Below are 115,343 nucleotides of genomic sequence, written 5' to 3'. Positions count from 1 at the left end.
GCTCCTCAAGGCGCTCCTGGTGCGCGTCCACCGGGAGCGGGCTTCCGTCGGAACGGGTGCGCTGGGCCGCTTCGAGCGCTCCTGGGACCTGCTCGAACGGGTCGAGCGGCGGCGTCCCGCCGTGGTCCGGGACGTCCTCGACTACCCGACGACCGGCGTCTGGCTGGCGGCCGCGCTCGCCGAGCCCGCCGGACCGGCCCTCGACCGCCTGCTGGCCCGTCTCGACATGATCGCGCTCACCGCCGCCCTGCGCTGCGGCGACCCGCTCGACCGGACGGTCGAGACCGCGGACGGCCTGATGTCCCTGCCGGGCGTGGGCCGGCTCCGACTGCCCTCCGACCGCGTCCGGATCGTCGCCGGCGACCGGACCGTGCGGTTCCATCCGGACGGTGCCCGGCATCCCGCGCCCGTCGTCCTCACCCTGGCCGACGGGCGCCGGGGCGTGCTCGCGGGACACGGGCCCGGTTGGAGCCCCGTACGCGCGCTGCCCCGCGGCATCGCGCGTCTGGACGACCTCGACCCGTACCGGGTGCCGGTCGGCGCGGCCGGCGGCTCCGTCGGCACCCCCGCCGCCCACACCGACACCGACCACGCCGCCTGGTCCGCCCGCTGGCGCGCGGCCCAGGAGCTGCTCGCGCGTACCGACCCGGACCGGGCCGTCGAGGTGACCCGCGCGGTCCGCGTCGTCGTCCCGCTCGTCCCGTGCGGGCCGGGACACCGAGGCGCCACCCTGAGCGCGGCTCCCGGAGCCGTGCTGACCTCGCTGCCCGACGAGGCGTGGGGGATGGCCGAGACGCTCGTGCACGAGCTGCACCACAGCAAGCTGGCGACGCTCCACGAACTCGTACCGCTGTACGGCCCCGGGCGGGACGCCGTGCACCAGGTCGGCTGGCGGCCCGACCCGCGGCCCATCGCCGGCGTGCTGCACGGCGCCTACGCGCACCTGGCACTCGCCGATCTCTGGCGCCGCGCCGCGTCCGCCGCGGAAGCGCCGAAGGCCTGGCGGTCCGACGCCGGGCAGCAGTTCGACGAGCTCCACGATCAGGTGGGCGAGGCGCTGGCGATCCTGCTTGAATCCGATGAACTGACTACTGAGGGACGGGAGTTCGCGCGTCAAATGCGGCGGCACCACGCGAGCCTCGGCGCGACCCCCCTCGCCGCTGGGTAACACTGTGCCCACGGCACATGACACTGCGTTGCGCGGGAGCGGGACGGGAGATGCGACACATGGCGGAACAGCGGTCGGGCGGTGCGGCGGACCACGGGGGCAGGAACGGGCCGGAACACGTCCTCGTGGTCTTCCCCGGCTACCACCGTCCCTGGGCGACCTGGGTCAACCAACGGCTCGACGCCCACGGCGTGCGCGCCAGCCTCCAGCGCTGGGACCCTCCGCGGGAGGTGCCGCTCGAAGACTCGCTGGGCGACCTCCTGCTCGCACGGGGCCAGGTGCTGCTCGTCCTGGACGACTGGTTCTTTCAGCTCGGCCCCCGTGCCGCCGGTGAGTGGAACGACGTGCTGCGCGGCTTCGTAGCCGCCCACTCCGAGCGGTTCGCGGCGGTCAACCTCACCAACCGCCCCCTGCTCCCGGCCACCGCCGTCCTCGAACCCGTCAGCCTGTGGGGCGTCGGCGAGGAGGAGGCCGAGGCGCGCCTGCTCAGCCGGCTCGGCATCGACCCGCGCCGGGCCACCGGCCGTCGGCTGCCCGCCGGATCCCTCGTCCGCTTCCCGGACACGCCTCCCGAGATCTGGGGCGAGATCCCGCGCCGCAACCCGCGCTTCACGGGCCGCGACGACCTGCTCACCGAGCTCCAGACGCGGCTCATGGACGCGGGCCGGGGCAACGCCGCGTGCACCCTGGTCGGCATGTCCGGGATCGGCAAGACCCAGATGGCCGCCGAGTACGCCCACCGCTTCAGCTCCGACTACGACGTCGTCTGGTGGGTCAGTTCCGACGACCGCAACGTGCAGCGCGACCGCTTCGGCGAACTCGCCGCCGAACTCGGCCTGACCACCGGAAACGAACCCGGCGAACGCATCCGCGCCGTCCGCGAGGCCCTGCGCCGCGGCGACCCGCACTCCCGCTGGCTCGTCGTCTTCGACGGCTGGGACGACACCGACGGCGCGAACGTGATGCTGCCGCAGGGCCCCGGCCACGTACTGATCACCTCACGCAACCGCGGCTGGGGCGAGTTCACGGACACCCTGAGCATCCGGGGCTTCGACCGGGCCGAGTCCACGGCCTACCTGCTGCGCCGCGCCCCGCACATCACCGGGCCCGAGGCCGACGAGGTCGCCGCCGAGTTCGGCGACGTGCCGTTGCAACTGGTCCAGGCCGCCGCCTGGCTCGGCGAGTCCCGGATGGAGGTCCCCGAGTACCTGCGCATGGTCCGCGAGGGACGCATCAACGCCATGGACGAGCCCGCCGGCGGCGACGGCATCCCCAACGCCTCCCTGACCTCCTGGTCGATACTGATCAACCGGCTCCGACGCACCCAGCCGCAGGCGATCGACGTGCTCAGCCTGTGCGCCTCCTTCGCCCCCGGCCGCATCCCGCTCGGTCTCGTCCGGGCCTATCCGCAGGCCGACCTCCCCGAGGACCTGCGCTGGATGGTCACCGACCTCGCCTCGTGGTCCCGCGCCCTCGACACCCTGGTCAACTACTCCGTCCTGAGCCGCGAGTCACGCAGCGCGGGCGGCGGCGAGATGGGCCCCCACCAGGAGTCCGTGCACATGCACCGGCTCGTCCACGACATCGTGGCCCGGCTCACCGACGGCGAACACCGCACCGCCCACCGCAAGGCCGTCCGCACCCTGCTGGCCGAGGCCGACCCCGGCAACCCCATGGACAGCCGGAACTGGCCCCGCTACGCCGAACTCCTGCCCCACCTGGAACCCTCCGGGGCACTGAACAGCCGGAACCCGCGCGTGCAGACCGCCGTGCTCAACTGCCTGCGCTACTGCTTCCGCAGCGGCGAGTACCGGGCCGGCATCCGGCTCGCGGAACGGATCCGGGAGAGCTGGTCCACCTTCATGGACCCGGTGAGCCCCGAGATGCAGGAGCTCACCAGCCAGGAGTGCTCCATCCTGCGCAACTACGGACGCTTCCGCGACGCGTACCAACTCGACCTCGCCCTGCGCACCCGCCTCGACGAGGCGCGGACCACCGACCCGCTCGGCTCGCTCCGTTCGGACATCTCCATCGCCAGCGACCTCCGCTTCCTCGGCCAGTACCAGGAGTCGGAGCGGATGCAGCGCGACGTCGTCGCCGAGTGCCGGCGGCTGCTCGGCGAGAACGAGTTCCTCACCCTCGTCGCCGGGAACAACCTCGGGGTCGCCCTGCGGGTGCTCGGGCGCTACAAGGAGGCGTACGAGCAGGACGTCGCCACCCTCGCGCGCTCGGAGAGCGCCCTCGGCGCCCTGCACTCCCAGACCCTCATCCTCGGCAACAACGTCGCCCAGGACCAGCGCCTGCTCGGCCAGTACCGCGAGGCACTGGCCCGGCAGGAGGCCAATGTCCGCGTGCACGTCCGGATCATGGGTCCCCAGCACCTGCAGACCCTGTACGCGCGGGCGCAGCTCGCCCTGTGCCGCCGGCGGGAGGGCAGCTTCCAGCAGGACCTCGGCGCCGCCATGGCGAGCCTGCTCGAACAGATGCAGCAGGTGCACGGGCGCGACCACTACATCACCCTGTCGTCGATCAACAACTACGCCAACTACCTCCGCGAGCACGGCGACCTCGACCAGGCCCGCGAACTCAGCCGTGAGGCCGAGGCCGGATACCGCGCCCTCCTCGGCCCCGCGCACCCCGTCGCCACCGGCGTCCTCGCCAACACCGCCCTCGTCCTCCAGGCGTCCGGCGAACGCGCGGACGCCCTGGCCATCCTGGAGGCCGCCCTCGCCGGCCTGACCTCCTCGCTCGGATCCGACCACCCCTGGGTGCTCGGCTGCGCGCTCAACACCGGAGCCGCCCGCAACTTCAACGGGCGGGTGCACGACGCCGCCGAGCTCAGCCGGGACACCCTCCGCCGGGCCCGGCACACCCTCGGCAACGAGCACCCGCTCACCCTGTCGTGCCAGGTCGCCCTCGCCACCGATCTGCGCGGGCTCCGGGAGACCGAGGAGGCCGGGAAGCTGGAGGAGGACGCCCTGCTCACCCTCACCCGCACGCTGGGCGCCCAGCACCCGCACACGCTGTCGGCGCGGCAGCGCAACCGGCCCTACTGGGACTTCGAGGCCAACCTGGGCTGACAGCCCGCCGGAACGCGGAAACGCCGAAGGCCCGGCGCCCCCTCCGGGGCGCCGGGCCTTCTCACGTGGTGCGACGGTCAGGCGTCGAAGACCTCGTTGACCAGCTGCTGCTGCTCCGCCTGGTGACGCTTGGCCGAGCCGACCGCCGGGGACGAGGAGTGCGGACGCGAGATCCGGCGCAGGCGCTCGCCCGCCGGGATGTCCGCGCCGACCGCCAGGTCCAGGTGGTCGATCAGGTTGAGCGCGATGAACGGCCACGCACCCTGGTTCGCCGGCTCCTCCTGCGCCCAGATGTACTTCGCGGCGTTCGGGTACTTGGCGATCTCGGCCTGGAGCTCGGCACCCGGCAGCGGGTACAGGCGCTCCAGACGGATGAGCGCGGTCTCCGTGTCGCCACGCTTCTGACGCTCGGCCTCCAGGTCGTAGTAGACCTTGCCGGCGCAGAAGACGACCTTGCGGACGCCGGCCGGGTCGGCCGCCGTGTCACCGATCACCGGGCGGAAGCCGCCGGTGGTGAACTCCTCCGCCTTGGACGCCGCGGCCTTCAGACGCAGCATCGACTTCGGGGTGAAGACGATGAGCGGCTTGTGGTGCGGGTTGTGGACCTGCCAGCGCAGGAGGTGGAAGTAGTTCGACGGCAGCGTCGGCATGGCGACCGTCATGTTGTCCTGGGCGCACATCTGGAGGAAGCGCTCCGGGCGCGCGGACGAGTGGTCCGGGCCCTGGCCCTCGTAGCCGTGAGGCAGGAGCAGTGTGACGCCGGAGGTCTGGCCCCACTTCTGCTCGGCCGAGGAGATGAACTCGTCGACGACGGTCTGCGCGCCGTTGACGAAGTCGCCGAACTGGGCCTCCCAGATGACCAGGGCGTCCGGGCGCTCCAGGGAGTAGCCGTACTCGAAGCCCATCGCCGCGTACTCGCTGAGCAGCGAGTCGTAGACGTTGTAGTGGGCCTGCTCCTCGGTCAGGTAGAGCAGCGGGGTGAAGTCCTCGCCGGTCTCCTGGTCGACCAGGACCGCGTGGCGCTGGCCGAAGGTGCCGCGGCGGGAGTCCTGGCCGGACAGCCGGACCGGGGTGCCCTCCATGAGCAGCGAGCCGATGGCGAGGGTCTCGCCCATGCCCCAGTCGATCGTGCCGTCCTCGACGGAGGCGGCGCGGCGCTGCATCTGCGGCATCAGACGCGGGTGGACCGTGATCCGCTCCGGGATGCTGACCTGCGACTCGGCGATCCGCTTCACGACCTCGGCGGAGACCGCGGTGGTGACGCCGACCGGGAAGGTGGCCTTGGCGTCCGGCACGACGGCCGAGGCCGGGGCGTTGGTGGCCTCGCGGACCTCCGCGAACACCTTCTCCAGCTGCCCCTGGAAGTCCTGGAGCGCCTGCTCCGCCTCTTCGAGGGTGATGTCGCCGCGACCGATGAGGGACTCGGTGTACAGCTTGCGCACCGAGCGCTTCTTGTCGATCAGGTTGTACATCTGCGGGTTGGTGAACTGCGGGTTGTCGCCCTCGTTGTGACCGCGGCGGCGGTAGCAGATGAGGTCGATCACGACGTCCTTGTTGAACGTCTGGCGGAACTCGAAGGCGAGCCGCGCGACGCGGACCACGGCCTCCGGGTCGTCGCCGTTCACGTGGAAGATCGGCGCCTCGATCATGCGGGCGACGTCGGTCGCGTACATCGAGGAGCGCGAGGACTCCGGGGCGGCGGTGAAGCCGACCTGGTTGTTGATGACGATGTGGACCGTGCCGCCGGTGCGGTAGCCGCGCAGCTGCGACATGTTCAGCGTCTCGGCGACGACGCCCTGGCCGGCGAAGGCCGCGTCGCCGTGCAGGGCGACGGGCAGGACGGTGAAGTCCGTGCCGCCCTTGTTGATGACGTCCTGCTTGGCGCGGACGATGCCTTCCAGGACCGGGTCGACCGCCTCCAGGTGCGAGGGGTTGGCGGCCAGGGAGACGCGGATCTCCTCGCCGTCGAGACCGACGAAGGTGCCCTCGGCGCCCAGGTGGTACTTGACGTCGCCGGAGCCGTGCATCGACTTCGGGTCGAGGTTGCCCTCGAACTCGCGGAAGATCTGCGCGTAGGACTTGCCGACGATGTTCGCGAGGACGTTCAGCCGGCCGCGGTGGGCCATGCCGATGACGACCTCGTCGAGGCGCGACTCGGCGGCCGAGTCGATGACCGCGTCGAGCAGCGGGATGACGGACTCGCCGCCCTCCAGGGAGAAGCGCTTCTGGCCGACGTACTTCGTCTGCAGGAAGGTCTCGAAGGCCTCGGCGGCGTTGAGCCGGCGCAGGATCCGCAGCTGCTCCTCGCGCTCCACACGGGAGTGCGGGCGCTCGACGCGGTCCTGGATCCACTTGCGCTGCTTCGGGTCCTGGATGTGCATGAACTCGACGCCGGTGGTGCGGCAGTACGAGTCGCGCAGCACGCCGAGGATGTCGCGGAGCTTCATCATCGACTTGCCGGCGAAGCCGCCGACCGCGAACTCCCGCTCCAGGTCCCACAGGGTGAGGCCGTGCTCGGTGATGTCCAGGTCGGGGTGCTTGCGCTGCTTGTACTCCAGCGGGTCGGTGTCGGCCATGACGTGGCCGCGGACCCGGTAGGAGTGGATGAGCTCGAAGACGCGCGCGGCCTTGGTGACGTCGTCGTCGTGCGAGGCGTCGATGTCCTTGAGCCAGCGGACCGGCTCGTAGGGGATCCGCAGGGCCTTGAAGATGTCGTCGTAGAAGCCCTGCTCGCCGAGCAGGAAGTTGGCGACGACGCGCAGGAACTCGCCGGAGGCGGCGCCCTGGATGACGCGGTGGTCGTACGTCGAGGTCAGGGTCATGACCTTCGAGATGCCCAGCTTGTTCAGGGTGTCCTGGGAGGTGCCCTGGAACTCGGCCGGGTAGTCCATGGAGCCGACGCCCATGATGACCGACTGACCGGGCATCAGACGCGGGACGGAGTGGACGGTGCCGAGGCCGCCGGGGTTGGTCAGGGAGACCGTGACGCCGCTGAAGTCCTCCATCGTCAGCTTGCCCACGCGGGCCCGCTTGACGATGTCCTCGTACGCCTGCCAGAACTCGAAGAAGTTGAGCGTCTCGGCCTTCTTGATGCCCGCGACGACGAGCTGGCGGTCGCCGTTGGGCTTCACCAGATCGATCGCGAGACCGAAGTTCACGTGCTCCGGCTTGACCAGGGTCGGCTTGCCGTCCTTCTCCGCGAAGGAGTAGTTCATCGACGGCATGGCCTTGATCGCCTGCACCATCGCGTAGCCGATGAGGTGGGTGAAGGAGATCTTCCCGCCCCGGGCGCGCTTCAGGTGGTTGTTGATCACGATCCGGTTGTCGAAGAGCAGCTTCACCGGGACGGCGCGGACGGACGTGGCCGTCGGCACCTCCAGCGAGGCGTTCATGTTCTTCGCGACCGCGGCGGCGGGGCCGCGCAGCGTGAGCAGCTCGGGTCCGGCCGGGGCCTCGGCCGCAGGCTTGGCGGCGGCGGGCGCGGCCTTCGTCGCGGCGGGGGCGGCGGCGGCCGGCTTCGCGGCAGGGGCCGCGGCGGGCTTCGCCGGCGCCGGGGCGGCCGGGGTCGCGGCCGGAGCGGGCGCGGGGGCCGGAACGGCCGCGGGAGCGGCAGGCGCGGCCTGTGCGGGGCCCGCCTGCGGCGCCGCGGGGGCGCTCGGGGTGGTGGCGGCCGGGGCGGTCGGGGTCTCCGACGCTCCCGGCTTGTAGTCGGCGAAGAAGTCCCACCAGGCACGATCGACCGAATTCGGGTCCTGGAGGTACTGCTGGTAGATCTCGTCGACGAGCCACTCGTTGGCACCGAAGGCGGCTGCGGGGCTCACGCCTCGCCCGTCTTGGTCGGCCGGGGAGCTCGGGGTACTGGGGGACTGAGACGACACGGCGGCAACCGCCCTCTTCCGCTTCGCAAGGTGATGGACAGCGGAAATAAAGGCTACGCCTGTCCGGCCGAGAGGTGCAGGCGGGGAGCGCCAACGTCGTGCAAGTCACACTTGACGGCGTGTTTCGGGGCAGTGAATGGCGGGAAACAAGCGGGGTTCCGGATGCGTGCGGGTACGGGAAAGCCCGGGAACGGCCCCCTTCGACCGCACCCCTGACCGCATCCCGCTCACGTGCGCGGAGGTCTCCCTCGCGCGCAGCCCGGTGGACCGGCTTCGCCGCAGGACCCGGCTGTTCCGGTTCGAACCCTACGTCAATCTCTCGGCGGAGGGCTGCCCGGAAGAGTGACCCTGATCCGGCAGCCGCGTGATGATTCGGCCACCCCGATCCCGCCGCCGTGCAGATCCACGGCCCAGCGGGCGATCGCGAGCCCGAGCCCCGTGCCGCCGTCGCTCTTGGGGCCCTGCCGGTGCGGCGCCGTGCCCCGGTTGAACCGCTCGAACACCCGGTGCCGCTCCGCCTCCGGGATGCCGGGACCCTCGTCCTCGACCTCCAGCTCCAGGGAGTCCGGGTAGGGCCCGCGCCGGGCCCGGACCGTGACGCGGCCGTGCGGCGGCGAGTGCTTCACCGCGTTGTCGATCAGGTTCGCCATGACCTGGTGCAGCCGCTCGGCGTCGGCGTGCGCCACCAGCTCGGGCGGCGACACGTCCAGGTGCAGGTGCACGTCCGTGCGGTTGTGCAGGCCCGAGGTGGAGGAGAGGCCGCGCTGCGAGGCGGCGAGGTTCGCTTCGCGCAGAACTCCGGAGAGATACGGCCAGACCTCGAAACGGCTCGCCCGGAGCGCCACGACACCGTTGTCAAGACGTGACAGGTCCAACAGCGTCTCCACCAGCCGGCCCAGCCGCTCGGTCTGCTTCAGCGCCGACCGCATCGTCTCCGGATCCGCCTCGGACACCCCGTCGACGACGTTCTCCAGTACGGCCCTGAGCGCGGCGATCGGGGTCCGCAGCTCGTGCGAGACGTTCGCGACCAGCTCCTTGCGGTGCCGGTCCACCGCCTCCAGGTCGTCGGCCATCCGGTTGATCGTCGACGCCAGGTCGCCCAGCTCGTCGCGCCGGTCCGCCCCCCGCACGCGCCGGGTGAAGTCCCCGCGGGAGATCGTCCCGGCCACGGTGGTCATCTCGTCCAGCGGCGCCGTCAGGGACTGCGCCACGAACTGGGTGATCAGCAGGGTCGCGATCATCGCGAAGATCGTGATGTAGCGGAACTCGGTGGACGTGCGGATCGCCACCAGCGCCAGCCCGGAGGTCAGCAGCACCGCCCCGACGACCAGCGTGCCCAGCTTGGTCTTGATCGAGATCGCGATCCGGCGCGGCCGTCCGGCCGCGCCGTCCGGTCCCCGCCGCCCCCGCGGCCCCCCGGGCCTCCGCCGGCTCACAGCGCCGGGGTCTCCAGCGCGTAGCCGACGCCGTGGACCGTGCGGATCCGCTCGGCCCCGATCTTCCGGCGCAGCGCCTTGATGTGGCTGTCCACGGTCCGGGTGCCCGAGGCGTCGGCCCAGTCCCACACCTCGGCGAGCAGCTGCTCGCGGGAGAGGACCGCCCGCGGCGTGCTCGCCAGGCAGACCAGCAGGTCGAACTCGGTCGGGGTCAGGTGCACGTCCTCGGACCGCACCCGCACCCGGCGCTGCGCGTGGTCGATCTCCAGCTCGCCGAGGCGCAGGATCCCGCTGCGCGGGGTCACCGCCGCCAGCGCGGCGCGCTCCACCCGGCGCAGCAGCACGTGCACGCGGGCGGCCAGCTCGCGCATCGAGAAGGGCTTCGTCATGTAGTCGTCCGCGCCCACGCCGAGGCCGACCAGCATGTCCGTCTCGTCGTCGCGGGCGGTCAGCATGAGGACCGGGACGGGACGGGCGGCCTGGACCCGGCGGCACACCTCAAGACCGTCGAACCCGGGCAGCATCACGTCGAGGACCATCAGGTCCGGCTGCCACGCCTCCGCGGCGTCGACGGCGGCGGGGCCGTCCGTCGCGGTCTGGACGAGGAAGCCCTCCGCGCGGAGCCGGGCGGCGATCGCCTCGACGATCGTGGTGTCGTCCTCGACCACGAGCACCCGGCGCTGGGCCCCCGGAGTGGCCGCCGCACCGTGGTGAGTGGTGTGTGTCTGCTCCATTGCCCCGCCTCGCGTCGCCGATGTCGGCTCAGCAGCCTAGAGGTACCGGTGGCGTCCCGGCTATCCAGGACTTACTCGGGACGGATGCCGAGGTGAACCGCGTCGGGGACGCCCCGGGCAACCGGGATCTCTTCCGTCCGTACCCCGCTGAATCCGGCATTCCGCAAGGACCCTTCGAAATCGACGGACGGTCGGGCGGACCACACGGCGAGCACTCCACCCGGGTTCAGACGGGCCGCGCAGGACGCCAATCCCTCGGCCCCGTAAAGGGATTCGTTGTCCTCGGTGACCGTCCAGTCCGGGCCGTTGTCGATGTCCAGACAGAGCGCGTCGTAGGTGTCGGAGGAGGTGCGCAGATGGGCCACGAGGTCCGTGTGCAGGATCACGGTCCGGGAATCCGCCAGCGCCGCCCCGGAGATCGCGGCGAGCGGGCCGTGCCGGTGCCAGTCGATGACGGCCTCCTCCCGCTCGACCGCGGTGATCCGGCCCCAGCGGGGGTCGGCCGCCGCGTGGGCCAGCGAGAAGCCGACCCCCAGGCCGCCGACGAGCACGGACGCCCCGGAGCGACGCCCCTCCGGGAGCGCGGCCTGCGCCGCGTCGACCAGCAGCCGCTCGGAGCGCCCGTCGGAGGTGTCCATCAGGAAGGTGCCGTTGGCGATGATCTCGAAGTGCGCGTCGCGCCGGCGGAGCACGACCTCCCCGTACGGTCCTTCTCGGCGGTCGAGGGTGACGGTTCCTGGCATGAATCGGTCGCTCCGCTCTCGGCTCGGCAGTGGGCCCCGGCCATCCTGGCGGGGCCGGGGCGGAGCGGACAAACCCGTTTCCCGCGCGGGTGGCCCGGATCGCACGTCCGTACGGCCGCCACGCCCCGTACACCGGCCGGTGACGCCCCGTCGCCGGCCGCGCCGGGCGGAGCCGCGCGGCGGCACGACGGCCGCGCCCGGAGACCCGCGCCCCACCCCGCCGGGAGTTCGTCAGGTCCGGACGCGAGGCGGGCGGGGACCGGCCGGGGGCGAGCCTCGGGCGCGGGCCGTTCCGGACCGGGGCCGGGCGGGGCCGACCGGGGCCGCGCGGGGTCCGGCTCTGGGTCGGGCCTCGGGCGCGGCCCGTTCCGGACCGGAGCCGACCGCGGGCCGGGCCTCAGGCGGCGCCCGTCGTCCGCCGCGCGCCGCGCCACGCGTACAGCCCGGTGCCCGTCACCAGGGCGGCGAGCGCCACCGTCCACGCCCCCCGCTGAGCGCCCGGCTGCATCACCCACGCCCACCACTGCGCCCCGCCGCCCGGCGCGGACGGAGCCGCGAGGTAGACCGCGCCCACCAGGAACGAGGGCGGCAGCCAGCTCAGACGACCGCCGACGACGACGGCCGCGCCCGCCGTCACCCCCACCAGCCCCAGGGTGTTGCGCACGGCGGCCGGCGCCCCGAACTGCTCCGCGTGACCCGGCACCGCGAGGGCCAGCAGGGCGACGGCGAGGGCGGTCGGGGCGAGGACGTGGACCAGCCGCCGCGGCCACCACGCCCGGACCGCCGTACGGTCCAGCTCGTCGCTCGGCGTGTGCAGGCTGGTGCCGACGGCGGCGGCCGCGAGCAGCGGGCCGAGCACGACGACCGGCAGCCGCGCCCGGTGGTCGAAGTCGGGCAGGGACTGGAGCCACCAGGCCGCCCAGGCGGCGGCCGCCGCCGTGCCGGCGAGCGCGCCCAGGGCGCCCGGCAGGGCGCGGGAGCGCAGGTAGAGCAGGGCCGCGGGCCTCACGGGATCGGCACCTCCTCCGGGCGGCAGGTGTTCGCCGCGAGGTAGCGGGCCAGGTAGTCGCGCTGGGCGGCGGCCGGCTTGGCCCGGAGCCGGTCGATGTACGGCCGGGCCGCGGTGGTGTCGGGGCCGTAGTCCTCGGGCGTCGGGGCCAGCCACTCGATGACGGCGAGGTTGACGACGCTCGTCCGCTCCGCGTCCGGACCGGTGCCGTCCCCCGGCCGGCAGGTGTCCGAGAGCAGCCAGGACACCGCCGCGTTCAGGTACAGGTCGGGCCGCGGGAGCCGGCCGCGCACCGCGTCCGCCGCGGCGTTCGGAAGCTCCACGTCCCCGGGGCGAGGCGGTCCGAAGGGTCCGCCGACCCAGCGGACCGGGGCGCCGGGGATTCCCTTGAGGCGCGCGTTGAGCGGGGCGAGCGCCGCCGAGACCTCGGGCAGCAGACGGGAGTCCACGGCCGTCAGGCAGACCTGCGGCACGCCGTCGTCGCAGAGCGGGCGGGCCAGGGCCGGGTCGGGGCGCCACGGGCCCTCGTCCGGCGGCAGGCGCAGGATCAGGCCGGCGGCGGCCACCGCCACCGCCAGCGGCACCAGGGCGAGCAGCCGCCGCCGGGCGGGGCGCAGCCCGGCGGCCAGGACGGCGCTCAGCGCGAGCCCGGCCGTCCACGCCATCGACACCGGGCCGAACCACCACACCGGCCGGTCCCAGAGGAACTGGTGCTCGGCGGCCGGCCCGAGCCAGCGGGCGGAGCCCTGGCCGTAGGCGCCGACGCCCAGGGCGACGTACCCGACGATCCCCAGCAGCGGGGCCGTCAGCCGCCAGCGGACCGCGCGTCCGACGACGTGGCCGAGGGCGCCGAGGGCGGCGACGGCGACCGCGTCGGCCGCGAGGAGTTCCAGGAAGGGGCGGCCGCCCGCGGCGTACGGCCACGTCGCGACGAGGCAGACGGCGTCGGCGAGGAGCACCCCGGCGGCGGGCCAGAGCGCGGACGGGGCGACCGCGACGAACAGCCTGCGGAGCGGCGGGCGGGCCGCGGACTCCCACAGGTCCAGCGTCCCGCGCCGCCGGTCCCGGCCGCCCTGCCAGCAGCCCGCGGCGAGCGCGAGCGGACCGGCGAGCAGTCCGGCGGCCACGTGCAGCGTGTTCGTGGCGTCGGCCCAGCGTCCCTGCCAGCCGGGCGCCTTGCCGTACATGGTCACGAGCAGGGTGAGGAGGACGGCGAGACCGGTCCACGGGCCGAGCCCGCGGCGGAGTTCGACGACGACGGGCCTGGTCGCCCGCCCGGCCCGCCGGGTGGCGCGCGGCGGGGGAGGGGTGAGGACGGCGGTCACCGGAGCGCCCCCTTCGCGGCGTCCGGGGCGGCCCGGTGGGCGCGCAGGGCGGCCGTGTAGCCGCGCTCGACGGCGTGCGTCGCGGAGTCGTCCCCGTCCGCGGACTCCCCGCCGAGGGCGGTGAGTTCGGCCGTCGAGCCCTGGAAGGCGAGGCGGCCCCCCTCGATGAGGGCGACGTCGGTGCAGGCCGCGGCGACGTCCTCCACCAGGTGCGTGGAGACCACCACCGTCGCCTCCGTGCCCAGCTCCCGCAGCAGCGAGCGGAAGTCGACCCGCTGTTCCGGGTCGAGTCCGGCGGTCGGCTCGTCGAGCAGCAGCAGTTCCGGTTCGTTCACGACGGCCTGGGCGATTCCGGCGCGCCGGACCATGCCCCCGGACAGCGTTCTCATCCGCGCGTCGATCCGGTCCCCGAGCCCGACCCGCGCCACCGCGCGCTCCACGGCCGCCGGGACGCGGTCGGCCGGCACCTCCTTGAGCCAGGCGACGTAGGCCACGAACTCCCGCACGGTGAAGGCCGGGTAGTAGCCGAAGTCCTGCGGGAGGTAGCCGAGCCGGCGGCGGATGCCGGTGCGCTCGCGGTGCCGGGTGGCGTCTCCGCCGAGGAGCTCCACCCGGCCGGAGGAGGGGGCGGCCACGGTCGCGAGGACCCGGATGAGGGAGGTCTTGCCGGCGCCGTTCGGGCCGAGCAGTCCGTGGACGCCGGGGCCCAGGGACAGGTCGAGCCGGTCGAGGGCGACGGTGCGGCGATGGCGGACGGTCAGTCCGCTCACCGCGACGGCGGGCGAGGGGGTCACCGGGGCTCCAGGTGGTCGAAGGAACGGCGCCGCACCGCGAGGAGGGTGGCGCAGGCCAGCGCCGCGCCGGCCCACCCCCCTTGGGCGGCGGGGCCGGAGAAGTACGGGGCGAGCGCGGCCGCCGGGGCGGCCGTGTCCACGGGGCCGAGCAGCGTGCCCGTGACGGCGAGCAGCCATCCGCCGCCCAGCGTCGCGGCCGCCGCCCGGCAGCCGACGAACGAGCCGAGCGCGAGCGTCGCCAGGGTCAGCGCCAGACCCGGAAGCAGCCAGGCGGCGGCCCCCGGGAGTCCGGCCACCGGCGGCAGCAGCGCGCCCCCGGCCGTCAGCAGCGGTACGCAGACGACGAGGACGGCGGCGGTCCGGGTGAGCAGCAGCCGCAGTCCGCCGGAGGGCGTGGCCGCGGTGATCTCGTGCATCGGGTCGGCGTGCCGCCCGTAGGAGACGGCGACGCCGGCGAGCGGGAGGACGGGGGAGAGGGCGAGCAGCAGACCGCCCGCGCCGCGGACCCCGGCCCCGTGGGCGAGCGCGAGGGCCCCGCCGACGACCAGCAGCACGGCCACCGCCCAGGAGCCGCGGACCGCGGGCCCGACCGCCCACCAGAGCCGGGCCCAGCGGCCGGTTCGGGTGGGGGTGGAGGGCGAGGGGGTGGCCTGGGTGGGGGTCGGCCCGATGGTGCCGTGTGCGGGCCGTCGTCGTGTGGTGCCGCGGACCGCGGGCCCGACCGCCCACCAGAGCCGGGCCCAGCGGCCGGTTCGGGTGGGGGTGGAGGGCGAGGGGGCGGCCGGAGCCGGGGTCGGCCGGATGCCGCCGGGTGCGGGTCGTCCTCCTGTGTCGCCCGCGAGCGGGGGCCGGGCGCCCGCCCGGGCCCCGGCGGCGGCGCCGATCGACGCCAGCAGGTCGGCGCGGACGGCCGCGAGCACGGGGCCGGCCGTTCCGGCGCGCACGGCGGCCGAGACGCGGCCCGCGCAGCCCGCGCAGGACTCGACGTGCTTCTCCAGGGACCAGGCGTCGGTCTCGGGCGCGGCACCGTCGGCGTACCGGCGCGCGAGGTCGTCCGTGACGTGCCAGGGCAGCCCGGGGCCGTCCGCGGGGCGGCGCTGTGTCGTCATGCGGTGCCTCCCAGGGCGTGGGGGCCGCCGGGGCGGGCCGCCCCGAGTGCGGCGCGCAGTTCGCGGCGGGCGCGCAGGGCGCGGGTCTTGACCGTGCCCTCGGGTATGCCGAGGAGCCGGGCGGTCTCCCGGGTCGTCAGACCGTCGACGACGGTGGCCCGCAGGACCTCGGCGAGCTCGGGGGAGATCCGGTCGAGGGCCGCGCCGACCTCCCCGTACTCCAGGCCGGCGAGCACCCGGTCCTCGGCGGAGGGCGCGGCGCCGGGCGGCTCCGCGGGCAGGGCGGCGTGCCGGGCGGCCTCGGTCACGACGCGTTCCGCGCGGGCCCGGGCCCGCTGCGCGTCGACCAGGCGCCGGGCCGCGATCACCCAGAGCCAGCCGCCTGCCTCGCCCCTGCCCCGGTGGCCGCCGGCCGAGCGCCAGACCGTGACGAAGGTGTCCTGGAGGACCTCCCGCACGGTCTCCTCGTCGGGGCAGCGCCGGGCGAGGCGCGCGTGCAGCCAGCCGGCGTGCCGGTCGTAGAGCACGGCGAGCGCCTCGGAGTCCCCCCGGGCGACCGCGCGCAGCAGCGCCGTGTCGTCGTCCTCGTCGCCCCCTGCGGGGCCTCCCCCTGGGGGGCGCACCAGTCTCACGCCCTCTCTATCGCGCGCGTGCCCCGGTCCGGTTCTCCGGGGCCCGGGGCCGTCGCGCCCGCCGGGCTCAGGGCCGCGTCGGAGGGCCGCCCTCCGGGAGGGCGGCGAAGACCCGCCGGAGCGCCGCCGGGCGCTCGTCCTCGCCGTCCTGCGCGACGACGAGGCGGTGCCGGTACGTCACGCGGTACTGGAAGCCGTCGGGGACCGGGCGGCCCGTGGGCCGCTCCGGGACCCGGGCGTAGGCGGGGTCGGCCAGGGCGGCCCGCAGCTCGGCGGCCTGGGCGGGGGTCTGCCGGCCGGTCCGGGGCGGCTCGGTGCGGGAGCGGATGCTCCAAGAGCCGTCGTGCCGGACGACCAGCGTGTTGCGGACCCCGGCGAGGCCGCCGTCGACGACGACCTCGACGAGGAGCCCGGCCGGCTGCGGGTCCGTGGTGGAGGTGCCGGGTGCCGGGGTGGTGCCGGCGGGCGGAGTGGCCGGGGGCTGTGGGGTGCCCGGGTCGGGCGATCCGCTCTCCCCGGGGGGCGGCGGGGCCGGTGCGCTCGTCGCCGAGGACGGTCCGCCCGCCTCGGTCGGGGTCGCGGGACCGCAGCCGCTCGCACCGCCGACCAGGGCCCCGACCAGGATCAGGGCCCCGCACCACGTCCCCCGCGCGCCTCTCGCCATGGTCCGAGCATGCCGGGTGCCGGGCCTCCCGCGCAGCCGTACGGCCGGGTTCGCGCCCGCGGGCCCAGCCGGGCGCGCCGCGGTCCCGGGCGATGCCGGGCGCGACGCGGTTCCGTGCGACGCCGGCGCGCCCGCGGTCCCGGGCGATGCCGGTGATCGGCTCAGCCGGCCGCGCCGCCGTCCCGGACGATGCCGGTGATCGGCCCCCGGTAGCGCCAGTCGAGGGAGTCGTACAGCGCGAGTCCGTCCGTGGTCGCGGCGAGCACCCCGGTCGCGGCTCCCGCCTGGGCGGCGGCGGCCTCCAGGGTGCGCATGACGTTGGCGCCGAGGCCGCGCCGCCGGTGCGCGGGATCGGTCTCGATCTGGTCGGCGACGGCGGTGGAGCCGGTCGGGGCGATCCGGCCGCTCGCGGCGAGGGTGCCGTCGGGCGCCAGGACGCGGACGCGGATGACCCCGTCCCGGACCTCGGTGGTCCGCGCGTACCCCTCGGGCGGGGCCGGGCGGGCGCCGGGGTCGAGCGGCTTGACCATCATGAATCCCGGGTCGTCGGGGACGGTCCACCCCTCCGTGATCCATGCCTGCGCGTCCTCGGGTCCCGCCATGACCTTGAGCCAGCTGTAGGGGGCGGTGAGGCGGGTGCAGAGCGCGCCGACCGTGGCGGCGTCGGGGGCGGGCAGCACGTGGCGCACGACGTGCCGGGGCAGTCCCACGTCGATCCGGTGGCCCCAGGGCTCGGGGACGGCGGCCGGGGTTCCCCGGGAGACGGTCCAGCCCGTCACCCAGGCCGATGTAAGAGCTGCAATATCCATGCAGGTATTACATCGGTCGTTCCCGGCCTGCGCGAGAGTGATCGCTCAGAGCGAACAGGCGTCCGGGAACATCCACGGGCTCACATGCATTGAGTCGACATAGCTCAACTTGACTGCCGAAGGGGAGATCATGGCTTCTGACTCCAAGCCGTCCGTGCCGCTCACTCTGCCCGTGCTGCCGCTCGACGACGAGGTCGTGCTGCCCGGCATGGTGGTGCCGCTCGACCTGTCCGACAACGAGGTGCGCGCCGCCGTGGAGGCCGCTCAGGCCGCCGCCCGGCCCGGCGCGGGCAAGCCGCGGGTGCTGCTCGTGCCCCGCGTCGACGGGACCTACGCCGGGACCGGCGTCCTGGGCACCGTGGAGCAGGTCGGACGGCTCTCCGACGGCGACCCCGGCGCCCTGATCCGCGGCATCGGCCGCGTGCGCATCGGCGCCGGCACGACCGGGCCCGGCGCGGCCCTCTGGGTCGAGGGCGGCACGGTCGAGGAGACCCTGCCCGACCCGCTTCCCGGCCAGGTCGCCGACCTCGTCAAGGAGTACAAGGCGCTCGCCACCACCTGGCTCAAGAAGCGCGGGGCCTGGCAGGTCGTCGACCGCGTCCAGCAGATCGACGGCGTCGGCGCCCTCGCCGACAACTCCGGGTACTCGCCCTTCCTCACCGTCGAGCAGAAGGTCGCGCTCCTGGAGACCGCGGACCCGGTCGCCCGCCTCCGGCTCGCCACCGCCCAGCTCCGCGAGCACCTCGCCGAGCAGGACGTCGCCGAGACCATCGCCAAGGACGTCCAGGAGGGCGTCGACAAGCAGCAGCGCGAGTTCCTGCTCCGGCGCCAGCTCGAAGCGGTCCGCAAGGAACTGCGCGACCTGAACGGCGAGTCCGAGGCGGACGAGTCCGACGACTACCGCGCCCGCGTGGAGGCCGCCGACCTGCCCGAGAAGGTCCGCGAGGCCGCCCTCAAGGAGGTCGAGAAGCTGGAGCGGTCCAGCGACCAGTCCCCCGAGGGCTCCTGGATCCGCACCTGGCTGGACACCGTCCTCGAACTGCCCTGGAACGAGCGCTCCGAGGACCGGTACGACATCCGCGGCGCCCGCGCCGTCCTCGACGCCGAGCACTTCGGCCTCGACGACGTGAAGGAGCGCATCACCGAGTACCTCGCCGTCCGCAAGCGCCGGGCCGAGCGCGGCCTGGGCGTCGTCGGCGGACGCCGCGGCGGGGCCGTCCTCGCCCTGGTCGGGCCGCCCGGCGTCGGCAAGACCTCCCTCGGCGAGTCCGTCGCGCACGCGATGGGACGCCGGTTCGTCCGGGTCGCCCTCGGCGGCGTACGGGACGAGGCGGAGATCCGCGGCCACCGCAGGACCTACGTCGGCGCCCTGCCCGGCCGGATCGTCCGCGCCATCAAGGAGGCCGGGTCCATGAACCCGGTGGTCCTCCTCGACGAGATCGACAAGGTCGGCTCCGACTTCCGCGGCGACCCCGCGGCGGCCCTCCTCGAAGTCCTCGACCCGGCGCAGAACCACACCTTCCGCGACCATTACCTGGAGGTCGAACTCGACCTCTCCGACGTGGTGTTCCTGGCCACGGCCAACGTCCTCGAAGCCATTCCCGAGGCCCTCCTCGACCGCATGGAGCTGGTCAGGCTCGACGGCTACACCGAGGACGAGAAGGTCGTCATCGCCCGCGACCACCTGCTGCCCCGGCAGCTGGAGCGGGCGGGCCTGGAGCCCGGCGAGGTCGTCCTGGAGGACGCGAGCCTGCGCAGGCTGGCCGGCGAGTACACCCGCGAGGCCGGCGTCCGCACCCTGGAGCGGGCCGTCTCCCGGCTGCTCCGCAAGGTCGCCGCGGAACACGAACTGGGCGACCGCGAACTGCCGTTCACGATCGGCCCCGACGACCTGCGCGCACTCATCGGGCGTCCGCACCACGTCCCCGAGTCCGCCCAGGACCCGGCGGAGCGCCGGACGGCCGTGCCGGGCGTCGCCACCGGCCTCGCCGTGACCGGCGCGGGCGGTGACGTCCTCTTCGTCGAGGCGTCCCTGGCCGACCCGGAGACCGGCGCCGCCGGGCTGACCCTCACCGGACAACTGGGCGACGTCATGAAGGAGTCGGCTCAGATCGCGCTCTCCTTCCTCCGCTCGCACGGGGCGGAACTGGAGCTTCCCGTCACCGGCCTGAAGGACCGGGGCGTGCACATCCACTTCCCCGCGGGCGCGGTCCCCAAGGACGGCCCGAGCGCGGGCGTCACCATGACGACCGCCCTCGCCTCCCTGCTGAGCGGGCGTCAGGTCCGCACGGACGTGGCCATGACCGGCGAGGTCTCCCTCACCGGCCGGGTGCTCCCGATCGGCGGCGTGAAGCAGAAGCTCCTCGCCGCCCACCGGGCGGGCATCACCACGGTCGTGATCCCCAAGCGGAACGAGGCCGACCTGGACGACGTCCCGGCCGAGATCCTGGAGAAGCTGGAGGTCCACCCGGTCACGGACGTCCGCCAGGTCCTGGAGATCGCGCTGACCCCGGCCGCGGTGCCGGTCGGCGCGGCCGCGGCCTGACGCCCCCCGTGGCGGAGCGGGGTGCCCCACGCGGGGGGCACCCCGCTCCGGCGTGCCCCGCGCGTGTACGCGGGCGCAGGTAATTCTTCACCCGGATGTCAGCCGGGAGTGTCATGCTCGTACGCATGAACGAAGACGCCTTCTGGGCCCTCATCGACGAGTTGAGCCGACGCACCGGTGACCTGGAGGAGCGGACGGAGTGGCTGCGCACGGAGCTGCTCCGGCGACCGGCCGAAGAGAGCGTGGACTTCCAGGTGCGCCTCGACGACGCGCTCGAGGTCGCCGGGACGCACGCCGTGTGGCGCGCGGCGAACCGGATCGAGGGCGGCGCCTGCACCGACGACGGCTTCCACTACTTCACCCTCTGGCTCGTCGGGCAGGGGCGGAAGGTCTACGAGTCGGTCGTCGCCGACCCGGACGCGCTGGCCGACGTGCCGGGCGTACGGGCCCTGGTGGGCCGGCACCGGGACGGGTGGGACGACGACGAGTGGCCGGAGTGGGAAGGCCTCGACTACGTCGCGCAGGACGCGTTCGACGAGCTCACCGGCCAGGAGGACGACTGCGGCGAGGAGTTCGACGACGCCGTCGACGAGCGCGCCGAGGAACTGGCGGACGAGCTCTCGGGGGACTTCGGGGAGGAGTGGGAAGAGGGCGGCGAGTCCCGGGGGTCTCGTCCGGAGGGAGTGGCGATACCCCGCCTCACCGCCCTCTTCCCGCTCGCCGCGTCCGGCGCATAGGGGGCGTCTTGCCGATCGGGCCCGCGAGCCCGACTGATCGGCGGGACACCTCCCGGCACGCTCGGGACGGAGCGCGGGCCGGACGGGTCTGGTGCGGCCCCGAGGGGGCCGCGTCGCCCGGGCCGGATGCGGTCGGCCGGCCCGAGCGAGGACCACGGCTACGAGGCCGAGGTCCTGCGGCGGCGGCCCAGGAGGAGGCTGCCCGCGCCGAAGACGGCGAGGGCGCCCGCGCCCGCGAGGGCCGTGGGCAGCGGCGAGGACGGGGTCGCGGCCGACTCGGCCGAGAGGGCCGGGGCCTGCTCGTCGCCGCCGTGGCCCGCGTGGCTCACGGTGGACAGCGACGCCCCTGCCGCGATCTTCGCCTCGCTCGGGGCCTGCGCCTTCGCGGCGGCCGGCTGGGCCGCCGCACCGCCGAAGGTGACGTCCGAGCAGCTGTAGAAGGCCTCGGGGCTGTCGTTGCGCTGCCACACCTTGTAGACGATGTGCCGGCCGGTGCGGGCGGGGAGGTTGCCCGTGAAGGTGTAGTAGCCGTCGGTCGCGGTGCGGGTGGTGTTGTAGACGGCGACGGGGGTCGCGTCCAGGTCCGACCACTTCAGCGGCTGCGTGGGGTCGAAGCCCTGCTTGGTGATGTAGACGGTCATCGTGCCGGCGTGGGCGGCGGTGACCCGGACCTTGAAGTCGAAGCCGCCCGCCGCGACCGCCGTCGCCGGCCAGTCGGTGCGCGCCCAGTCGAGCGCCCGGTACTTCGCGCGGTTCGCGGAGCAGAGCTTGCCGTCCGGGATGAGGGCCTGGTGCTGCCCCGCGGCGTTGGCGATGTTGACCTCGTTCCAGTCGTAGAGCGGCTGGGTGCCGGAGTCGGCGACGAGGTCCTTGCACACCTGCGACTTGGGGGTCTCGGGGCCCTCCGCGTAACAGGCCGCGACGCGGCTCACGGGGTTGAAGACGGCTCCGTGGGCGCTGGCGGTCGTCGGGGTGAGCGTGACGAGGGCTGCGGCGGCCGACAGGGCGGCGACGCCGGCTGCGGTGCGGCGGGTGGACGGCATGCGGGGGCTCTCTCTCGTGCGTGGGGGAGGACGGATGAGCAACGCGCGCTGAGCACACGGAAGTTGAATCCCGGGCGATCGCCGTAGAGCCTCGCATTGGTCCATACCAATAGGCAAGGGGGAGGGCCGGAAAAGCCGGAGCGGCCCCCGGGGCGCCGCGCACCCGGGGACCGCTGCCGTGCGGGTGGCCTCAGCCGTTGGCGAGCGCCTGCACCCGCGAGAGGTCGCCGTTGAAGTGGTTGTGGTCGCCGACCGTCGGGCCGGTGGAGGTGTACTGCCACATCGTGTAGTACTGCCAGCCGGCCGGGAGTTCGCCCACCGTCGAGGCGTACCGCGCGATCCACAGCGGGTTGACCGAGGAGAAGGCGGAGGAGTTGCCGGTGCACTGCGTCCACCAGCTGGTCGCGGTGTAGATGACGGGGTCCCGGCCGGTCCTGGCCTTGTAGCGGTTCACGAAGTCGCGGATCCAGGACACCATCCCGGCCTGGGTCTTGCCGTAGCAGGTCGCGCCGTACGGGTTCCACTCGATGTCGAGCGCGCCCGGCAGCGTCCGGCCGTCCTTCGACCAGCCCCCGCCGTTGTCGACGAAGTAGTCGGCCTGGGCCGTGCCCGATGCGGTGTCCGGGGTGGCGAAGTGGTACGAGCCCCTGATCATGCCGACGTTGTACGAGCCGGTGTACTGCTGGGTGAAGGAGGTGTTCTTGTAGAAGGTGCCCTCCGTCGCCTTGACGTAGGCCCACCTGACGCCGCTGTTCCACAGGGTGGACCAGGCGACGTTGCCCTGGTGGCTGGAGACGTCCACGCCCTCGGTCTGGACGGCCTGGGCCGAGACGCCGCCGGGGGCGGTGCCGCGCCCGTCGTGCGCGAGGACGCCCATGCCCATGCTGGCGGAGCCGCGCGGGGGCGTCCCGGCGGCGGCCGGGTCCTGGGCGGCTCCGGCCGAGGTGGCGAGGGGGGCGAGGAGGGCCAGGGCCGCGAGCGCGGCGCCGGCGAGGGTCGTTCCGGATCTGTGCACACGCATCGCGTGCCTCCGAAAGGATCGGTGGGGGGAGCGGGGTCGGCGGTCCTGGACACCCGTCGCATCATGGTGTGGACATGTCAGAACGGGTGTCGTGGACGACGCTACGCACGTAGACCCGGCCCATGGAAGGGGGCCCGGATACCGCCGTTGGTCTACTCCTGCGAAATACTGGAAGAGCTGCGGCGATGGCCTCGGCCGGAAGAAACTTTCAGCGGCTGGAAAGCCGTCGGCGGGTCGCCGGAGGACGCGTGAGAGGTGCTGACGTGCACGGAAGCGGTACGGAAGGCGAAGGCGGGTCGACGCCGACCGCCGGCGGGGCGCTCCCGGCGCCCCCCGTCGGGGCCCTCCCCGCGCCGCCCGGCGGGGTCGACCGGGAGTTCCTCGCGCTCGAACGCGAACTCGCGGTCTTCCTCCGCCGCGCCCGCGCCCAGTCCGGCGAGATGGCCCGCGAGGTCCACCCCGAACTGGAGCCCGCCGCCTACGGCCTGTTCGTACGCCTCGACGACGCCGGGCCCCAGCGGGCCACCGAGCTGGCCGGGTACTTCGGGGTCGGCAAGGCCACCATGAGCCGTCAGCTCCGGGCCCTCGAAGACCTCGGGCTGGTCGCCCGCGACCCCGATCCGGCGGACGGCCGGGCCTCGCTGGTCCGGCTCACCGAGGAGGGCCGGGACCGCTTCCGGAGCGTCCGGGACGCGCGGCGCGAGCGGTACGTCCGCAAGCTCGCCGACTGGGACCGCGCCGAGGTCGCCGAACTCGCCCGTCTCCTGAACCACTTCAACGTGCGGTCCGAGGGCTGAGAACGGCGGACGCCCACCCCGTCCGGTGCGGGCGCGCGCCTCGGCGTCCTGCCCGGCGGCGGGGCGCGGCGCGCGGGCACGGTGCGGCGGGCCCGGCACGTGCGGCGGGGCGCGACGGGCAGGAGCCGGGGGCGCGCTCCCCCCGGCCGGCTCCGCCCCGCCGATCAGCCCTCCCCGAGCTCCACCAGCGCCGCCGTCGCGTCGTCGTGCAGCTTCCAGCGCCGCGTCCCGCCGGCCGCCGCGTCCGCCGCTTCCAGGGCCCGCACCCGGTGCAGCAGCCCCAGGGCGCCCTCCTTGCGCAGGACGCCGAAGCAGTCCGCCCAGCCGCCCTCCGCGAACAGCTCCACCCAGCGGCCCGCCCCGTCCGTGAGCGCCGCCAGGGCCCGCACCTCCGCGCGCGGACTCGTGCCCGTCACGGCCCGCCCCGCCACCGCCGGGTCGGCCGCCGCCGTGAAGAAGCCGCCCTCCCTGTTCCGCAGCCGGTCCGTCGCCGCCAGGGACCTCAGGACCTCGTCGGGCACGTGGTCGAGCCGGTCGTCGACCACGGCGCGCACGGACCCGTCCGGCGCCTCCAGGAGGAGGACGGAGTCGGACAGGACCAGATACTCGACCCGGGCCTCGTCCCACCGGGCGAGCGCCACCGTCGCCTGAGGCGTCCGCACGTGAGAAAGGTCACAGGTGCCCCGATGGGCGTCCGCGGTGCGCCGGATTGCCCGGGAGAGGATCTCGGACAGGGGCATGTCCCGCCGGGAAGCGGACAGTTCGGTCAAAGCCCCGCCGAGACGCGCGGTGAACCACGGCACGGTGTGCACACAACCGTCATGACCCGCCGGCGGTGTGACACCGTCGAGGAGGACCACCGTCCCGCCGCCCCCCGAAGCGGGCAGCGCGGCGGCCACCCAGTCCTCGTTGGGGCGTTCGGGGCTGCCGGGGAGGGTGGCGACATCGCTGCGCATGACCCCAGTGTGCCCGGCGCGGCGGACGATCCCGGCGCGCGTCTTCACCAGACCTGCAAACCCGCGGAAATGGCCTGTACCAACCCCGTGGAGAGCGCCGGGGAGCGGAGCGGCCGACTCCGGGAAGCTGCGGGCGGGCATCCTGCCAAAGCACGCGCGGAAGATCCAACCGGGGACCCTCAGGGCGCCCTCCGGCCCACCCGCCGAAGTTGTTCGCCAACTCATGAGTGTTGTTCACTCGTTCGGGTGGCGGAGCGGCCGATGCGCGCCCCCTTACCAAAAGCGCTGGAATGGTCGGAAGCCATACCAGGGGGGTGGGGGCGCTCCATGTGACCGGCCGTCACCTCTGCTTTGTGGGCGGACGAGTCAAGAATGCGAGCACCGGTGCAGATGAAGCGGCCTCGGAGCAAGAACGGCACGCGGAGCCAGACCCCCGGTGCGGTGCCGACCGCGGACGGCACCCCGGCCACCCCCGGCAGCGCCCCCGCCGGCCGGCCCAAGCGCGTCCGCAACCGCCTCGTCGCCGGAGTCGCCCTCGTCGGCATCACCGTCCTCGCCGCCGGAGCGCCCGCGGTCCTCACCGCCTCCACCGGGCTCAACGACTCCCAGAGCCTGGTCACCCTCGCCGAACTCGACCGGCAGGCCGTCACCCTGGCCCACTCGCTCGCCGACGAGCGCGACGAGGTCGTCGCCTACATCGCCGCCGGCCGCGACGCCCAGAGCGGCGACGCCAAGGACAAGCGCCAGATCACCAGCACCCGGTCCACCCGCGTCGACCGGCAGATCGACGAGATCCGGCCCGCCGCCTCCGCCGAGCTCCGCCGCGACCTCGCCGGCGTCCCCTCCGTCCGCCGCACCGCCCTCACCGGCAAGGGCACCGCCCTGGAGGCCCACCGGGCCTACTCGGAGATCATCACCAAGCTCCAGGCACTCGCCGAGGAACTGGCCGACCGGACCCCGGACCGCGCCTCCGGCACCGCCCTCACCGAGGCCACCCGCGCCCCCGCCGCCCTCTCCCGCGCCGTCGAACAGGCCTCCGCCACCCGGGGCCTGCTCCTCGCCGCCCTGTCCGTCCCGCAGCCCGAGCCCACGGGCCAGGTCCGCTACGACACCGAGACCGGCACCTACGTCCCCGAGGAGCCCCCGGGCGCCGCCGAGGCCGACCGCGCCCGCGACACCCTCACCGCGGCGGCCCAGCAGGCCCGCGTCCGCGAACTCGCCGCCCTCGGCGACTTCGACCAGGCCGCCGGAACCGCCGCCCGCGACGCGCTCTCCACCACCGTCACCGGGCCCGACGTCAAGAGCGCCGAACGCTCCCTCGCCGCGCTCACCGACCAGCCCCGGCTGACCGAGGCCGAGCGCGGCACCGACGCGGCCGGCCTGGAGGCCGCCCTGTCCGCCCGCATCGAGCAGATGCGGGGCGTCGAGTCCCGCCTCGCCGCCGAGCGGGTCGAGCACTTCGCCGCCCTCCGCGACGACGACGTCACCGCCCTCGAACTGCGCATCGCCTTCCTCGGCGGCTGCCTGCTCGTCGCCATCGGCATCTCCACCTACGTCGCCCGCACCCTCACCCGGCCGCTCGCCGTCCTCCGGATCGGCGCCGCCCGCCTCGCCGCCGCCCCGGACCCCACCGCCGAGGAACCGGTCCGTTTCACCGGCCGCAACGACGAGTTCGCCCAGGTCGTCCGCTCGCTGAACACCGTGCACGGCAAGCTCGCCGGCCTCAGCGAGCACACCGAGCGGCTCACCGACGGACACGCCGACCTGGCCGCCGCCAAGGAGGCGCTCGGCGCCCAGCTCGCCGCCCAGCGAGCAGATCTGCAGGGCCAGGTCGCGCTCCTGACCGCCGAGCTCGAACGGCTCAGGGGCACCGTCCACCACACCTTCGTCAACCTCTCGCTGCGCAGCCTCGGACTCGTCGAACGACAGCTCGGCGTCATCGAGAAGCTGGAGGAGCGCGAGCAGGACCCGGACCGCCTCGCGACCCTCTTCAAGCTCGACCACATGGCGACCGTCATGCGCCGCCACAGCGAGAACCTCCTCGTCCTCGCCGGGCACGAGCACGTCCACGGCCACGCCGGCCCCGTCCCGCTGGTCGACGTGCTGCGCGCCGCCGTCAGCGAGATCGAGCGGTACGAGCGGGTCACCATCCAGTCCCTGCCGCCGCACGCCCAGATCGCCGGCTTCGCCGCGGACGACCTCAGCCACCTCGTCGCCGAGCTCCTGGAGAACGCCACCTCCTTCTCGCCGCCCGACGCGGAGGTCCAGCTCTCCGGCTGGCTCCTGGAGTCCGGCGAGGTCATGCTCTCCGTGCAGGACGCGGGCATCGGCATGACGCCCGCCCGCCTCGCCGAACTCAACGCGAGCCTGGCCGACGGCGAGCCCGCCGCCTTCGAGGGCGAGGGCCTCGGCATGCGGGTCATCGCCCTCCTCGCCGCCCGCCACGGAGTCCGCGTCGAGCTGCGCGAGCAGCAGTCGGGCGGCACCGCGGCCGTCGTCGTCCTGCCGGAGCCGCTGCTCCCCGCCGCCCTGCCGACCACCGTGACCGAGCCCGTACGGACGACGGGCGGGGCGCCCGCGATCCAGCTGCCCGGCTCGGCGGCCGAGGCCAACTCCAACACGCTGCCGTCCCGGAACCGCGACCCCCTCGTGGAGGCGGCCGAGCGGGCGTTCCTGGCGGCGGAGGCGACGGCGACGAGCGGGCGGACGGCCCCGGAGCCCGCCGAGGAGGCGACCCGTCGGCCCGAGGCGGAAGCCGCGTACGCCGAGCCCGGGACGGAAGCTCCGTACGCCGAGCCCGAGGCCGCGTACACCGACGCCCCGGCCGCGTACGCCGAGCCGGCGCCGTTCCCCGAGGCCGGGCCCGCGTCCTTCGACGAGCCCGCGCCCCTCGGCGAGAGCGTCTCCGAGACCACGCTCCAGGTCCGGCTGCCCGACCCGCCGCCGGAGCCGGACGCCCACGAGAGGTCGGCGGACGCCACCGCCCCCTCCCCGCACGAGGAGCCGCAGGCTCCCGCCGCCCCCGAGCCGGTCGTCGACCAGCCGGTTCCCGGGCAGCGGACCCCGCAGGCGGAGCGCGTCACCGACAAGGGGCTGCCCAAGCGGACCCCGCAGGTGGTCCGCCCCACCGGCCCCGCCGCCACCCCCCGCCAGGGCGGTGTGGACGCGGAGGCCCTGCGCCGCCGCCTCGGCGGCTTCCACCAGGGGGCCAAGGCCGGGCGCCGCGACGTCGAGGCGGAGATCGAGACGGCACGGATAGCCGACGAAGGGCCGGCGCGCACAGAGGAGAAGACGGGGGACACAGTCGAGGAGGCACGCAGTTGACTGCGACGGGAACGTACGGACTGAGCACGGAAGCCCGCAACCTGCAATGGCTGCTGGGGAACCTGGTGGAGGAGGTGCCCGGGGTCCACTCGGTCACCGTCGTCTCCTCCGACGGCCTGATGCTGCTCTCGTCCGACCCGGCCACCCAGCAAGGCACGACGGCCGCCGCCGAAGCCGGCCGTCCGCACGGGCCGCGCGGCTCCAGCGCCGACCTGGCCACCATCGTCTCCGGCATCGGCAGCCTGACCATCGGCGCCGCGCGCCTGATGGACGGCGGCGGGGTCAAGCAGACCATGGTGGCGATGGAGGAGGGCAGCGTCTTCGTCATGTCGATCAGCGACGGTTCGCTGCTCGGGGTGCACGCCGCACCCGACTGCGACATGAGCGTGGTGGCCTACCACATGGCGCTCTTCGTGGGCCGCGCCGGTCACGTACTCACCCCCGAAGTCCGCAGTGAGCTGCGCAAATCGATGGAGAGCACCCAGTGACGTCCGCGTCCTCGGCCTACCCGCTGCACCACGTCCACCGGCTGCCCGTCCGCGGGGACGGGCGCCGCCCCGCGCGCGTACGCCCGTACTCGCTGACCGGTGGACGGACCCGCTTCGGCCACGTCCTGCTCGTCGAGACCTTCGTGGCGGCGCTCGAAGCGCCCGCCGTGCGCAAGGTCCTGACGGACGGCGGGCCGGGCGCCCGGGGCCTGATGCCCGAGATGCGGGCCATCGTCGAGATCTGCCGCCGGATGAGGACGGTCGCGGAGATCTCGGCACTTCTGAAGATGCCGTTGGGGGTCGTCCGGGTGCTTCTCAGCGACCTGGCCGACCAGGGAAAGATCCGTGTGTACGGGACCGGTCACGGCACCGGACAGCCCGACCGCGCGCTCCTCGAAAGGGTGCTGAGTGGACTCCGTCGTCTCTGACGCCTCCGCCGTCTCCGATGCCGACACCGGATCGCCGGTGACGGGCATCCCCGCGCAGCCCCAGGCCCCCGCGGCCAACCTCTTCCAGCGAGATACGACCGCGTCGGCCGCGCCCGGAGCGGACCCGGCCGGACCGGACGCCGAGGACGGCGCGCAGGACTGGCAGCTGGACCACACCCGTGCCCCGATAGCGACGAAGATCGTCGTCGCGGGCGGCTTCGGCGTCGGCAAGACCACCTTCGTCCGCGCGGTCTCGGAGATCACCCCGCTCCAGACCGAGGCGCTGATGACCCGGGCGAGCGAGGACACCGACGACCTCACCGCCACGCCGGACAAGCTCACCACCACGGTGGCGATGGACTTCGGCCGGATCACCCTCGACAACGACCTGGTGCTGTACGTCTTCGGCACGCCGGGACAGCAGCGCTTCTGGTTCATGTGGGACGACCTGGTCCGCGGGGCGATCGGCGCGATCGTGCTGGCGGACACGCGGCGGCTCACGGACTGCTTCCCGGCCCTCGACTACTTCGAGAGCTGCGGACTGCCGTACATCGTGGCCGTCAACCACTTCGAGGGCACCGAGCTGTTCGCGGCGGAGGACGTCCGGGAGGCGCTGACCGTGCCCGCGGACGTCCCCGTGGTGATCATGGACGCGCGCAAGCGGTACAGCGTCGTCGAGAGCCTGCTCGCGATGGTCGCGCACGCGCTCGAGCACACCCCCGAATAGATCGCCCCGCTCTCCCCGTCACGCCAGGAGCACCACCCATGCGGAAGATACTCATAGTCGGCGCCGGCCAGTCCGGTCTGCAGCTCGCCCTCGGACTCCAGTCGTCGGGGTACGAGGTCACCCTCATGTCGAACCGGACGGCGGACGAGATCCGGGCCGGCCGGGTCATGTCCACCCAGTGCATGTTCCACACCGCGCTCCAGCACGAGCGGGACCTCGGCCTCGACTTCTGGGAGTCGCAGGCGCCCCGCATCGAGGGCCTCGGCGTCTCGGTCGCCGCGCCCGACTCGTCCCGCGCGATCGACTGGGTCGGCAGGCTCGACGGGTTCGCGCAGTCGGTCGACCAGCGGGTGAAGATGGCCGGCTGGATGGAGACCTTCGCCCAGCGCGGCGGCCAGCTGGTGATACACGGCGCGGCCGTCGGCGACCTGGACTACTTCTCGCGGAGCTACGACCTGGTGCTCGTCGCCGCGGGCAAGGGCGAGCTGGTCTCGATGTTCGGCCGGGACGAGTCGCGCTCGCCGTACAGCGAGCCGCAGCGCGCGCTGGCCGTCGCGTACGTCCACGGCCTCGGCCCGCGCCCGGAGCACCCGGACTTCGACGCGGTGCGGTGCAACGTGGTCCCCGGTGTCGGCGAGCTGTTCGTCATGCCGACGCTGACCACCGGCGGCCGCGCGGACATCCTCTTCTGGGAGGGCGTCCCCGGCGGACCGATCGACGCCTTCAAGGGCGTCAAGGACCCGGCCGAGCACCTTTCGCTCACGCTGGAGCTGATGGAGCGGTTCACGCCCTGGGAGTACGCGCGGGCGACGAAGGTCGAACTGACCGACGCGGGCGGCACCCTCGCCGGCCGGTACGCCCCGACCGTCCGCAACCCGATCGGCCGCCTCCCCGGCGGCGGACTCGTCCTCGGCGTGGCCGACGTGGTCGTGGCCAACGACCCGATCACCGGCCAGGGTTCGAACTCGGCGTCGAAGTGCGCGGCGGCCTACCTGGCGGCCATCGTCGAGCAGGGCGACCGGCCCTTCGACGAGGAGTGGATGCGGTCCGCGTTCGACCGCTACTGGCGGACGGCGCAGCACGTCACCAAGTGGACGAACGCCATGCTGGCGCCCCCGCCGGAGCACGTCCTGAACCTCCTGGGCGCCGCGGGCCAGCTCCAGCCGGTCGCCGACCGCTTCGCGAACGGCTTCAACGACCCGTCGGACTTCGAGAACTTCTTCTTCGACCCGGAGAAGACGAACGCGTACCTGGCCTCGGTCGCCGGAGCCTGACGGGTCCACCCGACCCGGACGCGGAGCCGGGCGTCCGGGCCGCGTCGCGAGCCGGGCGGGACCGAGTGTCCGGCCCGCGGTGGGTCGGGTGTGACCGGTGCGCCCGGCCCCTGCGGTGAGGCGGACGTGAGACCGGGGCTTCCGGTCCGTGCGGTGAGCCGGGTGTGAGCGGGGCGTCCGGCCCCTGCGATGGGTCGGACGTGACCGGTGCGCCCGGCCCGTGCGGGGCGTCGGGTGCGGCGAGGGCCGGTGCCGGCGGTCAGCCGTGGTCGTACCCCTCGTCCGCCCCGTCCCGCGCCCCGGCCGGCAGCGGCGGCGGCGCGTACGAGGCCAGGGCCTCCCCGTCCGGATCCGGGCGCACCGCCCCGAGCAGCGGGTTCGCCGCGATCGGGGAGACCTTCACCTTGCCGCCGGGCCGCGGCGCCTGCACCACGAGGCCCTCGCCGAGGTAGACCGCCACGTGCGTCGCGCCGGGGAAGTACACCACCAGGTCCCCGGGGCGGAGCTCGCCGAGGGACACCCGGGGGAGTGTCGCCCATTGCTCCTGACTGGTCCGCGGCACCGTCCGGCCCGCCGCCGCCCAGGCCTGCTGGGTCAGCCCCGAGCAGTCGTACGTCTCCGGGCCCTCCGCCCCCCACTCGTACGGCTTGCCGATCTGCTCCACCGCGAACCGCAGGGCCTCCGCGCCCGCCCCGGACGGGGTGCGACGGCCCGCCAGGACACCGGAGTCGAGCAGCTCCCGCTGCGCCCCGGCCGTCTGGACCCGCTCCAGCTCGGTGAGCCGGGCCAGCTGGTCGGGGGAGAGCGCGGCGAGCAGCTTCTCGACCTCCGTGAGCCGGGCCCGCACCTCGTCGCGCCGCGTCCGCTGGGCTGCGGCGAGGGTCTGCTGCCGGTCGAGGGCCTTGCGGGACGCGGAGGCCAGGCTGCCGGCCTGCCGCTCGGCCTTCTCCAGCCGGGCCACCGCCGTGGCCCGGTCGCGGGTGGCCCGCGCCATCAGATGGCCCTGGTCGAAGGCCGCCCGGGAGTCCGGCGCGAACAGCAGCCCCAGGTAGGAGGAGAACTCGGACCTGCCCTGGTACTGGTCCCGGGCGATCCGCCCGGCCGCGGCGCGCCCCTGCGCGAGTGCCGTGCGGGCCGCGGTGAGCCGGGCGGTGACCTTCCCGGTGTCGGCGGTCTGGAGCTTCAGCGCCTCCTCGGCGGCGTTGTACCGCTCGGTCGCCTCCTCGGCCTGCCGGTAGAGGGTCCGCATCCGGGTGAGGAGGGCGGTGACGGAGTCGCCGCCGGGGGGAGGGAGCGCGGCCGCGTCGTCGTCGGCGGGGGGAGCGGCGGGCGGGTCCGACGCGCTCGGGCCGGCCGGGTCGCCGGACTCGCCGGAGCCGGCTGGGTCGGCGGCGTCCGCCGGGTCGCGACCTCCGGGAGCCGTCCCCTCGGTCGCCTCGGGCAGCGCGCCGGTGGCCGCCGGCGTCGTCGGCGGTGCGGTCGGGTCGGTGTCGGGGACGGCACCCGGGTCCGTGTCCGCCCCGGCCTCGGTATCCGCCCCGGCGTCCGGGTCCACCGGTTCCACGGGTTCCGCGGACGGGTCCGCCCAGGCGATCGGGGCCTCCACCGGGGGGTCGGCCGGCGGGTCCGGCGCGGCGGCTCCCGCCGGGAGGACGCCCGTGAGGGCGGTCGCAGCGGCCAGCGCCGCCGTACAGACCGTGCGCAGCAGGCTCCGTGACACGTCACCACCTCCACGGGGATGATGACGCGTCACTTCATCCGATTACCGTACGAACAAGGGCGCGTCCGGCGGCCTCACTCCTTCGGCCCAGCGGTGTCCGGGGGAGCGGGCGTGCCGGCGCCCGGCTTCGACCACGGCCACTTCAGCTCGCGCCGCTCGCGGCCCTCGGGGGCGTACGCGTAGACCCAGCCGCGCTGGAGGCCCAGGCGCTTCGTGTAGCCCGCCGGCTCGCGCCGGTAGGTGACGAGGGTCGGGGGGTTCCCGTGGTGGGCCGGGACCGGGATCTCGTACCACTTCGGCGGATGGCCGGTCGGGCCGAGCAGGATCGGCAGGACCCGGCCGTCGAGGGGGCCGCCACGGAAGGGGGTGTTCTCGCTTCTCACCCCTCCAGTGTCCCCTCCGGTCCCCGTTCCGGCTCAGAGCAGGTGGGCCGCCTCGCCCACCACCGGGATCACCCGGCGGGCCAGTCGGGCCACGGGCCCCTCGGGCGTCTCCTGGGCGAGGAGGCGTGCGACCACCCGCGCCGTCTCCTCGTCGCTCGCCGTGCTCGCGGCGAGCAGGGCGACGAGGTGGTCCACCAGCCACTCCCGCAGGTCGAGGGCCGGGGGCCGCTTGTCCTCGTCGAGCCAGATCAGGGAGGCCGCCTCCACGGCCGCGATCCACGTGCGGACCAGCATGCGGAGGCGGGGGCCCGGCCGCTCCACCCCGAGGTGGACGAGGATCTGCTCGGCGGCGCCGCGGCGGACCTCGTCGACGATCGCCGTGGTGCGGGAGGTCTCCGCGACGCTGCCGCCGCGCAGAAGGGCGCTGAAACCCGCGTCGTGCTCGTCCACGAAGGCCAGGTAGCGGTCGAGCACCCGACCGAGCCGCTCCGTCGGGGGTCCGACGGCGGGTTCGGCGAAGCAGTGGGCGAGGGCGTCGGCGGAGGAACGGAGGGCGGCCTCGTACAGCTGCTGCTTGCCGCCGGGGAAGTAGCGGTAGACGAGGGGCCGTGAGACGCCGGCCGCCTCGGCCACGTCGTCGAGGGAGACGTCCTCCGGGGTGCGGTGGGCGAAGAGCTCCTGGGCGGCTTCGAGGAGCTGGCCGCGGCGTGCCTCGACGCTGAGCCTGCGGTACGCGGGGGTGGCGGCGGCAGTCATGCTGCGCAGCGTAGCGGGGCGCCCCGGCGCCGCCCCCGGGTACGCGGGCCGGCACCCGACACCGCCGCCCCCCGGTGCGCTCCCTCCGAACGACACCCGGCCGTCCCCCGCGCGGGCGCTCAGGCCAGCAGTCCCGAGGACTTCCACAGCCGTCGTCCGGGGCCCCGGAGCACCCCGATGTCGTCCAGGAAGTCCGTCAGGCGGCGTGCGCCGGACTGCATGACCTCGCGCCGGTGGCCGCTCGCCCGGACCTGCGCGACCGCCTCGCGCCGGTCCAGTCCGACCGCCTCGTACACCCGCGGGTTGACGAAGCACGTCGAGAAGACCCGCGCCGCCTCGCCGCAGCTGAGCCGGGTGAACTCCTGCTCCCACCGCGGCGCGGTCACCATCTGGCGGCGCAGCTCCTCGCGGGCGTACCGCACGTGCCGGGCTTCCTCGACCACGTGGATACGGGTCACCCCGCGCACCAGGGTCTGCACCCGCTCGTCCGGGAAGGTCAGCCGCTGCATCCAGTCGAGGATCTCCTCGCCGAGCAGCGTCGAGGCGAACGAGCCCGGGGTGGTGGAGACGGTCTTCAGCACGCGTGCGAGGTTGTGGTAGATCCTCGGCACCGGGTACGCCGGGGTCCCGCCCCGCTGGATCATCCGCGCGAACATCATCGAGTGCCGGCACTCGTCCGCTATCTCGGTCAGCGCGTACCGGACGTGATGGCTGGTCAGGGACTTGTCGTAGATGTGCCGGACGAGCAGCTGCATCAGGATGATCTCGAACCAGACCCCGAGGGACGCGAGCGAGGCCGCCTCGTGGCGCGAGAGCGCGATCCGCTGCTCCTCGGACATCCGGTGCCACAGCGGGGTGTCGTACAGGGAGAGCAGCTCGGGCGGCCAGAACCACTTGCCGTCCTCGAACGGCGCGTCCCAGTCGAGCTCGACGTCCGGGTCGTAGGAGTGCTTCCGGGACGACTCCAGGAGGCGCTGGGCGACCTGCTCGCGGTCGCGCAGCGGCCCCAGGGCGTCCCGGAGGAGGCTGAAGTCCGGCTCGGCGGACTCGGTGAAGGGGGTCATGGGTCCGAACCTCGCTGTGCTCGTCGCGACGGCGTGACGTATCACCGGTGGGCACCTCTTATCAGACTCCCCGTCAGTAGGACCGTCAATCCCCTGTGCGCGACTTGTTGACGATCCGTCTAGCACCGTGTGAGCCTGGGCCGCAGGACTCGCACCACGGGAAGGCCCGACCCCCCAAGGAGGCGTCAGTGTCGACGCGCGACCTCTACACCACGGCCCCGTCCGGATCGAGCTGGCAGGTCCCCGCCACCGGCGCCGCCCGCTTCAGCTGGGAATACGACATGGCGGACGCCGGCCGCGACCGCCTCCTCGCCCTCTACCAGAAGGGCAAGGACAAGCAGTGGGACGGCGCCACCCGGATCGACTGGGACCTGGAGGTCGACCCGTACGACCCCCTCGGCACGCCCGACGAGGTCCTGACCCTCCACGGCACCCGCCACTGGGCGAAGATGACCGAGAAGGACAAGGGCGACCTGCGCCGGCACTACTCCTCCTGGCAGTTCAGCCAGTTCCTCCACGGCGAGCAGGGCGCCATGGTCTGCGCCGCCCGGATCGTCGAGTCCGTGCCCGATCTGGACGCCAAGTTCTACTCGGCCACCCAGACCATGGACGAGGCCCGGCACGCGGAGATCTACGGCCGGTTCCTCCACGAGAAGATCGGCATGCTCTACCCGATCAACGACAACCTGCAGAGCCTCCTCGGCGACACCCTGCGCGACTCCCGCTGGGACATGCCCTACCTCGGCATGCAGGTCCTGATCGAGGGGCTCGCCCTCGCCGCCTTCGGCATGATCCGCGACACCACCGACAAGCCGCTGCCGAAGCAGATCCTCGCGTACGTGATGCAGGACGAGGCCCGGCACGTCGCCTTCGGCCGGATGGCGCTGCGCGACTACTACAAGCAGCTGTCCGACGCCGAGCTCCGCGAGCGCGAGGAGTTCGTCATCGAGGGCTGCTACTTGATGCGCGACCGGCTGCGCGGCGTCGAGGTCCTGGACGACTTCGGCATCCCGCGGAAGGAGGCGGAGGAGCTGACCGAGCAGAGCGAGTTCCTGCACCTCTTCCGCAAGCTGCTCTTCAGCCGGATCGTCCCCTGCGTCAAGGACATCGGACTCTGGGGCGAGCGCCTTCAGAAGGCCTATCTGGACATGGGCGTCTTCGACCTCGGCGACTCCAACCTCGACCTCCTCATGACCCAGGACGAGGAGATCGCGGAACAGCTCGACGCGGAGCGCTTCGCCAGGGAGGAGCAGGCCCGCGTCGAGGAGGTCGCGGACGCGATCGCCGCGGGCACGGCGGAGGAGCAGGTGCACGGCGGAGGAGTGGGGACACGGCGGAGGAGCAGGGCTGAGGCGGGGGAGTGAGGGGTGCGGCGGAGCGGTGACGCCGCGGCGGAGACGGGCGGTCCGAACCCGATCGCGCCGCGGCCCCGGCACCGCCCGGGCCGGGAGCCCGGCCGGGATCCGGGCCGGACGGTGCCGGGATCCGGGGCCGGTCCGGCCGCGCGGGGCCGTGCCCCGGCCCGGGGACACGCGTTGTCCGACGCCTGACGTAGCGTGACCGTCATGAGCATGCCGCCACCGCCGAGCCAGCCGCCGTCCCCGCAGCCGTACGGCGGACCCGTACCGCCCCCGCAGCAGCCCGGCGCGTTCGGCGCACCGCAGGGCTTCCCCCCGCACGGCCACCCCCCGCACGGCCACCCCCCGTACGGCGTTCCGCCGCAGTACGGCCCGGGGCCCGGGCCCGGCGGCTGGGGGCAGCCGCCGACGGGACCCCCGCCGAAGAAGAAGCTGTCGTCGGGCGCGATCGTCGCCATCGTCGTCGGCTCGCTGGTCGTGGTCGCGGGCCTCGGCTACGGCGTCAAGGCCGGACTCGACGGCGTCATGGGCGACTTCCCCGAGGCGACCCACAAGCTGGTCGTCCCCAAGACCCTTCTCGCCGGCGACTTCACCCTGGCCTCCGACCTGTCCGACAGCCAGGGCAAGGAGATCGAGGACACCCCCGACTTCACGGTGAAGGACGCCACGGCGGCGGTCGGGCAGTACACCGGAGAGGACGACTCGGTGCTCGTCCTCTCCGGGCTCTACGGCCGCATCAAGAGCGGCTCCTCCACCCGGAGTTCCATCCTCAGGGGCGCCGCCACGGAGAAGGACTCCAAGCTCGTCGTCGGGCCCCGGGACTTCACCCCCGCCGGATACGGGGTCACCGTCCGGTGCCAGGTCACCACGACGGGGAACGGACTCGACAGGACGAACCTCCCCATGTGCGCCTGGGGCGACGACAACACCGCGGCCGCCGTCGCCCTCGTCACCCTGGAGTCGGCCTCCGGCGACCCGAAGGACATCGACCTGGAGGACCTCGCCGAGAAGACGGCCAAGATCCGCGCGGAGGTCCGCAAGCCGATCGCCGGCTGAGGACGGGACGGACGGCGGGCGCCGCGGGCGCCGCGGGTGCGGGGCGGGGTGGAGAGCGCCGCGGGCGCGGACGGCGCCGAGGGCACGGGGCGGGGTGGAGAGCGCCGAGGGCGCGGACGGCGCCGAGGGCACGTGACGGGGTGGAGGGCACGGGACGGGGTGGAGAGCGCCGTGGCGCGGCCGCCGCCTCACCTCCGGGTCTCCGCCTCCAGGCGGAGCGCCTCCTCCATCACCGCCTTCGCGATCGGCGCCGCGCTGCCGCCCCCGCTGATGTCCGTACGGGACGCCTCCGCGTCCTCGACGACCACCGCCACCGCGACCGCCGGCTGGGCCGCGTCCTCCGCCTGCGCCCAGGCGATGAACCAGGCGTACGGGGTCCCGGTGTTGCCGAAGCCGTGCTGCGCCGTGCCGGTCTTGCCGCCCACCCGCGCCCCGGGGATGGCCGCGTTCGTGCCCGTCCCCTCCATCACCGCCTTCACCATCAGCCGCTGGAGCTGCATCGCCGTCGCGGGGTTCATCGCCTGCCGGTAGCTGCGCCGGCCCGTGCGGTCGACCGTGGTCCCGCCGGAGGTCGTCGTCCGGTCGACGAGGTACGGCTGGGCGATCTCCCCGTTGTTGGCGACGGCCGACGCCACGAGCGCCATCTGCAGCGGCGTCGCCGTCGTGTCGAACTGCCCGATCGACGACAGCGCGAGCTGGTCCGGGCTCATCTGCCGGTCGAAGTTCGACTTCGCCACCCAGGACGGCACCCGCAGCCCCGTGTCGTTGAAGCCGAACCGCTCCACGGAGTCGACCATCCCCTCCAGGCCCACCTTCACGCCCAGCCCCGCCATCACCGTGTTGCAGGACCACTGGATCGCGTAGGCGAGGGACGCGTCGGCGCAGCCCTCCGCCTCGTTCGGCAGCACCTGCCGGGTGCCGGGCAGCACGAACGGGTCCGGCGTGTCCGTCGGGGCGTCCACGTCCCGCACCACCCCCGCGTCGAGCGCCGCGGCGGCCGTCACGATCTTGAACGTGGAGCCCGGCGGGTACGTCTGCCGCAGCGCCCGGTTCAGCATCGGCTGGTTCGGCGAGGTGGTGAGCCGCCGCCAGGCGTCCTTGACCCCCGCCCCCGTACCGGAGAGGACGCCGGGGTCGTACGAGGGGGAGCTGACCAGCGCCAGGATGCGGCCGCTGTGCGGCTCGACGGCGACGACCGCGCCGCGCTTCCCCGCGAGGCCCCGGAAGGCGGCCTCCTGGAGGGGGGCGCGGATCGTCGTCACGACGTCGCCGCCGGGCTGCCGGCCCCGGGTGAGGTCGTTCCAGAGGGGCAGCGGTGCCAGCATCGGGGCGGTGCCGGACAGGACGGCGTCCTCGGCGTGCTCGACCAGGGTCGTGCCGTACGTCTGCGAGGCGTAGCCGGTGAGTGGGGCGTACAACGGGCCCTGGCGGTACGTCCGTTCCCAGCGCAGCTGCTGGCGGCTGTCCCGGGAGCCGGTGACCGGCCTCCCGTCGACGACGATCTCGCCGCGCGGCTGCGCGTAGCGGTTGATCGCGATGCGGCGGTTGGCCGGGTTGTCGTCGAGCGACTCGGCCTCGAAGACCATCACGCGTGCGGAGTTGACGAGGAGCGCGACGAGGAGGAGGAGGCAGAGGGCGGCGGCCCGCCGCGCGTACCGGATCACACCGCCCCCTCGGGGAGGGCGCGGAGCCGCCGCACGCCAGGACAGACCCGGTCGGACGGCGTGGCGGTCCGGCCCCTCCGGCCGCCCGGCGCGACGGCCCGGGTCCTCCCGGCGTGCGGCGCCACGGCCCGGCTCCTCCGGGCGGACGGGCGGGTCACGCGGCGCCCTCCGTCACCGGAGCGAGCGTCCCCGTGTCGGCGTCGTCCGGCTGCGGTGCCCGCGCCGAGTCGCTGACCCGGATGAGGAGCGCCACGATCACCCAGTTCGTGACCACCGACGAACCTCCCTGGGCGAGGAACGGCATCGCCATGCCGGTCAGCGGGATCAGGCCCATCACCCCGCCCGCGATGACGAAGACCTGGAGCGCCACGATCGAGGCCAGCCCGATCGCGAGGAGCCGCCCGAACGGGTCCCGCAGCGAGAGGCCGGCGCGGTAGCCGCGGGCGACCAGCAGCGCGTACAGCAGGAAGAGCGCGGTCAGGCCGACGAGTCCCAGCTCCTCGCCCGCGGTCGCCAGGATGAAGTCGGACTTGGTGGCGAAGCCGATGAGCACGGAATGGCCGAGGCCGAGGCCCGAGCCGAGCATCCCGCCCGCCGCGAACGAGAACAGCGACTGGGCGAGCTGCCCGGGTCCGTCCCCCGCGCGGATCGAGGCGAAGGGGTCGAGCCAGTCCTGCACCCGGCTGTGCACGTGCGGTTCGAGCGAGCCGACGAGGAAGGCCCCGGCCGCGGCGAGGACGAGCCCGACGGCGATCCAGCCGGTCCGGCCGGTCGCCACGTACAGCATGATCACGAAGAGGCCGAAGAAGAGCAGTGAGGTGCCGAGGTCCCGTTCCAGGACGAGCACGCCGACGCTCAGCAGCCAGATCGCCACGATCGGACCGAGCACCCGCCCGGTCGGGAACTGGAACCTCCAGATCCGGCGGCCCGTGTACGCGAGCGCGTTGCGGTTGGCGGCGAGGTACGCGGCGAAGAAGACCGCCAGCAGGATCTTGGCGAACTCGCCGGGCTGGAAGGAGAGGCCGCCCAGCCGGATCCAGATCTTGGCGCCGTTCACCGCGGGGAAGAAGATCGGCAGGATCATCAGGGCGAGCGCGGCGGCCACCGACACGTAGGCGTACCCCTGGAGCGCGCGATGGTCGCGCAGCAGCAGGACGACCACGATGAACAGCGCGACGCCCAGCGTGGACCAGATCAGCTGCGTCGCCGCCGCCTGGTCCTTCGGCGTCTCCAGGTCGAGCCGGTAGATCAGCACCAGGCCCAGGCCGTTGAGCAGGACCGCGATCGGCAGGAGCAGCGGATCGGCGAAGGGAGCGCGGAACCGGACCGCGAGATGGGCGACGAGCGCGAGCAGGCCGAGTCCGGTCCCGTAGCGCACGGCGTCCGGCGGTACCGCCCCGCTGCGGGCGAGGCCGACCTCGGCGTACCCGAAGACGCAGATGAGGACGGCGCAGACGAGGAGGGAGAGTTCCACGCCGCGGCGCTTCGGCGTGCGTACCCCGGGAGGGGGAGCGTCCGTGCGCGGTGCGGTCATGGCCGCAACGTAGCAAGCGGTGTGCCCTATGTCCCTTTTGCGTGACGGTGTGCCGTCCGTCGTCTGCCCGGGCCGCGCGCCTCCCCGGTCAGTCCTCCGCCGTCGGCTCCGCGAGGCTCACGTACTCCGGCAGTCGCAGCCGCGCCTCGGCGCCCCCGCCGTCGGCCGCGGAGGCGAAGACGAGCTCGGCGCCGATCACCTCCGCCTGCCCCACCGCGATCGTCAGCCCGAGACCGTGGCCCTTGCCGCCGCTCTCCGTGCGGAACCGCTGCGGCCCCGACTCCAGCAGGTACGCCGGGTAGCCGGGCCCGTGGTCCCGCACGGACACCACCGGACCGTCCACCGTCAGCACCACCGGCGGCGCCCCGTGCTTGTGGGCGTTGGCGATCAGATTGCCCAGCACCCGCTCCAGCCGCCGCCGGTCCGTCTCCACGGTCGCGTCCCGCAGGACCCGGACCTCGGTCCCGGTCCCCGAGGCGCGCACCACCCGCTCGGCGAGCGGGCCGAGTTCGTGCACGGCGAGGTCCACCGTCTCGTTGCGGGCGTCGAGCCGCGAGATCTCCAGCAGGTCCTCGGTCAGCCCGCGCATGGCCCGCACCCGGTCCCGTACCAGCTCCGAGGGCCGACCCTCCGGCAGCAACTCGGCCGCCGCCGACAGCCCGGTCAGCGGGGTGCGCAGCTCGTGCGCCACGTCCGCGGTGAACCGCTGCTCGCTCTGCAGCTTGCTCTGGAGCGAGGACGCCATCGTGTCGAGCGCCCCGGACACCGTGGCCACCTCGTCCTGGGGACGCGAGGAGTCCTGGGTGCGCGGGTCGTCGACGCGCGCGTCGAGGTCGCCCGCGCTGATCCGGCGGGCCACCTGGGCGGTGAGGTGCAGCCGCCGGGTGACCCGGGTGACGGCGAAGGCGCCGACGAGCAGCGTCGCCCCGATCGCGAGGACGGAGGAGCCGAGGATCGAGCGGTCGAGGGCGTCGATCGTCTCGGCGCTCTGCGTGTAGTCGACCCGGACGGCCAGGGCGCGGCCGTCCGCCGGGCCCGCCGCCCACATCGTCGGCCGGCCCCGGTCGTCGGCGACCAGCGTGCCGCGCTCGCCCCGGACGGCCAGCGCGCGGAGGGAGGCCGGAAGTCCGGGCGGATCGACCCCGGCGAACCGCGGCAGCGGCTCTCCGGCCTCGTAGAGCCGGGTGACGTCGGTGAGCCGGGCGAGCGCCTTCTCCCGGGAGTCGTCCACCGTCTGGCCGGTCACCGAGACGTGCACGAGGATGCCGAGGAGCGCGGCCAGGGCGCAGCACATCACCGCGATGAAGACGGCGGCCTTCCAGGTGAGGGTCGCGGTCCAGGCGGGCAGCCGGGGCGCCCTCACGGGCTCGGCTCGGCGGGCGGGGCCGCGTCGGGAGGGACCGGGAGCGGCGCCGGGGGCGAGGCCGGGGCGGGGACCGCCGGAGCCGGGCTGACCAGGCGGGGCTCCGGGACGGCCGGTGCCCCGGTGCGGCCCGGCTTCACCCGGACGATCTCGTCGCGGGTGGGCAGCATGCTGTGCTGCTGCTCGTCCCAGGACCAGGCGGTGCGGTACTCGTACCCGGGGATGCCCGCCGAGGCGACCCGCATGATCATGTCGCGGCCGGCCAGCTCCACGCTGATGACCTGGTCGACGGTGGACATGATGCGGGTGAGCCCGCCGTTCTCGGCGAGGTAGACGCGCACGCCGACCTGCTGGTCGGGCATCCGGACGCCGACGATCAGCTCGTCCCGGCCGTTGCCCGTGAGGTCGCGGTAGTACGGCCGCATCACCGGGCAGGCGGCCGGCGCGGTGCCGCAGGCCTTCACGGCGCGGGCGGTCTCCGCGTACATGCCGTCGGCGCCGCTGTGCGTGTCGGGGTGGGCGCGCACCTCGGCGGCGACCACCGCGGTCGCGTCGACGGAGTGGACGTCGTTGTCGGGGACCTCGACGCCGGGGACGCGCTCGGTGTCGGACTCGCCGTAGTCGATCGGCGGGTCCGTGGCGGGCGGCAGGTCGGGCCAGAGCCGTACGGGGCCGGCGGCCGGCGGGGTGGCCCCGGCGCTCTGGAGCCCGCCCTCGCTGCGCCCGCAGCCGACGGCGCCGCCGAGCACGAGGGCGCACAGGACACCGGCGGCGAACTGCGTTCCGCGCGGTTTCACACTGCTCCTCGTACGGGTCGATCGATGGGTGCGGCCGAGAGCCCGGCGGGGCCGACCGGGGGATCGGACGGCGGACCGGGTCCGGGCCTGCTTCCAGTAGACCTTATTCGGACGGAAGTCCTTTTTGTCTATTCGTGGACCGGCGGCCCACGACCCAGCCGGCGGTCACGGCTGCTGTTGGCCGGGGTTCACGGCGCGAGGTACCGGTCACGGCAGCTGCTGGTGCTACGTACCGCTCACCGCTCTTGTTCGCCGGGCTCATGGCGTCACGTACCGCTCACCGCCGCTGTTCGCCGGGCTCAGAGCCCCGGCGGTCGCCGTGCCGCCTGCGGGCCTGCCGCCGGTCGCCGTGCCGCCTGCCGCCGCGCACCCGTCGCGGTCGTCGTCCGCCGTCCCGTCGTCCGCCGCCCCCTCGTCCACGGGTCGCCTCCGACCCGTCGGTCGAGCCCTCCGCGGACCCGCCGTCCCGCCCGGGCTAGAAGCCGCCCCGCTCCATCCGCGCGAGCGCGGCCCGGCACACGGTCAGGAGCTTCTCGTCGACGTGGATGTCATGGCTGCCCGAGGCACCCTCGCGGGCGTTGTGGCGGCGCCGGCGCGTCAGCTCGGTGAGGATCAGCAGCTGCGCCTCCGCGGCGGCCGGCCCCATCTCCGCCAGGCACTCGGCCACGTCCACGCGCGCGTGCCGGTTCTCCTCCCAGGCCGCGACCAGCACCGGAAGCGCCGGCGCCGCGTCCCCGGACACCCGCCACAGGGCCGCGGCGCTCCGGACCCGCACCCACAGGTCCCGCGAGGCCAGGCCCGGTCTGAGGGCGGCGGCCGCCGAGGCGGCGGCCGGGCCGATGTCGCCGAGGGCCTGGGCGGCGGAACACCAGTCCGCGCCCGAGGCGCCGGGCCGCAGCCACCGCTCCAGGGCGGTCAGGACCTCGCCCAGATCGCCCTCGGCCGCCCACAGGGCCCGCGCGGCCGCCGTGGCGACCGTGGCCGAGTCGGCCCCCAGGAGCCCGCGCATGTCCGGGACGGCCTCCCGGGCCGCGGGTCCGAAGGCCGCGAGGGTCCGCAGCGCGGCCTCGCGGACCCAGTCGCGCCGGTTCGCCGGCGCTCCGCGCAGGACCCGCAGGACCTCCGGCACGGCCTGGGAGCCCCGTACCGCCGCGAGGGCGTACAGCAGGGGCGCGGCCCGGTCGTAGAGCCGCTCGTCGAGCTCCACCTCCGCGAGCCGGCGCCGCAGCAGCGGTGCCAGCATGGCGGCCGACGGCCCGAGCCCGTCCATGGCGTACAGCAGCTCGCGCCGCACCTCCCGCTCCTCCAGGGCGCGGGCGAGCAGCGGCACGGCGCGGGTGTCCCCGGCGCGGGCCAGCGCGAGCAGGGCGCCGTCGCGCCCGGACCGCCCGACGAAACCGCCGCCCTGGGCGCCGCCGCGGGTGCCCCGACCGCCGGGCCCGGCCGGCGCCGCTCCCGCAGGTCCCACGGCGAGACGGGCCGCGAGCGCGTCGGCGGCCGGGCCGCCCAGCTCGAAGAGCCGCTCCAGGAAGGAGGTCGCGGCCTCCCGCAGCCGCGGCTCGGGGTCGTCGAGCTGGGCGCCGACGAGCCGGACGACCTCCTCGTACCGCCCCCGCCAGACCCGTATCAGCCCGCCGCACAGCCAGATCGCGTCCGACCGCTGCCCCCAGTCGGGGCTCCGCAGCTGGGCCTCGATCAGCGCGATGCGGTCGTCGACCCGGTCGTCGAGCGCGGCGTGCAGCGTCCGGAGCAGCTCCTCCGTCCAGGGCGCGGGGCGCCCGGCGGCGTGCTCCTCCAGAAGCTCGCGGACCTGCCCGATGAGGGTCGGCGTCGCGGCCCGCTCGCCGCCGCCCCCGGCCGGCCCCGAGGCCGAGGTCCGGATCTCCTCGAGGAGCCCCGTCACCCACGGCACGATGTCCTCCGGGATGTCGCCGGGCGCGCAGCGCGCCCGCTGGGCGAGGGCCGCGAGCCGCAGCCCCGGATCCTGGGCGGCACGGGCGAGCCAGCCGAGCCAGTCGACGGTCTCGGCGCGCAGCGACGCGTGCCGCAGGGCGATCCGCCCGACGGCGGCGACCAGGGCGAGCCGCACCTCGGTGTCCCGCTCGACGGTGAGCCGCTCCCGCAGCAGGGTCAGCACCCGCGCGGGCTCGGGGTGCAGCGAGGCGAGCGCGCAGGGGGCGGCGAGCCGCACCTCGGGGTCGGGGTCGGAGATCAGCCCGAGGAAGACGTCGGCGCCGGCGGCGATCGCCGCGGCGGCCATCGCATAGTTGGCGGCGGGGATGAACTCCTCGCCCTCCGCGTCGAGTTCGTCGATCTCCTCGTCGTCGTCGAGCTCGATCCCGCCGATGCTGGTGAGCAGTTCGACGATGCAGCCGCGGTCCTCGACGGCCGGGTCGGCGACGAGTTCGAGGAGGAAGGGGATGCAGGCCAGGGTGGAGTCGTAGACGTCGCCCTGGTGGTGCACGGCCCCGTACATGCCGTCGAGGGCCGTCTCCCGCTCGGCGGGATCGGCGGAGGCGAGTCCGCGGAGCAGCTCCGGCACGTCGTCCGCGGGGCCGTACGCATGCCCCAGTGAGGCCCAGTCGACCTCCTCGATCCCCGTCAGCATCTGCAGGCCGCCTTCCCCGTGAGCCCTGTACCAGGCAGCAAGTGTGCACCACCGGAAGGGCGGCAAGGCCTTACCCGCGACACCGGGCGCGGACAGGGCCCCTGTTGCGTTCTGTTTGCGCCATGTGCGGTGCGCAGTGGGGCAGTTGCACTCCGTGCCGACCCCGGGAGGTGCCCCGGCGGCCGGCTGTCACTCGGACCGGACGCGCACGAAGGTCGCGTTCTCCTGCCGCTGCCGCACGGCGAGCTGCCGGAGCTCGACCGGGAGCGGCGGGTCGATCCACCGCACCGGACCGTGCTCCGGGTCCTGGACGAGCGGCCCGGCGCGGTCCCCGGCCAGGGCGCCCACATCGCGCGACTGCGCCGGGGTCAGCCGGGGCGAGGTGGAGACCGTACGGCCGTCCGCGAGCCGTACGACCAGGGCCCGGGGCCGGCCGGGCGGCCCGACGACGCCGAGCAGCAGGCCGTCGCTGGTCTCCGCGTGCCGGACCTTCCGCCAGGCCCAGGTGGGACCGGCCCGGTAGGGGGAGTCCAGGGACTTCGCGACGATCCCCTCGACCCCGGCGTCCCGCAGGTCGCGGAACCATCCGCGCGCGGTCTCCTCGTCCAGGGTGGCCAGCACCCGCTGGAGCGGCGGTCCGGTGTCGCGCAGCGCCGCCCCGAGCAGCTCCCACCGGTCGCGCAGGGGCAGCGGCCGGACGTCGCGCCCCGGGACGGCGAGCAGGTCGAAGGCGATGTACGAGACCGGGACACCGGCCCGCGCCCGGTCCGCGGGGGAGCGCAGCAGGTCGGTGAAGCTCAGCCGCCCGTCGCGGTAGGCGCACAGCTCGCCGTCGAGGACGATGCCGGGCGGCAGCTGGTCCCTCAGGTGCGCGGCGATCGCGGGGAACTCGGGGGCGAGGTCGCGCCGGGACCGCGACTGGAGCACGACCTTCCCGTCGCCCAGGACGAAGGCGAGCGCGCGGAACCCGTCGAGCTTGAGCGAGTACTGGACCTCCCGGGGCGGTGCTCCCTGCGCGGGGATCTCGTCGGCGGACCGGGGCCGCATGACGTCGACGGGCGGGGGAAGCGCCAGGTCACCGGGCCGCGGTCCGGACTGCTGCGGGGGCTCGGGCACGGTCACGGCCCGCCTGCGGGGGCCGGGGACGGGGCGGGGAACGGGGGTGCGGCGGGGGCGGAGGCGGTCGTCGACGGGCGAGGGGCGGCGGCGGTCCGGGGGGCGACGGAGGCGCCGGAGACCCGGGGCCGGGCGGGCGCGGGACCACGGGGTTCGGGGCTGCCGGGGGTACGGGCCCGGGCGCGGCTGCCGGGGGATGCGGCGGCCTCCGGCGTGCCGGTCCCGGGACGGGTTCCGGCGGCTTCGGGGGCCTGCGGCGTGCGGGTTCCGGGGTGGTCTTCGGCGGCTTCGGCGGCCTCCGGCGTGCGGGTTCCGGGGCGGTCTCCGGTGGCTTCGCGGGCCTCCCGCGCCCCGGTTCCGGAGGGGTCTGCGGAGGAGCCCGGCGCTCCGGCGGCGCGGCGCCCGGGGTGTCCCGCGCGGGTGAGGTCCTCGACGCGGCCCTGAGTGCCACCCGCCGCACCGGCGGCGGGTCCCGGCTGCCGGTGACGCCCGCCAGGAGCCCCGCCACCGGCGCTCGCGCGGCCGTCGTTCCCGCCCCGGGCGTGCGCCCCGGCCCCGTCCGCGCCGCCATGAGAGGCCGGTTCCGGGTGGGTCCCGGGCCGGTTCACGGCACCTCTCCCGCCCGTTCGGGCGCGAAAAGTGGCGCGAGGAGATCCCCGTAGCGCTCAAGACGTGGCGCGATGTCATCCATGAGGTGGACGAGGGAGCCGGGGTCCGCGGCCTCCTCGGCGCAGTCCTCGACCTCCTCCCACGTGACGGGCGCCGACACCATGGGGAGGGGCCGGGCCCGCAGGGTGTAGGGGGTGGCCGTGGTCTTGGCGGCGGCGTTCTGGCTGTGGTCGACGAAGACCTTCCCGGGCCGCAGGGCCCGGGCCATCCGGTGCACGACCAGCCCCGGCAGCGCCGCCTCCGCCTCGACGGCGAGCGTGCGCGCGTACGCCGAGACCAGTGCCGAGGGCGTGGGCACCACCGGGACGAGCAGGTGCAGCCCCTTGGAGCCGGAGGTCTTGGCGAAGGCCTCCAACCCGTCCTCGGCGAGCCGGGCGCGCAGATGGAGGGCGACCCGGCAGCACTCGACGACCGTCGCGGGCGCCCCGGGGTCGAGGTCGAACACGAGCCGGTCGGCGACGGCGGGGGAGGAGGCGGGCCACTGCGGCGTGTGGAACTCCACGACCAGGTTCGCGGCCCACATCAGCGAGGCGAGGTCCTCGACGACCACCTGCCGGGCCCGGGGGTCCTCGGAGCGCGGCACCGGAGTGGTCCTCACCCAGGAGGGTGTGCCGGGCGGCGGATTCTTCGTGAAGAAGAGCTGACCGTCGGGACCGTCCGGATAGCGCAGGAAGGACACCGGGCGGTCGCGCAGATGCGGCAGGATCGCGGGCCCGGCGGTCGCGTAGTAGTGGAGCAGCTCGCCCTTGGTGGTGCCGGTGACCGGGTGGATCACCTTCTCCAGGTTGCTGAGCGCCAGGCGCCGCCCCTCCACCTCCGTGACAGGCGTCATACGATGAGAATCCCACGATTCACGACAAAGCGGGCACGACGGAACGACCCGATCCGACGATCCGATCCGACCTGAAGGGAACGTCTGTGCGATCCATCTGGAACGGCGCCATATCCTTCGGCCTGGTCAGCATCCCGATCAAACTGGTGAACGCCACCGAGAGCCGGTCCGTCTCCTTCCGGCAGATCCACACCGCGGACGGCGGACGCGTCCGCTACAAGAAGGTGTGCGAGCTCGACGGCGAGGAGGTCACCCAGGCCGAGATCGGCAAGGCGTACGAGGACGCCGACGGGACCATGATCCCGATCACCGAGGAGGACCTGGCCTCACTGCCGCTCCCCACGGCGAAGACGATCGAGATCGTGGCCTTCGTGCCGGCCGGCGACATCGACCCGCTCCAGATGGACGCCGCGTACTACCTCTCGGCGAACGGCGTGCCCGCGGCCAAGCCGTACACCCTGCTCCGCGAGGCCCTGAAGCGCAGCGAGAAGGTCGCCGTGGCCAAGTACGCCCTCCGCGGCCGCGAACGCCTGGGGATGCTCCGCGTGGTGGACGACGTCATCGCGATGCACGGCCTGCTCTGGCCGGACGAGATCCGCGCACCCGAGGGCGTGGCCCCGGAGAACCCGGTGAGCGTCCGGGACGCCGAACTCGACCTCGCGGACGCCCTGATGGCCACCCTGGGCGAGGTCGACATGAGCACCCTGCACGACGACTACCGCACGGCGGTCGAGGAGATGATCGCGGCGAAGGCGGAGGGCGGCGAGGGCGTCGCACCCCCGGAGGCGGGCGAGGAGACCGGCGGCGGCCAGGTGATCGACCTGATGGCCGCGCTGGAGAACAGCGTGCGGGCGGCGAAGGAGGCCCGGGGCGAGGACGCGGTGGTCACCGAACTCAAGCCGCGGGCGACGCCCAAGGCCACGGACACCAAGAAGTCCACGTCGAAGACGGCGGCCAGGAAGACGGCGGCCCCGGCACGCAAGTCGACGGCGAAGACCGCGGCGGGCAGGAGCACGGCGAAGAGCGCCGAGACCAAGAAGACGACCGCGAAGAAGACGGCGGCGAAGAAGACGGCGAGCAAGAAGACGACGGCGAAGGCGACGACGGCGAAGGAGACGACCGCCAGGAAGACGACGGCGAAGAAGACGACCCAGGGCAAGCGCTCGGCGTGAGACGGGACGCGGCGGGCGAAGGAGCCCGCCGCCGAGGCCGAGGCCCGGACACCGGCAGCCGACGTACGAAGCCGGAAGCAGCCCCGAGGAACCGAAAGCCGACCCGGCTGATGGGAATCCGCCCCCTCCCCGCGCCGCAATCCACCCTCACGCACCGGAATCCGACCCGGCGAGCCGCAATCCACCCCCACGTACCGGGATCTGCTTCCCCCCTCACGTACGGGGATCTACTCCCGCCCACGTAAGGGATCTGCTCCGGCCCACGTACGGGTCTGCTCCCGCCCACGCACGGGGTTCCGCCCTCACCTCTCGGGCGGGCCGCCGGCGGAACGCAGTTCCTCGAACGCGGTGTTGACGTCGGCGACGCGCACGGTGACGAGGTCCTCCCGGCTGGGGGTCGCGTGCCCGCCGTGGGTGTCGTACAGCCGCAGATCGCGGCACGAGGCGGCCTTGCGGCACAGCTCGCGGGCGAGCCGCCCGTTGCCCAGCCGGTCGACGAGCCCGTCCCGGACGACGCTCCGGAAATGGGAGTGGAGGACCGCGGCGGCGTCCTCGTCCACGACGTCGCCCTGCGCCTCGAGCACACCGTGGGCGATCCGGAGGAGTTCCTCCGCCGAGTACGAGGGGAAGTCGATCCGCGTACTGAAGCGAGAGGTGAGACCCGGGTTCGTCGACAGGAGTGCGGCCATCTCGTCCGGATACCCGGCCAGGACGACGACGAGCCGGTCGCGGTCGTCCTCGGCCCGCTTGAGCAGCACCTGCAAGGCCTCCTTGCCGAAGGCGTCGCCCCCGGAGTAGCCCGTGTTGTGGAGCGCGTAGGCCTCGTCGACGAAGAGGACGCCGCCCAGGGCGGAGTCGATGACGGCCTTCGTCTTCACGGCAGACGACCCGAGGTGTTCGCCCACGAGGTCGACCCGCGAGGTCTCCACGAGCGCGCCCGACTCCAGCATGCCGAGCCCGGCGAAGACGTCGCCGATGATGCGGGCCACGGTCGTCTTCCCGGTGCCGGGAGGCCCGGCGAACACGAAGTGCTGGGGCCCGGCGGTCGTCGGCAGCCCCTGCTCGCGCCGGACCGTGGCCATCCGCAGCTGGGCGACGAGGGTCCTGACCTGCCGCTTGACCGGTTCGAGCCCGATCATCCCGTCGAGCCGGGCGAGCGCCTCGTCGAGCCGGGGATCGGCGGCGGCGTCGCCGGGGCGCTCCCCGGCGGGGGTGAGGGGGGCCGGGTCCGGGGCGGGTGCGCGGACCGGCGCCCGGGCCGGTTCCTGGACCTGGGCGCGCCGGGCGACGTCGGCGAGCCCGGGGAAGCAGCGGAAGGCGTACTGGAACTGCCGCAGCGCCTCCCGGTCGTCGCCGGTTCCCTCGTACGCGAGCCCGCGGAGGTAGGCGACCTCGCCGTCGAAGCGGCCGCCGCGCTCCAGCGCGTGGGGGAGCGGCGCCATCGTGCGGAGGACCTCGTGGAACACCCCTTGGCGGGCGAGCGCGTACCCGACGTACAACTGGGCCTCGTCCCGCAGGAAGGAGGCCTCGATGCCGCGGGAGAACTCCAGCACCAGCGGCCAGTTCTGCTTGAGGTAGGCGTACCGGGTGCAGAGGAAACGCGTCTCGTCGCAGTCGAGGACGGCGGTGAGCAGCGCGGGCTCGGCCTCGTCGACCTGCCCGGCGGAGAGCCGCTGCGCCATGCCGGCGAGCCAGAGGTCTCGCGAGGTCTCCAGCCGGAAGGAGACGTAGAGGCCGAGGTCGAAGCGCGAACGGACGGTCAGCGCACACCTGTTCCGCAGCTCTCCGAAGGTGTGGCGGTACCGTCCCATGGCTTCGACGGCCTCGGCCTGGGACCGCCCGGTGGCGTGCAGCCCCAACCAGGCGTCGGCGGCGGTGGGGTCGTACTCCAGCACCTCGGTGAACCGCACGGCGGCGGCGTCGTACTGGCCGAGCCGGAGCAGCGTGACTCCCTCCCGCCACAGCCGCTCGCACTTCTTGGCGGTACGCCTGGACACGGACTCTCCCGCCACAGTTCCCCCCGACTCAGGCCCCCGGCCGACCGACCGCCGAAGCTCCGGGACGTACGCGGCACCCCGTCGTGCCGGCACTCCGAAAGCGATCCGGGGAAAGCGTAGTACCGCCCGGTCCGCGCACCCGCAACGAACCGCCCCCGCTCCGGGGCGGCATACTCCGGGCGTGGACATCTCAGACGAGGGCCGGGAGCTCGACGCGCGGTGGCGGGACGCGGACGACAACGTGCACGGGGTGCTGCACGGTTGCCGTGACGCCTCGACGGTGGCCGCGCGCTTCGCCGCCGCGGGCTGGAGCTCCCGCTCCTCGTCCTGGCACGGCTACGCGCTGGAGACGGCCTGGTGCCTGCTGGAGATCGACCCGGTGGAGGGCCCCGACGTCCTGCTCAGCGGCGTCGTCGACCCCACCCGCCTCGACGACCTGGCCCGCCTCCTGGACTTCTTCGGTCTCCGGTACGAGCTGGAACTCCGGGACGAGGAGAACACGTTGGTACGCGAACTCACCGGCTGAGGGCCACGGCCCGACCTGGAACGCCGGCGGGAGTTGTCAGTGCCCCCGCCTACGCTGCGGATCCTTCGGAACGACCAGAGGGAGAAGAAGCGGCATGGGCGGCAACGCGTGGACGCAGACGGGCCCGTACCAGCCCGATCCGGCGGCGGCATTCCGGCAGGCGCAGGAGGCGAGCCTGGCGGCGAACGACCACGGCTTCGGGGGCCGCGCGATCGAGGAGCTGTGGCAGGACCCGGACTGGAACGAGTACGTCTACACGGTCGGCACGGCGTCGGTGCTGGACTTCCCCCGAACGACGGAGGCGACGGACCGCGGCGACCACCCGTACATGCGCCCGCTGACGGACGCCGAGATCCGCACCTGGTCCCCGACGGCCCGACCCACCGAAGAGGAATGGACCAGGGCCCTGGACACGGGAGCCCTCCCGTACCCGGACCGGGCCCAGGGCAACTGCACGGTCCTGTACAGGAACGGCACCCCGACGAACATCGCGTACTGGGGAGTGACAGCGGACTGACGCATGCTGGCCACCCCGGCTGAGCCACAGACCGCACCCGTCCGCAGATACAACAAGACCCCGCTCTCAGCGTTTCCGCTGATCACGGGGTCTGTGTGGCACTTCTGCGAAGTGCCCCCGGCAGGATTCGAACCTGCGCACACGGCTCCGGAGGGCGCGTGAGTCTCAGATGTTATGCCAGGTCAGAGGCCAGGTACGAGTGAGATGTCGAGGCCGCGTCCATGAATAGGCCACGCGCCCAGCGTCTACTCCGCCGCGTGCGCGAACCCCAACAAGCGCAGGGACATGAGCTGGCGGTACTGGTCCAGCTCGATGAGATCAGCTTCGAAGCTGAATCCGAAGTAGCCCTGCCACGCCTTCACCCCCATCTCCATTGAGGCCATAGCGGCCTGAAGGGCAGCCACCACCGTGGCCGCCTCGCCGACGAGGGTGCCTGCCTCCTCACCCAGACGTCGCGCCCGGTCCGTCATCCAGGGCCGGCCGTGTGCCGCCCCCGACAGCAGGCCGTAGGGCATCGGCATCCAGCCTGGCAGACGAGTTCTCGACCGATTGGTGATGTTGTAATCGAGCTTCGACGTCTGCCCGTCGACGACGTACCCCGTGATCTCTCCGTCGCCGTTCGTTCGCGCGATGATGTTGCACTCTTCCAACGTCTTCGTTACGTAGGCGTTCAGCGCGGCAGCCTCTTCGTCTTCCTCCAAGATCTTCGCCAGACTCATCGAGTAGTTCGTGTCCTTGCGCCAGAGCCCTGCGCCCCTGGCGAGCCGGAGACTTCCTGTGATCGACGGCTCAAATAGGTAGTCGAAGAGCAGGCAGCTCTCCAGCACCGCACGCGCCAAGACCAGTGGCGACCAGACCGGCGCGGGCTTTCGCGCTATGTCGTGCTCCAGCGCCCGCACGTGATCGAGGGCTGTGTCCCATGACATGGCCGCGATCTCGAGCAGCATCTTGTGGAACGATCCACGGGCCGCACCAAGCGGGTCCGGGATGGCGTTCACACTGCCCATCTCGACCCGGAGCGGCGAATCAGGGGAGGGCTCGGCGGCGCCGAGAAGGCACTTCTCAACCATCTCGCGGTAGCCCCGAAGCGTGTCGGCCGCTTCCCTCGCGAAGCCATCGTTGATGGGCACCGCGAACGGACGAACCTCTATGCCCTCCGGCATCTCGTCAGCTGTCATGACGGGAGGGTACGCGCGCCCTCTGCCTCCGAGAGGCGTGCGCGAGCCCGACGCGTCCATGTATCTACGCCTTCTCTGAGCCGCACCTCAGCTTGCTCCAGCCGGAGGAAGAGCGGAGTGTTATAGCTCTGATGCGGGTGAGGATCCGCACGGTACTCAAGGAACCGTTCGAGGAATGTGGTGGCGTGGTCAGTCAGATCCTCGGCCGAGTCAAGATCGTCTCCGCTGACGGAGAGCCGCATGGCCGCACGGGCAAGCAGCAGCTCCTTGTAGTGCTGCTTGGCCGCAACCACAGCGCCGTCGACCTCCTCCCCCGTGATGGTCTGCTGCTCAATGTGCTGCGTGATCAAACTCTCGGCATGGACGATCGATGCCTGGAAAAGATCAATGGCTGTAAGGAATCCGGCCAGCGCATCACGCTGGGCCAACCACACGGTGGCCTCTCGCTCGCCACGGAGTTGGAGCTTCACCCCTTCAACCACGCCGCGCGCTTGCGCCCGCCCCGCCGCGTAGGCGCAGAAGGCCCCGATCGCGCCGATGCAACCCGTGATTCCAGCAGCCCAGACGGCTGCGTCCCCCTGATCCATGAACGGATTCTGGCATGACGCACTCACACACGTCGGCCTCACTCACTGGTCGGTCACCCGTCACTACACACTCGAAGGGGGGAGCCGGCCATGGCTCACCCCTTCCTGGCGAATCCCCGCACGATCTGGCAAGGGGACCCCTTGGTCCGAAGTAACTCCGAGCGGCTGTTGTGCCTGGTCTACGGCGTCTGCCACCTGTGCTGATGGATCCGCTGACGTCCACGGTTGCTCGCGGGCGTACGTCGCGGTTGTTACGCAGCTAGATACTCAGGCGTCATGCGATTCCTCGCTTCTCGCCGGGCAGTTCAAGTAGTCGGGGGCGAGCCGAGGGCGAGGGCCATACCGGAAGTCGACCTTGCCGAGCTGGTGGGTACTGCCCAGGCGACTGCGAGGAAGGAGCCTCCCCTCATGCGGGGGCGCGTCGCTTGGGTTGGCCGCTCTGCCTGCGTCAGACGACGCCGGCCTGCCCCTGATGCGGCTGTTCCAATTGTTGTTCCCGCTTGCGTTGCTCCACTCGTAGCATTTCTACGTTCTCCGCGAACCTCTCCAGGTTGACCGCCGCATCCGCATCCGAGTATGGCGCAATGCCCAGATCGAAGGCCGTGGCGTGCTGCTCTACCTGATCTGCGGTCTGCTGAAGGTTATATGCCCGCTCACGAAATTTGAAATAGCCCGTCACCGCGGTCGCGAATGCCAGGAACGACCCCAATACGATCAGAATCGTCTTACCCGGCTGCGGGGTTTCCCAGAAAGCCGTAGTTGCCGTAGTCCCTACGGACGCGAAGAAAACCCCCCACTGGAACCAGTTGTGAATGCGTCGGTAGAACTTTGTATCCTGTCTCAGACGCTCTATCACTCGCGGTATGCGCTCCCGGTAGCCGTCCCTATGCTCCCTCGTGGGGCGCGCCTTGGAGGCGTTAAGGGTCCAAAGGTCGTGGATTATTTCCAGATCTCTTTGCAGCAGGGACACCGACTGGACAACACGTTTCTCGTCCTTCACCCGCAGAATGAAGCCGACCAGGAAAACCATCGCTAGGACCAGCGTCACCGCGATGGTCACGATGTTGAAGGTGCGCAGGTCCGGAACGTCGTCTGGCCACAGGTTTCCCCACCCGGCTATGGCCAGAACCAGCGGTATCGCTACAAGAGGTACCAGTCGGAGCCACCGCGACAAAATAGCCCTGCGTATGCGGCGCTCCGCTGTCGCGATGTTTCGCCGGTAGGTGATAACGCTGTTCGCGTACTCGTACTGTTGGGCAGGCTCGATGTTCCACCCGTAATCTTGTTTTGGGTCATCGAGAGACTCAATGACCTCCTGAACAAGGCTGCCCCAGGTGGAATCGGATTCCTTGATGAAAACTTCATCAAGGCGCATGTGCCGCTTGTATCGGTCAGGTGACCCATACTTTTGATGGAGGACGTATGCGCTGTCGCTGGCGTATCTGACCTGCCGGGCTATTTGGACAAATAAAGTCCATTTAAGTTCTTCTCTACCGGTCTTCCAGGCAGCGGAGAGGATGGCGTCTACACCCTCCCAGGTCAAGGCGAATTCCTCGGGGAGGGGGGTGAGTATGTCGGCCTCGGACAGCCGCTGGTCTTCGTGTGCGAGGTTACGCAGGACATCACCCACCCACGGTTTGTAACTGCCGGCAGTTTGGGGTTCACGTTCGCGCGGCACGTCAGTAAGGCGAGACATCGTGGAGTGGCTCCCGGTCAAGGGTTGTGGTGTGTCGTCGACGGCACGCTACCGCTGCCCTGCCTGCCACGTGCAGGTAACCCTCTTACCTGGTAACAGAGTTGCCTCCCTGTCTCTAAAGGGCCACCTCAGGCATCGCGCTTGCATGCTCGCTGAGCCCACCACTTACCCCGACTCCCATCCCGTCTGCCGTCGACCCACACACCGTGGAGCAGGCGCGGTGCCGGGCGTCCAGGTGGAGCGCGCCACTGTACGAACGACCTGGACGCCCGGTGCCGTGTCTGCTCGGCTCTGCCTGGGTCGACGGCAGACGGGATGGGAGTTCCCCACCGCTACACCCCACCGGCCGGCACCCGCCCGCGGGCCCCTCCCATCCCGGAGCCTGAGCGCCCCCGCCGGAGGCATGTCGGTGACCTTGGGGAATCGGCGGCCGTTGGGGCTCGGACTCATGCCTTTGGGCCTATCCGTCTTGTAGGGGCGGGCGTCGGCGCAGCGGGGGCGGAGCGGGCCGAAGGCAGGAGCGGCGCCCCGAGCGGAGCCGGGAAGCCCGCCCGGCGGAGCGGAGCGCAGCCGGGTGCTTGATGAGGTAGAGAAATCTGTAACAGCCCTACGGTCGGACGTAGGAGATCGTGGCGTCATCGTGCTGCTTGCTCCTGGGCCACCGGCTGAGGTCGGGGTCGGACTTCTCCGCTTCGCGGACTCTGCGGATGACGTGATCGGGGCCGTAGTCGCTGAGGAGATCGAGGTAGCCCGTCCAGTTGGTCTGGTGGAAGGTCGTGACGAGCCTTGCCGCGCCGTCTGTGAGGAGAGCCGCGCGTCGGGTGTGGGACGCCTTTTCCGTGCCCGTGAGTGCTTCGTGGGCCGCTGTCGGGTCGGCTGCCGCTACCCAGTACCCGCCTGGCGCGTTGCGACGTGTGCGTTCTTCGTGGACTAGGGCTTCGTGCGCCTGTTGGCGTTCCGGCGTCCCTGGGGTTCGTGTCGCGAGGAGCTGGCGGGCTTCGGGAGCCACGTGGGCCAGGCGGTCATCTGAGTGGGCTTGGACCGTTCCTCGAACGTCGATGAGGACCGTGCAGTCTCCGAGGACGAGCCATTCGAATGCGTCGCCTCGTACCCGTGTGATGGCCACCGTTGCCGAGGGCGAAAGGGGATCGTCGACTGCGCAGGTGTGGCGGTGGAGTCTGGCGGTCGACTCGATGGCTGCGGCAAGGCAGTCAGCTAGAGGGGAGTCCTGCCGGGCTGCCTCGGCATGCACGCGCGTGCCCAGCTGCTCGACGTACCAAGCCACGCCATGACGGCACCCGGACTCCATCCCGGGCGCCATGCCGGCGCCGTCCAGGACCACTGCTCCCGTGGGGCCGGAGATCGCGAAATCCTCGTTGACCCCATGGGGGCGCGCGACGCTCGATTCGGTAACGAGCACGCTAGGCCGGTTCGTGGTGCAGGACGTCGGTCACGGCTCGGCTGCCCACTATCGTCTTCGTACCCGGCTCGAAGTCGGCGGCGATGACCATCGAGAAGGGAGCGGTGCCCGCCTGCTTGTAGATGTCGGCGATGTTCTCGGACAGGAAGTGAGCCGCGCCGAGTGAACCGACTGCGTGCACGCCGGCGATGAGGAGGAAGGTGCCTCGCCCGTCGGGCCTGGGCAGTCTGCCGAAATAGGCGACGTCGGTCGGCATCGGGTCTTCGGGGTTGTCGCTGGGGGAGGTGTGGACGGTGCCGCTCTCCCGCTCGATGAGTGCCCAGCGTCCGTCAGGCAGGGTCTCGAAAGAGATTCGAGGGTCGTTGCCCAGCGCTTCGGCCGTCACCGGTGACGTCTTGGGGCCGCATACGACGATGAGCTCGTCGTGGTCCAGGTCGATTTCACCCGTGGTGGGGATGTAGCCGAGATCGCCGTCCAGTTGAAGCTGATGGGCCAGGGCCAAGAGCTTCTGCCCTGTGGAGCTGTCTTCGAGCGCCACGTACTCTCGCTCTCCCGCTCGCATGGGGACGAGCACCTGCACGTGCTGCGCGCCGAGAAATGCCCGCTCCGGCGGAGGGCCGGCGTCCCGCAACTGGGCTACCCGAGCCCGGCTGACGCCCATCAGTTTTGCCACGTCAGCCATCGAGTACCCGTGGTCGCGAAGCCAGGCGATGCTCTCCTTGCGCATCCGCGACGTCTCGACAACGGCGCCCTGTAGCTCAGTCATCAGATCCACGGCGGCCTTCACGCGGAGTGCGTGATCTTGCATGGCGGCGACACGTCGCACCTCTTCGATCACGGGTGGCACCTCGCGGACGCGGACGGGGAATCGGACTTCATAGCCACATGCTAAGGGGGGGTTGACACCTCGCACCAGTCGCGTGCATCTTGGACTGGCAACCCCCCCTTAACACCTGAGGGGGGTCACGCTCGGGCTGTTAAGCCCCCCTTACCGGGAGAGTGGACATGCCGTCCTTCAAGATCGACCTTTCGACCGCCGTCGTGTTCGTCGCGACCGCCCCCGCGCCGAAGCTCGTGAGCAAGCAGACCGGTGAGCGTGCCACGGACCGGGAGACCGGTGCCGGGCTGTCGACCGTGGGCCTGCTGATCTCGGACGAGGGTGAGGGCAACCTCTACCAGGTGACGGTCCCGGAGACGGGTATCCCCGCCGGGCTGGCGCCGGGTATGCCGGTGTCGGTGATCGGGCTCAAGGCGCGGGACTGGGAGAACACGTTCAACGGCCAGACCCGTCACGGCATCTCGTTCCGCGCTGTCGCGGTCACCCCGATGGGCGGCTGATCATGACCGACGTTGCGACTTTATGGGAGGTCGGTCTCCCGCTCGCCGGAGCCGCTGGCGGCCTCGGATACGCCAAGGTCCGTGCGCCCCAGGTGTTCTGGTCGCTGGTGGGTCTGCCGGTCACGCGGGTGCGGTTCGCGGTGACGTATCACGCGACGATGGACGTGTGCGGGCTGACGGTCCAGCCGTCTCGCCTGCGGGCGTTCATGGTTCGCAACATCGCCCGTCGCCCCGACGTCCAGCCCGTACCGCCCAAGGTCCGCCGGATCCGGGGCACGTCGACCGGCCTGCGGGTCACCCTGCGCCTCCCGGCCGGGCTGGAGCCCGCGGACGTGATGGCGGCCTCCGAGCGGCTGCGGCACGCCTGGGGTGTCCACTCGGTCAACGTGACTGAGACCAAGCCGGGTTTCGTGGAGTTGAGGATGACCGGCTACGACGTCCTGAACCGGGTGAGGATGCCGCGCTCGTGTTGGCGTCTGTCGGGGCCGATGACGGTTCCGGTCGCGCTGCGGGAAGACGGGACGGCGTTCGTCCGGGACTACCTGAAGGTCCCGCACGCGCTGACCCTCGGCGCGAACCAGACCGGCAAGTCGATGTATCAGCGCAACCTGGTTGCCGGGCTCGCCCGCCTTCCGGTCGCCCTGGTCGGCATCGACTGCAAGCGCGGAGTCGAGCACCGCGGCTACGCGCCCCGCCTGTCCGCCCTGGCTACCACCCCGGAGGAAGCGGACGGTCTGCTGGACGCGCTGGTGGGGGAGATGGAGGACCGGTTCGACCTCCTCAGTGACTACGGTGTCGCCGACATCTGGGCCCTGCACGAGGACGTCCGTCCGGCGCCGGTGGTGGTCCTGGTGGACGAGGTCGCGGAGCTCTTCCTGACCGCGACGAAGAAGGACGAGGAACGCCGGGACCGGATGGTCACCCAGTTGATCCGCCTCGGCCAACTCGCCCGCGCCGCCGGCATCTACCTCGAAGTTTGTGGCCAGCGCTTCGGCTCCGACCTCGGCAAGGGCGCCACCGCGCTGCGGGCCCAGCTCACCGGCCGGGTTGTCCACCGCGTCAACGACAAGCAGACCGCCGAGATGGGCGTCGGGGACATTGCCCCGGATGCGGTGGTCACGGTTCTGACGATCCCGCCGGACCGGCCCGGCATCGCGGTCGCCGGGGACACCTCCGGCGGCTGGTCCCGCATCCGTACTCCGCAGCTCTCCGCGGCTGAGGTGGCCGTGATCTGCCTCGCCCACGCCCACCTCACCCCGGACCTTCCCTCCCTCGCCGCCTATCGCCCGGTCCTGCCGGACGGCATCGGCGCCGACCCGGAGCCGGTCCCGCTGGTGAAGTCGAACCCGGCCACTGCGTAACACCCCTCCCCCCCCCGCCTCGGCGGCGTGACCGTCTCACGCCAGGTCCCTACCCGACCCATGCCCGAAAGGAGGTGACCCGTGCTCCGAACCCTCCGCCTCGACGCCGTCCTGATCCAGGCCGTCATCGCTGGTGCTCTGTCCTTCGCCCACCTGCACGACCTGGCCGAAGCGGCCGGACAGGACGGATGGAAGGCGTGGGCCTACCCGGTCTCCGTCGACCTGCTCCTCGTCGCCGCCTGGCGCCGGATGCGAACCGACGCCGGCAACCGAGACGCCTGGCTCTGGTTCGCCATCGCCCTCATCGCATCGCTCGGCGCCAACGTCGCCACCGCCGGACTCCTCGACCTCAACCACGTGCCGCCCTGGCTGCGGATCCTCGTCGCTGGATGGCCCGCCATCGCCTTCCTCGGCGGCACCCTCCTCGCCCACGCACCCCACACCACCCCCGAACCCGCCCACACCCCTGAGCCCGTACCGGCGCCGGAAACCCTCGCCGAGGTGACCGTCGAACGCGCCCCGGAACCGGCACCCGAACTCCCGCCGGCCGAACCCACCCCGGCAGAGATTCCGCCGGAACCCACCCCGCAGGAAGAACAGCCCGAACCCGAGCCTGCTCCCGTGGTGCCTGCTGTGGCGGTGCCGCCCGCGCTGATGGCTCACGCCCAGAAGATCGCCGACGCGCACCGGGCCCAGACCGGCCGACCGATCGACGCGGAAACCCTCCGCACCCGCCACGGCATGCCCCCGGCCCTCGCCGACTCCATCGCCCTCCAGCTCGCCTGACCCAGGAAGGAGCAAGACCCGTGCGACCCAACCGCTTCCACAACGTGGCCCGCATCGGCCCGGTGCAGGTCGGCACCCACCGCGACGGCCGCGGCCGGACCAAGCACACCGCCGTGTGCACGGCACCCCGCTGCGACTTCTCCGCCGACTACGACACCCGCGCCGCCGCCGAACTGGCCGCCCACACCCACCGCTGCAACCCCCGCTAGCAACTGAGGAGTTCGTGTCATGGACGTCCCGCTCTGGCTCGCCCTGATCGTCGTCGGCGGCCTCGGAATCAAGCTCATCCGCCCGCCCTGGTGGCTCGTCGCCGTCCTCCTCCTCGGCGGCTACCTCCTCGCCGACAGCCTCCTCACCCCGCTCATCGACCCCATCGCCAAGTAGGGAGACCCTGCCATGCTCCAGCCCCGCATCCCGGTCAACCCGCTCCCGACCGGCCACCCCATCCCCCTCCTCAAGCCCACCCCCGACGACATCGAGCCCACTCCGGCCCCGGCCCCGGCGCCCGCCGCCGTCCCGACCCCGGTCCCTTCCCGGAACTCGGTTCAGCTCACCCCGGGCAGCGCGGTCGCCCTCGCCGCCGGCGGCGGCGCCGTCGTCCTGGTCGTCGGCGCCGTCCTGGTTTCCATGCTCCTCGCCGTCGCCATCAGCGCCGCGTCCATCGCCGTCGTCGCCGTCGTGCTCCGCCTTCTGGTCCGCGACATGCAGAAGGGCCGGTAGCGCTCATGGACACACAGACGATCGCCGCCGCCGGGTTACCGGCCCTGGGCTGGGCCCTGCACGGCGGACTGCTCTGGCGCCGTCTGGCCACCGCCCGCCGCGACCCCCTGACCGGCCTGCACACCCGCGCCGGATGGACCACCCGCGCCGAACACCTCCTGTCCAAGCACGCCAACGCGCTCGTGGTCCTGGTCGACCTGGACGACTTCAAGGCCATCAACGACACCCACGGTCACGCCGCCGGAGACACGGTCCTGACCGCCACCGCCGACCGGCTCACCGCCTGGTGCGGCCGGCACGGCATCGCCGCCCGCCTCGGCGGAGACGAGTTCGCCGCCATCGTCACCGACCCCGCCCGCACCCCCGGCCTCGCCGCACTCCGGGCCGCGCTGGACGAGCCGGTCACCCACCGCGGGCACGTCCTGCGGGTCTCGGCATCGGTCGGCCACTGCCACCGCGACCAGCTGCCGGTCCCGGTCCTCACCGACGCCCTCTCGGCTGCCGACGCGTCGATGTACGCGGTCAAGGGCCACGGCAGGCGCAACACACGCTAAGCGGCCCCCGGGGCGGCCTCGGTCGCCAAACTTCCGCCGCCCCGGGCGCCTTCACCCCATTCCAGATCCACCGGACCCGAAAGGGAAACCTCATGATGCCCCAGACCCCGGCCGCCCGCGTTTGCTCCCACTGCGACGGCTTCCCCATCGTCCACATCACCACCGGCACCGCGCCGGACGGGAAGCGCCGCACCCTCGCCGCCACCTGCCCGGCCTGCAAGGGCACCGGCACCCGCGCCACCCCCACCGCCCTCGTCCGCGCCGGGAAGTGACCGTCTTGACCGCCTCCGCCCTCGCGGCGGGCCTGGACCCGGCCACTCTGAGCGACCTGCTTCGGGTGGCCGGGTCCCCCGGCTTCGACCGCCTCACCGAACAACTCCGCCGCACCGGCGGCTGCACCGCCCCCATCCGTCTCACCGGCGGGACCAAGCTCCTCGACCCCGCCACCCGCACTGTGATCCACGCGTACACCACCGACGCCGAGCCCGGCGGTGTCCTGCGCGTGGCGTGCGGCAACCGGCGGGCCTCCCGCTGCCCGGCCTGCGCCTGGACCTACGCCGGCGACACCTACCACCTCATCCGCGCTGGCCTCACCGGCGACCCCGACAAGGGCACCCCGGAGACGATCCGCGAACACCCCCGGGTCTTCGCCACCCTCACCGCCCCGTCCTTCGGCCCCGTCCACAACCGGCCCGGAACCCGCCCCTGCCGCTGCGGCACCCGCCACACCGAGGACGCCCCGGAGCTGGGCACCCCGCTCGACCCGGACACGTACGACTACGCGGGCGCGGTGCTGTGGAACAACCACGCCTCCGAGCTGTGGCGGTACTTCACGATCTACCTCCGCCGCGAGATCGCCGCCCGCGTCGGCCTCACTCAGAAAGCCGCCCGCGAACAGTCCCGCGTCTCCTTCGGCAAGGTCGCCGAGTACCAAAAGCGCGGCGCCGTCCACTTTCACGCCGTCATCCGCTTCGACGGCCCCGATGGTCCGCACACCCCGCCCCCGGCCTGGGCCACCCTCGACCTCCTCACCGACGCCATCCACGCGGCCGCCGCCCGCGTCCGCGTCACCGTCGACGCCGCCCCCGCCCACGGCATCGCCCAGGACCTCGTCCTCACCTGGGGCACCCAGCTCGACGTCCAGCCCATCGGCGCCTTCGGCCAGGGCGAGGAACTGACCGAACCGGCCGTCGCCGCCTACGTCGCGAAGTACGCCACCAAGGCCGCCGAGACCACGGGCACCGTCGACCACCCCGTCGGCAACAAGGAAGCCCTCATCCTCCTCGGCGTCCCCGACCACCCCCGGCGGCTCATGGAAGCCTGCATGAACCTCGACGCCGCCTACCCGGACCGGCGCCTGCGCGCCTGGGCCCACATGCTCGGCTTCCGCGGCCACTTCTCCACCAAGTCCCGCGCCTACTCCACCACCCTCGGCGCCCTCCGTCAGGTCCGCGCCGACTACCGCGCGCAGCAGCAACGCACCGCCCTCGGCCTGCCCGACCCCGACGAACACCCGGAGTCCACCCTCCTCGTCGTCGCCCACTGGGCCTACGCCGGCCACGGCCACACCCCCGGCGAATCCTGGCTCGCCGCCAACATCCGCCGCGACATCCAGCACAACCGCGAACACGCCAGAGAGATCCGAACCGAACTCGAAGCTCAGGGGGATGAGCTGCTGTGAAGGACGAACTGATGACTGTGCCGCAGATCCTTGCCGAGCTGGGCGGGGTGTCGCGACGGACCTTCTACCGGTGGCGTGAGTTGGGCCTGGGCCCGAACGCCTTCAAGCTGCCCAACGGCGAGCTGCGCGTCTGGCGCTCGGACTTCTCCGCCTGGCTCCGGGGCCTCGAAGGAGCCGCCGCGTGAAGTCGACCGATGTGCGGGTCTGGTCGATTCGCACCAAGCAAGGAGCGCGGCCGTCCTACGAGGTTCGGTGGAAGGTGGCCGGCGAACCGTTCTCTCAGACGCGAAAGACCAAAGCGCTCGCCGACAGCTTCCGCTCGAAGCTGCTCCGAGCCGCGCGCGACGGCGAGGAATTCGACACCGAGTCCGGGCTTCCCGATTCGATGGCAGAAAAGAAAGCCACGCTGAGCTGGTACGAATTCGCCTTGAAGTACCTGGCCATGAAGTGGCCGCACGCTGCCCCCAACACTCGTGACGGCATCAACGAATCGTTGGCCGCCGTGACGATCGCGCTCCTGGAGGACCGGCCCGGCCGACCTTCTGATGACGTCCTCCGTAAGACGCTTCGGACGTGGGCCTTCGTCCTCCCCGCGCCGGGAGAGAGGGAACTGCCCGTGGAGGTCGGCAACACGCTCCACTGGGTGCAGAAGGCGTCCCGCCCCATGGCCGTCCTCGCTGATCCCGTAGTCGGACGGGCCGTCCTCGACTCCTTGAAACTCAAGCTGGACGGCACAGCCGCAGCTGCCGAGACCGTACGCCGGAAGCGCCGCACGCTGGTCAACGCGCTGAATTACGCCGTCGATCTCGGAGAGTTCTCCGAGAATCCGCTGGCCTCTGTCCGCTGGCAGAAACCGAAAGTCTCCAACGAAGTAGACCCGCGAGTCGTCGCCAATCCCGAGCAGGCCCGGTCGCTCCTCCACGCCGTCTCGTACATCGGCGGCTATCGACGGGCTCGCGGCCGGCGCCTGGTCGGGCTCTTCGCCGGGATGTACTTCGGAGGCTTCCGGCCTGCCGAAGCGGTGGGCCTGACCGAGCAGGACCTCACCCTCCCCGAATCCGGCTGGGGGACCGCCCTTCTCCACCGGACCCGCCCCAGCGTCGGCAAGCAGTGGACCGACTCCGGGGAGAGCCACGACGATCGCGGCCTCAAGAACCGGCCCACCGAGGACGTCCGGCGGGTGCCAATCCCGCCCCAGCTCGTGCGGATCTTCCGGGAGCACGTCGAGACCTTCGGCACCGCGGACGACGGGCGGCTGTTCTTCAGCGAAAACGGGGGAGTGGTGTCCTCATCCACCTACTACCGGGCCTGGCAGGAAGCCCGGGAGCTCGCGCTCCCGCCGGCCGTCGTCACCTCGCCGCTCGCCCGGCGGCCGTACGACCTCCGACACTCCGCGCTCTCCACGTGGCTCAACGCGGGCGTGGACGCCACCGAGGTCGCCGAGCGTGCTGGCAACAGCGTGGAGGTCCTGCTGACCCGGTACGCGAAGTGCCTCGACGGCCGCCAGGAGGTGGCCAACCGGCGCATCGAGGATCTGCTGCGCGAGTACGAGTAGCACTGCGTGACAACCTGCGTGCCATGGCCCCTGGACCTGTCCGGGGGCCTTCCGCGTTCTCCTGCCCGCCTAGAACGGGGCAGTCCACCCGGCTGGCCAGTTCGTCGCGTATCGGGGATGGGGGTACATGTCCGAGCCCTCGTACACGTACCACTGACGGCCCAGCCACTCGCACTCGGGAATGGATCCCTCCCAGTCGTCGGTGCAGCGGTCCGCCCACTCGCGGCCCACAAGAACGGGCCGGGTCAGGATCCCGTCCTCGGTGTCCTGGACGCGCAGGACCATGCCGACGTCGTTGATCCCCGGGTTGCCTCGCGGACCGTACGACACGTGGTGAGTGCCCGAGGAATGAAGGTCCAGGACCCTCTCCTGGAGTGCGGCAGGCACGCGACCGGTCAGCTCCAGGCCGTCCAGAGTCACGCGCGGTCCGTGGGCGGCGTCGGCAGCCACGCAGAAGAGGCGGCCGGCGCCCTCGAAGTATGCGTAGACAGCCGGCACCGCTGGGTGGAAACCGAGCTGGAGGCCGTAGATCTCCGGGTAGGAGGGATCGGCGGAGAAGCGGCTCAACTCGACGGCTTCCGGAAGAGCGGCCCGGACCTCGTCGGCGGACATGCCGAAGCGCAGAGGGCCGACGCTCTCCAACGGGGTCAGTACCCACACCGGTCGAACCGGCTCCGCCGCGGTCTCCTCGGCTCCCGAACCCATCCGTTGCTCCCCCTCGTTCGTCACCCGAGTCCCCGCCCTGACCTGCGCCGACACCCCACGGCCCAGGCCGCGAATAGGCCGCGGCCCCCGTCATACGGCCGCCCACCCCGGCATACGCCTGCACATACAACAAGACCCCGCTCTCAGCGTTTCCGCTGATCACGGGGTCTGTGTGGCACTTCTGTGAAGTGCCCCCGGCAGGATTCGAACCTGCGCACACGGCTCCGGAGGCCGTTGCTCTATCCCCTGAGCTACGGGGGCGTCCGCCGCGTTCGGCGGCGACGGGTAGAACCCTACCAGCTCCGCGGGAGTGGCTGTGAACAGGTATTTCCGGGGTGTCACCAGGGGTGGGGTCCCCCGCACGGGTCAGAAGTGGGCAAAACCCGGACGCGGCCGTTGAGGGCGGCCTACTCTCGTTCGTGTGTCAGGCGCGTCCGGTCGGGTGCTCGTTGTCGACGACAACAAGGTGATCCGGCAGTTGATCAGGGTCAATCTCGAACTCGAGGGGTTCGAGGTCGTGACCGCGGCCGATGGTGCCGAGTGTCTGGATGTCGTGCATCAGGTCTGTCCTGATGTCGTCACCCTGGACGTCGTCATGCCCCGCTTGGACGGGATCAAGACCGCCGAGCGGCTCCGCGCCGACCCTCGGACCAGACACCTCCCCGTCGCGATCATCAGCGCCTGCGGCGAGGGCGAGGTCTCCGGCGGGGTCGCCTCGGGTGTCGACGCCTTCCTCGCCAAGCCCTTCGAGCCCTCCGAGCTCGTCCGCGTCGTCCGGCAGCTCATGCACCGCGAGCGGCGCGAGCGGCCCGACGGGGCCGGCACCGACGGAGGCGAGGATCCGGCCGCAGTCGACGGCTCCCAGGATCCCCGCCGCGCCGGAACGACCCCCCGCTCGCACTGATCCCCCCCGCTCACGCCGACCCCTCGCGCTCGCCGTGGCCCCCCTGCGCTCACACCATCTCTCGCGCTCGCCGTGGCCCCCCCGCGCTCACGCTGACCCCTCGCGCTTGCTCTGCCTCCTCGGGCCCCCTGGTCTCCTGCACTTGCTCGGATCCCCCCCCGCGCTCGCATTGATCTTTTGCTCGTGTCCACCCGACGCTCGCCACGCCCCCGCCGCCGTCGACCTTCGCCGGTATCCGTCTCTCCCCTCCCCGTCTCGCCTCTCCCTCTCCCTCCCTCGCCCGCGCAGCGGGACTCCTCCTTCACCCCTGCCGCGCCTCCCGGGTGACCGCATCGCGAAACCGGTTCGCGTTCCGACCCCCCTCCTCCCCTACGCTTGTCCCGTGACCCCCGCGGACCTCTCCCTCACCGTGCTGCACGCCGTGCGCCGCGCGGTCGACGACGGTGCGCTGCGGGTCGACGTCCCCCCGGTCGTCAAGGTCGAGCGGGCCCGGCCCGGTGGTGTCGGCGACTACGCCAGCAACGTGGCCCTCACCCTCGCCCGGTCCGCCGGGCGCAGTGCCCTCGACGTCGCCGGGATCCTCGAAGAGCGCCTCCGCGGTACCCCCGGGCTCCGCGACGTCGCCGTCACCGGGCCCGGCTTCCTGAACTTCACCCTCCGGTCCGACGCCGGCGGCGACCTCGTGCGGGCCGTCCGCGAGGCCGGGGACGCGTACGGGAGCGGCACCGCCCTCGCAGGCGTCACCGTCCGCTTCGCCGACCTGACGGAGTCGCGCGCCCTGCTCGTCACCGAGACCGTCGTCCGGCTCCTCCGGAGCCAGGGCGCCGACGCCGCCCTTCGCGGGCATCGGGCGGACGACGGGGGAGTCCCCGCCGACGAACGGATCCCCGCGCACCCGGGGGCCGATGAACTCCCCCTCCGCGGCGCCGACCCCACCCCCCGCAACGAGCGGATGCCCGCGCTCCCCGGGTCGAACGAACCCGCCCCCCGCGACGCCCACCCCGCCGACCCCGCCCCCCGCGACGAGCGCATCCACGTCCACCCCGGCCCCTACCAGCCGGGCCTCCTCGGTGTCGATGCCGCGCGGTGGGCCCTGCTGCGGGCCGCGCCGCAGGATCGGCCGCTCGACGGGGGGCCGCTGCTCGTGCAGCACGAGCGCAACCCTCTCTTCCGCGTGCGGTACGCCCACTCCCGCGTCCGGCGGCTGATCGCCAATGCCGCACAGCTCGGGTTCGGGCCCGCGTACGACACCCCCGTCGACGCACCCGAACTCCTCGGCGCCCTCGGCGACCACCCCGTCGTCCTCCTCGCCGCCGCCCGCCACCGCGCCCCCGACCGGGTCGCCCGGCACCTGGAAGTCACCGCCGACGCGCTGCTCGCGTTCCAGCACACCGTTCTGCCGCTCGGCGACGAGAAACCCTCGGCCGCCCACCGTTCCCGGCTCGCGCTCGCCGAAGCCGCCGGGACGGTGCTCGCCGGTGGCCTCTCCGTGCTCGGCATCAGCGCACCCGAACGGATTTGAAAGAGTTCAGACATGAGTCGTTCCGCCCACCCCGCAGGCCCTCGCCACGCCGACGTCCTTCCCGAGGGCCACTACACCGCTCCCCCCGCCGACCTCAACGTCCTCGACCCCAAGGTGTGGTCGCGGACCGTGGAGCGTGACGAGCGCGGTGTCGCCACCGTCGGCGGGCTGAGCGTGACCGACCTCGCCGAGGAGTTCGGGACCCCCGCCTACTTCCTCGACGAGGCCGACTTCCGCGCCCGCTGCCGCGCCTGGGCCGAGGCCTTCGGCCCGGACGCCGACGTCTTCTACGCCGGGAAGGCCTTCCTCTCCCGGGCGGTCGTGAAGTGGCTCAAGGAAGAGGGACTGAACCTCGACGTGTGCTCCGGGGGCGAGCTCACCACCGCGCTGTCCGCCGGGATGCCCGCCGAGCGCATCGCCTTCCACGGCAACAACAAGAGCGAGCACGAGATCCGTACGGCCGTCGAGGCCGGCGTGGGGCGGATCGTCCTCGACTCCTTCCAGGAGATCGTGCGCGTGGCGCACGTCGCGCAGTCCCTCGGGCGCCGCCAGCCCGTGCAGATCCGCGTCACCGTCGGCGTCGAGGCCCACACCCACGAGTTCATCGCCACCGCCCACGAGGACCAGAAGTTCGGCATCGCGCTCGCCGGCGGCCAGGCCGCCGAGGCCGTCCGCCGGGCGCTGAAGCTGGACGGCCTGGAGCTCATCGGCATCCACTCGCACATCGGCTCGCAGATCTTCGACATGGCCGGCTTCGAGGTCTCCGCGCGGCGCGTCGTCCAGCTGCTCGCCGAGGTCCGCGACGAGCACGGCGTCGAGCTGCCCGAGATCGACCTCGGCGGCGGCCTCGGCATCGCGTACACCTCCGAGGACGACCCGCGTGAGCCGCACGAGATCGCGAAGGCGCTGAACGAGATCGTGACGCGCGAGTGCGAGGCCGCCGGGCTCCGTACCCCCCGGATCTCCGTCGAGCCCGGGCGCGCCATCGTCGGCCCCACCGCCTTCACCCTGTACGAGGTCGGCACCGTCAAGCCGCTCGAAGGGCTGCGGACGTACGTGAGCGTCGACGGCGGCATGTCCGACAACATCCGCACCGCGCTGTACGACGCCGAGTACACCGTCAACCTCGTCTCGCGGACCAGCGACGCCGCGCCGATGCTCTCCCGGGTCGTCGGCAAGCACTGCGAGAGCGGGGACATCGTCGTACGGGACGCCTTCCTGCCCTCGGACCTGGCGCCCGGCGACCTCATCGCCGTGCCGGCCACCGGCGCGTACTGCCGCTCCATGGCCAGCAACTACAACCACGCGCTCCGGCCGCCCGTCGTCGCCGTCCGCGACGGCGAGGCGCGGGTCATCGTGCGCCGCGAGACGGAGGAAGATCTCCTGCGTCTCGACGTCGGGTGATGAAATAGTCGAGTGGTGAAATAGATGTCTCAGGATCCGGACGGGGGGCTGAAACCCCCGTCCGGTGAGTGAGACTGGTTCCACCGTTGAGAACCGCAGAGACTCGAACGTAGAGATACGAAGTAGGACGGGAAAGAGGTCGGATGATGCGTACGCGTCCGCTGAAGGTGGCGCTGCTGGGCTGTGGAGTGGTCGGCTCAGAGGTGGCGCGCATCATGACGACGCACGCCGACGACCTCGCCGCGCGCATCGGCGCCCCGGTCGAGCTCGCCGGCGTGGCGGTCCGCCGCGCGGACAAGGTCCGCGAGGGAATCGCCCCGGAGCTGATCACCACCGACGCCACCGCCCTCGTCAAACGCGGCGACATCGACGTGATCGTCGAGGTCATCGGCGGGGTCGAGCCGGCCCGCACCCTCATCACCACCGCGTTCGAGCACGGCGCCTCCGTCGTCTCGGCGAACAAGGCGCTGCTCGCCCAGGACGGCGCGAGCCTCTACGCCGCCGCCCAGGAGCACGGCCAGGACCTCTACTACGAGGCCGCCGTCGCCGGCGCCATCCCGCTGATCCGCCCGCTGCGCGAGTCCCTCGCCGGCGACAAGATCAACCGCGTGATGGGCATCGTCAACGGCACGACGAACTTCATCCTCGACAAGATGGACACCTCCGGCGCCGGCTACTCCGAGGCGCTCGACGAGGCCACCGCCCTCGGGTACGCCGAGGCCGACCCGACCGCCGACGTCGAGGGCTTCGACGCCGCGGCCAAGGCCGCCATCCTCGCCGGGATCGCCTTCCACACGCGCGTCCGCCTGGACGACGTCTACCGCGAGGGCATGACCGAGGTCACCGCGGCCGACTTCGCCTCCGCCAAGCAGATGGGCTGCACCATCAAGCTGCTCGCCATCTGCGAGCGGGCCGCCGACGGCGAGTCCGTCACCGCCCGCGTGCACCCGGCGATGATCCCGCTCAGCCACCCGCTGGCCTCCGTCCGCGAGGCGTACAACGCGGTCTTCGTGGAGGCGGAGGCCGCCGGGCGGCTCATGTTCTACGGCCCCGGGGCGGGCGGCTCGCCGACCGCCTCCGCCGTACTCGGCGACATCGTCGCCGTCTGCCGCAACCGTCTCAACGAGGCGACGGGCCCCGGCGAGTCCGCGTACACCCAGCTGCCCGTGAGCTCCATGGGCGAGGTCGTCACGCGGTACCACATCAGTCTCGACGTGGCCGACAAGCCGGGCGTGCTCGCCCAGGTCGCGACGGTCTTCGCCGAGCACGGCGTATCCATCGATACGGTGCGCCAGAAGGGCAAGGACGGCGAGGCCTCCCTCGTCGTCGTCACCCACCGCGCGCCCGACGCCGCCCTCTCCGGGACCGTCGAGGCGCTGCGCAAGCTCGACACCGTGCGCGGTGTCGCCAGCATCATGCGTGTTGAAGGGGAGTAAAGGACCCATGACCCACAAGGGCACCCACCAGTGGCGCGGCATCATCGAGGAGTACCGGGACCGCCTTCCGGTCACGGACACGACGCCGGTCGTCACGCTCCGTGAGGGTGGCACGCCGCTCGTACCCGCTCAGGTCCTCTCCGAGCGCACGGGCTGCGAGGTGCACCTCAAGGTCGAGGGCGCCAACCCCACCGGCTCCTTCAAGGACCGGGGCATGACCATGGCCATCACCCGGGCCAAGGAGGAGGGCGCGCAGGCCGTCATCTGCGCCTCCACCGGCAACACCTCCGCCTCCGCCGCGGCCTACGCGGTCCGCGCCGGCATGGTGTCGGCCGTCCTCGTGCCGCAGGGCAAGATCGCGCTCGGCAAGATGGGCCAGGCCCTCGTGCACGGCGCGAAGATCCTCCAGGTCGACGGCAACTTCGACGACTGCCTGACCCTGGCCCGCAGCCTCTCGGAGAACTACCCGGTGGCGCTGGTCAATTCGGTCAACCCGGTCCGCATCGAGGGCCAGAAGACCGCCGCCTTCGAGATCGTGGACATGCTGGGCGACGCGCCCGACATCCACGTCCTGCCCGTGGGCAACGCCGGCAACATCACGGCGTACTGGAAGGGGTACCGCGAGTACGCCGAGGACGGCCTCGCGACCCACCGCCCGCGCATGTGGGGCTTCCAGGCCTCCGGCTCCGCCCCGCTGGTGCGCGGCGAGGTCGTCAAGGACCCCTCGACGATCGCCACCGCGATCCGCATCGGCAACCCGGCCTCGTGGGACTACGCGCTCGCCGCGCGCGACGAGTCCGGGGGCTTCATCGACGAGGTGACGGACCGTGAGATCCTGCGCGCCTACCGCCTGTTGGCCGCTCAGGAGGGCGTCTTCGTCGAGCCCGCCTCGGCCGCCTCGGTCGCCGGTCTGCTGAAGGCGGCCGAGCAGGGCAAGGTCGACCCCGGGCAGCGGATCGTCTGCACGGTGACCGGAAACGGCCTCAAGGACCCCGACTGGGCCGTCGCCGGCGCACCCCAGCCGGTCACCGTCCCGGTCGACGCGGCGGCCGCGGCTGAGCGCCTCGGTCTGGCCTGATCCTCACCCCTCCGCGCGGGGAAACGTGCTGATCGAAACCCGATCAGGAACGTACATAGGCGCACAGGTTGGCTCGCGACACGCATCGTGCGCCTCCTGTGCGCCCTATGTCGCGGCAGAACCTTCCTTCGATAGGCTGTACCGAACCCGCCCCGCCGCATATGCGCGGTGTCGTTGCCGTCGTCGCCTCCGTGGCTGAAACGGCCCCCGGGTTCCCGGTACTTCTCGTGAAACACCCGCCGAAACACCTTCTGAAACACCCGCTGTTCCAGAACAACCCGTTGTCGCAATCAAGGAGAGTCATCGAGCGATGGCCGGTCCAGCGTTCCGCGCCGCCGCCGTACGGGTGCGCGTCCCCGCCACCAGCGCCAATCTCGGTCCGGGCTTCGACGCCTTCGGCCTGTCGCTGGGGCTCTACGACGACGTGGTCGTCCGTGTCGCCGACTCCGGGCTGCACGTCGACATCGCGGGCGAGGGCGCCGAGACGCTCCCGCGCGACGAGAGCCACCTCCTCGTACGCTCCCTGCGCACCGCCTTCGACCTGCTCGGCGGACAGCCGCGCGGCCTCGAGGTCGTCTGCGCCAACCGCATCCCGCACGGCCGCGGCCTCGGCTCCTCCTCCGCCGCCATCTGCGCCGGCATCGTCGCCGCCCGCGCGGTGACCATAGGCGGGGACGCCCGGCTCGACGAGGCCGCCCTGCTGGAGCTGGCCACCGAGATCGAGGGCCACCCCGACAACGTCGCCGCCTGCCTCCTCGGCGGATTCACGCTCGCCTGGACCGAGTCCGGCGCCGCGCGGGCCATCAGGATGGATCCCTCGGATTCCATCGTTCCGGTGGTTTTCGTCCCCGGGAAGCCGGTACTGACCGAGACCGCCCGCGGACTCCTGCCGCGGACCGTCCCGCACGTCGACGCCGCCGCCAACGCCGGGCGCGCCGCCCTCCTCGTCGAGGCCCTGACCAGGCGCCCCGAGCTGCTGCTCGCGGCCACCGAGGACCGGCTGCACCAGGACTACCGGGCTCCCGCGATGCCCGACAGCATCGCCCTGGTGAACCGGCTGCGGGCGGACGGCGTCCCCGCGGTCATCTCCGGCGCGGGCCCCACGGTCCTCGCGCTGGCCGAACACGGGACGGCCGACAAGGTCGCCCTCCTGGCGGGCGAGGGCTGGGCCGCGAACCGGCTCGACCTCGACGCCTCCGGAGCGAGCGTCCTTCCGCTGGCGCCCTAGGCGCACGGCGGCCGGACGCCGGGCAGCGTCCGGACAGGAGATTGCCGGTGAGGGAGAGGGGGAATGTTTGTTGGAGCCGGTAGTGTTAACCTCAAGTCAGCACCCGGCGCCTTTGTGGCGCGGTGCTGAGTGTCCCCATCAGGGACCACCGATTCTTCCGGGAGCCTCCCCAACTGCCTGAGCAGCCTGCCTGAGCAGTTTCGAGCACGCTCCGGAACCGGCACGACACCCCTCGCTCTTCAGCAGTGAGGGCCGAGCAGGGGGCGCTCGGGCCGGACCCAGCACGTTCTCTCTCCGCCGTACCCGGCGGGACCACCGCCCCGGACACGGTCCACCCACACGGGACCGCTGCCGGACAGCACAACCGGTCGCCGAGCCAGATGGCCGACGTCCGCTCCAGGGAAGGACCCTTCGTGAGCGACACCACCGATCTGATGGGCGTGACTGCCGACAGCAGTGTCGACGCCGCCGCGCCCGCCGCAGGTGCTGCCACCGGCGGCACCGCACGGCGCCGCCGCTCCGGCACCGGCCTCGAGGGCATGGTCCTGGCCGAGCTGCAGCAGGTCGCGTCCGGCCTCGGCATCAGGGGCACCGCGCGGATGCGCAAGAGCCAGCTGATCGAGGTCATCAAGGAGGCGCAGGCCGGTGGAGGCTCCGCCGCCCCCGCCAATGCCGCCGACGCCGCCGAGACCAAGCCGAAGCGCCGCACCACCGCCAAGGCCCGTACGGGTGAGACCGCTGCCGAGGGCGCCGAGCCCAAGGTCGACAAGGCCGAGAAGGCCGTCGCCCAGCAGCAGATCGACATCCCGGGCCAGCCGGCCTCCGACGACCAGCCCGCGGGCGAGCGTCGTCGCCGCCGTGCCACCGCCCCGGCCGGTTCGCCGGAGGGCGACACCAAGGCCGAGGCCGCGCAGGCGGTCAAGACCGAGACCCGTACCGAGGCCAAGGCCGACGCGGGCGCCGACGCCAAGGCCGAGGCCGCCGTCGACGGCGCCGAGGGCCGCGGCCGCCGTGACCGCGGCGAGCGCGGGGAGCGCGGCGACCGCCGTGACCGCCGTGACCGCCAGCGCGACCGCGGCAAGGGCGACGAGCAGCAGGGCGGCGGCCAGGGCGGCCAGCGCCAGCGCCAGGGCGGCCAGGGGCAGCAGTCCCAGGGCCAGCAGGGCGGCCAGCAGGCCGGTCCGCAGGACGACTACGACGACGCCGAGGGCGGGCGCCGGGGTCGCCGCGGCCGCTACCGCGACCGCCGTGGCCGCCGTGGCCGTGACGACTTCCAGGCCGGCGAGCCGCAGGTCGCCGACGACGACGTCCTGATCCCCGTCGCGGGCATCCTCGACATCCTCGACAACTACGCGTTCATCCGGACCTCGGGCTACCTGCCCGGTCCGAACGACGTGTACGTCTCCCTCGCCCAGGTCCGCAAGAACGGCCTGCGCAAGGGCGACCACGTCACCGGCGCCGTGCGGCAGCCGAAGGAGGGCGAGCGCCGCGAGAAGTTCAACGCGCTGGTCCGCCTGGACTCGGCGAACGGCATGGCCGCCGACTCCGGCCGCGGCCGTCCGGAGTTCAACAAGCTGACCCCGCTCTACCCGCAGGACCGGCTCCGCCTGGAGACCGACCCGGGCGTGCTGACCACGCGGATCATCGACCTCGTGTCGCCGATCGGCAAGGGCCAGCGCGGTCTGATCGTGGCCCCGCCGAAGACCGGCAAGACCATGATCATGCAGGCGATCGCCAACGCGATCACGCACAACAACCCCGAGTGCCACCTGATGGTCGTCCTGGTCGACGAGCGTCCGGAAGAGGTCACCGACATGCAGCGGTCGGTGAAGGGCGAGGTCATCTCCTCGACCTTCGACCGTCCGGCCGAGGACCACACCACCGTCGCCGAGCTGGCCATCGAGCGCGCCAAGCGCCTCGTGGAGCTGGGTCACGACGTGGTCGTCCTGCTCGACTCGATCACCCGTCTGGGCCGCGCGTACAACCTCGCGGCGCCGGCCTCCGGCCGCATCCTGTCCGGTGGTGTCGACTCGACCGCGCTCTACCCGCCGAAGCGCTTCTTCGGTGCCGCGCGCAACATCGAGGACGGCGGCTCGCTGACCATCCTGGCCACCGCGCTGGTCGACACCGGCTCGCGCATGGACGAGGTGATCTTCGAGGAGTTCAAGGGCACCGGCAACATGGAGCTCAAGCTCGACCGGAAGCTCGCCGACAAGCGCATCTTCCCGGCCGTCGACGTCGACGCCTCGGGTACGCGCAAGGAGGAGATCCTGCTCGGCAGCGACGAGCTCGCGGTCACCTGGAAGCTGCGTCGCGTGCTGCACGCGCTCGACCAGCAGCAGGCGATCGAGCTGCTGCTCGACAAGATGAAGCAGACGAAGTCGAACGGCGAGTTCCTGCTCCAGATCCAGAAGACCACGCCGGGCGGCAAGAACGACGACTGAGGCGCCCACGGTGTGACCTGCGTCACATTGTGGTCGCGCGACCCGAACGGGGCCTCGGCCTCGTGACCCGGTCGTGACCTGCGTGAACCACTGCGCCCACCGTGCCCCGCACGGTGGGCGCAGTGCTGTGCCGGCCCCGTGCTCATCCAAACCTCACAGGCCCGTATGCAACCCTTTTGGGCGCTTCACCGTCACATGTGGTGAACCTAGGGCCCGAGGGATGGCGATGACCGAGCAGAGCAAGAGCGGCCGAATACCCGGCGCCGGGAACGGCCGCCGCCGCAAGCAGCGCGCCAGGCGCAGCCGCAAGGCGGCCGTGCTCGTCTCCGGCGCCCTCGCGGTCCTCGTCCTCGGCGGCACCGGCCTCGGGTACGTGTACTTCAAGCTCGACGGCAACCTCGAGACCGTCGACATCAACGCCCAGCTGGGCACCGACCGGCCCGACGACGTCGACAACGGCTCCCTGGACATCCTCGTCCTCGGGTCCGACTCCCGCTCCGGCGACAACGGCGCCTACGGCAAGGACGAGGGCGGCGCCCGCTCCGACACCGCGATGGTCGTCCACGTCTACGAGGGCCACAAGAGGGCGAGTGTCGTCTCCGTCCCGCGCGACACCCTCGTCGACCGGCCGAAGTGCACCGACGCCCAGGGCGCCGCCGTCCCCGGCGAACAGCGCGCCATGTTCAACACGGCGTACGAGGTCGGCGGCCCCGCCTGCGCCGTCAAGACCGTCGAGTCGATGTCCGGCATCCGCATGGACCACTACATCGAGGTCGACTTCACCGGCTTCAAGAAGCTCATCGACAAGCTCGGCGGCGTGGAGATCACCACCACCGCCCCCATCAAGGACGGCAAGAGCCACCTCGACCTCGCACCCGGCACCCACACCCTCGACGGCGAGCAGTCCCTCGGCCTGGTGCGGACCCGCAAGAGCGTCGGCGACGGCAGCGACCTCGGCCGCATCCAGCTCCAGCAGGCCTTCATGAAGGCCTTCATGAACCAGGTCAAGGACGTCGGCGTCCTCACCAACCCGAAGAAGCTCCTCGACCTGGCCGACGCCGCCACCAAGGCCATCACCCCCGACTCCGAGCTCGACTCGGTCCAGGAGCTGATGGGCTTCGCCAAGGGCCTCTCCGGCATCGGCGCCCAGAACGTCCATATGGTCACGCTGCCCGTCGAGTACGACCCCCGCGACCCCAACCGCGTGGTTCCCCTGGAGGCCCAGTCGCGGCAGGTCTGGACGGCCCTGAAGAAGGACCTGCCGATCCCGGCCTCGGCGACCGAGGACGCGGCCACGGGCCAGGCCGACGGCATCGTGAAGTAGCCCGCCGGCCGCCGCCGGGGGTCCCAGGAATACTTTCGCCCTCACCCCGGTTTGGGGAGATGCGGCCGGTCCTGGCAGACTGGTACGTCGGCCCCGGTTCACGCTTGCCGCGACCTGCGGAAGCGACCCGGAGCCCTCCCGAAACTAGGAGACACCTTGAAGCGCGAGATCCACCCCGAGTACGTCGAGACCCAGGTCAGCTGCACCTGTGGCGCGTCGTTCACCACCCGGAGCACCCTGACCGAAGGCACCATCCGTGCCGAGGTCTGCTCCGAGTGCCACCCGTTCTACACGGGCAAGCAGAAGATCCTCGACACCGGCGGCCGCGTCGCCCGCTTCGAGGCCCGCTTCGGCAAGGCCGGCTCCGCCAAGTAGCGAGCCCCTGCGCCGGTCCACGGTCGCCCCGCGCGGGCGGCCGGGACCGGCGCTTTGCCGTCCCCGTAGCAACTGACGAAAAACCCAGGAGCCCCCGATGTTCGAGGCGGTCGAGGAACTGGTCGGCGAGCACGCCGGCCTCGAGACGAAGCTCGCAGACCCTTCGGTCCACGCCGACCAGGCGAACGCGCGCAAGCTGAACAAGCGCTACGCCGAGCTGACCCCGATCGTCGCCGCCTACCGGTCCTGGAAGCAGACCGGTGACGACATCGAGACCGCCCGCGAGCTCGCTCAGGACGACCCGGACTTCGCCGCCGAGGTCAAGCAGCTGGAGAAGGACCGCGAGGAGCTCACCGAGAAGCTCCGCCTGCTCCTCGTCCCGCGCGACCCGAGCGACGACAAGGACGTCATCCTGGAGATCAAGGCGGGCGCGGGCGGCGACGAGTCCGCCCTCTTCGCCGGCGACCTGCTCCGCATGTACCTCCGGTACGCCGAGCGCGTCGGCTGGAAGACCGAGATCATCGACGCCACCGAGTCCGAGCTGGGCGGCTACAAGGACGTCCAGGTCGCCGTGAAGACCAAGGGCGGCAACGGGGCCACCGAGCCCGGCCAGGGCGTCTGGGCGCGCCTGAAGTACGAGGGCGGGGTGCACCGCGTGCAGCGCGTGCCCGCCACCGAGTCCGCCGGCCGCATCCACACCTCCGCCGCCGGCGTGCTCGTCACGCCCGAGGCCGAGGACGTCGAGGTCGAGGTCCACGCCAACGACCTGCGCATCGACGTCTACCGCTCGTCGGGCCCCGGCGGCCAGTCGGTCAACACCACCGACTCCGCCGTCCGCATCACGCACCTGCCGACCGGCATCGTCGCCTCCTGCCAGAACGAGAAGAGCCAGCTCCAGAACAAGGAGCAGGCCATGCGCATCCTGCGTTCCCGGCTCCTCGCGGCCGCCCAGGAGAAGGCCGAGGCCGAGGCCGCCGACGCCCGCCGCAGCCAGGTCCGCACCGTCGACCGGTCCGAGAAGATCCGCACGTACAACTTCCCGGAGAACCGGATCTCGGACCACCGCGTCGGCTTCAAGGCGTACAACCTCGACCAGGTGCTCGACGGCGACCTGGACGCGATGATCCAGGCCTGCGTCGACGCCGACTCGGCCGCCAAGCTCGCCGCGGCGTAAGTGGCGTCCGTTCCGTAAGCCCCACCCCGCACCACGGAGGACCAGCGTGAACCTGCTGCTTGCCGAGGTGGCCCAGGCCACCCAGCGGCTGGCCGACGCCGGCGTTCCCTCACCGCGTTTCGACGCGGAGGAGCTCGCCGCGTTCGTGCACGGCGTCAAGCGGGGGGAGCTGCACAACGTCAAGGACGCGGACTTCGACGCCCGCTACTGGGAGACGGTCGCCCGCCGCGAGGCCCGCGAACCCCTCCAGCACATCACCGGGCGGGCCTTCTTCCGGTACCTGGAGCTCCAGGTCGGGCCGGGCGTCTTCGTGCCCCGCCCGGAGACCGAGTCGGTCGTCGGCTGGGCCATAGACGCCGTCCGCGCGATGGACGTGGTCGAGCCGCTCATCGTCGACCTCTGCACCGGCTCCGGGGCCATCGCCCTCGCGATGGCGCAGGAGGTGCCGCGCTCGCGCGTGCACGCGGTCGAGCTCTCCGACGACGCCCTCGTGTGGACGCGGAAGAACGCCGAGGGCTCCCGGGTCACCGTCCACCAGGGCGACGCGCTCAGCGCGCTCCCCGAGCTGGACGGACAGGTCGACCTGGTCATCTCGAACCCGCCGTACATCCCGCTCACCGAGTGGGAGTACGTGGCGCCCGAGGCCCGCGACCACGACCCCGAGATGGCCCTCTTCTCCGGCGAGGACGGCCTCGACACCATCCGCGGCATCGAGCGCACCGCCCACCGGCTGCTCCGTCCCGGCGGCCTCGTCGTCATCGAGCACGCGGACACCCAGGGCGGGCAGGTGCCCTGGATCTTCAACGAGGAGGCCGGCTGGGCGGACGCCGCCGACCACCCGGACCTGAACAACCGGCCGCGCTTCGCGACCGCCCGCAAGGCCATGCCATGAGCCGCACGACCGGCACCACTGCCACGACTGCCCTGACGAACCACGCGTACGAGGAGGCCGGGAACTGATGGCACGGCGATACGACTGCAACGAGGCGACCGACCGCGTGACCGGTCTGCGCGAGGCCGCGTCCGCCGTCCGCCGCGGCGAGCTCGTCGTGCTGCCCACCGACACCGTGTACGGGATCGGGGCGGACGCCTTCAGCAGCGAGGCCGTGGCGGACCTGCTCTCCGCCAAGGGCCGGGGCCGCACCATGCCCACGCCCGTGCTCATCGGCTCCCCGAACACCCTCCACGGCCTGGTCACCGACTTCTCCGAGCAGGCCTGGGAACTCGTCGACGCCTTCTGGCCCGGCGCCCTCACCCTCGTCGCCCGGCACCAGCCGTCCCTGCAGTGGGACCTCGGCGACACCCGGGGCACCGTCGCCATCCGCATGCCGCTGCACCCGGTCGCCATCGAGCTGCTCACCGAGGTCGGCCCGATGGCCGTCTCCTCGGCGAACCTCACCGGCCACCCGTCCCCCGAGGACTGCGACGCGGCCCAGCAGATGCTCGGCGACTCCGTCTCCGTCTACCTGGACGGCGGACCGACGCCCGGCATCGTGCCGTCCTCCATCGTCGACGTCACGGGGAAGGTCCCGGTGCTGCTGCGCGAGGGCGCGCTCTCGCCGGAGGAGCTCCGGAAGGTCGTACCCGACCTCGAGGTGGCGAATTGACCGCCCCTGAGGGGCGTGGCATAGCGGGGTTCGACGACAGCAGCACCTTCCGCATCCTCCACGTCAGCACCGGCAACGTCTGCCGCTCGCCGATCACCGAGCGGCTGACCCGCCATGCCCTGAGCGACCGCCTCGGCGATCCCCTGGGCGGCGGCCTGATCGTGGAGAGCGCGGGCACGTGGGGCCACGAGGGCGCCCCGATGGAGACGAACGCGGAACTGGTCCTCGCCGACTTCGGCGCGGACTACAGCGGTTTCGTCGGCCGCGAACTCCTCGACGAGCACGTCATCCGCGCCGACCTGGTCCTCACCGCGACCCGTGACCACCGCGCGCAGGTCATCTCGATGGGCCACTCCGCGGGGCTGCGCACCTTCACCCTGAAGGAGTTCACCCGGCTGGTCCGGGCGATCGACCCGGCGACGCTCCCGGACGCCCGCGACGAGGGCATGGTGGAACGCGCGCGTGCCCTGGTCCGCGCCGCGGCGGCTCTACGCGGGTGGCTCCTCGCCCCCTCGGTGGACGCCGACGAGGTCAACGACCCGTACGGCGCCCCGATCACCTTCTTCCGCTCAATCGGCGACGAGATCAACCAGGCGCTGGACCCGGTGGTGACGGCGCTGACGGGCGTGTCCGCGCGGGACTGACGCCGGGCGGGCGGCGGGGGTTTCCGCTCGCCGGGCGCGTGGGGGCCGTCCTGCCTACATTGGTGCTGACATCCCTCCACGCCCGGAGTCAGCCATGCCGGTCACCGCTCCCCCCGAAGAGGCTCTCGACGTCCTGCGCCGGCAGGATCCGGAGGTCGCCGACGTGCTGCTCGGCGAGGCGCGGAGGCAGGCCGACAGTCTGCAGCTGATCGCCGCCGAGAACTTCACCTCGCCCGCCGTCCTCGCCGCCCTCGGCTCGCCGCTCGCCAACAAGTACGCCGAGGGGTATCCCGGCGCACGTCACCACGGCGGCTGCGCGTACGCCGACGCCGCCGAGCGGATCGCCGTGGAACGGGCCACCGCGCTGTTCGGAGCCGAGCACGCGAACGTCCAGGCGCATTCGGGCTCCGCGGCCGTCCTGGCGGCGTACGCGGCCCTTCTCAGGCCCGGTGACACGGTCCTCGCCATGGGCCTGGGGCACGGCGGGCACCTCACCCACGGTTCGCCCGCGAACTTCTCCGGCCGCTGGTTCGACTTCGTCCCGTACGGGGTCGACGCCGAGACCGGGCTCGTCGACTACGAACAGGTCGCCGCGCTCGCCCGCCACCACCGCCCCAAGGCGATCGTGTGCGGCTCCATCTCGTACCCCCGGCACCTCGACTACGCGCTCTTCCGCGAGATCGCCGACGAGGCGGGCGCCTACCTCATCGCCGACGCCGCCCACCCCATCGGCCTGGTCGCCGGGGGAGCGGCGCCGAGCCCCGTCCCGTACGCCGACGTCGTCTGCGCGACCACCCACAAGGTGCTCCGCGGTCCGCGCGGCGGGATGGTCCTGTGCGGCGAGGAACTGGCGGAGCGGATCGACCGGGCCGTCTTCCCGTTCACCCAGGGCGGGGCCCAGATGCACACCATCGCCGCGAAGGCGGTGGCCTTCGGCGAGGCGTCCACGCCGGCCTTCACCGCCTACGCCCACCAGGTGGTCGAGCACGCGCGCGTGCTCGCGGCCGCGCTCGCCGCGGAGGGCTTCGCCCTGACGACCGGCGGCACCGACACCCATCTCATCACCGCCGATCCCGCACCCCTCGGCGTCGACGGCCGCACCGCCCGCGCCCGGCTCGCCGCCGCCGGCATGGTCCTCGACACCTGCGCCCTGCCGCACGGGGAGGGCCGGGGGATCCGGCTCGGCACCGCGGCCGTCACCACGCAGGGGATGGGCGCACCGGAGATGGCGCGGATCGCGGCGCTGTTCACCGCGGCGCTGCGGGACGATCCCGAGGAGACGGCCCGGGTACGCGCCGAGGTACGGGCGCTGACCGGCAGGTTTCCCCCGTATGGCGGCTGAGGAGCGGTCCGGGAAAGTCGCTGTGCAACCGTTCGGGCCCCCCGGGTGTCTCCAAGCACATGGACGGCACGGCTAGGGTGTGGGGCTGAGATGGCCAGCGAAACCTGTGGGGCAGCCCGTGCGTGATTACCTGCTGACGCTCTGTGTCACGGCCGCGGTGACCTATCTGCTCACCGGTCCGGTGCGGAAGTTCGCCATCGCGACCGGGGCGATGCCGGAGATCCGTGCCCGAGACGTACACCGAGAACCGACTCCGCGGCTCGGTGGCATCGCCATGTTCTTCGGGCTCTGCGCGGGACTCCTCGTCGCCGACCACCTGCAGAACCTGAACAGCGTCTTCGAGCTCTCCAACGAGCCGCGCGCGCTGCTCTCCGGTGCCGCCCTGATCTGGCTGATCGGCGTCCTGGACGACAAGTTCGAGCTGGACGCCCTGATCAAGCTGGGCGCGCAGATGATCTCGGCGGGCGTCATGGTGGCGCAGGGCCTGACGATCCTGTGGCTGCCGATCCCGGGTGTCGGCGTCGTCTCGCTGACCCCGTGGCAGGGCACGCTCCTGACCGTCGCGCTGGTCGTCCTCACCATCAACGCGGTCAACTTCGTGGACGGCCTGGACGGTCTCGCGGCCGGCATGGTCTGCATCGCCGCCGCCGCCTTCTTCCTGTACGCGTACCGCCTCTGGTACGGCTACACGATCGAGGCCGCCGCCCCCGCGACGCTCTTCACCGTCATCCTCATGGGCATGTGCCTGGGCTTCCTGCCGCACAACATGCACCCCGCGCGGATCTTCATGGGCGACTCCGGCTCGATGCTGATCGGCCTCATCCTGGCGGCCTCGGCGATCTCGATCACCGGTCAGGTCGACCCGGACGCGCTGAAGATCTTCGAGGGCTCGACCCGCCAGGCCACGCACGCCGCCCTGCCGGTCTTCATCCCGCTGGTGCTGCCGCTGACGATCATCGCGATCCCCATGGCGGACCTGGTCCTCGCGATCGTGCGCCGTACGTGGAAGGGCCAGTCGCCGTTCGCGGCGGACCGCGGACACCTGCACCACCGGCTCCTGGAGATCGGGCACTCGCACAGCCGCGCGGTCCTGATCATGTACTTCTGGTCCGCCCTCATCGCCTTCGGGACGCTGGCGTACTCGGTCCACTCGGCGTCGATGTGGATCGTCCTCTGCGTCGTCGCGCTCAGCGCGATCGGCCTGGTGCTGCTCCTGCTGCCGCGGTTCACCCCGCGCGCGCCCCGCTGGGCCGAGTCGGTCGTACCGCCCCGCTACCGCCGCCGCAAGCGGGTTCCCGTCGTGGAGGCCCCTCCGGCGCCGGCGCGGGTGGAGGAGGAGCGGATTCCGGTGCCCGCGGGCATCAACGGGTCCACCGCCATCGGCAACCGGGGGCGCTTCACCGACAGGCGTAAGGCCGGAACGCCGAGTTGACGAAAGCCGCATTCGCGGCCATTAGCAGACAACGTGCCGTGGTGTCGCGCACACACGCGCATGGTCACTCTCATGTGTGACTGTTGGCACACCTTATGGGTAAAGACCTATTCAAATAGTTTGTGATACGGTTCACGAGACCCGGCGACAGTGCCGAAAGACCGTAGTGCGACGGTCTGTTGGCCCCGAGACCCACCTCGGACCGGGCTTACGCTCGTCCTTGACGACACCATCGCCCCCTTCAGCAAGCGGAGACACCGCCATGCCGTCCAACGACGCACGCATCCTTCTGCACACCGTCATCCCCACCGCTGCCGTCGGCGCGATCGCCACGGTCGTCAGCGCTGTGGTCGCCGGTGGCAAGGGCGCGCTCGGCGCCGTCGTCGGCACCCTGGTCGTGCTCTTCTTCATGGGGATCGGGCAGGTCGTCCTGCAGCGGACGGCGAAGTCGCTGCCGCATCTGTTCCAGGCCATGGGGCTCATGCTCTACACGGCCCAGTTGCTGCTGCTCTTCATCTTCCTGGCGCTGCTCAAGGACACCACGCTGTTCAACTTCAAGGCCTTCGCCTTCACGCTGCTCGCGGCGACCGTGGTGTGGGTCGCCGCACAGGCGCGTGCCTACATGAAGGCCAAGATCACGTACATCGACCCCGGAAACACGGGGTCGAAGTCGTGAAGGGTAGGGCCGGGATAAAGCCGCGTTCGGCTTCCTGCTATCGTCCGGTGCCAACTGCGGCACTGCGGGCGCGGGCATCCGAGACGCCTGTCCCAGCGCGAGGCTCGATGCCTGACCGCCGCCCCCTAATCCGTAAGACCAGTCCAGTGCCGACCCGCGGCTGCGCGCCGCGCCGACACAACGAGGTTGCCGTACCTATGCGCCACGCTGAAGGAGCCCGCGGTGAGTGCTGACCAGACGCTTGCCTTCGACCCGGATTGCCACATCTTCAGTGGATGTGGCTTCCCGGCGCCGGGCCTGCACACGTTCATGTACGAGCCCATCGCGACGGTGGGAGGCATCGAGTTCACCAAGCCGATGCTGCTCGCCCTCCTGGGCTCCATCGTGGTCGTCGGGTTCTTCTGGGCCGCGTTCCGCAAGCCCAAGCTGGTCCCCGGCAAGCTGCAGATGGTTGGCGAGGCCGGCTACGACTTCGTGCGCCGCGGCATCGTCTACGAGATCATCGGCAAGAAGGACGGCGAGAAGTACGTCCCCTTCATGGTGTCGCTGTTCTTCTTCGTCTGGATCATGAACCTCTGGTCGATCATTCCGCTCGCCCAGTTCCCGGTCACCTCGCTGATCGCCTTCCCGGCCGGTCTCGCGCTGATCGTCTACGTCATGTGGATCTCGCTGACGTTCAAGAAGCACGGCTTCGTCGGCGGCTGGAAGAACATCGTCGGCTACGACAAGTCGCTCGGCGCGATCCTTCCGATGGTCGTCGTCCTCGAGTTCTTCTCGAACCTGCTGATCCGCCCCTTCACGCACGCGGTGCGACTGTTCGCGAACATGTTCGCCGGTCACCTGCTGATCGTGATGTTCTCGCTGGCCACCTGGTACCTCATGAACGGCCTGGGCTTCGTCTACGCCGGCGCCTCGTTCGTGATGGTCCTCGTGATGACCGCCTTCGAGCTCTTCATCCAGGCCGTCCAGGCGTACGTCTTCGTCCTCCTGGCCTGCAGCTACATCCAGGGCGCGCTCTCCGAGCACCACTGAGCCGATCCGTCCCGGATCGTGGCTTCACCCCCAATCCAACAGTCGTCCGGTGGCCAACCCCCACCGGGTCATTGAAAGAGAAGGAAGTAACGGCATGTCCGCTGCTCTCGAACTGGTCAACCTCGCCGCCCCCGGCGACTCCGCCAAGACCACCCTCGTCGGCAACGTCGCGTCCATCGGCTACGGCCTCGCCGCGATCGGCCCCGGCGTCGGCGTCGGCATCATCTTCGGTAACGGTACGCAGGCGCTCGCCCGTCAGCCCGAGGCCGCCGGTCTCATCCGTACCAACCAGATCATGGGCTTCGCCTTCTGTGAGGCGCTCGCCCTCATCGGCATCGTCATGGGCTTCGTCTACCAGTAAGCCGGACCGACTGCCCGATTCTTTTTACGGAAGGCACTGATGTGAACGCTCTGCTTCTTGCGGCGGCGGAGGAGCCCCAGCCTCCTCTGATCCCGCATCTCGACGAGCTCGTCATCGGCCTGATCGCCTTCGTCATCGTCTTCGGCTTCCTCGCCAAGAAGCTCCTCCCGAACATCAACAAGGTTCTGGAGCAGCGCCGCGAGGCCATCGAGGGCGGCATCGAGAAGGCCGAGTCGGCCCAGATCGAGGCTCAGAGTGTGCTGGAGCAGTACAAGGCCCAGCTCGCCGAGGCCCGCCACGAGGCCGCGCGTCTCCGCCAGGAGGCGACGGAGCAGGGCACCGCGATCATCCAGGAGATGAAGGCGGAAGGCCAGCGCCAGCGCGAGGAGATCATCGCGGCCGGCCACACGCAGATCGAGGCCGACCGCAAGGCCGCCTCCGCTTCGCTGCGACAGGACGTGGGCAAGCTCGCCACCGACCTGGCGGGCAAGCTGGTCGGCGAGTCCCTCGAGGACACCGCCCGCCAGAGCCGGACGATCGACCGCTTCCTCGACGAGCTCGAGGAGAAGGCGGAGGCCGTCCGATGAACGGAGCGAGCCGTGAGGCACTGGCCGCCGGCCGTGAGTCCCTCGACGCGCTGACCGACAACACGTCGGTCGACGCGACGAAGCTCGCGGACGAGCTGGCCGCAGTCACCACGCTGCTCGACCGCGAGGTGTCGCTGCGTCGGGTCCTGACCGACCCCGCGCAGTCGGGTGAGGCCAAGGCCGAGCTCGCGCAGCGACTCCTGAACGGTCAGGTGGGCGGCGAGACCGTCGACCTGGTGTCCGGCATGGTGCGTTCCCGCTGGTCGCGTTCGCGCGACCTGGTCGACGCGGCCGAGGAGCTGGCGAACACCGCCGACCTCACCGCGGCGCAGAAGGCGGGCGCCCTCGACGGTGTCGAGGACGAGCTGTTCCGCTTCGGCCGGATCGTGTCCTCCAGCCCCGAGCTCCGCTCGGCGCTGACGGACAAGGCCGCCACGGCCACCGCCAAGGGCCAGCTGCTCCGCAGCCTGCTCGGCGGCAAGGCCAACGTCGCCACCGAGCGTCTGGTCGTCCGTCTGGTGACCCAGCCCCGGGGACGTAGCCTGGAAGCGGGACTCGAGTCCCTCTCCAAGCTCGCCGCGGCGCGCCGGGACCGGATGGTCGCCGTCGTCACCTCGGCGGTGCCGCTGTCGGACCAGCAGAAGCAGCGCCTCGGAGCCGTACTCGCCAAGCTGTACGGCCGCGAGATGCACCTGAACCTGGACGTGGACCCCTCGGTCCTCGGCGGGATCACGGTGCAGGTCGGCGACGAGGTCATCAACGGCTCGATCGCGGAGCGCCTCGACGAGGCGACCCGTCGACTGGCCGGCTGACGACCGTCACCAGCAGCACAAGGCATCACAGCTACACAGCTACACCAGCGGCCCGGTTGGGCCGTGCAGAGATTGCAGAAGATTCCTGGGGGTCGGCCCCCAGACCCCTTAAGAAACTTCGGGCCCAACAAGGAGAGCAGGGAACCCAGATGGCGGAGCTCACGATCCGGCCGGAGGAGATCCGGGACGCACTGGAGAACTTCGTCCAGTCGTACCAGCCGGACGCGGCCTCGCGCGAGGAGGTCGGCACGGTCAGCCTGGCCGGTGACGGTATCGCGAAGGTCGAGGGTCTTCCCTCGGCCATGGCGAACGAGCTGCTGAAGTTCGAGGACGGGACCCTCGGTCTCGCGCTGAACCTCGAAGAGCGCGAGATCGGTGCGATCGTCCTCGGCGAGTTCAGCGGCATCGAGGAGGGGCAGTCGGTGCAGCGCACCGGCGAGGTCCTCTCCGTCGGCGTCGGTGAGGGATACCTGGGTCGCGTCGTCGACCCGCTCGGCAACCCGATCGACGGTCTCGGCGAGATCGCGACCGAGGGCCGCCGCGCCCTCGAGCTGCAGGCCCCGGGCGTTATGGCCCGTAAGTCGGTGCACGAGCCGATGGAGACCGGCTACAAGGCCGTCGACGCCATGACGCCGGTCGGCCGTGGTCAGCGTCAGCTGATCATCGGTGACCGTCAGACCGGCAAGACCGCTCTGTGTGTCGACACGATCATCAACCAGCGCGACAACTGGCGCTCGGGCGACGTGAACAAGCAGGTCCGCTGCATCTACGTCGCCGTCGGCCAGAAGGGCTCGACCATCGCGTCCGTGCGCGGCGCCCTGGAAGAGGCCGGTGCGCTCGAGTACACGACGATCGTCGCCGCCCCGGCGTCCGACCCGGCCGGCTTCAAGTACCTGGCGCCGTACACCGGCTCCGCCATCGGCCAGCACTGGATGTACCAGGGCAAGCACGTCCTGATCGTCTTCGACGACCTGTCGAAGCAGGCCGACGCCTACCGCGCCGTGTCGCTGCTGCTGCGCCGCCCGCCGGGCCGTGAGGCCTACCCGGGTGACGTCTTCTACCTGCACTCGCGTCTCCTCGAGCGCTGCGCGAAGCTCTCGGACGAGCTCGGTGCCGGTTCGATGACCGGTCTTCCGATCGTCGAGACCAAGGCGAACGACGTGTCGGCGTTCATCCCGACCAACGTCATCTCCATCACCGACGGCCAGTGCTTCCTGGAGTCCGACCTGTTCAACGCCGGCCAGCGTCCGGCCCTGAACGTCGGTATCTCGGTCTCGCGTGTCGGTGGCTCCGCCCAGCACAAGGCGATGAAGCAGATCTCCGGTCGCCTCCGCGTGGACCTGGCCCAGTTCCGTGAGCTGGAGGCGTTCGCCGCCTTCGGTTCGGACCTGGACGCCGCGTCCAAGGCGCAGCTGGAGCGTGGACAGCGCATGGTCGAGCTGCTCAAGCAGGCTCAGTACCAGCCGATGCCCACCGAGAACCAGGTCGTCTCCGTCTGGGCCGGCACCACCGGCAAGATGGACGACGTCCCGGTCGTCGACATCCGTCGCTTCGAGGCCGAGCTCCTGGCGTACCTGCGCCAGAGCCACTCCGGTCTCATGACCTCCATCCGTGAGGGCGGCAAGATGTCGGACGACACCCTGCAGGCCGTGGGCGACGCCATCGCGGAGTTCAAGAAGCAGTTCGAGACCTCTGACGGCAAGCTGCTGGGCGAGGACGCTCCTGCCGCCGTCAACGTCTCGAAGTGACGACGGAAGGGACCTGACTCATGGGAGCGCAGCTCCGGGTCTACAAGCGTCGCATCAAATCCGTCACCGCGACGAAGAAGATCACCAAGGCGATGGAGATGATCGCCGCCTCGCGTGTCGTCAAGGCGCAGCGCAAGGTGCAGGCGTCGACTCCGTACGCGACCGAGCTGACGCGCGCGGTCACGGCGGTGGCCACGGGTGCGAACGATAAGCACCCGCTGACCACCGAGGCGGAGAACCCGATCCGTGCCGCGGTCCTGCTCCTCTCGAGCGACCGCGGTCTGGCCGGCGCCTTCAACTCCAACGCCATCAAGGCCGCGGAGAGGCTGACGGCGAAGCTGGAGGGCGAGGGCCGCGAGGTCACGATCTACGTGGTCGGCCGTCGTGGCATCGCGCACTACAACTTCCGTGAGCGGAAGCTGGCCGGCTCGTGGACCGGGTTCACGGACCAGCCGTCGTACGGCGACGCCAAGACGATCGCGGCTCCGCTGATCGAGGCGATCGAGAAGGACACGGCGGAGGGTGGTGTGGACGAGCTCCACATCGTCTACACCGAGTTCGTCTCGATGATGACGCAGACGGCGGTCGAGGCCCGGCTGCTGCCCCTCAGCCTCGACGAGGTGGCGAAGGAGGCGGGCGACAAGGACACCCTTCGTCCGCTGTACGACTTCGAGCCGTCGGCGGAGGACGTCCTCGACGCCCTGCTGCCCCGGTACGTCGAGAGCCGGATCTACAACGCGCTGCTGCAGTCGGCTGCTTCCAAGCACGCCGCCACGCGACGCGCGATGAAGTCGGCGACCGACAACGCGGGAGACTTGATCAACAACCTCTCCCGACTTGCCAACGCGGCCCGCCAGGCCGAAATCACCCAGGAAATCAGCGAGATCGTCGGTGGCACCGCAGCCCTGGCCGACGCGACCGCGGGGAGTGACAAGTAATGACGACCACTGTTGAGACGGCCGCCGCCACGGGCCGCGTCGCCCGGGTCATCGGCCCGGTCGTCGACGTGGAGTTCCCCGTCGACGCGATGCCGGAGATCTACAACGCGCTGAACGTCGAGGTTCCGGACCCGGCCGTCGAGGGCGGGACCAAGACCCTGACCCTCGAGGTCGCCCAGCACCTCGGTGACGGCGTCGTCCGCACCATCTCGATGCAGCCCACCGACGGTCTGGTCCGCCAGGCCCCCGTGGTCGACACCGGCGACGGCATCACGGTGCCCGTCGGCGACGTCACCAAGGGCCGCGTGTTCAACACGCTGGGTCAGGTGCTGAACGCGGACGAGTCCACCGTGGCCGACGCGCCGCGCTGGACCATCCACCGCAAGGCCCCGGCCTTCGACCAGCTCGAGTCCAAGACCGAGATGTTCGAGACCGGCCTGAAGGTCGTCGACCTTCTCACCCCGTACGTCAAGGGTGGAAAGATCGGTCTGTTCGGTGGTGCCGGTGTCGGCAAGACCGTTCTGATCCAGGAAATGATCGTCCGTGTGGCCAAGCTGCACGACGGTGTGTCGGTCTTCGCGGGCGTCGGCGAGCGCACCCGTGAGGGCAACGACCTCATGGTGGAGATGGAGGAGGCCGGCGTTCTGGACAAGACCGCCCTGGTCTTCGGCCAGATGGACGAGCCCCCGGGCACCCGTCTCCGCGTGGCCCTCGCCGGTCTGACCATGGCGGAGTACTTCCGCGATGTGCAGAAGCAGGACGTGCTGTTCTTCATCGACAACATCTTCCGCTTCACGCAGGCCGGTTCCGAGGTGTCGACCCTGCTCGGCCGTATGCCCTCCGCGGTGGGTTACCAGCCGAACCTGGCCGACGAGATGGGTCTCCTCCAGGAGCGCATCACCTCGACCCGTGGTCACTCGATCACCTCCATGCAGGCGATCTACGTCCCCGCCGACGACCTCACCGACCCGGCGCCGGCGACCACCTTCGCCCACCTCGACGCGACGACGGTTCTCTCCCGTCCGATCTCCGAGAAGGGCATCTACCCGGCCGTGGACCCGCTGGACTCCACGTCCCGGATCCTGGACCCGCGCTACATCGCGCAGGACCACTACGACGCCGCCACGCGCGTCAAGGGAATCCTGCAGAAGTACAAGGACCTCCAGGACATCATCGCGATCCTCGGTATCGACGAGCTGAGCGAGGAGGACAAGCTCGTTGTCCACCGCGCCCGCCGTGTCGAGCGCTTCCTGTCCCAGAACACCCACGCGGCGAAGCAGTTCACCGGTGTGGACGGTTCGGACGTTCCGCTCGACGAGTCGATCGCCGCGTTCAACGCGATCTGCGACGGTGAGTACGACCACTTCCCCGAGCAGGCGTTCTTCATGTGCGGTGGCCTCGAGGACCTCAAGGCCAACGCCAAGGAGCTCGGCGTCTCCTGAGCCCCGTGCTCTCCCGAGGGGGGCGGGATTCCGGTCCCGCCCCCCTCACCACGCCCCTTAGAATTGACCCCAACACCCGGCACTACCGCCGGGTGGTGACCCGAGGAGCCACCCTTGGCTGCTGAGCTGCACGTCGAGCTGGTCGCCGCGGACCGGAGTGTCTGGTCCGGCGAGGCCACCCTGGTCATCGCGCGTACCACCTCCGGCGACATCGGCGTCATGCCCGGCCACCAGCCGCTGCTCGGTGTGCTGGAGTCGGGCCCGGTGACCATCCGTACCAGCGAGGGCGCGACCGTCGTCGCCGCCGTCCACGGTGGATTCATCTCGTTCGCCGACGACAAGCTGTCGCTGCTCGCGGAGGTCTGCGAGCTGGCGGACGAGATCGACGCCCAGCGCGCCGAGCGCGCGCTGGAGCGTGCGAAGTCGGACTCCGACGCGGCCGCCGAGCGGCGCGCCGACGTCCGGCTGCGCGCGGTAGCGGTCCGCTGACGGTCCGCGCAGAGTAGTGCCCTCAGCCGCGGCACGGTCTGGAGCCATCCAGACCGTGCCGCGGCTGAGGCGATGCAGATGCAGGTCGTATTCGGTTCTGCCGGCGGTGTCGGCTACGGGACGCAGCGAGGAGGTCGGTGAAGATGTTCCTCGCTCTGCTCGTGTGCGGCCTGGTCGTCGCACTGGTGGTGATCGGACTCTTCGTCTTCGGTTTGCGCCGAAGGCTGATCCAGCGCGCCGGCGGCACCTTCGACTGCTCGCTGCACTGGAACGTCCCGGACGATCCGGATCCGAGCGGCAAGGGCTGGACCTACGGTGTCGCCCGCTACAGCGGTGACGAGATCGCCTGGTTCCGGGTCTTCTCGTACGCGCCCCGTCCGCGCCGTGTCCTGGAGCGCTCGTCCATCGTGGCCCTGGAGCGCCGGATGCCGGAGGGCGAGGAGGAACTCGCGCTCCTCTCCGACATGGTGATCCAGCCCTGCATGTACGAGGGCGTCCGCCTGGAGCTCGCTATGAGCGAGGACGCCCGGACGGGCTTCATGGCCTGGCTGGAGGCCGCACCCCCCGGACAACGGGTGAATGTGGCTTGAGTTCCTTGCCCGTTGGATGGGGGTCCCCCCGGACGAAGTCTGGGGGAGGGTGAATGTGGCCTGAGTGGCCGGACAGCGAGGAAGCGGGGGTCGGCGTGCTGCGCCGGCCCCCGCTTCTTCGTGTCCCCGGTCGGGCTTAGTTCAGACCGGTGTTGATGGCGCCGACGAGCTCGCCGTTGCTGGTGTCACCGCTGAACTCCCAGAAGAACGCTCCGCCGAGGCCCTGGTTCTTGGCCCAGCTCATCTTCGAGTTCACGGTGGCGGGGGTGTCGTAGCTCCACCAGTTGCTGCCGCAGTGGGCGTAGGCCGTGCCCGCGACGGTGCCGTTGGCGGGGCAGGTGTTCTTGAGGACCTTGTAGTCCTCGATGCCCGGCTCGTAGGTGCCCGTGGCGGGGCCGGTCGCCGTGCCGCCGGGGGCGGCCTGGGTGACGCCGGTCCAGCCGCGCCCGTAGAAGCCGATGCCGAGCAGCAGCTTGTTGGCGGGGACGCCCTTCGCCTTGAACTTGGCGATCGCCTCGGCGGAGTTGAAGCCCTGCTGCGGGATGCCGGCGTACGAGGTGAGCGGGGAGTGCGGGGCCGTCGGACCCTGCGCCGCCCAGCCGCCGAAGAAGTCGTACGTCATCACGTTGAACCAGTTCATGTACGGCGCGGCGCCCGCGTAGTCGGCGGCGTCGATCTTGCCGCCGGTGGAGGCGTCGGCCGTGACGGCCGCGGTGACCAGGTAGTTGGCGCCGAACTTGGCCCGCATGGCCTGCATCATGTTCTTGAAGGAGGCGGCGCCGCTGGTGTCGCAGGAGAGACCGCAGGCGTTCGGGTACTCCCAGTCCAGGTCGATGCCGTCGAAGACGTCGGCCCAGCGCGGGTCCTCGACCAGGTCGTAGCAGGACTGCGCGAAGGCCGCCGGGTTCTGGACGGCCTGGCCGAAGCCGCCCGACCAGGTCCAGCCGCCGAAGGACCAGAGGATCTTGATGTTCGGGTAGGCCTTCTTCAGCTTGCGCAGCTGGTTGAAGTTGCCGCGCAGCGGCTGGTCCCAGGTGTCGGCGACGCCGTCGACGGACTGGTCGGCGGTGTAGGCCTTGTCGTAGTCGGCGTAGGCGTCACCGATGGTGCACTTGCCGCCCTGGACGTTGCCGAACGCGTAGTTGATGTGGGTGATCTTGGACGCGGAGCCCGAGGTCACGATGTTCTTCACGTGGTAGTTGCGCCCGTAGACGCCCCAGTTGGTGAAGTAGCCCATCTTCACCGCGTTGGGGTTCGGCTGGCCGCCGCCGCCCCCGGTGGTGCGGACCGGGGTCGCGCCGGAGGCGGGGCCCGTCTGGTCGACGGTGTCGCGGGCGACGACGGTGTAGCTGTAGTCGGTGCCCGCGGTCAGGCCCGTGTTGGTGTACGTGAGGCCGGTGACGGTCGCGACGGTGGTGCCGTCCCGCTTGACGTCGTAGTTCTTGACGCCCTTGTCGTCGGTGGCCGCGGTCCAGGTGAGTTTCACCGAGGTGTCGGTGATGTCGGAGGCCACGGGGGTGCCGGGGGCGGAGGGGGCGTTGTCGCCGGGCTGGCTGGTGCCGTCACAGGCGGCGCCGTTGATCTTGCAGCCGCTGGGGGCGCCGGGGCCCGCGCCGTTGTAGCCGAAGGAGACCGAGGCGCCGGGGGCGAGGGTCCCGTTCCAGCCGACGTTCTTGGCGGTCCAGTGGTTGCCGGAGCTGGTGACGGAGGCGTCCCAGGCGGAGGTGACGGACGTACCGGCGGGGTAGTCCCACTCGACGGTCCAGGAGCTGATGGTGGTGGTGCCGGTGTTCTTGACGGTCCAGCTGGCACCGAATCCGGTGCCCCAGTCCTGGGTCTTGGTGTACGTGGCGGTGGCCGAGGTGGCCGCTTCCGCGGGCGTGGCGAGGCCGACCATGGCGGCCAGGGGCAGGATCAGGGCGGTGAGGCCGGCGGCGGCCCGGTGTCTGAACCCTGTTCTGCGCGTCGGTGCTTGAGTGCTCAACGGTGCTCCTCAAGTTGCGGACGGACATGGGTGGGGGTGGTCCGGTGGTCCGTGAAGATGCGCGCGCCCCGCGAGCGTAGAAAGGTCTGGACCAACCGTCAAGAGGTCCAGACCAACGTCGGTGAGGTCCGCTACACCCCCAACTCCTGCGCCAGGACGGCCGCTTGGACCCTGCTCCGCAGCGCCAGCTTCCCGAGCACCTTGCTGACGTGCGTCTTCACCGTCGCCTCCGCCATGTCGAGCCGTACCGCGATCTCCGCGTTCGACAGCCCCTGGCCCAGCGTCGAGAGCACCTCCCGCTCCCGGGGCGTCAGGGCGTCGAGCACCGAGGGGTCCGTCCCCGACGGCTCCCGGACCGGACGGCCCGTCGCCGCGAACTCCGCGATCAGCCGCCGGGTCACCGCCGGGGAGATCAGCCCCTCGCCGCGCGCCACCGTCCGGACCGCCTCGATCAGCTCCCGCGCCTCCGCGTTCTTCAGCAGGAAGCCCGACGCCCCCGCCCGCAGCGCCCCGAAGACATAGGCGTCGAGGTCGAAGGTCGTCAGCACCAGCACGTCGGCCAGTCCCTCCGACACCACGATCCCGGTCGCCGTCACCCCGTCCATCCGGGGCATCTGCACGTCCATCAGGACCAGGTCGGGGCGGAGGGCGCGGGCCAGCTCCACCGCCCGCTCGCCGTCCGCAGCCTCCCCGACGACCTCGATGTCCGGCGCGCTGCCCAGGATGAGCACCAGGCCCGCCCGTACCGCGGACTGGTCCTCGGCGACCACCACCCGCACTGTCATGCCTGCTCCTCGTCCCTCACGTCCATGGGCAGTTCCGCCCTGACCTGCCACAGCTTGCGACCGTCGTGGTCCGTCACCGGACCCGCCTCGAAGGCGCCGCCGAGCAGCTCCACCCGCTCCCGCATCCCCACCAGGCCGGCCCCCGAGCCGGGCGCCGTCGGGCCGGGACGCTCCCCGTAGCGGCTCGTCACCTCGACCGTGAGGGCCTCGGGTTCCCGGGCGAGCACCACCAGGACCTCGCCCGGCGCCGCGTGCTTGAGCGCGTTCGTCAGGGACTCCTGCACGATCCGGTACGCGGCCAGCTCCACCGGCGCCGGAAGCCCCGCCGCGCTCTCCCTGGTGTCCTCCAGGACGAGGTCGAGACCGCTCGGCCGGGCGTTCGCCCGTGCCTGGTCGACGAGCGCGTCCAGGCCGGCGAGCGTGGGCGCGGCGGCCGGCTCCGTGTCCCCGCTGCTGTCCCGGAGGATGCCGATGAGCCGACGCATCTCGGACAGGCCCGCCACGCTGTTCTCGCGGATCACGGTGAGCGCCTGCCGGGTGGTGGCCGGTTCGTCGAGCGACAACGCGGCCGTGGAGTGGATCGCGATCGCCGAGAGGTGGTTCGCCACCATGTCGTGCAGCTCGCGCGCCATCCGGGCCCGCTCGGTGACGACCGCCTGCGCGCGGTCCATCTCGGCGAGCAGCGCCGTCTGCTCGGCCCGCAACCGGGCCGCGTCGGCCGCCTCCCGGTGGTTGCGCACGACGGCGCCGGTCATCGCGGGCATGAAGGAGATCATGCCGGTGAGTGCCCCGACGAGCAGCGCGATCGCGTCCTGCCACCAGACCAGGAAGCCGACGGTGACCGCCACCGTGACCAGGCCGGTCGTGTAGGGGACCCGGCGGGCGGTGGCGGGGGGACCGTAGACGACGGCCGCGTAGACCAGGTCCGTGAACATCAGGATCGTGATCAGGTTCCCGTAGGTGATCTGGTCGGCGACGATCGCGAGGGTGCCGACGGCCAGCGCGGTCCGCGGCAGCGTCCTGCGCAGCGCCTCCATCACGGCCATCACGGCGAGCGGGATCAGCGGAGCCCACCGCTGGTCGAGGAGGCGGTCGCCCGTCGTGTAGAGCCCGAAGGACCACAGGAGGAGTCCGCAGGAGAACCCGAGGAGGCCCATGAGCAGGTCGAAGCGGAGCGGGCGGGGGAGCGTCACGTACTCATCCAACACGTCCGCACCGGCCCCGGCCTCCTCGTCCGGGCCGATCCGTGCCTCCGCCGAAGGATGTAGGCGGACTTCGTCACCGGCGACGACGAGGACGGCCGGATCGCGCGGGACGCTGAGGGGGTACCGAAAGGGGAACCGCCGTGATCGTCACGCTGATCGTCGTCTGCGAGGTCGGCTTCTGGGTCCTGCTGGCCGCCGGCCTCGCCGCCCGCTACCTCCTGAAGATGCCCCGGACGGGTATCGCCCTGCTGCTCTGCGAGCCGCTCCTGGAGGTCCTGCTTCTGGTCGTCACCGCGATCGACCTCAAGAACGGGGCCGACCCCAGCTGGAAGCACGGCCTCGCCGCCCTGTACATCGGGTACACCGTCGGCCACGGCCACCGCACCGTGAAGTGGCTCGACGGCCACGCCGCCCACCGCTTCGGCGGTGCGCCGCGGCCCCCGAAGCCCCCGCAGTACGGGATGGCCCGGGCCCGCCACGAGGGCAGGGTCTGGCTCGGCTCGGTGACGGCGGCGGCCGTCGCCTCCGGACTGCTGCTGCTGGCCGCCCTGTACGTCGGCGAGGACGGGAACACCGACGGCCTCTACGGCTGGATCTTCGTCGCCTGGCGGGCGGCGGGCATCCACGGCCTGATCGCGCTCAGCTACGCGGTCTTCCCGCGGAAGGCCCCGCGGGAAGAGGCCTCAGCGGTCCCCGCCCGGGACCCAGAGCACGTCCCCGACCTCCTTGTTCGCCGTACGAGCAAGGATGAAGAGCAGGTCTGAGAGGCGGTTGAGGTAGGTGGCGGTCAGGGCGTTCATCGTCTCGCCGTGCACCTCCAGGGCCGCCCAGGTGGAGCGCTCCGCCCGCCGGACCACCGTGCACGCCTGGTGCAGCAGCGCCGCCCCGGGCGTGCCGCCCGGCAGGATGAAGGAGCGCAGCTTGTCGAGCGACTCCAGGAAGAGGTCGCAGTCGGCCTCCAGCTTGTCGACGTACGACTGCTCGACGCGCAGCGGGGGGTACTCGGGGTCCTCGACCACCGGGGTGCAGAGGTCCGCGCCCACGTCGAAGAGGTCGTTCTGCACCCGGACGAGGACCTTCACGAGCTCCGCGTCGAGCTGTCCCAGGGCGATGGCCGTACCGATGGCGGCGTTGGCCTCGTTGGCGTCGGCGTAGGCCGAGATCCGCAGATCCGTCTTGGCGGTCCTGCTCATGTCGCCGAGGGCCGTGGTGCCCTGGTCGCCGGTGCGGGTGTAGATGCGCGTCAGATTGACCATGGGTCCAGCCTAGTTAGACGACGGCCTTCTGGAACGTCCGTGTGCCGACCGTCACGGCGAGCGCCGCGCCGACCAGGGCCACGAGCACCCCGTACAGCAGCGTCGGTGTCGCGTAGTGCCCGAGGTACGCCTCGCGGACCGCGTCCACCAGGTGCCGGAACGGCATCAGCCGGGAGAGCGCGTCGAGCCAGGTCCAGCAGCAGGTCCACGAGGCCGTCGTCGCCACCCTCCGCGAGGAGACCGGCGCCCCCGCCGACGACCCGCTGCCGCTGCTCGTCGGCGGGCAGCTCGCCTGGATCGAGTCCACCGTCGTCGGCTACATCACCCGCGCCATGACCGCCGGCGGCCGGGCGACCACCGTCTCCCGCGAGGCGCTCGTGCTGCTCGACGAGATCGAGGAGCTGCTCGGCGACAAGGTGCTGACGTACGCCGTACGGGAGGACTGACCCCCCGAACGGGGTGCTGCGAGTGTGACGTCCGTCAAACAGGGCGTGACGCGCATTACTTCACGGTCACATGACGCCTCCCGACCGCTAATCTCCGCCGGAGAGCCAGAAGTGAACAGGCGTTAAGGGGTGGAACATCGTGGCCAGGAAGCTCGCCGTCATCGGGGCCGGACTCATGGGATCCGGCATCGCGCAGGTCTCGGCACAGGCGGGCTGGGACGTCGTCCTGCGTGACGTCACCGACGCCGCGCTCACCCGGGGCACCGACGGCATCAAGGCGTCGTACGACCGGTTCGTCGCCAAGGGCAAGCTGGACGCCGCCGACGCCGAGGCCGCGCTCGGCCGCATCACCGCCACCACCGAGCTGGAGGCCGTCGCCGACGCCGACATCGTCGTCGAGGCCGTCTTCGAGAACCTCGACGTCAAGCACGAGATCTTCCGCTCGCTCGACAAGGTCGCCAAGGACGGCGCCGTCCTCGCCTCCAACACCTCCGCTATCCCGATCACCAAGATCGCCGCGGTGACCGCCCGGCCCGAGGCCGTCGTCGGCACCCACTTCTTCTCCCCGGTCCCGATGATGCAGCTCTGCGAGCTCGTCCGCGGCTACAAGACCAGCGACGAGACCCTCGCCACCGCGCGGGAGTTCGCCGAGTCGGTCGGCAAGACCTGCATCGTCGTCAACCGCGACGTCGCCGGCTTCGTCACCACCCGGCTCATCGCCGCCCTCGTCGTCGAGGCCGCCAAGCTCCAGGAGTCCGGCGTCGCCACGGCCGAGGACATCGACATCGCCTGCAAGCTCGGCTTCGGCCACGCCATGGGCCCGCTCGCCACCGCCGACCTCACCGGCATCGACATCCTGGTGAACGCGGCCACCAACATCTACACCGAGTCCCAGGACGAGAAGTTCGCGGCGCCGGAACTGATGCGCCGGATGGTGGACGCGGGTGACATCGGCCGCAAGAGCGGGCAGGGCTTCTACAAGTACTGAGCACGGCCCGCCACCCCGCCTCACCCCGTGGGGTGAATTTCGGTATCGGTTCGCTGACAAGGCGCAACGTATCTGCCGGTGCGGCAGTCAGTTGTTGCGAAGACGGAGCACTCTCGGGGAGCGCATATGCACATCAGGGGCGACCAAGTCGAGCTGGTCGTCGGGGGCCGCCTCGACGTCCGCAGCGCGGCGGACGCCCGTACGGTCCTGCACTCGGCCGTCGACGACGGCGTCGGCGACCTGGTGCTCGACCTGACCGGCCTCGACTCCTGGGACGCGACCGGACTCGGCGTCATCATGGGCGCCCACCGGCGCGCGGGCCGCTGCGGCCGACGACTCGTCCTGCGCGGGGTGCCGCCCCAGATGCAGCGACTGCTCGTCGCCACCAAGCTGCACCGCATCCTCGCCATCGAGGGCGGCCTCGCGCTGGAGTCCCTGCCCCGGGTGTGACCACCCGGAGCCGGGCCGGCCCGGTGCGGGACGACCCGCCGGTGACACCCGTGTGAAGCAGCCGTGCGAACCCGGCGTCACGCGCAATCCTCACAAGACCGTGACGACTGGGTCTCGTGGGCACCCCACCTGTTCCCGAGCGCCTGACCACGGTCTAGGGTTCGGTCGCCTGCACATTGACGGACCCACCCGGCGGGCACCGGACACCGCTTCTTGGGGGCTTGGACCATGGACCCGATCAACCGCGGGCCGGAGGAGTACGGACACGACGGCGAGGGCGACGACGCCCGCCAGGGTCGCGGCGCCCCCGCCCCGGCCCCCGCACCCGCGCGTGCCCGCGTCGTCCGGCTCGTCTCCGGCGACCTGCTCGTCACCGTCAACCCGGTCGACGGCAGCGAGATCGAACCCTGCCCGCCCGGCCAGGAACCCGAGGCCCCCCGCCCCCGCACCCCCGAGGAGCGCGCCGAGGCCGCCCGCGCCGCCGCCCCGCCCGTACCGCCGGGCCCGGCCGCGCCCGCGCTGCCCCTGCTCGAACGCCAGGAGGAGCGCGAGCGGCTCGCCGGCATCCTCGGCCGCGGCCGCTCCGCCCGCCTGAGCGGCCCCGCCGGATCCGGCCGCACCGCCCTCCTCGACGCCGTCGCCGCCGACTGCGCCGACCTCGCCCCCGACGGGGTCGTCCGGCTCTCCGGCCACCACCGCACGCCCGCCGAACTCCTCCACGAACTGTTCGCCGCCGTCCGGCACGCCCCCGACCACCGGCCCGGCCAGGACGTGCTCCACGAACGGCTCCGCGAGATCGGCGCCGTCGTGCTCGTCGACGACCTGGAGTTCGGCGGCGCCGCCCTCGACGAGTTCCTCGCCGCCGCCCCCGAGTGCGCCTTCCTGCTCGCCGCCGGACCCGACACCCCCGCGCCGTCCCCCGACGCCCACGTCGAGGACATCCACCTCGCCGGCCTCGGCCGCGGCGCCGCGATCGAACTCCTGGAGAGCGCCGTCGGCCGCACCCTCAGCGACGACGAGGCCAACTGGGCCGGAGACCTCTGGTTCGAGTCCGAGGGGCTGCCGCTCCGCTTCGTCCAGGCCGGCGCCCTGCTCCGCCAGCGCGACCGGCTCCGCGTCACCCCCGCCGAGTTCGACGCCTTCGGCGCCCTGGAGGAGGCCTTCGGGCCCCTCGACCCGGAAGCCGCCGCGGCCGCCGCCGCCGCGGCCTTCGACGGAGTCGAGGACCCCGACGTCGAACTCCGCGAGATACCCCTGCCCAGCCTCGGCGAGGGCGCCGCCCCCGCCGCCCTGCTCGCCTCCCGCCTCAGCCGCTCCGCCCAGACGGCCCTCCGCTTCGCCGTCGCCCTCGGCGGCGAGGTCCCGCACCAGGCCCACCTGCCGGCCCTCGTCGGCGACACCCACGCCGACGCCGCCCTCGGCGAACTGCGGGCCTGCGGCCTGCTCTCCCCGGTCGGCCCCCGCTACCGGCTCGCCGCCGGCGTCCTCACCCAGCTCCTCGCCCAGGGGTACGAGCCCGCCCACGCCGCCGCCGACCGCGCCCACACCGCCGCCCAGCACTACGCCTGGTGGGCCGCGCACCCCTCCGTCACCCCCGAGCGGGCGGCCGCCGAGTCCGACGCCCTGCTCGCCGCCCTCTCCGTCCTCGTCGCCGGCAACGGGAGCACCCCCGACACGGAGGCCGAGCACCGCGCCACCGCCGTCCTGCTCGCCCGCGCCGCCGCCCCCGCCTTCGCCGCCGGACTGCACTGGGGCGCCTGGGAGCGGGCGCTGCGCGCCGGACAGGAGGCCGCCCGGCTCACCGGCGAGGTCGCCGAGGAGGCCTACTTCCACCACGAGCTCGGTGTCCTCGCCCTGTGCGCCGGAAACCTGGAGCGGGCCCGCGCCGAGCTGGAGGCCTCCATCGGCATGCGCGGGGTGCTCGCCGACAAGCGCGGCACCGTCGCGGGCCGCCGCGCCCTCGCCCTGGTCGCCGACCTCTCCGGCGAGCACGCCGCCCCGGCCCCCCGCGCCGAGGAGCCCGTCTCACCGCCCCGCGGCGTGCCCTCCCTGCGGGGCCCCGGCCGCAGACCGGCGGCCGAGCCCTTCCCGGCGCTGTCGGCGCCCTCGCCGGCCACGACCCCGCCCGTCGCCTTCCCGGCCAAGGCGCCGGCCCCCGGCGGTCCCCCCGGGGGCACGGCCCGGGCCGCGATGCCCGCGTTCCCCGACTTCGCCGACGAGGGCCCGACGCTCATCACCCGCCCCGACACCGACAAGGGCGCCGGCCGCCCGAGCCTCCGGGGCGGCATCATCAGCGGCGCGCGCCGCAACCTCGCCGCCGTCGGTGCCGGCGCGCTGCTCGTCGCGGTCCTCGGCACCGTCGTCACGCTCGGCGCGACCTCCGGGAACGGCGAGGACCCGGCCACCAACCACGTCACCTCCGACAGCACGGCCACCGACGACCCCCTCGACGACGGCACCGACGGCGAGGAGCCCGCCGAGGGCGAGGAGGGCGGACCCGGCGAGACCGGCGGCCCCAGCAGCTCCGGCTCCCCGAGCCCCTCCGCCTCCGGGAGCGCCTCGTCCACGGACCCGGCGGACCCGTCGAACTCGGGGACCCCCGACGGCTCCGGCACCCCGTCGACCTCGGACAGCCCGTCGACGACCCCGCCGCCCACCACGACGACCGCTCCCACCGGTCCGACCACCGGGCCGTCCGGGCCCACGACGACGCCCCCGAAGCCCCCGACCACGACGTCGAAGCCCCCGACCACGACGACGCCGCCGGTGACGACGACCGCGCCGGAGCCGACCACCGACCCGCCGACCACCTCCCCGACGACGGAGGAGGAGAACAGCCCCAGCATCTCCGCCTCCTCGACCCTGGGCGACACCCGCCCCGCCCCCGGCGACGTCACCTCTTCCGGGACGCCCGCCTGACGGACCCCGGGTACGGGGAAGGCCCCGGGCGCGTCCACCGCACCCGGGGCCTTCCCCGTACCGCCCGCCGTCCTCAGAACAGCCGCAGCTTGTCGTCCTCGATGCCCCGCATCGCGTCGTAGTCCAGGACCACGCAGCCGATGCCGCGGTCCGTCGCCAGGACCCGGGCCTGCGGCTTGATCTCCTGCGCCGCGAAGACGCCCCGGACCGGCGCGAGGTGCGGATCGCGGTTGAGCAGCTCCAGGTAGCGGGTCAGCTGCTCGACGCCGTCGATCTCACCGCGCCGCTTGATCTCGACCGCGACCGTCGCCCCGTCGGAGTCCCGGCAGAGGATGTCCACCGGTCCGATCGCGGTCGGGTACTCGCGGCGGATCAGGGAGTAGCCCTCGCCGAGGATCTCGATGCGGTCGGCGAGCAGCTCCTGGAGGTGGGCCTCGACGCCGTCCTTGATGAGGCCGGGATCCACCCCGAGCTCGTGCGAGGAGTCGTGGAGGATCTCCTCCATCGTGATGATCAGTTTCTCGCCCGCTTTGTTGATCACGGTCCAGACGCCCGCCTCGTCGCCGGCGCCCTCCTTGAGCGTGCAGGGCGGGGACATCCAGTTGAGCGGTTTGTACGCCCTGTCGTCCGCGTGGATGGAGACGCTGCCGTCTGCCTTGACGAGGATCAGACGGGGCGCGGAGGGCAGGTGGGCCGTGAGCCGGCCCGCGTAGTCCACGGAGCAACGGGCGATGACGAGACGCATGGTCGGCAACGCTACAAGACGGGCGCTCTTCCGCGCGATTCGGGCATCGCCCCGGCCTCCCGCGGGCATGATCCTGAGCCGAACACCCGTCGGTTATCAGCCGGTTGTACTCCCCATCTCCTGGTGCGTGCAGGACTGCGCGCTTACCGTGGAAGCTGGAGGTCGTCGTCCGTGCACGCTGCGTGGCGGGCGGCCCGGCCTTCGCCCTGCCCGCAAGACCCCGTGCGCGGGGTCGCGAGAGGAGAACCCATGTCGCTCGACGTCTCACCGGCACTGTTGGAACAGGCCGAGCGAGGCGAGGTCGACGAAGCCGACTTCGTCGACTGCGTCCGGACCTCCCTGCCCTACGCATGGGAGATGATCAGTTCTCTGGTGGCCCAGCTGAAGGTCGACGGCGGAGAGTTCGCCGACAACCAGACGCCGCCGCCGAATGAGCAGGCACGTGGTCAGCTGCTGCGCGCGCTCGCGAGCGACGCCATTCGTGGTGCGCTGCAGCGGCATTTCGGGGTGCGTCTCGCCTTCCAGAACTGCCACCGGGTGGCGGTCTTCCCGCTGGACCCGTCGGTGGACGAGCGGCTCGCCCGCTTCACGTCCGTACGGGGGCAGCTGCTGAACCAGTCGCCGGAACTGCGCGACTGCTGAGACATGGTGCTGTCGCTCCGCATCGCGGGAGACACGGTCGATGCGTGCCGACGCGCATCGCCGCGCGGAGGTGCCGGAGCGGCAGCACAGCCCCGAACGACCGTGCGCCGCCCGCACGGACGGCCCGCCCCCGCCCGTACGGATCGCACGTCCGTCCCAGGGGTCAGACGAGCAGCGGCAGGACCTCCGTGCCGAGCCGCCGCACGTTCTCCTCGGTCGCAGCGAGGTCGCCCGTGCCCTCGGCGAGCAGGGCGTAGCGGGTGATGCCCGTGCGCTCCGCCGTCGCCGCGAGCCGGTCCGCCGCGCTCCGGGGGGTGCCCACCGGGTGCAGCCCGCAGAGCAGCTCGGTGTACGCCACGGGGTCCCGCATCGCCCGGTGCCGGCCGTCGACGGTGACATGGGCGTCCAGCCCCTGCTTCAACCAGCCCGGCATCGCCTTCACCAGGGCCTCGGCCGCGTCCGCGGCCCGGTCCGCGAGCTGGGCCACCCCCGCCGAGACGTGCTGCGCCCCGATCCGGGCGATCTCGTCCGGGTCCCGGCCGGCCTCCCGCGCGCAGCGCCGCCAGGCCGCGACCATCTCCGCCTTCTCCTCGTCCCCGCAGTGCATGCCGAGCAGCATCGGCAGTCCGCGCTCGGCGGCCAGCCGCACGCTCCGCGGGGAGGTGCAGGCGACGACGACCTCGGGCGCCGGGTCCCCGCCGATCAGCTCGTCGGCGCGGGGGACCACCGGCACCTCGCGGAAGGCGAATCGTTCTCCCTCGGCTCCCACCCGGGGCTCGGAGAGCCAGCGCAGCAGCAGGTCGAGCGCTTCGGGGAAGCCCTCCTCGTACGCGCCGAGGCCCGCGCCGAAGACCTCCAGGTCGACCCAGGGGCCGCCCCGGCCCACCCCGAGGGTGAACCTGCCGCCCGAGGTGAGGTGCAGCAGCGCCGCCTGCTCGCCCAGCGCGACAGGGTGGACGTTCGGCAGGACGCTCACCGCCGTGCCCACCCGCAGCCTTCTGGTACGGCCCAGGAGCAGCGCGGCCAGCGTCACCGCCGAGGGGCAGACCCCGTACGGCACGAAGTGGTGCTCCGCGAGCCAGGCCGAGTCGAGGCCCGCCTCCTCGGCCACCTCGGCCGTCCGCACCGCCCGGTGCAGGGCCTCACCCTGCCCCTGGCCCGGGAACTGCGCTGCCAGAACGAACGTACCCACGCGCATCGCCTTGTGCCTCCTCTGCGGCCGACGCGTAACTCGCCTCGCACTGGCACCAACGTCTGACACGTGCCAAAGGCAACGGCCGTTCATGAAGTTCTTGCGATTTTCGGCTAAGCCGCCGCCGGCGGGGCCCGGGGCACCGCATCGCGGCCCGTAGGCTGGAGGGAACCGTCCGTGTTCCCCGACCCCGTGAGGTGTGCCCGTGTCCCCGCGCCACAACCGTTCCCGAGGCGGCGAGAAGCCCGAGTCGCGGCAGGGCGACCACGGCGACCGGTACGGCGGCGCCCAGCGCACCGAGACCTGGCAGGGGGAGGAGTGGTACGTCCGCCTGGTCGCCGGAGCCAGCGCGCCCGGCAAGCGCTACCGCTGCCCCGGCTGCGACCAGGAGATCCCGCCCGGCGCCCCGCACGTCGTCGCCTGGCCCGAGTGGGGCGGCGTGGACGACCGCCGCCACTGGCACAAGGCCTGCTGGAACGCGAAGGACCGCCGCACCAGCAGGGTGCAGCGGTCCAGGAACGCGCCGAAGTACTGAGGCCGGAGCCGGGCCCTACACGTCCCGGCTGTTCAGCAGGGCGTAGGCGCCGGCCAGCGCCACCCCCGCCACCCCGGCCATGATCAGCAGCGGTTCCCAGCCCGACGGGCCGGCGTCGCCGAACGGCGGCTGCGCGGCGTACAGCGCGATCATCTGCGAGGGGATCGCGTACGTGAAGAGCCACTCCTGCACCGACTTCAGCGTCGGGGAGAACATGAACAGGGCCGCCACGAGCGGCAGCAGCAGCAGACCGATCATCACCGTGATCGCACCGGCCGAGTGGCGGATGAGCGTGCCGAGCGCCAGCGAGAGCAGCCCGAGCAGGGCCAGGTAGGCACCCGCGCCGACCGTCGCCCGCAGCCAGTCCGACGCCGACGGCGCGGCCGCCGAGTCCACCAGGGCGACCTGCCCGAGTCCCACCAGGGTGGCGACCACCGTCGTCACCGTGAAGACCAGCAGGAAGAAGACGATCGCCTTCGCCGTCAGCACCCGGGCCCGGCTCGGGCAGGCCGTCAGGGTCGTGCGGATCATGCCGGTGCCGTACTCGGAGGCGATGGTCAGCACCCCGAGCGTGATCACGCAGATCGAGGCCGGGAGCATCCCGAAGAAGCCGAAGCCGAGCGCGGACTCGTCGCCCATCGGCGCCTCGGAGCTCGCCGCGATCGCCGCCACGCCCAGGCCGATGGCCAGCATCAGCAGGACCATCACCCCGAGCGTCCACAGCGTCGAGCGCACCGAGCGGATCTTCGTCCACTCGGAGGCCAGCGCGTCACCGAGGTGCGCCCTGCGGACCGGGATCGGGGAGACGTAGGAGTGCGGTGCCGGGGCGTGGTGCGGGGCGGGGGCGGTCATCGGGCGTCCTTGGTGGTGTCGCTCGGCCGGGGGGTGGCCGGCTGCGGAGGGGCCGGGGGGACCGGAGGGGCGTACGGAGCGGCCGCGGGCGGCTGTCCGGGCGCTCCCGCGTACGGGTTCTGCCCGGGCGGCGGCGGGGCGTACCAGCCCTGCTGCGGCACGTCCTGCACCACCGGCTGCGGCGGCACGCCGTACCCCTGCTGCCCGGGCTGCTGCGGCGGCTGGAGGTGCGCGAGCCGGTCGTCCGTGGAGCGGTAGTCCACGGCGCCCTGCGTCAGGCGCATGTACGCCTCCTCCAGGGAGGCCTGGTGCGGGGACAGCTCCCAGAGCCGTACGTCCGCGCCGTGCGCGAGGTCGCTGATCCGCGGCAGCGGCAGACCCGTCACCCGCAGCGCGCCGTCCGGCTCCGACAGCACCTGGCCGCCGGCCTCCATGAGCGCCGCCGTCAGCTTCTCCCGCTGACCCGGCTCGGTCGCGGGGGTCCGCACCCGGGCGAAGTCGGCGGAGTTCGCCGAGATGAAGTCCTTGACGCTCATGTCCGAGAGCAGCTGCCCCCGGCCGATCACGATCAGATGGTCGGCGGTGAGCGCCATCTCGCTCATGAGGTGGCTGGAGACGAAGACCGTCCGCCCCTCGGCGGCGAGCTTCTTCATCAGGTTCCGGACCCAGAGGATGCCCTCCGGGTCCAGGCCGTTCACCGGCTCGTCGAAGAGGAGCACCTGCGGGTCGCCGAGCAGCGCCGCGGCGATGCCCAGCCGCTGGCCCATGCCGAGCGAGAAGCCCTTGGAGCGCCGCTTGGCCACGTCCTGGAGACCGACGACCCCGAGGACCTCGTCCACGCGCTGCGCCGGGATGCCCGCGAGCTGCGCGAGAGACAGCAGGTGGCTGCGCGCGCTCCGCCCGCCGTGCACGGCCTTCGCGTCGAGGAGCGCGCCGACCTGGCGGGGCGCGTTCGGCAGCTGCCGGAAGGGGTGGCCGCCGATCGTGACGTGCCCGGCGGACGGCTGGTCGAGCCCCAGGATCATCCGCATCGTGGTCGACTTGCCCGACCCGTTCGGTCCCAGGAAGCCGGTGACGACACCGGGCCTCACCTGGAAGGAAAGGTTGTACACGGCCGTCTTGGCGCCGTAGCGCTTCGTCAGGCCGACTGCCTCGATCATTCTCCAGCCCCATCGCCAGGTCGGTCGCACCATGGTCGGGGCGTGGCGGCCGTCGGCCGGAGCCCCCCGTATGAGCTAGGAGCTTATCCAGCCGTTGACGGTTCCGGCGAAGCGGAGAAGACCTCCGGGCCCGCTCCGGGGGAAACCTCAGGGTTGTCCCGCAAGGGGCCCCGGCGCGATCCCGCGGGACCTGCGCCGGGCCCCCGGAGGTCCCTCGGGGTCAGGCGTCCCGCTTCTTCATCACCAGGTAACCGCCGGCCAGCGCCGCCACCACCCAGAGCACCATGATCCCCAGCCCGGCCCACGGGCCGTAGGGAGCCTCCTCCGTGTTCATGGCGTCCGGGACGACCTGCATGATCTTCGAGCCGGCCTGGTCGGGGAAGTAGCGGGCCACCTCCTTGGCCTTCGGCACGGCCGCCAGGATCTGCGAGACCAGGAAGAAGAACGGCATCAGGATGCCGAGCGACAGCATCGACGAGCGCAGCATCGCCGCCACGCCCATGGAGAACAGCGCGATGAGGCCCATGTACAGCCCGCCGCCGATCACCGCCCGCAGCACGTTGTCGTCGCCGATCGAGGCGCTGTGCTCGCCGAGCAGCGCCTGCCCGAGGAAGAAGGCGAGGAAGCTCGTCGCGAGGCCCACGGCGAAGGCCAGCCCGCCGGCCACCGCGATCTTCGAGAAGAGGAAGGTCGCCCGCTGGGGCACGGCCGCCAGCGAGGTGCGGATCATCCCCGAGGAGTACTCGGTCCCCACCACCAGGACGCCGAAGACGACCATCGCCAGCTGCCCCAGGGTCATCCCGAAGAAGCTCACCAGGGTCGGGTCGAAGGTCGCCCGCTCGACCTCGCTGAGGTCGTCGAAGGTGGAGTTGAAGACGGCGGACAGCGCCGCGCCGATCGCCACCGTGACGATCAGGGCGCTCGCCAGGGTCCAGACGGTCGAGGACACCGTCCGGATCTTGGTCCACTCGGACTGCAGGACCGCGGATACCGCTGCCATGGCTCAGGCTCCCTGGGAGGTCGTGCCCCACTGGGGGCCGGGCGCCGGGGCGCCACCGTGTACATCGGTGCCGTGCGCGTGGTACTCCACCGCACCGGCGGTCATCTGCATGAAGGCCTCTTCGAGCGAGGCGCGCTGGGCGCTCAGCTCGTGCAGCACGAGCCCGTTCTCGGCGGCGAGTTCACCCAGCTTCTCGGTCGTCGCCCCGTCGACCTCCAGGTTGCCGCTGCCCGCCTCCACGGCGACGAACCCGTGGGCGTGCAGCACGTCCCGGAGCCGCTCCTGCTGCGGGGAACGCAGCCGCACATAACTCCGGGAATTCTCCTGGATGAAATCCGCCATCGACGTGTCGGCCAGCAGCTTTCCCTGCCCGATCACGATCAGATGATCGGCCGTCAGCGCCATTTCACTCATGAGATGGCTGGAAACGAAGATCGTCCGGCCTTCGGCCGCCAACGCCTTCATCAGATTGCGGATCCAGTGAATTCCCTCGGGGTCCAGACCATTGACGGGTTCGTCGAACATGAGGATCTCGGGATCGCCGAGCAGCGCCGACGCGATCCCGAGGCGCTGCCCCATGCCGAGGGAGAAACCCTTCGACTTCTTCCGGGCGACCGGCGTCAGACCCACCAGGTCCAGCACCTCGCCCACCCGGCGCTCCGGGATGCGGTTCGACTGCGCGAGGCACAGCAGGTTGTTGTACGCGGAGCGGCCGCCGTTCATGGCCTTGGCGTCGAGCAGCGCGCCGATGTACTTCAGCGGCTCCTCCAGCTCCCGGTAGTGCTTGCCGTCGATCCGGACCGTCCCGCTCGTCGGGTTGTCCAGATCCAGCATCATCCTCATCGTCGTCGACTTGCCCGCCCCGTTGGGCCCGAGGAAGCCCGTGATCACCCCAGGACGCACCTGGAAGGACAGGTGGTCGACCGCGGTCTTCGCCCCGTATCGCTTGGTCAGGCCCTCAAGCTCGATCATGAGATCCAACCTACGGGCGCGCAAAACCCCCCGCCACCGGAATGACAGGGGGTTCTGGGGAACGCTACGAACTCGTTACCGGTTGTCCGTCAGGTCGACGGCGCTCACCCGGACGGCCGTACGGGGGGCGGCCGTACGCGGCGGGCGCGTCAGCGGGACTGCTGGGCCGGGACGCCGGCCGGACGCTCGTCGTCGATCGGGGATCCGGCCGCCGCCACCGCGGCACCGGTCAGCGTCGCCAGCATCTCGCGGACGTTGGTCAGCTGCGCGTTGATCGAGTCCCGGCGGTTCGTCAGCGCCGCGAGCTCGCGCTCCGATTCGCTGCGGATCCGGTCGGCCTTGGCGTTCGCGTCGGCCACGATGTCCTCGGCCTGGCGCTGCGCGGTCTCCACCGTCTGACGGGCCCGGCGCTCCGCGTCCGTACGCAGCTTCTCGGCCTCCAGGCGGAGCTGCTCGGCGCGGTGCTCGATCTCGGCGAGGCGCTTCTCGGCCTTGGCCTGACGCGAGGCCAGGTCGCGCTCCGACTGTTCGCGGCGCTTGGCCAGGTTGGTCTCGAAGTCCGCGGCGGCCTGGGCGGCCTTGGCGCGGGTCTCCTCGAAGAGGGCGTCCGCCTCCTCGCGCTTCGACTGCGCGTCCTTCTGCGCCTCGGCGCGCAGCGTGTTGGCCTCGCCCTGCGCCTTCTCGACGATCCGGACGCCCTCGTCCTCGGCCTTCGACTTGCGCTCGGCCGCGAAGGACTCCGCGTCGTTGCGCACCTGCTGGGCGGCCGACTCGGCCAGCTCACGGTGCTGCTCGGCGGCGCGACGGGCCTCCTCACGCAGGTCCTTCGCCTCCTCCTCGGCGAGCCGGAGGATCTTCTCGACCCGGGCGCCGAGCCCCGCGTACGACGGCTCGGCGTCGGTGACCTGAGCCTGGGCGTTCTGCGTCTCGAGGTGGAGTTCCTCGATGCGCTTCTCCAGGGAGGTGATGCGGGACAGCGCACTGTCGCGGTCGGAAACGAGCTTGGTAATGCGGTCGTCCACCTGACCGCGGTCGTAACCGCGCCGCACGAGCTCGAAGCCGAAGGGGGAGGATGTGTCGCTCATGGGTTTCCTGTCGAATGAGACCGGTGAGGTGTTAGAGGGAATCCTAGGGGCCGAAGCGGCGTGTCATCGAGCGTATGCCCGTTTGATCTGGAGAATGTCCAGCCTTTTGAGTGGCTAGCCGTCCTGGGACTTGCCACTCGAACGAGTGGAACCCGCCGAAGCGCCCGCCTTGACACCCGCTGTCCCGGCGGACTTCGCGCCGGCGGAGGGGGTCTCGAAAGACTCCAACGCCTCCAGCACGTCCTGGACACGGGAGATCTCGGCATTGATGTCCTTGCGGCGCCGCACGAGCACCTCCAGCTCGCGCTGGCCCTCCTCGACCGTCTGCTCGGCCTCGGCCCGCGCCTCCGCCAGCGCCCGCTCCGCCTCGGCCTTGATGGCCTCGGCCTCCGCGACGAGCGAGGCCTTCTTCTGCTCGGCCTCCTTCAGGAGCGCCTCGGCCTTGCGGACGGCGGCGATCCGGACCTTGCTCGCCTCGGAACTCGCCTCGGAGACCAGCTCCTTGGCCTTCTCCTCGGCCTCGGCCCGCTGCTCGGTGGCGGCCTTCACCAGGTTGTCGACCCGCTCGCCCGCCGTCTTCATCTGCTCGGCGCTCTCGCGGCGCGCCCGCTCGTGCAGTTCCTCGATCTCGCCCTCGATCCGGCCCCGCAGCTCCTCGGCCCGCTCCCTTATCGCCGTCGCGTCGCCGCGGGCCCCGACGAGCAGCTCGTCCGCGTCCGTACGGGCCTTCTCGACCAGGGAGTTGCCCTCGACCGTCGCCTCGGCGACGATCCGCTCGGCCTCCTTGCGGGCCGCGCCGACCATCAGGTCGGCCTGCGACTCGGCTTCGGTGGTGGCGCGCAGCGCCTCCTCCTGCGCCTTGCCGATGAGCTGGTCGGCCTGCTCGGCCGCGTCGGAACGCTTCCGCGCGCCGGCCTCCCGCGCCTCGTCCAGGGTCCGGTCGGCCTCCGTGCGGGCCTCCGAGCGCATCTGCTCGGCGGCCGCCTCGGCCTCCGCCCCGAGCCGCTCGGACTCGGTGCGGATCCGCTCGGCGTCCTGCCGGGCGGAGCCCACGGTCGCCTCGGCCGCGGCGCGGGCCTCCGCCGTGACGGAATCGGCGAGTTCGGCGGCCTCGCGGGTGAGCCGCTCGGCCTCCGCGACCGCCTCGGCGGTGAGCCGTTCGGCCTCGGCGTTCGTCTCGCGGGTGAGCCGCTCCGCCTCGGAGGTCGCCTCGGCGATGAGGGCGTCGGCCTGCTCGGCGGCGTCGGCGCGGCGCTTGTCGGCGGCCTTGCGGGCCTCGTCGAGGACCTTCTCGCCGTCGGCCAGGGCCGCGTTCCGCAGGGCCTGCGCGTGCGCCTCCCCGTCGATCTTGACCTGTTCGGCCTCGGTACGGAGGCGCCGGGCGTCCTGCTCGGTGGTCTCCATGAGCTCGACCGCCTCGGCGGTGAGCCGCTCGGCCTCGGCGTTCGTCTCCCGGGTGAGCCGCTCCGCCTCCGAGGTCGCCTCGGCGATGAGGGCGTCGGCCTGCTCGGCGGCGTCGGCGCGGCGCTTGTCGGCGGCCTTGCGGGCCTCGTCGAGGACCTGCTCGCCGTCCGCGACCGCGGCCGCCCGCAGCGCCTCCGCGTGCGCCTCCCCGTCGGCCTTGACCTGTTCGGCCTCGGTACGGAGGCGCCGGGCGTCCTGCTCGGCGGTCTCCATGAGCTCGACCGCCTCGGCGGTGAGCCGCTCGGCCTCGGCGTTCGTCTCCCGGGTGAGCCGCTCCGCCTCCGAGGTCGCCTCCGCGAGGAGGGCGTCCGCCTGCTCGGCGGCGTCGCCGCGGCGCTTGTCCGCCGCCTGACGGGCCTCGTCCAGGATCTGCTCCGCCTCGGCGGCGATCCGCTCCGCCTCGGTGCGGGCCTCGCCGACGACCGACTCGGCGCGCTCGGCCGCCTCCGAACGGATCCGGTTCGCGTCGTCGCGGGCGTCGGCGCGGGTGCGGGCCGCGTCCTGCTCGGACGCGGCGAGCGCGTCCGTCGCCTCGGTGCGCACCCGCTGCGCGTACTCGGCGGTGTCCGTCCGCAGCTTCTCCGACTCGGCGATCGCCTCGGCGACCGTCCGCTCGGCCAGCGCCTTCGCGGCGTCCGTCTCCTCCTGCGCACGCGTCCGGGTGCGGGTGGCGTCCTCGGCGGCCCGCTCCCGCTCCTCGTAGGCGTCGGCGCGGACCCGGTCCGCCTCCTCCTGCGCCTCGGAACGCGTCCGCTCGGCCGCGTGCTCGGCGGCGCTGCGCAGCCCGGCGATCTCCTCCTCGGCCTGCTCGCGCAGACCGGCCACCGAGTCCCGCACCTCCTGGGCGGTCTGCTCGGCCGTGGTGAGCATCTCGGTCGCCCGCGCCTCGGCCTCGTCGACCAGCCGCTGCGCCTCGACCTGCGCGTCCTCGACGCGCTTGCGGGCGGCGGCGAGGAGTTCCTCGGACTGCTCGCGGGCGTGCTCGCGCTCCCGGCCGGCCTCGGAACGGGCCGACTCCAGGGTCTCCTCGGCCTCCCGGCGGCGCCGCACGGCCTCGTCCTGGGCGGCGGCCAGCGCCTCGGCGGCCTCCGCGGCCACCCGCTCGGCCGCGGCCGCGGCCTCGGCGCGCACCCGGTCGGCGGTCTCCTGGGCCTCCGACCGCAGCCGCTCGGCCTCCCCGGCCGCCTCGGTGCGCAACCGTCCCGCCGCGCTCTCCGCCTCGGTCCGGGTGGCGGAGGCGTCCGACGCGGCCTCGGCCCGCAGTCGCTCGGCCTCCTGCTCGGCCTGCTCCTGGAGCGTACGGATGCGCTCGGCGGCCTCGGTCCGCAGCCGCTCCGTCTCCTCGGCGGCCTCGCGCCGGATCAGCTCGCCCTCGGTGCGCGCGTCGGTGAGCTCCTCCCCGGCCGCCGCGACCTTCGCCTCGGCGTCGGTGTGCAGCCGGGTCAGCTCCTCGGCGGCCTCCGCGCGGCGGGCCTCGGCGGCCCGCTCGGCGTCCGCGCGCAGCCCGGCCGCGGCCTCCTCGGCCGCCGCCTTGACCGACTCGGCCTGCTCCTCGGCCTCGGCGCGCAGCCGCTCGGCCTCGGCGCGGGTGCGCTCCAGGGTCTCCTCGGCCTGCGCCCGGAGCGTCTGGGCGCGCTCCACGGCCTCCGACTTGACCCGCTCGCTCTCGGCGCCGGCCTTCGTCCGCAGCTCGTCGGCGTCGGTACGGGCCTTGGTGAGGAGTTCCTCGGCGGTGCTGGCCGCCTCCTCGATCTGCTGGACGGCCTCGCGGCGCGCCTCGCCGCGGATCCGCTCGCCCTCCGCGATGGCCTCGGCGCGCAGCTGCTCGGCCTCGCCGCGCAGCCGGCGGGCCTCCTCCTGCAGCTCGACCGTCTTGGCGCGGTACTCCTTGGTGTCGTCCTTCGCCGACCCGAGCAGTTCGTCGGCCTGCTCCTCGGCCTCGGAGCGCAGCCGGTCGATCTCCGCCTCGGTCTCGCGGCGGATCCGCTCGGCCTCCTCGGAGGCCTTGCGGGTGGTCTCGCGGGCGTCGTCGGACGCCTTGGTGAGGATCTCCTCGGCGTTCCGGGCGGCCTTGGCGAGCGCCGCGGCGGAGTCCTCGGCGGCGACCGTACGGGCCTTCTCGGAGGCCTCGGAGACGAGCTTCTCGGCCTCGGCGGTCGCCTCGCGGAGCTTCTCCGCGGCCTCGGCCTTGAGCGCCTCGGCGTCCTTGGTGGCCTCACCGACCAGCCGGGCGATCTCGGTCTTGGCGGTGCGGGTGCGCTGCTCGTTGACCGACTCGGCGGTGGAGAGCTGCTTGGCGGCGGCGTCCTTGGCCTCGGCGAGGGCCTTCTCGGCCTCGGCGCGGGCGGCGCGCAGCCGCTCCTCGGCCTCCTGCATGCGCTGCTCGGCGGCGCGGGAGAGCTCGGTGGCCTGTCGGCGGGCCTGGTCGGTCTCGGCGGCGGTGCTGGAGCGGAGCTGCTCGGCGTGGCTGGTGGCCTCCTGCGCCTGGCTGGAGGCGGCGCCGAGGAGGCGCTCGGCGTCCTTGCGGGCGCGCAGCAGAATCGCTTCGGCCTCGGCGCGGGCGGCCTCGGCCTCGGAGCCGACGCGGCGGCTGGTCTCCTCGGCGAGCCGGGTGGCCTCGGCGCGCGCGGTGGCGAGCGACTGCTCGGCCTCGGCGCGGGACTCCTCCAGCAGGCGGCGGGCCTGGGACTCGGTGCGGGCGCGGAGCTGCTCGGCCCAGGCGACGTTCTCGTTGACGTGCGCCTCGACGGTCTGGCGGCGCTCGCTGAGTTCCTGGTCCAGCTGCTGGCGCCGCTGCACCGCCTCGTTGTGCAGTTCGGCCTGGAGCCGGGACTGGTGCTCGGCGTGCTCCTGGAGGATGCGCTGCGTCTGCGCGCGGGCGTCGCGGAGTTCGCGCTCGGCGTCCTGACGGAGCTGCTCGGCCTGCGCCTGCGCGTTCCGCAGGAGCTGCTCGGCCTGGTAGCCGATGTCCGCGCTGTCGTAGGCGGGCCGGGACGCGATGGTGCGCCGCGCCTCGTGGAGCTTGGCGCGCAAGACCTCGACCTGGTATCCGAGATCCTCGGCGTGCTGAACGGCCTTCTCGCGCTCGGTCTTCAGCCGGTCCATCTCGGCTTCGAACCTGGCGAGATGGTCGTCTTCAGCTCGGTGGCTCTCCTGGCGTTCGTAGCCCCGCACTGCGCGGTCCATCCTTCCCCGAGCTCTTCGAGCAGGGGAGACCCCAACCCTGTTCGCAACTCCGACGAGTCCGACCTCACGGCTGAGGACGGACCCCCGGGGAATCGTGGCAGATCGGACGACCCCGACATCCCGACTACGGTGCCGCACGGAGCGGCCCCGACCGGCCCCGGCCCGGAGCCGCCCACTCTACCGGGCCAGGAATCCGGAGGTCAGTGCTCCGCTGAGGAGTGGTCAGCCGACGGCTCCGCCGAGGTGACCAGTTCCGTGAGGACGCCGTGGCAGTCCTTGGGGTGCAGGAAGGTGATCCGGGAGCCCATCGAGCCGATCCGCGGCTGGTCGTAGAGGACCCGGACGCCCTTGGAGCGGATGTCCTCGGCGTCGCCGTCGACGTCGGCCGTCCCGAAGGCGATGTGGTGCACGCCCTCGCCGTTCTTGGCCAGCCACTTGCCCACGGCCGAGTCCT

Annotated in this window: 102 protein-coding genes, 1 tRNA gene and 1 pseudogene (2 of these 104 cut by a window edge); 57 read left to right on the top strand and 47 right to left on the bottom strand. The window is 72.4% G+C overall.

Annotated elements, in window-relative coordinates:
- A protein-coding gene (locus tag ACY0MR_RS12635) for an aKG-HExxH-type peptide beta-hydroxylase (protein WP_473560762.1) crosses the window boundary here: on the top strand, positions 1–1,168 show its 3' portion. The gene continues 110 nt to the left of window position 1, outside the view; only the last 1,168 of its 1,278 coding nucleotides appear in the window; the start codon falls outside the window, past its left edge; its stop codon occupies positions 1,166–1,168.
- A gap of 59 nt (positions 1,169–1,227) precedes the next feature.
- Positions 1,228–4,248 carry an FxSxx-COOH system tetratricopeptide repeat protein gene (gene fxsT, locus ACY0MR_RS12630; RefSeq protein WP_392862174.1) on the top strand — a complete coding sequence of 1,007 codons (3,021 nt, stop codon included), beginning with the start codon at positions 1,228–1,230 and terminating at the stop codon, positions 4,246–4,248.
- 77 nt (positions 4,249–4,325) lie between these two features.
- Here fxsT and ACY0MR_RS12625 read toward each other — a convergent pair whose 3' ends face one another.
- From ACY0MR_RS12625 to ACY0MR_RS12575, 11 genes are all read right to left on the bottom strand, one after another.
- Positions 4,326–8,126: a multifunctional oxoglutarate decarboxylase/oxoglutarate dehydrogenase thiamine pyrophosphate-binding subunit/dihydrolipoyllysine-residue succinyltransferase subunit gene (locus ACY0MR_RS12625; protein WP_473560759.1), complete on the bottom strand. Its 3,801-nt coding sequence runs from the start codon at positions 8,124–8,126 to the stop codon at positions 4,326–4,328.
- 311 nt (positions 8,127–8,437) lie between these two features.
- Complete coding sequence (locus ACY0MR_RS12620; protein ID WP_388794104.1) at positions 8,438–9,490, bottom strand: HAMP domain-containing sensor histidine kinase; 1,053 nt, start codon at positions 9,488–9,490, stop codon at positions 8,438–8,440.
- Positions 9,491–9,558: 68 nt separating this feature from the next.
- Positions 9,559–10,296 (bottom strand): response regulator transcription factor, encoded by a 738-nt coding sequence (locus ACY0MR_RS12615; protein WP_361862987.1) that lies wholly within the window; start codon positions 10,294–10,296, stop codon positions 9,559–9,561.
- 71 nt (positions 10,297–10,367) lie between these two features.
- Positions 10,368–11,039 carry a spermidine synthase family protein gene (locus ACY0MR_RS12610; protein ID WP_392862178.1) on the bottom strand — a complete coding sequence of 224 codons (672 nt, stop codon included), beginning with the start codon at positions 11,037–11,039 and terminating at the stop codon, positions 10,368–10,370.
- Positions 11,040–11,436: 397 nt separating this feature from the next.
- On the bottom strand, positions 11,437–12,048 hold the full coding sequence (locus ACY0MR_RS12605; protein ID WP_388793424.1) for a hypothetical protein: 612 nt from the start codon (positions 12,046–12,048) through the stop codon (positions 11,437–11,439).
- Positions 12,045–13,373 carry a hypothetical protein gene (locus ACY0MR_RS12600; protein ID WP_473560756.1) on the bottom strand — a complete coding sequence of 443 codons (1,329 nt, stop codon included), beginning with the start codon at positions 13,371–13,373 and terminating at the stop codon, positions 12,045–12,047. The genes ACY0MR_RS12605 and ACY0MR_RS12600 overlap by 4 nt, the downstream gene beginning before the upstream one ends.
- Positions 13,370–14,167, bottom strand: a complete 798-nt coding sequence (locus tag ACY0MR_RS12595) for an ABC transporter ATP-binding protein (RefSeq protein WP_388793428.1) — start codon at positions 14,165–14,167, stop codon at positions 13,370–13,372. The genes ACY0MR_RS12600 and ACY0MR_RS12595 overlap by 4 nt, the downstream gene beginning before the upstream one ends.
- Positions 14,164–15,276: a zf-HC2 domain-containing protein gene (locus tag ACY0MR_RS12590; RefSeq protein WP_473560754.1), complete on the bottom strand. Its 1,113-nt coding sequence runs from the start codon at positions 15,274–15,276 to the stop codon at positions 14,164–14,166. The genes ACY0MR_RS12595 and ACY0MR_RS12590 overlap by 4 nt, the downstream gene beginning before the upstream one ends.
- Positions 15,273–15,908 carry an RNA polymerase sigma factor gene (locus ACY0MR_RS12585; protein ID WP_388793432.1) on the bottom strand — a complete coding sequence of 212 codons (636 nt, stop codon included), beginning with the start codon at positions 15,906–15,908 and terminating at the stop codon, positions 15,273–15,275. Before ACY0MR_RS12585 ends, ACY0MR_RS12590 begins: the two co-directional genes overlap by 4 nt.
- Before the next feature lie 67 nt (positions 15,909–15,975).
- A complete protein-coding gene (locus ACY0MR_RS12580) occupies positions 15,976–16,572 on the bottom strand; it encodes a hypothetical protein (RefSeq protein ID WP_473560752.1) in 597 nt (198 codons plus the stop codon).
- A 161-nt stretch (positions 16,573–16,733) separates the two neighbouring features.
- The gene (locus ACY0MR_RS12575) at positions 16,734–17,381 is read right to left on the bottom strand and encodes a GNAT family N-acetyltransferase (protein ID WP_388793436.1); all 648 of its coding nucleotides are present in this window, start codon (positions 17,379–17,381) and stop codon (positions 16,734–16,736) included.
- Positions 17,382–17,511: 130 nt separating this feature from the next.
- Here ACY0MR_RS12575 and lon point away from each other — a divergent pair, with 130 nt between their 5' ends.
- On the top strand, positions 17,512–19,926 hold the full coding sequence (gene lon, locus ACY0MR_RS12570) for an endopeptidase La (RefSeq protein ID WP_388793438.1): 2,415 nt from the start codon (positions 17,512–17,514) through the stop codon (positions 19,924–19,926).
- 125 nt (positions 19,927–20,051) lie between these two features.
- On the top strand, positions 20,052–20,663 hold the full coding sequence (locus ACY0MR_RS12565) for a DUF4240 domain-containing protein (RefSeq protein ID WP_361860618.1): 612 nt from the start codon (positions 20,052–20,054) through the stop codon (positions 20,661–20,663).
- A gap of 158 nt (positions 20,664–20,821) precedes the next feature.
- On the opposite strand, the gene ACY0MR_RS12560 is transcribed toward ACY0MR_RS12565, so the two are convergent.
- Together ACY0MR_RS12560 and ACY0MR_RS12555 are read right to left on the bottom strand one after the other, a co-directional pair.
- A complete protein-coding gene (locus ACY0MR_RS12560) occupies positions 20,822–21,706 on the bottom strand; it encodes a lytic polysaccharide monooxygenase auxiliary activity family 9 protein (protein ID WP_388793440.1) in 885 nt (294 codons plus the stop codon).
- A 190-nt stretch (positions 21,707–21,896) separates the two neighbouring features.
- Positions 21,897–22,727 (bottom strand): lysozyme, encoded by an 831-nt coding sequence (locus tag ACY0MR_RS12555; RefSeq protein ID WP_473560749.1) that lies wholly within the window; start codon positions 22,725–22,727, stop codon positions 21,897–21,899.
- Between the two features lie 263 nt (positions 22,728–22,990).
- On the opposite strand from ACY0MR_RS12555, the gene ACY0MR_RS12550 reads away from it, so the two are divergent.
- Positions 22,991–23,524 carry a MarR family winged helix-turn-helix transcriptional regulator gene (locus tag ACY0MR_RS12550; RefSeq protein WP_403312006.1) on the top strand — a complete coding sequence of 178 codons (534 nt, stop codon included), beginning with the start codon at positions 22,991–22,993 and terminating at the stop codon, positions 23,522–23,524.
- 164 nt (positions 23,525–23,688) lie between these two features.
- Here the strand turns inward: ACY0MR_RS12550 and ACY0MR_RS12545 are convergent, their stop codons facing one another.
- The gene (locus ACY0MR_RS12545) at positions 23,689–24,480 is read right to left on the bottom strand and encodes a protein phosphatase 2C domain-containing protein (protein ID WP_388793446.1); all 792 of its coding nucleotides are present in this window, start codon (positions 24,478–24,480) and stop codon (positions 23,689–23,691) included.
- A gap of 372 nt (positions 24,481–24,852) precedes the next feature.
- Between ACY0MR_RS12545 and ACY0MR_RS12540 the strand changes: the two genes are divergently transcribed.
- The 5 genes from ACY0MR_RS12540 to ACY0MR_RS12520 are packed head-to-tail and all read left to right on the top strand — an operon-like array spanning position 24,853 to position 30,721.
- On the top strand, positions 24,853–27,804 hold the full coding sequence (locus tag ACY0MR_RS12540; protein ID WP_473560747.1) for a sensor histidine kinase: 2,952 nt from the start codon (positions 24,853–24,855) through the stop codon (positions 27,802–27,804).
- Positions 27,801–28,292 (top strand): roadblock/LC7 domain-containing protein, encoded by a 492-nt coding sequence (locus ACY0MR_RS12535; protein WP_148006159.1) that lies wholly within the window; start codon positions 27,801–27,803, stop codon positions 28,290–28,292. Before ACY0MR_RS12540 ends, ACY0MR_RS12535 begins: the two co-directional genes overlap by 4 nt.
- Positions 28,289–28,720: a DUF742 domain-containing protein gene (locus tag ACY0MR_RS12530; RefSeq protein ID WP_361860270.1), complete on the top strand. Its 432-nt coding sequence runs from the start codon at positions 28,289–28,291 to the stop codon at positions 28,718–28,720. The genes ACY0MR_RS12535 and ACY0MR_RS12530 overlap by 4 nt, the downstream gene beginning before the upstream one ends.
- Positions 28,701–29,447, top strand: a complete 747-nt coding sequence (locus ACY0MR_RS12525) for a GTP-binding protein (RefSeq protein ID WP_403311996.1) — start codon at positions 28,701–28,703, stop codon at positions 29,445–29,447. Before ACY0MR_RS12530 ends, ACY0MR_RS12525 begins: the two co-directional genes overlap by 20 nt.
- Positions 29,448–29,485: 38 nt before the next feature.
- Entirely contained in the window at positions 29,486–30,721 is a 1,236-nt protein-coding gene (locus ACY0MR_RS12520; RefSeq protein WP_392205926.1) for a styrene monooxygenase/indole monooxygenase family protein, read from the top strand.
- A 259-nt stretch (positions 30,722–30,980) separates the two neighbouring features.
- On the opposite strand, the gene ACY0MR_RS12515 is transcribed toward ACY0MR_RS12520, so the two are convergent.
- The 4 genes from ACY0MR_RS12515 to ACY0MR_RS12500 all read right to left on the bottom strand — a co-directional run bounded on the left by ACY0MR_RS12515 (position 30,981) and on the right by ACY0MR_RS12500 (position 34,644).
- Positions 30,981–32,441, bottom strand: a complete 1,461-nt coding sequence (locus ACY0MR_RS12515) for a C40 family peptidase (protein ID WP_473560744.1) — start codon at positions 32,439–32,441, stop codon at positions 30,981–30,983.
- A 74-nt stretch (positions 32,442–32,515) separates the two neighbouring features.
- Positions 32,516–32,824 carry a hypothetical protein gene (locus tag ACY0MR_RS12510; RefSeq protein WP_361857381.1) on the bottom strand — a complete coding sequence of 103 codons (309 nt, stop codon included), beginning with the start codon at positions 32,822–32,824 and terminating at the stop codon, positions 32,516–32,518.
- Positions 32,825–32,857: 33 nt separating this feature from the next.
- Positions 32,858–33,580 (bottom strand): TetR/AcrR family transcriptional regulator, encoded by a 723-nt coding sequence (locus tag ACY0MR_RS12505; RefSeq protein WP_388793456.1) that lies wholly within the window; start codon positions 33,578–33,580, stop codon positions 32,858–32,860.
- A gap of 119 nt (positions 33,581–33,699) precedes the next feature.
- On the bottom strand, positions 33,700–34,644 hold the full coding sequence (locus tag ACY0MR_RS12500; RefSeq protein ID WP_473560742.1) for an AurF N-oxygenase family protein: 945 nt from the start codon (positions 34,642–34,644) through the stop codon (positions 33,700–33,702).
- Between the two features lie 188 nt (positions 34,645–34,832).
- Here ACY0MR_RS12500 and ACY0MR_RS12495 point away from each other — a divergent pair, with 188 nt between their 5' ends.
- Both ACY0MR_RS12495 and ACY0MR_RS12490 read left to right on the top strand, forming a co-directional pair.
- Positions 34,833–36,008 (top strand): ferritin-like domain-containing protein, encoded by a 1,176-nt coding sequence (locus tag ACY0MR_RS12495; RefSeq protein WP_404085471.1) that lies wholly within the window; start codon positions 34,833–34,835, stop codon positions 36,006–36,008.
- A gap of 201 nt (positions 36,009–36,209) precedes the next feature.
- On the top strand, positions 36,210–37,058 hold the full coding sequence (locus ACY0MR_RS12490) for a hypothetical protein (RefSeq protein ID WP_473560740.1): 849 nt from the start codon (positions 36,210–36,212) through the stop codon (positions 37,056–37,058).
- Between the two features lie 188 nt (positions 37,059–37,246).
- On the opposite strand, the gene ACY0MR_RS12485 is transcribed toward ACY0MR_RS12490, so the two are convergent.
- The 7 genes from ACY0MR_RS12485 to ligD form a co-directional block, all read right to left on the bottom strand.
- Complete coding sequence (locus ACY0MR_RS12485) at positions 37,247–38,722, bottom strand: penicillin-binding transpeptidase domain-containing protein (protein ID WP_473560738.1); 1,476 nt, start codon at positions 38,720–38,722, stop codon at positions 37,247–37,249.
- Positions 38,723–38,876: 154 nt separating this feature from the next.
- On the bottom strand, positions 38,877–40,256 hold the full coding sequence (locus ACY0MR_RS12480) for an FtsW/RodA/SpoVE family cell cycle protein (RefSeq protein WP_388793466.1): 1,380 nt from the start codon (positions 40,254–40,256) through the stop codon (positions 38,877–38,879).
- An 88-nt stretch (positions 40,257–40,344) separates the two neighbouring features.
- Positions 40,345–41,619, bottom strand: coding sequence for an ATP-binding protein (locus ACY0MR_RS12475; protein ID WP_404085467.1), 1,275 nt, complete (start codon positions 41,617–41,619; stop codon positions 40,345–40,347).
- A complete protein-coding gene (locus ACY0MR_RS12470; RefSeq protein ID WP_473560735.1) occupies positions 41,616–42,416 on the bottom strand; it encodes a hypothetical protein in 801 nt (266 codons plus the stop codon). Before ACY0MR_RS12470 ends, ACY0MR_RS12475 begins: the two co-directional genes overlap by 4 nt.
- A gap of 475 nt (positions 42,417–42,891) precedes the next feature.
- Positions 42,892–45,024, bottom strand: coding sequence for a PBS lyase (locus ACY0MR_RS12465; protein WP_388793472.1), 2,133 nt, complete (start codon positions 45,022–45,024; stop codon positions 42,892–42,894).
- Between the two features lie 189 nt (positions 45,025–45,213).
- Complete coding sequence (locus ACY0MR_RS12460; protein WP_473560733.1) at positions 45,214–46,146, bottom strand: ATP-dependent DNA ligase; 933 nt, start codon at positions 46,144–46,146, stop codon at positions 45,214–45,216.
- Between the two features lie 598 nt (positions 46,147–46,744).
- Complete coding sequence (ligD, locus tag ACY0MR_RS12455) at positions 46,745–47,641, bottom strand: non-homologous end-joining DNA ligase (RefSeq protein ID WP_388793476.1); 897 nt, start codon at positions 47,639–47,641, stop codon at positions 46,745–46,747.
- Between the two features lie 86 nt (positions 47,642–47,727).
- Between ligD and ku the strand changes: the two genes are divergently transcribed.
- Positions 47,728–48,813: a non-homologous end joining protein Ku gene (gene ku, locus ACY0MR_RS12450; protein ID WP_388793478.1), complete on the top strand. Its 1,086-nt coding sequence runs from the start codon at positions 47,728–47,730 to the stop codon at positions 48,811–48,813.
- A gap of 302 nt (positions 48,814–49,115) precedes the next feature.
- On the opposite strand, the gene ACY0MR_RS12445 is transcribed toward ku, so the two are convergent.
- A complete protein-coding gene (locus ACY0MR_RS12445; protein ID WP_473560730.1) occupies positions 49,116–50,810 on the bottom strand; it encodes an AAA family ATPase in 1,695 nt (564 codons plus the stop codon).
- Positions 50,811–50,991: 181 nt separating this feature from the next.
- Here ACY0MR_RS12445 and ACY0MR_RS12440 point away from each other — a divergent pair, with 181 nt between their 5' ends.
- Together ACY0MR_RS12440 and ACY0MR_RS12435 are read left to right on the top strand one after the other, a co-directional pair.
- Entirely contained in the window at positions 50,992–51,336 is a 345-nt protein-coding gene (locus ACY0MR_RS12440) for a hypothetical protein (protein ID WP_451059662.1), read from the top strand.
- A gap of 94 nt (positions 51,337–51,430) precedes the next feature.
- Complete coding sequence (locus ACY0MR_RS12435; RefSeq protein ID WP_403311974.1) at positions 51,431–51,853, top strand: hypothetical protein; 423 nt, start codon at positions 51,431–51,433, stop codon at positions 51,851–51,853.
- Positions 51,854–52,098: 245 nt separating this feature from the next.
- Here the strand turns inward: ACY0MR_RS12435 and ACY0MR_RS12430 are convergent, their stop codons facing one another.
- The 5 genes from ACY0MR_RS12430 to ACY0MR_RS12410 form a co-directional block, all read right to left on the bottom strand.
- Entirely contained in the window at positions 52,099–53,031 is a 933-nt protein-coding gene (locus tag ACY0MR_RS12430; RefSeq protein ID WP_473560728.1) for a hypothetical protein, read from the bottom strand.
- On the bottom strand, positions 53,028–53,618 hold the full coding sequence (locus tag ACY0MR_RS12425) for a hypothetical protein (RefSeq protein ID WP_473560726.1): 591 nt from the start codon (positions 53,616–53,618) through the stop codon (positions 53,028–53,030). The genes ACY0MR_RS12430 and ACY0MR_RS12425 overlap by 4 nt, the downstream gene beginning before the upstream one ends.
- A 448-nt stretch (positions 53,619–54,066) precedes the next feature.
- Positions 54,067–55,248, bottom strand: a complete 1,182-nt coding sequence (locus tag ACY0MR_RS12420) for an SLATT domain-containing protein (protein ID WP_473560724.1) — start codon at positions 55,246–55,248, stop codon at positions 54,067–54,069.
- Between the two features lie 673 nt (positions 55,249–55,921).
- Positions 55,922–56,734, bottom strand: a complete 813-nt coding sequence (locus ACY0MR_RS12415) for a protein phosphatase 2C domain-containing protein (protein ID WP_473560722.1) — start codon at positions 56,732–56,734, stop codon at positions 55,922–55,924.
- A 1-nt stretch (position 56,735) separates the two neighbouring features.
- Complete coding sequence (locus ACY0MR_RS12410) at positions 56,736–57,572, bottom strand: sigma-70 family RNA polymerase sigma factor (RefSeq protein WP_473560720.1); 837 nt, start codon at positions 57,570–57,572, stop codon at positions 56,736–56,738.
- A 167-nt stretch (positions 57,573–57,739) separates the two neighbouring features.
- Between ACY0MR_RS12410 and ACY0MR_RS12405 the strand changes: the two genes are divergently transcribed.
- From ACY0MR_RS12405 to ACY0MR_RS12355, 11 genes are all read left to right on the top strand, one after another.
- Positions 57,740–58,072 (top strand): SCO3933 family regulatory protein, encoded by a 333-nt coding sequence (locus tag ACY0MR_RS12405; protein ID WP_150230063.1) that lies wholly within the window; start codon positions 57,740–57,742, stop codon positions 58,070–58,072.
- 2 nt (positions 58,073–58,074) lie between these two features.
- A complete protein-coding gene (locus tag ACY0MR_RS12400; RefSeq protein ID WP_473560718.1) occupies positions 58,075–59,433 on the top strand; it encodes an FtsK/SpoIIIE domain-containing protein in 1,359 nt (452 codons plus the stop codon).
- A gap of 81 nt (positions 59,434–59,514) precedes the next feature.
- Positions 59,515–60,219 carry a DUF2637 domain-containing protein gene (locus tag ACY0MR_RS12395; RefSeq protein WP_473560716.1) on the top strand — a complete coding sequence of 235 codons (705 nt, stop codon included), beginning with the start codon at positions 59,515–59,517 and terminating at the stop codon, positions 60,217–60,219.
- 20 nt (positions 60,220–60,239) lie between these two features.
- Positions 60,240–60,428 (top strand): mobile element transfer protein, encoded by a 189-nt coding sequence (locus tag ACY0MR_RS12390; protein ID WP_350977120.1) that lies wholly within the window; start codon positions 60,240–60,242, stop codon positions 60,426–60,428.
- Between the two features lie 19 nt (positions 60,429–60,447).
- A complete protein-coding gene (locus ACY0MR_RS12385) occupies positions 60,448–60,603 on the top strand; it encodes a hypothetical protein (protein ID WP_107645442.1) in 156 nt (51 codons plus the stop codon).
- A gap of 12 nt (positions 60,604–60,615) precedes the next feature.
- Positions 60,616–60,939 (top strand): SpdD-like protein, encoded by a 324-nt coding sequence (locus ACY0MR_RS12380; protein WP_473560714.1) that lies wholly within the window; start codon positions 60,616–60,618, stop codon positions 60,937–60,939.
- 5 nt (positions 60,940–60,944) lie between these two features.
- Positions 60,945–61,493, top strand: a complete 549-nt coding sequence (locus tag ACY0MR_RS12375; protein WP_473560712.1) for a GGDEF domain-containing protein — start codon at positions 60,945–60,947, stop codon at positions 61,491–61,493.
- Between the two features lie 92 nt (positions 61,494–61,585).
- Positions 61,586–61,765, top strand: coding sequence for a hypothetical protein (locus ACY0MR_RS12370; RefSeq protein WP_473560710.1), 180 nt, complete (start codon positions 61,586–61,588; stop codon positions 61,763–61,765).
- 5 nt (positions 61,766–61,770) lie between these two features.
- Positions 61,771–63,174: a replication initiator protein RepSA gene (gene repSA / locus ACY0MR_RS12365; protein ID WP_473560709.1), complete on the top strand. Its 1,404-nt coding sequence runs from the start codon at positions 61,771–61,773 to the stop codon at positions 63,172–63,174.
- Positions 63,175–63,185: 11 nt separating this feature from the next.
- A complete protein-coding gene (locus ACY0MR_RS12360) occupies positions 63,186–63,359 on the top strand; it encodes a helix-turn-helix transcriptional regulator (protein ID WP_200427736.1) in 174 nt (57 codons plus the stop codon).
- Positions 63,356–64,729: a tyrosine-type recombinase/integrase gene (locus ACY0MR_RS12355; protein WP_473560706.1), complete on the top strand. Its 1,374-nt coding sequence runs from the start codon at positions 63,356–63,358 to the stop codon at positions 64,727–64,729. The genes ACY0MR_RS12360 and ACY0MR_RS12355 overlap by 4 nt, the downstream gene beginning before the upstream one ends.
- Before the next feature lie 69 nt (positions 64,730–64,798).
- On the opposite strand, the gene ACY0MR_RS12350 is transcribed toward ACY0MR_RS12355, so the two are convergent.
- Positions 64,799–65,434 carry a hypothetical protein gene (locus ACY0MR_RS12350; protein ID WP_473560704.1) on the bottom strand — a complete coding sequence of 212 codons (636 nt, stop codon included), beginning with the start codon at positions 65,432–65,434 and terminating at the stop codon, positions 64,799–64,801.
- A 189-nt stretch (positions 65,435–65,623) separates the two neighbouring features.
- Positions 65,624–65,695: transfer RNA gene (locus ACY0MR_RS12345), tRNA-Arg, on the bottom strand.
- A gap of 160 nt (positions 65,696–65,855) precedes the next feature.
- On the opposite strand from ACY0MR_RS12345, the gene ACY0MR_RS12340 reads away from it, so the two are divergent.
- The 25 genes from ACY0MR_RS12340 (at position 65,856) to ACY0MR_RS12220 (ending at position 92,023) form a co-directional block, all read left to right on the top strand.
- Positions 65,856–66,338 carry a response regulator gene (locus ACY0MR_RS12340; protein WP_388793486.1) on the top strand — a complete coding sequence of 161 codons (483 nt, stop codon included), beginning with the start codon at positions 65,856–65,858 and terminating at the stop codon, positions 66,336–66,338.
- A 382-nt stretch (positions 66,339–66,720) separates the two neighbouring features.
- The gene (gene nrtL / locus ACY0MR_RS12335) at positions 66,721–67,860 is read left to right on the top strand and encodes an ArgS-related anticodon-binding protein NrtL (RefSeq protein ID WP_473560702.1); all 1,140 of its coding nucleotides are present in this window, start codon (positions 66,721–66,723) and stop codon (positions 67,858–67,860) included.
- A gap of 12 nt (positions 67,861–67,872) precedes the next feature.
- Positions 67,873–69,264 carry a diaminopimelate decarboxylase gene (gene lysA / locus ACY0MR_RS12330; protein ID WP_388793490.1) on the top strand — a complete coding sequence of 464 codons (1,392 nt, stop codon included), beginning with the start codon at positions 67,873–67,875 and terminating at the stop codon, positions 69,262–69,264.
- A gap of 143 nt (positions 69,265–69,407) precedes the next feature.
- Positions 69,408–70,700, top strand: a complete 1,293-nt coding sequence (locus ACY0MR_RS12325) for a homoserine dehydrogenase (RefSeq protein WP_361857135.1) — start codon at positions 69,408–69,410, stop codon at positions 70,698–70,700.
- 7 nt (positions 70,701–70,707) lie between these two features.
- Positions 70,708–71,778 carry a threonine synthase gene (gene thrC, locus ACY0MR_RS12320; protein ID WP_361857138.1) on the top strand — a complete coding sequence of 357 codons (1,071 nt, stop codon included), beginning with the start codon at positions 70,708–70,710 and terminating at the stop codon, positions 71,776–71,778.
- Positions 71,779–72,088: 310 nt separating this feature from the next.
- The gene (thrB, locus tag ACY0MR_RS12315; protein WP_388793493.1) at positions 72,089–73,006 is read left to right on the top strand and encodes a homoserine kinase; all 918 of its coding nucleotides are present in this window, start codon (positions 72,089–72,091) and stop codon (positions 73,004–73,006) included.
- Between the two features lie 413 nt (positions 73,007–73,419).
- Positions 73,420–75,450 carry a transcription termination factor Rho gene (rho, locus tag ACY0MR_RS12310; protein WP_473560699.1) on the top strand — a complete coding sequence of 677 codons (2,031 nt, stop codon included), beginning with the start codon at positions 73,420–73,422 and terminating at the stop codon, positions 75,448–75,450.
- 226 nt (positions 75,451–75,676) lie between these two features.
- Positions 75,677–76,774, top strand: a complete 1,098-nt coding sequence (locus ACY0MR_RS12305; RefSeq protein WP_388793497.1) for an LCP family protein — start codon at positions 75,677–75,679, stop codon at positions 76,772–76,774.
- Between the two features lie 156 nt (positions 76,775–76,930).
- Positions 76,931–77,149: a 50S ribosomal protein L31 gene (rpmE, locus tag ACY0MR_RS12300; RefSeq protein ID WP_030321069.1), complete on the top strand. Its 219-nt coding sequence runs from the start codon at positions 76,931–76,933 to the stop codon at positions 77,147–77,149.
- Positions 77,150–77,246: 97 nt separating this feature from the next.
- On the top strand, positions 77,247–78,323 hold the full coding sequence (gene prfA, locus ACY0MR_RS12295; protein ID WP_361851602.1) for a peptide chain release factor 1: 1,077 nt from the start codon (positions 77,247–77,249) through the stop codon (positions 78,321–78,323).
- Positions 78,324–78,369: 46 nt separating this feature from the next.
- Entirely contained in the window at positions 78,370–79,215 is an 846-nt protein-coding gene (gene prmC, locus ACY0MR_RS12290; protein ID WP_015036198.1) for a peptide chain release factor N(5)-glutamine methyltransferase, read from the top strand.
- A 67-nt stretch (positions 79,216–79,282) separates the two neighbouring features.
- On the top strand, positions 79,283–79,930 hold the full coding sequence (locus ACY0MR_RS12285; RefSeq protein ID WP_388793500.1) for an L-threonylcarbamoyladenylate synthase: 648 nt from the start codon (positions 79,283–79,285) through the stop codon (positions 79,928–79,930).
- Positions 79,927–80,574: an arsenate reductase/protein-tyrosine-phosphatase family protein gene (locus ACY0MR_RS12280; protein WP_388793502.1), complete on the top strand. Its 648-nt coding sequence runs from the start codon at positions 79,927–79,929 to the stop codon at positions 80,572–80,574. The genes ACY0MR_RS12285 and ACY0MR_RS12280 overlap by 4 nt, the downstream gene beginning before the upstream one ends.
- A 94-nt stretch (positions 80,575–80,668) precedes the next feature.
- Positions 80,669–81,916 carry a serine hydroxymethyltransferase gene (locus ACY0MR_RS12275; protein ID WP_473560695.1) on the top strand — a complete coding sequence of 416 codons (1,248 nt, stop codon included), beginning with the start codon at positions 80,669–80,671 and terminating at the stop codon, positions 81,914–81,916.
- Between the two features lie 118 nt (positions 81,917–82,034).
- Positions 82,035–83,348 (top strand): MraY family glycosyltransferase, encoded by a 1,314-nt coding sequence (locus ACY0MR_RS12270; protein ID WP_361851615.1) that lies wholly within the window; start codon positions 82,035–82,037, stop codon positions 83,346–83,348.
- 262 nt (positions 83,349–83,610) lie between these two features.
- A complete protein-coding gene (locus ACY0MR_RS12265) occupies positions 83,611–84,024 on the top strand; it encodes a hypothetical protein (RefSeq protein ID WP_388793506.1) in 414 nt (137 codons plus the stop codon).
- Positions 84,025–84,246: 222 nt separating this feature from the next.
- Positions 84,247–85,056 (top strand): F0F1 ATP synthase subunit A, encoded by an 810-nt coding sequence (gene atpB / locus ACY0MR_RS12260; RefSeq protein ID WP_355957606.1) that lies wholly within the window; start codon positions 84,247–84,249, stop codon positions 85,054–85,056.
- A gap of 94 nt (positions 85,057–85,150) precedes the next feature.
- Positions 85,151–85,417 carry an ATP synthase F0 subunit C gene (gene atpE, locus ACY0MR_RS12255; protein ID WP_055599282.1) on the top strand — a complete coding sequence of 89 codons (267 nt, stop codon included), beginning with the start codon at positions 85,151–85,153 and terminating at the stop codon, positions 85,415–85,417.
- Between the two features lie 41 nt (positions 85,418–85,458).
- Entirely contained in the window at positions 85,459–86,004 is a 546-nt protein-coding gene (locus tag ACY0MR_RS12250; protein ID WP_073808580.1) for a F0F1 ATP synthase subunit B, read from the top strand.
- Positions 86,001–86,816, top strand: a complete 816-nt coding sequence (locus ACY0MR_RS12245) for a F0F1 ATP synthase subunit delta (protein WP_388793509.1) — start codon at positions 86,001–86,003, stop codon at positions 86,814–86,816. The genes ACY0MR_RS12250 and ACY0MR_RS12245 overlap by 4 nt, the downstream gene beginning before the upstream one ends.
- A 149-nt stretch (positions 86,817–86,965) precedes the next feature.
- Positions 86,966–88,564, top strand: a complete 1,599-nt coding sequence (atpA, locus tag ACY0MR_RS12240) for a F0F1 ATP synthase subunit alpha (protein WP_361851627.1) — start codon at positions 86,966–86,968, stop codon at positions 88,562–88,564.
- Positions 88,565–88,584: 20 nt separating this feature from the next.
- Positions 88,585–89,502 (top strand): F0F1 ATP synthase subunit gamma, encoded by a 918-nt coding sequence (locus tag ACY0MR_RS12235; RefSeq protein ID WP_361851629.1) that lies wholly within the window; start codon positions 88,585–88,587, stop codon positions 89,500–89,502.
- Positions 89,502–90,944 (top strand): F0F1 ATP synthase subunit beta, encoded by a 1,443-nt coding sequence (gene atpD / locus ACY0MR_RS12230; protein WP_361851632.1) that lies wholly within the window; start codon positions 89,502–89,504, stop codon positions 90,942–90,944. The genes ACY0MR_RS12235 and atpD overlap by 1 nt, the downstream gene beginning before the upstream one ends.
- Positions 90,945–91,058: 114 nt before the next feature.
- The gene (locus ACY0MR_RS12225; protein WP_053648591.1) at positions 91,059–91,433 is read left to right on the top strand and encodes a F0F1 ATP synthase subunit epsilon; all 375 of its coding nucleotides are present in this window, start codon (positions 91,059–91,061) and stop codon (positions 91,431–91,433) included.
- A gap of 143 nt (positions 91,434–91,576) precedes the next feature.
- Positions 91,577–92,023: a DUF2550 domain-containing protein gene (locus ACY0MR_RS12220; RefSeq protein ID WP_361851636.1), complete on the top strand. Its 447-nt coding sequence runs from the start codon at positions 91,577–91,579 to the stop codon at positions 92,021–92,023.
- 136 nt (positions 92,024–92,159) lie between these two features.
- On the opposite strand, the gene ACY0MR_RS12215 is transcribed toward ACY0MR_RS12220, so the two are convergent.
- From ACY0MR_RS12215 to ACY0MR_RS12205, 3 genes are all read right to left on the bottom strand, one after another.
- Positions 92,160–94,007 (bottom strand): glycosyl hydrolase family 18 protein, encoded by a 1,848-nt coding sequence (locus ACY0MR_RS12215; RefSeq protein ID WP_398472839.1) that lies wholly within the window; start codon positions 94,005–94,007, stop codon positions 92,160–92,162.
- Positions 94,008–94,138: 131 nt separating this feature from the next.
- A complete protein-coding gene (locus tag ACY0MR_RS12210) occupies positions 94,139–94,792 on the bottom strand; it encodes a response regulator (protein WP_388793515.1) in 654 nt (217 codons plus the stop codon).
- On the bottom strand, positions 94,789–95,985 hold the full coding sequence (locus ACY0MR_RS12205) for a sensor histidine kinase (RefSeq protein WP_404085444.1): 1,197 nt from the start codon (positions 95,983–95,985) through the stop codon (positions 94,789–94,791). The genes ACY0MR_RS12210 and ACY0MR_RS12205 overlap by 4 nt, the downstream gene beginning before the upstream one ends.
- Positions 95,986–96,137: 152 nt before the next feature.
- Between ACY0MR_RS12205 and ACY0MR_RS12200 the strand changes: the two genes are divergently transcribed.
- Positions 96,138–96,761, top strand: a complete 624-nt coding sequence (locus tag ACY0MR_RS12200) for a hypothetical protein (RefSeq protein WP_388793519.1) — start codon at positions 96,138–96,140, stop codon at positions 96,759–96,761.
- Here ACY0MR_RS12200 and ACY0MR_RS12195 read toward each other — a convergent pair.
- Both ACY0MR_RS12195 and ACY0MR_RS12190 read right to left on the bottom strand, forming a co-directional pair.
- Positions 96,681–97,253, bottom strand: a complete 573-nt coding sequence (locus tag ACY0MR_RS12195; protein WP_388793521.1) for a cob(I)yrinic acid a,c-diamide adenosyltransferase — start codon at positions 97,251–97,253, stop codon at positions 96,681–96,683. The genes ACY0MR_RS12200 and ACY0MR_RS12195 overlap by 81 nt on opposite strands.
- A 13-nt stretch (positions 97,254–97,266) precedes the next feature.
- Positions 97,267–97,443, bottom strand: a pseudogene (locus tag ACY0MR_RS12190) (ABC transporter permease); the annotation flags it as partial.
- A 395-nt stretch (positions 97,444–97,838) separates the two neighbouring features.
- On the opposite strand from ACY0MR_RS12190, the gene ACY0MR_RS12185 reads away from it, so the two are divergent.
- The 3 genes from ACY0MR_RS12185 to ACY0MR_RS12175 all read left to right on the top strand — a co-directional run bounded on the left by ACY0MR_RS12185 (position 97,839) and on the right by ACY0MR_RS12175 (position 102,056).
- Positions 97,839–98,687, top strand: a complete 849-nt coding sequence (locus ACY0MR_RS12185) for a 3-hydroxyacyl-CoA dehydrogenase family protein (protein WP_361851653.1) — start codon at positions 97,839–97,841, stop codon at positions 98,685–98,687.
- 126 nt (positions 98,688–98,813) lie between these two features.
- On the top strand, positions 98,814–99,137 hold the full coding sequence (locus ACY0MR_RS12180; RefSeq protein WP_148006196.1) for an STAS domain-containing protein: 324 nt from the start codon (positions 98,814–98,816) through the stop codon (positions 99,135–99,137).
- A gap of 228 nt (positions 99,138–99,365) precedes the next feature.
- Positions 99,366–102,056: an ATP-binding protein gene (locus ACY0MR_RS12175; RefSeq protein ID WP_473560688.1), complete on the top strand. Its 2,691-nt coding sequence runs from the start codon at positions 99,366–99,368 to the stop codon at positions 102,054–102,056.
- Positions 102,057–102,129: 73 nt separating this feature from the next.
- On the opposite strand, the gene nucS is transcribed toward ACY0MR_RS12175, so the two are convergent.
- On the bottom strand, positions 102,130–102,801 hold the full coding sequence (gene nucS, locus ACY0MR_RS12170) for an endonuclease NucS (protein WP_361853474.1): 672 nt from the start codon (positions 102,799–102,801) through the stop codon (positions 102,130–102,132).
- Positions 102,802–103,050: 249 nt separating this feature from the next.
- Between nucS and ACY0MR_RS12165 the strand changes: the two genes are divergently transcribed.
- A complete protein-coding gene (locus ACY0MR_RS12165; RefSeq protein ID WP_015036224.1) occupies positions 103,051–103,443 on the top strand; it encodes an SCO5389 family protein in 393 nt (130 codons plus the stop codon).
- Between the two features lie 163 nt (positions 103,444–103,606).
- On the opposite strand, the gene ACY0MR_RS12160 is transcribed toward ACY0MR_RS12165, so the two are convergent.
- Complete coding sequence (locus ACY0MR_RS12160; protein WP_388793533.1) at positions 103,607–104,641, bottom strand: LLM class flavin-dependent oxidoreductase; 1,035 nt, start codon at positions 104,639–104,641, stop codon at positions 103,607–103,609.
- A 199-nt stretch (positions 104,642–104,840) separates the two neighbouring features.
- On the opposite strand from ACY0MR_RS12160, the gene ACY0MR_RS12155 reads away from it, so the two are divergent.
- Complete coding sequence (locus tag ACY0MR_RS12155) at positions 104,841–105,170, top strand: ATP/GTP-binding protein (RefSeq protein ID WP_361853480.1); 330 nt, start codon at positions 104,841–104,843, stop codon at positions 105,168–105,170.
- A gap of 15 nt (positions 105,171–105,185) precedes the next feature.
- Here ACY0MR_RS12155 and ACY0MR_RS12150 read toward each other — a convergent pair whose 3' ends face one another.
- From ACY0MR_RS12150 to mce, 7 genes are all read right to left on the bottom strand, one after another.
- A complete protein-coding gene (locus ACY0MR_RS12150; protein ID WP_361853483.1) occupies positions 105,186–106,022 on the bottom strand; it encodes an ABC transporter permease in 837 nt (278 codons plus the stop codon).
- Positions 106,019–107,182, bottom strand: coding sequence for an ABC transporter ATP-binding protein (locus ACY0MR_RS12145; RefSeq protein ID WP_361853485.1), 1,164 nt, complete (start codon positions 107,180–107,182; stop codon positions 106,019–106,021). The genes ACY0MR_RS12150 and ACY0MR_RS12145 overlap by 4 nt, the downstream gene beginning before the upstream one ends.
- A 220-nt stretch (positions 107,183–107,402) precedes the next feature.
- The gene (locus tag ACY0MR_RS12140; protein ID WP_361853488.1) at positions 107,403–108,182 is read right to left on the bottom strand and encodes an ABC transporter permease; all 780 of its coding nucleotides are present in this window, start codon (positions 108,180–108,182) and stop codon (positions 107,403–107,405) included.
- Between the two features lie 3 nt (positions 108,183–108,185).
- Entirely contained in the window at positions 108,186–109,154 is a 969-nt protein-coding gene (locus tag ACY0MR_RS12135) for an ABC transporter ATP-binding protein (protein ID WP_361853491.1), read from the bottom strand.
- A 149-nt stretch (positions 109,155–109,303) separates the two neighbouring features.
- Positions 109,304–110,239 carry a coiled-coil domain-containing protein gene (locus ACY0MR_RS12130; protein ID WP_030321132.1) on the bottom strand — a complete coding sequence of 312 codons (936 nt, stop codon included), beginning with the start codon at positions 110,237–110,239 and terminating at the stop codon, positions 109,304–109,306.
- A 114-nt stretch (positions 110,240–110,353) separates the two neighbouring features.
- Complete coding sequence (gene scy / locus ACY0MR_RS12125) at positions 110,354–114,877, bottom strand: polarized growth protein Scy (protein WP_473561775.1); 4,524 nt, start codon at positions 114,875–114,877, stop codon at positions 110,354–110,356.
- A gap of 212 nt (positions 114,878–115,089) precedes the next feature.
- Positions 115,090–115,343 carry the 3' portion of a methylmalonyl-CoA epimerase gene (gene mce, locus ACY0MR_RS12120; protein ID WP_055602101.1) on the bottom strand. It continues 199 nt past the right edge of the window, so 254 of the gene's 453 nt are visible here — the last part of the coding sequence; its start codon lies beyond the right edge, outside the window; the stop codon is at positions 115,090–115,092.

The organism is Streptomyces sp. JN8 (assembly GCF_055808075.1).
Note: the sequence above shows the minus strand (reverse complement) of the source record. Positions and strands in the feature narration are given on the sequence as shown.

Bases quoted from the DNA above. Each gene is read 5' to 3' on its own strand.
- fxsT (WP_392862174.1), top strand. From the start codon at position 1,228: ATGGCGGAACAGCGGTCGGGCGGTGCGGCGGACCACGGGGGCAGGAAC.
- ACY0MR_RS12615 (WP_361862987.1), bottom strand. From the start codon at position 10,296: ATGGAGCAGACACACACCACTCACCACGGTGCGGCGGCCACTCCGGGG.
- ACY0MR_RS12610 (WP_392862178.1), bottom strand. From the start codon at position 11,039: ATGCCAGGAACCGTCACCCTCGACCGCCGAGAAGGACCGTACGGGGAG.
- ACY0MR_RS12590 (WP_473560754.1), bottom strand. From the start codon at position 15,276: ATGACGACACAGCGCCGCCCCGCGGACGGCCCCGGGCTGCCCTGGCAC.
- ACY0MR_RS12580 (WP_473560752.1), bottom strand. From the start codon at position 16,572: ATGGCGAGAGGCGCGCGGGGGACGTGGTGCGGGGCCCTGATCCTGGTC.
- ACY0MR_RS12575 (WP_388793436.1), bottom strand. From the start codon at position 17,381: ATGGATATTGCAGCTCTTACATCGGCCTGGGTGACGGGCTGGACCGTC.
- lon (WP_388793438.1), top strand. From the start codon at position 17,512: ATGGCTTCTGACTCCAAGCCGTCCGTGCCGCTCACTCTGCCCGTGCTG.
- ACY0MR_RS12565 (WP_361860618.1), top strand. From the start codon at position 20,052: ATGAACGAAGACGCCTTCTGGGCCCTCATCGACGAGTTGAGCCGACGC.
- ACY0MR_RS12560 (WP_388793440.1), bottom strand. From the start codon at position 21,706: ATGCCGTCCACCCGCCGCACCGCAGCCGGCGTCGCCGCCCTGTCGGCC.
- ACY0MR_RS12555 (WP_473560749.1), bottom strand. From the start codon at position 22,727: ATGCGTGTGCACAGATCCGGAACGACCCTCGCCGGCGCCGCGCTCGCG.
- ACY0MR_RS12545 (WP_388793446.1), bottom strand. From the start codon at position 24,480: ATGCGCAGCGATGTCGCCACCCTCCCCGGCAGCCCCGAACGCCCCAAC.
- ACY0MR_RS12540 (WP_473560747.1), top strand. From the start codon at position 24,853: ATGCGAGCACCGGTGCAGATGAAGCGGCCTCGGAGCAAGAACGGCACG.
- ACY0MR_RS12520 (WP_392205926.1), top strand. From the start codon at position 29,486: ATGCGGAAGATACTCATAGTCGGCGCCGGCCAGTCCGGTCTGCAGCTC.
- ACY0MR_RS12505 (WP_388793456.1), bottom strand. From the start codon at position 33,580: ATGACTGCCGCCGCCACCCCCGCGTACCGCAGGCTCAGCGTCGAGGCA.
- ACY0MR_RS12500 (WP_473560742.1), bottom strand. From the start codon at position 34,644: ATGACCCCCTTCACCGAGTCCGCCGAGCCGGACTTCAGCCTCCTCCGG.
- ACY0MR_RS12490 (WP_473560740.1), top strand. From the start codon at position 36,210: ATGAGCATGCCGCCACCGCCGAGCCAGCCGCCGTCCCCGCAGCCGTAC.
- ACY0MR_RS12480 (WP_388793466.1), bottom strand. From the start codon at position 40,256: ATGACCGCACCGCGCACGGACGCTCCCCCTCCCGGGGTACGCACGCCG.
- ACY0MR_RS12465 (WP_388793472.1), bottom strand. From the start codon at position 45,024: ATGCTGACGGGGATCGAGGAGGTCGACTGGGCCTCACTGGGGCATGCG.
- ligD (WP_388793476.1), bottom strand. From the start codon at position 47,641: ATGACGCCTGTCACGGAGGTGGAGGGGCGGCGCCTGGCGCTCAGCAAC.
- ACY0MR_RS12435 (WP_403311974.1), top strand. From the start codon at position 51,431: ATGGGCGGCAACGCGTGGACGCAGACGGGCCCGTACCAGCCCGATCCG.
- ACY0MR_RS12430 (WP_473560728.1), bottom strand. From the start codon at position 53,031: ATGACAGCTGACGAGATGCCGGAGGGCATAGAGGTTCGTCCGTTCGCG.
- ACY0MR_RS12425 (WP_473560726.1), bottom strand. From the start codon at position 53,618: ATGGATCAGGGGGACGCAGCCGTCTGGGCTGCTGGAATCACGGGTTGC.
- ACY0MR_RS12405 (WP_150230063.1), top strand. From the start codon at position 57,740: ATGCCGTCCTTCAAGATCGACCTTTCGACCGCCGTCGTGTTCGTCGCG.
- ACY0MR_RS12400 (WP_473560718.1), top strand. From the start codon at position 58,075: ATGACCGACGTTGCGACTTTATGGGAGGTCGGTCTCCCGCTCGCCGGA.
- ACY0MR_RS12385 (WP_107645442.1), top strand. From the start codon at position 60,448: ATGGACGTCCCGCTCTGGCTCGCCCTGATCGTCGTCGGCGGCCTCGGA.
- ACY0MR_RS12380 (WP_473560714.1), top strand. From the start codon at position 60,616: ATGCTCCAGCCCCGCATCCCGGTCAACCCGCTCCCGACCGGCCACCCC.
- ACY0MR_RS12375 (WP_473560712.1), top strand. From the start codon at position 60,945: ATGGACACACAGACGATCGCCGCCGCCGGGTTACCGGCCCTGGGCTGG.
- ACY0MR_RS12370 (WP_473560710.1), top strand. From the start codon at position 61,586: ATGATGCCCCAGACCCCGGCCGCCCGCGTTTGCTCCCACTGCGACGGC.
- ACY0MR_RS12360 (WP_200427736.1), top strand. From the start codon at position 63,186: ATGACTGTGCCGCAGATCCTTGCCGAGCTGGGCGGGGTGTCGCGACGG.
- ACY0MR_RS12350 (WP_473560704.1), bottom strand. From the start codon at position 65,434: ATGGGTTCGGGAGCCGAGGAGACCGCGGCGGAGCCGGTTCGACCGGTG.
- lysA (WP_388793490.1), top strand. From the start codon at position 67,873: ATGAGTCGTTCCGCCCACCCCGCAGGCCCTCGCCACGCCGACGTCCTT.
- ACY0MR_RS12325 (WP_361857135.1), top strand. From the start codon at position 69,408: ATGATGCGTACGCGTCCGCTGAAGGTGGCGCTGCTGGGCTGTGGAGTG.
- thrC (WP_361857138.1), top strand. From the start codon at position 70,708: ATGACCCACAAGGGCACCCACCAGTGGCGCGGCATCATCGAGGAGTAC.
- thrB (WP_388793493.1), top strand. From the start codon at position 72,089: ATGGCCGGTCCAGCGTTCCGCGCCGCCGCCGTACGGGTGCGCGTCCCC.
- ACY0MR_RS12305 (WP_388793497.1), top strand. From the start codon at position 75,677: ATGACCGAGCAGAGCAAGAGCGGCCGAATACCCGGCGCCGGGAACGGC.
- prfA (WP_361851602.1), top strand. From the start codon at position 77,247: ATGTTCGAGGCGGTCGAGGAACTGGTCGGCGAGCACGCCGGCCTCGAG.
- ACY0MR_RS12285 (WP_388793500.1), top strand. From the start codon at position 79,283: ATGGCACGGCGATACGACTGCAACGAGGCGACCGACCGCGTGACCGGT.
- ACY0MR_RS12275 (WP_473560695.1), top strand. From the start codon at position 80,669: ATGCCGGTCACCGCTCCCCCCGAAGAGGCTCTCGACGTCCTGCGCCGG.
- ACY0MR_RS12265 (WP_388793506.1), top strand. From the start codon at position 83,611: ATGCCGTCCAACGACGCACGCATCCTTCTGCACACCGTCATCCCCACC.
- atpE (WP_055599282.1), top strand. From the start codon at position 85,151: ATGTCCGCTGCTCTCGAACTGGTCAACCTCGCCGCCCCCGGCGACTCC.
- ACY0MR_RS12245 (WP_388793509.1), top strand. From the start codon at position 86,001: ATGAACGGAGCGAGCCGTGAGGCACTGGCCGCCGGCCGTGAGTCCCTC.
- atpA (WP_361851627.1), top strand. From the start codon at position 86,966: ATGGCGGAGCTCACGATCCGGCCGGAGGAGATCCGGGACGCACTGGAG.
- ACY0MR_RS12235 (WP_361851629.1), top strand. From the start codon at position 88,585: ATGGGAGCGCAGCTCCGGGTCTACAAGCGTCGCATCAAATCCGTCACC.
- atpD (WP_361851632.1), top strand. From the start codon at position 89,502: ATGACGACCACTGTTGAGACGGCCGCCGCCACGGGCCGCGTCGCCCGG.
- ACY0MR_RS12220 (WP_361851636.1), top strand. From the start codon at position 91,577: ATGTTCCTCGCTCTGCTCGTGTGCGGCCTGGTCGTCGCACTGGTGGTG.
- ACY0MR_RS12210 (WP_388793515.1), bottom strand. From the start codon at position 94,792: ATGACAGTGCGGGTGGTGGTCGCCGAGGACCAGTCCGCGGTACGGGCG.
- ACY0MR_RS12195 (WP_388793521.1), bottom strand. From the start codon at position 97,253: ATGGTCAATCTGACGCGCATCTACACCCGCACCGGCGACCAGGGCACC.
- ACY0MR_RS12180 (WP_148006196.1), top strand. From the start codon at position 98,814: ATGCACATCAGGGGCGACCAAGTCGAGCTGGTCGTCGGGGGCCGCCTC.
- ACY0MR_RS12175 (WP_473560688.1), top strand. From the start codon at position 99,366: ATGGACCCGATCAACCGCGGGCCGGAGGAGTACGGACACGACGGCGAG.
- nucS (WP_361853474.1), bottom strand. From the start codon at position 102,801: ATGCGTCTCGTCATCGCCCGTTGCTCCGTGGACTACGCGGGCCGGCTC.
- ACY0MR_RS12165 (WP_015036224.1), top strand. From the start codon at position 103,051: ATGTCGCTCGACGTCTCACCGGCACTGTTGGAACAGGCCGAGCGAGGC.
- ACY0MR_RS12160 (WP_388793533.1), bottom strand. From the start codon at position 104,641: ATGCGCGTGGGTACGTTCGTTCTGGCAGCGCAGTTCCCGGGCCAGGGG.
- ACY0MR_RS12150 (WP_361853483.1), bottom strand. From the start codon at position 106,022: ATGACCGCCCCCGCCCCGCACCACGCCCCGGCACCGCACTCCTACGTC.
- ACY0MR_RS12145 (WP_361853485.1), bottom strand. From the start codon at position 107,182: ATGATCGAGGCAGTCGGCCTGACGAAGCGCTACGGCGCCAAGACGGCC.
- ACY0MR_RS12140 (WP_361853488.1), bottom strand. From the start codon at position 108,182: ATGGCAGCGGTATCCGCGGTCCTGCAGTCCGAGTGGACCAAGATCCGG.
- ACY0MR_RS12135 (WP_361853491.1), bottom strand. From the start codon at position 109,154: ATGATCGAGCTTGAGGGCCTGACCAAGCGATACGGGGCGAAGACCGCG.
- ACY0MR_RS12130 (WP_030321132.1), bottom strand. From the start codon at position 110,239: ATGAGCGACACATCCTCCCCCTTCGGCTTCGAGCTCGTGCGGCGCGGT.